Raw genomic sequence first — 115343 nt, 5'->3', positions numbered from 1 at the left:
AAGGGTGTGTTCGACCGCTTCCGCAGCCTGCCGATCGAACGTGCCGCGCCGCTCATCGGTTCTGTGCTCGGCGACACCATCCGGTACGTCATCGCGTCCGCGGCGCTGTTCGTCCTCGGGTACGTGCTGGGTTTCCGGGTCGAGACGGGCACCTGGCAGGCCCTGGCCGCCGTCGGGCTGGCCATCGTGTTCGGCTTCGCGCTGAGCTGGCTGACCGTCCTGGTCGCCGTGCTGCTCCGCGACGAGAACCTCGTCACGACCGTCGCCTTCCTGCTGCCCTTCCCGCTCGTCTTCGGCACCGACATGGTCGCGCCGTTGGAGACCATGCCCAGCTGGCTGCGGTCCTGGGCCGAGGTCAACCCCGTCAGCCAGGCCATCGAGGCCTGCCGCGGACTCCTGCTCGGCGGCCCGGTGGACGACGCGGTGATCCTGACCCTGCTGTGGGCGGCAGGCTTCTTCGCGGTCTTCAGCACGCTGGCCGTCTGGGCCTACCGGCGGAGCATGTGAGCGATCCGCGCGGGACGGGCAGGCGGGACTGGTAGGCGCGACGGTGGACCGGTGCCCCCGGCGGGGCTTGAACCCGCGACCTACCGATTATGAGTCGGGTGCTCTGACCAGCTGAGCTACAGGGGCGCGCCGCGGGCCTGCCACGGCGGCGTCAAGCGTACCCATCGGCCGCGCGTTACCGTGACGACCATGAAGCTCGGCCGCCGCACCTCCCGCCTGCCCAGCGAGATCCGTTCCGAGCTGCCGGGCGGGGAGCCCCCGCTCGCCGCCGCCGAGCTCGTGGACGGCGAGTGGGCCGTCGCGACCGCGGGGGCGCTCGTCGTCGCCGGGCCCGACGGCGTCACCGCCCGCCACCCGTGGCACACGATCGAGCAGGGTCGTTGGGACGGGGACACCCGAACCGTCACCGTGACCTGGGTGGAGGGCAGCGTCGAGCCCCTCCAGCTGCGGACCGCCACCGACGACGTCGCGACCTTCACGTCGGCGCTTCGGGAACGGGTGCAGTCCTCGGTCGTCCACTCGGAGGTCACCGAGACCCCCGGCGGCGCCCACATCCACGTCTACATCCGGCGGGACGAGCACGGTGCGTTGCTGTCCCAGGTCACCGCCACCGGGCCCCTGCGGGGCGACGAGGCTGAGAACCGGCAGATCAACGAGCTCGAGCGGCGCGCACGCTCAACTGTGGGACTGGACACATAGCGTCCGTGAGGGCGGACGGACGATGGTCCCGGGTCCGCTCTTTGCTAGAGTTTTCATCGCGATCCCGCGTAGCTCAATTGGCAGAGCTCCCGACTGTTAATCGGGCGGTTACTGGTTCGAGTCCAGTCGCGGGAGCGAGAAGGGCCCGGAATCTCACGAGATTCCGGGCCTTTGTGATATCGACTTTGATATCCGTCGCGAGCAGGCGCTCGAACGGTCAGCGAGCGGCGAAATGCACGACCTGGCCGTAGTCGTCGGCCGGCCGCAGCACCCAGACGCCACCGTCGACGGCCGCGGCGGGCATGCCCTGGCAGACGGTGCCGGTCACGCTCGCACCCGGTGCGAGGTTGCCGACGTGGTAGAGGCTGTCTTCGGCCATGCAGAACTGGCCGCGCAGCATGTCGTACTCCCGGCCGTCCGCACCCAGGTAGCCGGCGAGCAGGTCGACGGCGGGGTCCAGGGGCCGGTCTCCGACGTTCCGGACGGTGACGGTGGCGACCACCAGCACATCGTCGCCGCTGAGCTCGTCGTGATAGGTCCCGTCACCGTCCTCCACCTCGTCGACGGCGTCCGGGTCTGTCCGTCCGAACGCCACCTCGAAGTCCCCGACCGTCGCGGAGTCCTTGACCGGCACGACCAGGGAGGCCGGCGCCACGTCCGCACCGTCGGCCGGCGCCCCCGCCGCGGGCGCGGCCGGGACGACGGAGGACGACGCCTCGACGACCGCTTCCCCGGGAGTCCCAGGTGCCCCGGGCGCCGCGTTGTCGTCGCCGCTCGTCAGCGCTCCGACGATGATCGCGGTGACCACCGCGAGCACGATCACCGTACCCAGGGCGACGGTGCGACCACGTCCGTCGTGGGCGCCTCTGTCGTCCTCGTCCTCGTCCTCGTGGAGCGCGTCCGGCAGCTCCTCGAGGCTCGAGCCCTCGTGCTCCGGCGTGGTCTCGGGATCCTCGGGCCGGTGCTCGACCTGGTCGTCGGAGTGGTGGACCTCCTCGACATCGTCCCCACGCCGGGGGGGCACGTTCGACGGCGTCGGCCGCTGTTCCAAAACCACTCCCCCTCGCTCGTTCGCCAGGATCACGAACAGCTCTCGCTACGACGGTACAGAACATCTCGAGTCATGGGTCGCTATCGAGGGTCACGATCCCGCATACGTGGCGCAACCCGGGGCGGCGCGCCGTCACTCCACGGTGAGCGAGCGGCGCCTGCCCTCTAGCTCCATGAGCTCCGCGAAGACCTGCGCGTACCCGGGATCCTCTGGATCGGTGCGCTGCAACGTGCCCTTGAGGTCGGCGATCTCGCGGGTGAGGCCCATGCGCAGGAGGGCGACGAGGACGCCGTGGGCGTAGGCGGACAGCGACTCCGGCCGGTCCTCCGGCAGCGGTGCGACGGCGAGCTCGGTGATGACACCGGCCACCGGTCCGACCGCGTTCTCCCGCACCTGGTCCGCCCACCATCCGGCGGCCCGGCCCGCGGCGTCGCCCCCGGCCGAGGAGAGGCGCTCGACCTGCTGGCCGTACGCCCTCGTCCCGCCGGCGGCACGGATGGCGTCGTGCACGCCGCGGTAGGCCGGCACCGTGAACGTGTCGGGGGCAAGGTCGTCGAACCCGGCGGCGAGGGCGTACTGCGGCAGCTGCAGCACCACCTCGAGCACGCGCCGCTCCAGCTGCGCGACGGGGTCCTCACGAAAGCTCCGTGACTGCCCGCCGGCCGGGGCCCGGCGCTCGTCCGGCGGGCCCGACGGGTAGCCGTTACGGCCGGCGGCGGCGCCGTTCCCCCCAACGTCCGAGGGGCCAGGCCGCGGCGCGCGCTCGGCGCTCTGCACGGCGCGCCGCACGGCGACCTCTTCCATCCCGAGCCAGCCGGCGAGCGAACGCGCGTACTCCCAGCGCAGAGCACGGTCACGGATGCCGGCGACCACCGGCGCAGCCGAACGCAGCGCCGCGACCCGGCCCTCCGCCGTCGTCAGGTCGAGCTGGGCGAGCACGGAACGGATGGCGAACGCGAACAGCGGCTGCCGTGCGCCGACGAGCTCGCGTACGGCCGCGTCCCCGCGCTGCAGGCGCAGGTCGCAGGGATCCAGCCCGTCCGGCTGCACGGCCACGAACGTCTGCGAGGCGAAGCGCTGGTCCTCCTCGAAGGCCCGCAGCGCCGCCTTCTGCCCGGCGGCGTCGCCGTCGAAGGTGAAGATCACCTCGCCGCCGTGGGTGGCGCCCGAGGAGAAGATGACGCCGGCCGCAGCATCCGCCCGGTCTCCGAGCAGGCGCCGGACGATGCGGATGTGGTCGGGTCCGAAGGAGGTCCCGGAGGTGGCGACAGCGGTCCCCACCCCGGCCAGGTGCGCGGCCATGACATCGGTGTAGCCCTCGACGACGACGACGCGCCGCTCCTTGGCGATCGCCCGCTTGGCGAGATCCAGCCCGTAGAGGACCTGGGACTTCTTGTAGATCGGTGTCTCGGGGGTGTTGAGGTACTTCGGGCCGGGGTCATCCTCGAGCAGGCGGCGCGCCCCGAACCCGACAGTCTCACCGGTGACGTCCCGGATCGGCCACACCAGCCGGCCGCGGAACCGGTCGTAGATCCCGCGGTTGCCCTGCGAGACCAGTCCCGACGCCATCAGCTCGGCCTCGGTGAAGCCCTGGCCGCGCAGGTGCCGCAGCAGGTGGTCCCAGCCCTCCGGAGCGAAACCGACGCCGAACGTCGTCGCCGCCTGCCGGTCGAAGCCCCGTTCGGCCAGGAACTGGCGGGCCAGCGCGGCGCCCGGGCTGTCGAGCAGTCCCCGGTAGAACTCCTCGGCCACGCGGTGGGCCTCGACGAGCCGCTGCCGGCGGCCCGGCTCCTCCCGCCGCGATCGGACACCCTCCGCTGTGCCTTCATAGCGCAGCTGCATGCCGGCCTTGCCGGCCAGGTGCTCCACGGCCTCCGCGAACGGCAGGTGGTCGATCTTCTGGACGAACGAGATGACGTCGCCGCCCTCGTCGCAGCCGAAGCAGTGCCACAGGCCAAGCTGGGGCCGGACGTGGAAGGAGGGCGTGCGCTCGTCGTGGAAGGGGCACAGGCCCTTCATCGAGCCCACCCCGGCGGGCTTGAGCGTCACGTACGCGCCGACGACCTCTTCGATCCGGGCTCGCTCCCGGACCGCCGCGATGTCGTCGCGGCGGATCAGACCTGCCATCACCACACCTCCGACAGCATCCCGCACAGGCGGGCGTGCCACTGCTGCGCCGAGGTGTCCGTCAACGACGCCACCTGGTCGACGACGACGCGCAGCCGCCCGTTCTCGTCACTCGCCTCGCGCCAGTCTGCCGCGAACGGGCCCTCGAGGTGCCGCTCGCCGGTGGCGACGAGCGCGTCGACGAGGTCGAACAGGATCGTGCGCTGGGCGAGGTAGACCGGCTCGAACTCCCGCGGAGCCATGACGTAGAGCGCGGCCAGGCCCTTGAGGACCACGATCTCGGCGAGCGTCCCGTCCGGGACCACCAGGTCGGCGTCGTAGCGGGCCAGCGCACCGTCGCCGGCGGCGCTCCGCGTCGCCCGCTCGGCCGCGTCGCAGAACCGGCCGATCAGCTGGCTCGTCATGTCCTTGAGCCGGGCGAGGTCGCGGCGCGAACCGTCGTGGCCGGGCACCCACACCGGGTCCGCGATGATCCGCTCGAGGGCCTGGCCCAGGGCGTCGTCGGAGACCGGCGGGTCGTACCAGGCACGCGCCTGGGCGACCACGCGGTGCTGCTCCGACGGCGCACGCAGCCCCGGCAGGTCGACCTTGCCGCCCACGATGGCGTCCTCGACGTCGTGCACCGAGTAGGAGATGTCGTCCGCGAGATCCATCACCTGGGCCTCGAGGCACCGCCGGCCCCGGGGAGCCTCCTCACGGAGCCAGCTGAAGACCGCCAGGTCCTCGGGGAAGACTCCGTACTTGCTCACCGGTCGGCCGTCGGCGCGCGGCGGTCCCTCGCCCGGCAGCCAGGGGTACTTGGTCGCCGCGTCGAGGCTCGCCCGGGTGAGGTTGAGGCCCACGCAGGCGCCGTCGTCGTCGAAGGCCTTCGGCTCCAGGCGGGAGAGCAGCCGCAGCGTCTGGGCGTTGCCCTCGAAACCACCGATCCCGGCGGCCACCTCGTTCAGGGCGCGCTCTCCGTTGTGCCCGAACGGCGGGTGGCCGAGATCGTGCGAGAGACACGCGGTGTCCACGACGTCCGGGTCGCACCCGAGCGCCTTGCCGAGCTCGCGCCCCACCTGGGCGACCTCGAGCGAATGGGTCAGACGAGTGCGGACGAAGTCGTCGCTCGACGGGCCGAGCACCTGGGTCTTGGCTCCCAGGCGGCGCAGCGCCGAGGAGTGCACGACGCGGGCCCGGTCACGCTGGAACGCGGTACGGCGGGGGTTCTTCGCCGGTTCCGGCCACCACCGCTCGGTGTCCCGCTCGGTGTAGGCCTCGGACGCACGCGGGTCGGACCGGCGCCCGGCGAGGTCGAAGGAGGCGGTCACAACCCGGAGACTACGCCGGGGACGTGCGCCCGCGCGGCCGTCAGCCACAATGGGCTGTGATGACGACGACGCCGTCCGCCGAGGCCGAACCGACGAGGCCACCGGGTCAGGTCACGACGACGCTGATCCACCGCGCCGGCCGCAGGCCGGTGCCCTGGTGGCACCACGCCGTGGTGTACCAGGTCAGGGGCGCGGCGGACATCGAGTCGCTCGCGGCGATGTCCGCGGAGATCTCCCACGTCGCCCGGCTGGGGGCCACGGCGGTGGAGATCCGCGTGCCCGAGGCCGACCCCGACGAGCCGGGCGTCAGCGAGACTGTGGACAAGCTCATCCACCGCGTCCACCAGCGCAGCCTGCGTTTCATCGTCTCCCTCGCCGGCCTGCCCGGCGACGTCGCGCTGGAACGGGGCCGCAGCTGGCTCGACCGGGGCGTCGACGGCCTCGACCTGGGCGTCCTCGACGGCGACGCGCCCATCGACGACGTCCGGGCGCTGCATGCGCTCGCCGCCGAGCGGGAGGTGGTCCTGACGGCCGCGGCCTCGGCCGCCCGTCCCGAGGCGCTGGCGGAGCACCTGCACGAGCACTGGCTGCACGTCACGCGCGACGACCGCCTCGGCATCGCCGCCTGGGACGCCGCGGAGCTGCGCGCCTCCATCTCCGACGCCTACCTGCAGCGCGCCGCGGTGGGTGCACCCGCCGGGTGGATGCTGACCGAGCTCGGTGCCGACCCGTGGGGCCTGGGTGCGGACGCCGCCTCTCGGCGCCGCCGGCGGGCGGCGACCCTCATCATGCTGGCGCTGCCCGGCACGGTGTACCTCCATCAGGGAGAGGCCGTCGGCGTGACTCCGCGCCCGGACGATCCGGCCGGCAGCATCGGTGAGGTGGCCGAGGTCGCCGCCGAGCAGCGCGGTACGCCCGGCAGCCCGTTCGAGCAGTACCGGGATGCGCTCCGCCTGCGCAGCGAGCTCCGCCTGGGCACCGGACCGCTCGCCTGGATCGACGACGCGCCGAGCCCGGACACCCTGGCCCTGCTGACCCGGGACCTCATGGTGCTGGCCAACCTGGGCCAGGAGAGCGTCGTCGTCCCGTCCGACCGTGAGGTCCTGCACGCCAGCGACGAGCTGCCGCCGCCCCACGACGACCGGCTCCTCCTCCCGCCGGACACCACGGTGTGGCTCGCCATGGGTTGACCAGCGACTCCGCCGAACCAGAAACCGGCTCTCGGACGCGCCGTCCGGGTGCCTCACGCCGTCGGGCCGTGCCACGCTTGGCGGTTGACCGAGGAAAGACTCACCGACCCGAGGAACCCAGTGAACTCAGTCAGCACAGCGACGTCCCCCCGGCAGCAGACCCTCCACGTCCACAGGCCGGGTCAGGACCAGTGGTGGCGCCACGCGGTCATCTACCAGATCTACCCGCGCTCCTTCGCCGACGCCCGGGGTGACGGAGTCGGCGACCTCCGTGGCATCGCGTCCCGGCTGGACCATCTCGCTGCTCTGGGGGTCGACGCCGTCTGGCTCTCGCCGTTCTACCGCTCCCCCCAGCGCGACGCCGGCTACGACGTCTCCGACTACCGGGACGTCGACCCCAGGTTCGGCACGCTCGAGGACGCGGACGCCATGATCGCCCGGGCTCACGAGCTGGACCTGAAGGTGATCGTCGATCTTGTCCCCAACCACACCTCCGACCAGCACGTCTGGTTCCAGCAGGCGCTCGCCGCCGGGCCCGGAAGCCCGGAGCGCTCGCGCTACATCTTCCGCGAGGGCAGCGGCGAGCTCGGCGAGGACCCGCCCAACAACTGGCAGTCCTCCTTCGGCGGGTCCGCGTGGACCCGGGTCAAGGCGCGCCCGGACGCGCCGGGCAGCGCGTGGGCCGAGGACGGTCAGTGGTACCTCCACCTCTTCGACTCGAGCCAGCCGGACCTGAACTGGGAGAACCCCGAGGTGCGTGCCGAGCTGGAGTCGGTGCTCCAGTTCTGGCTGGACCGGGGCGTGGACGGCTTCCGGATCGACGTCGCCCACGGCCTCGTCAAGGAGCCGGGCCTGCCCGACTGGAGCGGCAGCGTGTCCATGGTCACCGGCGTGGACGAGCCGCCCCCGGAAGAGACCCAGGGCTCGACGCTGCCCGGAACGCTGCCCGGGCACCCTCCGATGTACGACCAGGAGGGCGTGCACGAGATCTACCGATCGTGGCGCCGCGTCCTCGAGAACCATCCGGGTGAGCAGATCCTCGTCGCCGAGGCGTGGGTGGAGCCGCTCGAGCGCCTCGCCCGGTACGTGCGCTCCGACGAGATGAACCAGGCGTTCAACTTCTCCTTCCTCGTCACGCCGTGGTCCGCGCCCAGGCTGCGGACCGTCATCGCCGAGTCCTACGAGGTCAACGACGAGGTCGGCGCTCCGACCACGTGGGTGCTGTCCAACCACGATGTCGTCCGTCACGCCTCGCGGCTGGGCCTGGCGGAGACCGGCAAAGGGCCGAACGGTATCGGCATCGGGGACCCGCAACCGGACGCCGAGCTGGGACTGCGGCGTGCCCGCGCGGCCTCGCTGCTGATGCTGGGGTTGCCGGGGTCGGCGTACATCTACCAGGGCGAGGAGCTGGGGCTTCCCGAGCACACCGCTCTTCCCGACGACGCCCGGGAGGACCCGACGTTCGCCCGGACCGACGGCGCGGAGAAGGGCCGCGACGGCTGCCGCGTCCCGATCCCGTGGGAGGCGGACGCACCGGCCTTCGGGTTCTCCCCCACCGGCGAGTCCTGGCTCCCCCAGCCCGAGGAGTGGTCGGCCTACGCCGTCGACGCGCAGACCGGTGTCCAGGGGTCGACGCTGGAGTTCTACCGGACCGTGCTGCGGCTGCGCCGCGAGCTCGTGCTCGGGCTCGGCTCGTCCCAATGGGAGCCGACCTTCGGCGACCTGGCGTCGGACGGCGACGTCATCGCCGTCGTCAACACCGCCGAGGGACGCGAAGACGTCCTCGTCCTGGCCAACCTCGGGTCCGAGCCGGTCCAGCTGCCCGACGGCTGGCAGGTGAAGCTGTCCTCCGGACCGATGTCCGGTGACGACGGCCGAACGGTACCGACGGACACGGCGGTCTGGGCTACGCGGTAGGCACTCCGCGCGGCCCGCGCCCCCGCCGGCCCGGCCCCCCGCCGGCCCGGCCCCCCGCCGGCCCGGCCCCCCGCCGGCCCGGCCCCCCGCCGAACAAGCCCTGATGTCCCATCCGGCGCGCCGGACGACACATCAGGGCTTGTTCGGCGGGCGCTGGTGTCAGCCGCCGGAGACGGAGAGCTCGGCGTGGGCGAGCATCTCGCGCAGGCGCTCGTCCACGTCCTGGGTCGTGAGCCAGCCGTCCGGGAGGTGCGGGTCCTTCGGGGAGCCGGCGCGGCCCCGGGGGCCTTCCGCGCCCTCGCCCGGGTAGGGCTGGTCGAGGTCGAGCGCGGCCAGCCGCTCGTCCAGCTCGGCGAGGCTGGAGACGAGCGCGAGCTCGCGACGAGGCTCGCCGCCCACCACGTAGCCCTTGAGGTACCAGGACATGTGCTTGCGCATCTCGCGCAGCGCGCGGCCTTCCTCGCCGAAGTGCTCCACCATGAGGTCGGCGTGGCGGCGGATGACGGCGGCCACCTCCCGCAGGCCGGGCGTGACCCGCCGGTCCGAGTCGTGCGCAGCGGCGACCAGGTCGGTGAACAGCCAGGGCCGGCCCTGGCAGCCACGGCCGACGACGACGCCGTCGCAACCGGTCGCGCGCATCATCTCGCGCGCGTCCTCGGCGGACCAGATGTCGCCGTTTCCGAGGACCGGCACGGAGGTGACGGCGTCCTTGAGGCGGGCGATCGTCTCCCACCGCGCCTGGCCGGAGTAGTGCTGGGCGGCGGTGCGGGCGTGGAGCGCGACGGCGGCGACGCCGGCGCGCTCGGCCAGCCGGCCGGCCTCGACATAGGTGAGATGGTCGTCGTCGATGCCCATGCGCATCTTCACGGTCACCGGGACCTCGCGGTCACGGCCCGCCGAGGCCTCCCAGGCGGCGGCGACGGCGTCGGTGACGATCGCGTCGAAGAGGTCGCGCTTCCACGGCAGCGCCGCTCCCCCGCCGCGACGGGTGACCTTGGGAACCGGACAGCCGAAGTTGAGGTCGACGTGGTCGGCCCGGTCCTCGGCCACCAGGACGCGGATCGCGGCCGCGATGGTGGCCGGGTCGACGCCGTAGAGCTGGACGGACCGGACCGGCTCGTCCGGGTCCGGGGTGATCATCCGCATGGTCTCGGGCGTGCGCTCGACGAGCGCCCGCGAGGTGACCATCTCGGTGACGTACAGGCCCGCCGGCGCATACGAGCCCGGGACGGCGGGAGCGGCGTCCGCCGGGAGCCCGTCGATGCCGGCCTCCCGGCACAGCTTGCGGAACGGCGGGTTGGTGACGCCGGCCATGGGTGCGAGCACGACGGGGCTGCCCAGGCCGACGGGCCCGATCTGCAGCTCGGCCCGCGCGGGCGCGCCGGCCTCCGCGGATGCGCCGGCCTGCGCGGAGGCGGAGGTCGTGGTCTGTGCGGTCACCGGGCCATTGTCGCCGGTTCGGGCTCCCCGGTCAGCCCGGGGGCGGTGTGAGATCCGTCCGAGCGGCGGCGCGAGGTGCGCACCAGCGCGACGCCGATACCCGTCGTCGCGGGGATCGCGAGGACCAGCCCGATCGAGGCGACCAGCGTGCGGACGATCTCCTCGGCGATCTCGGCGGCCATCAAGGTGTCGATCATGGTGCGGTCCATCAGGGCGGCCATCATGAGCACCGGCAAGGAGGTGCCGACGTAGGCGAACGCGAGCGTGTAGACGGTCGAGGCGATGTGGTCCCGGCCAATTCGCATCCCCCGCCTCATGAGCGTGCGCTTCGGTGTCGAGGGATCGGCGGCGTGCAGCTCCCACACGGCCGACGCCTGGGTGATCGTGACGTCGTTGAGCACACCCAGGCCCGCGATGACCATCCCGCACAGCAGCAGGTCCATCAGGGACAGGTTCTCGAACTGCGACATCAGCATCAGGGCGGAGTCCGAGCTCGAACCGGTGAGGTTGGCGGACCGGGTCCCCCAGGTGGCGAGCAGCACGGTGATGAATAGACCGACGAAGGTACCGAGCAGCGCCGTCGTCGTCCGGATGGAGATGCCGTGCGCGAGGTAGAGCGACATGAACATCATCGCGGAGCAGCCGACGAGGGTGACCAGGACGGGAGGCGACCCGAGCATGATCGCCGGGATGACGAAGGCGACGATGATCCCCAGGGAGCCGGTGAGACCGGCCATGGCCGCCAGGCCGCGCCACCGGGCGACGGCGAGCACGACCAGGGCGTAGCCGAGGGCCAGCCACCCGATAGGAGCCTTGCGCTCGAAGTCCCAGAAGACGTACGGGCTCCCGGTCCCCATGGCCTGGGCGCTGAACATCAGGCGGATCTCGTCGCCGACGCCGATGCCGTTGGCGAGCACCTCCGGCGGGACCTGCACCGGGACCACCTGGCCCTCGCCGACGCCGGTGCTGAGCTCGACCCGCACCTGGCCACCGGCGTCCTGCGCCGCGTCCCCGGGCGGCTGCGCGCCACCACCGTCGAGGTCGCCACCGTCGAGGTCGCCACCGTCGACGCCGATGACCTCGGTGACGGTGCCGTGCTCGATCGTCATGCCGGTGCCGGCCAGGGGCACCGAGCCGATGGGAGTCTCGCCCCGCGGCCAGAGTGCGGCCAGACCGACGACGGTGGCCACCAGCAGCGGCACCACCAGCGCGGCGAGGATCCACCGCGTGCGGCGAGCCTCGCCGCGCGGGAGCGTCAGGTCGTGCGAATGTCCGCTATGTCCGTCAGGCACGCCTCATGCTCACCCGAGAGTGGCCGCTGATCGATGACGACGCGCCGTCCGGCCCGGCGCCGAGAGCAGCTGCATGAGCCAATAGCCGACGTTCGAACGCCTGCTCTCGGCGCGGGAGCCTGCTCTCGGCAGGAGCGCGGGCGGCCGGCCGAAACCGACGACGCGCCGTCAGCAGCCGGGGAGACGCTCGGCGAGGTAGCCGCGCACCTTGTCCAGACCGATACGCTCCTGCGCCATCGAGTCGCGCTCACGCACGGTGACGGCCTGGTCGTCGAGAGAGTCGAAGTCCACCGTGACGCAGAACGGCGTGCCGATCTCGTCCTGGCGCCGGTAACGGCGGCCGACGGCTCCGGCGTCGTCGAAGTCGACGTTCCAGTAACCGCGCAGCTCGGCCGCCAGGTCGCGTGCGACAGGGGAGAGCTTCTCGTTGCGCGAGAGCGGCAGCACGGCGACCTTGACCGGCGACAGGCGCGGGTCGAGCTTCAGCACCGTGCGCTTGTCCACGCCACCCTTGGTGTTCGGCGCCTCGTCCTCGGTGTAGGCCTCCACCAGGAAGGCCATCAGCGAGCGGGTCAGGCCCGCGGCGGGCTCGATGACGTAGGGCACCCACCGGGCGTCCTTGGCCTGGTCGAAGTAGCTGAGGTCCTGGCCCGAGTGCTCGGCGTGGGTGCTGAGGTCGAAGTCGGTCCGGTTGGCGATGCCCTCGAGCTCGCCCCACTCGGAGCCCGTGAACCCGAAGCGGTACTCGATGTCCACGGTGCGCGTGGAGTAGTGGGAGAGCTTCTCCTGCGGGTGCTCGTAGTGGCGCAGGTTCTCCGCGGCGATGCCGAGGTTCGTGTACCAGACCGTGCGCGCGTCGATCCAGTACTGGTGCCACTCGGCGTCCGTTCCCGGCTCGACGAAGAACTCCATCTCCATCTGCTCGAACTCGCGGGTGCGGAAGATGAAGTTGCCGGGGGTGATCTCGTTGCGGAAGGACTTGCCGATCTGGCCGATGCCGAACGGCGGCTTCTTCCGGGCTGCCGTCATCACGTTCGTGAAGTTGAGGAAGATTCCCTGGGCGGTCTCCGGCCGCAGGTAGTGCAGGCCGGACTCGTCCTCGGTGACGCCGAGGTAGGTCTTGAGCAGGCCGGAGAACTGGCGCGGTTCGGTCCACTGCCCGCGATTGCCGCAGTTCGGGCAGGCCAAGGTCTCGAGGCTGACGCTGCCCGGGTCCTCGATGCCCTTCTTCTCGGCGTACTCCTCCTGCAGCGTGTCCGCGCGGTACCGCTTGTGGCAGGACTGGCACTCGGTCAGTGGGTCCGAGAAGGTCGCCACGTGGCCGGAGGCCACCCAGGTCTCGCGCGGCAGGATGACCGAGGAGTCGAGCCCGACGACGTCGTCACGCGAGGTGACGGTCGCCCGCCACCACTGCCGCTTGATGTTCTCCTTCAGCTCCACACCGAGGGGGCCGTAGTCCCACGCCGAACGGGTACCGCCGTAGATCTCCCCCGCAGGAAAGACGAACCCCCGTCGCTTGGCGAGGTTGATGACGCTGTCGAGGCGTGAGGGCGAGGCCACGGGTGGATCTCCAGGTCGGCGGTACGGCGTTGCCCCAACCTACCGAGCCGGGCGACGCAATGGCGCGCACGACCGACTCACAGACGCGGTGACCGTGGTCACTCGGCACTAGATTGACACTCGTTCTCAAAAGCATTGAGAATCGTCTTCATGAACACACGTCGGTCGCTGGCCCCGGTGGCCGCACTCACCCTCCTCGCTGTCCCGCTCGCCTCCTGCTCGGGCACGGCCGACGCCGGCGGCGGTGACGAGGGGCGCGGTGACGGGCTCGAGGTGCTGGCCTCGATGTATCCGCTGGACTTCGTCGCGTCAGAGGTGGGCGGTGAGCACGTCACCGTCTCGTCGGTCACGCCCGCGGGCGTCGACCCGCATGATCTGGAGCTCTCGCCCGCCACGGTCGCGCAGTTCGACAACGCCACGATCGTCTACCTTTCTGGGTTCCAGGCGGCCCTCGACGACGCGCTCGAGGTCACGTCTCCCGAGCACGCGCTCGACGTCGCGGAGGCTGCCGGCGTCCACGGTGTCGAGGGGCAAGGCGAGCGTGCGGGGCAGGAGGCAGCAGGCCACGCGGAGGGCGGTCACGAGGAGGAGGGGCACGCGGAAGACGGCCACGAGGAGGAGGGGCACGCGGAGGACGGCCACGAGCACGCCGGTCACGAGCACGAGGCCGGCGACCCGCACTTCTGGCTGGACCCGAACCGCGTGGCCGACGTCGCCGACGCGGTCTCCGCCGAGCTCTCCGACGTCGATCCCGAGCACGCGGAGGAGTATCGGGCGAACGCCGAGGAGCTTCGCGGAGAGCTGGAAAAGCTCGACGCCGACTTCGCGGCCGGGCTGGAGCAGTGCGAGATCCGGACGATCGTCACCGCCCACGAGGCATACGGATACCTCGCCGAGGCCTACGATCTCGAGCAGGTGGGCCTGTCCGGCCTGGACCCGGAGGCTGAGCCCTCCCCGGCACGACTGGCCGAGATCACCGAGGTGGTGGAGGGCTCGGGCGTGTCCACGATCTTCACCGAGTCCCTCGTCAACCCCGCCGTGGCGGAATCCCTGGCGAACGACCTCGGTGTCGACGTCGCGTTGCTCGACCCCGTCGAGACCGCACCCGAGGGCGGCGGTGACTATGTTGACGCCATGAGGGCGAATCTCGACGCGCTGACCTCGGCGCTGCGCTGCTCGTGAGCAAGACCACCGCTGCGCCCGTGCGCACAGAAGCCCTGACCGTGGCGCTCGGCGCCTCGACCGTGCTGCGGCGCGTCGACCTCAGCGTCGCCGACGGTGAGGCAGTCGCGCTCCTCGGCCCCAACGGTTCGGGCAAGTCCACGCTGGTGAAGTCCCTCGTCGGGATCGTTCCGATCGCCCGCGGGCGCGCGTTCCTGCACGGCCACGACGTCACCACCGAGCGCCGCCGCATCGACTGGGGCCGCATCGGTTACGTGCCTCAACGGGTGACCGCCGCTGCCGGTGTCCCGGCGACCGCTCTCGAGGTGGTCTGCTCCGGACTGCTGGACGGGCGCCGGCTGCGCGTCGGCCGGGCGGGTCGCGCCCGCGCCCTGGACGCCCTCGAGCAGGTCGGGCTCGCCGAGCGAGCCCGCGAGAGCGTCCAGGTCTTCTCCGGGGGACAGCAGCAACGGGTGCTCATCGCCCGTGCCCTGGTGCGCGAGCCGGACCTGCTCGTCCTCGACGAGCCGCTCGCCGGGATCGATCGCACGTCCAAGGAAGCCCTCGCCCGAACCGTCGCGGACCTGCGGGCCCGCGGCACGACGGTGCTCGTGGTCCTGCACGAGCCCGGGGAGCTCGGCCCGTTGATCGACCGGTGCGTAGTGCTGCGGCACGGCCGGGTCATCCATGACGGGGCCTTGCCGCGACCGGCTGCCGGACACGACCTACCAGGGCACGAGCACGAGCACGCCCACGAGGGCGCGACGCCGGCCGTCCACCACGCGCCCGAGCTTGCCGTGGAGTGGCGGACCCAGATGGAGGGCCGGCCGTGAGCACCCTCCTCGAGCTGCTGGCCACACCACTGATGCAGCGGGCGCTCACCGTGGCCGTTCTCGTGGGCGTGGCCGCCCCCGTCATGGGGACCTATCTCGTCCAGCGGCGGCTCGCACTGCTCGGTGACGGCATCGGGCACGTGGCGCTGACCGGCGTCGCCATGGGATGGCTGGCGAGCAGCGCGGCCGGCCTGAGCGACCGGGGCGCGCTGGCCGTACCGGGCGCCGTCGTCGCCTCGGTCATCGGCGCGATCCTGGTCGAAGTGGTCCGCGCCAGGGGCAAGACGAGCGGCGACATCGCCCTCGCGCTGCTCTTCTACGGCGGCATCGCCGGCGGTGTCCTGCTCATCGGCCTGGCGGGCGGGACGACGGCGAACCTCAACGCCTACCTGTTCGGGTCTATCGCAGCCGTCTCCATGCTGGACGTCGCCATGACAGTGGTGCTGGCCGCCGTCGTGATCGGCGTCGGAATCGGGCTGCGTGGACCGCTGTTCTCCCTGTGCCACGACGAGGAGTTCGCCCGCTCCACCGGCCTGCCCGTGCGCGCGCTGAACGTGCTGGTCGCCGTCATGGCGGCATTGACGGTCTCGGTCTCCATGCGCGTGGTCGGCGTCCTCCTGGTTTCTGCGATCATGATCGTGCCGGTGGCGACCGCTCAGCTCCTCACGAAATCCTTCCGGGGCACGATGGCTTCGGCCATGGTGCTCGGCGTCCTGTTCTGCGTCACCGGGCTGACCATCACCTACCTGTACCCGCTCTCCCCCGGAGCAACCATCGTCGTCCTGGCGATCGGTGTGTACGCCGTAGTATCGATCGTGCGTCCGCTGATCGGACGTCCTGCACCGCACGGTGACCCGCACCTGGACGTCGAGGACGACGTCGACGTACGAGAGGCAACGTGAGATGTTACGGATGACACGACAGCGCTCGGCGGTCCAGGAGATCCTCGAGAAGACTGATGACTTCCGCAGCGCTCAGCAGCTGCACGAGGCGCTGCGCAGCGAGGGCAGCTCCGTCGGTCTCGCCACCGTCTACCGCACGTTGCAGTCCCTGGCCGAGGCGGACGCCGTCGACGTGCTCCGCATCGACGACGGCGAGACGCTCTACCGCCGGTGCGCCCGCGAGAGCCACCACCACCACCTGGTCTGCAAGGTGTGCGGCCGGACGGTGGAGATCGAGGGTGCGCCGGTCGAGCAGTGGGCCGCGAAGGTGGCCCGGGAGAACGGGTTCGTCGACGTCGACCACACGGCGGAGCTGTTCGGCACCTGTGCGCAGTGTGCGGCGTCCGGGCACAGAGCGGAGTCCGTCGAGAACAGGTAGTCCCGATGGCGCCGGCGCCAGGGGTCGGCGCGTGGCGGCAACAGCGGCAACCACGGCATCGGCCGCATCCGTCGTGGTCCCAAATCCGGTGGTTCGTACGGGTACCGCTGCCGGCGCGGCAACGATGCGTGGTGACGCGCACGGCTTCGCCACGCACGACCGTGCACCTGCGCCCGGGCCGACCCCGGGCGGGTCACACGCCATGCCCTCTGCTGCCACGCGGCCGTGCGCCAGTGCGCCAATGCGCCAATGCGCCAATGCGCCAATGCGCCAATCGTCAGTCGCCGGACTCCGGACGCCGGACTCCGGACGCCGGCCGCCGGTCGTGCGAGCGTTGTGACGTGTTGTCCACAGTTGCCGTGGGATGACACCTTGTCCACAAATTCGTTGGAATACCGCCAAAAGACTTGCTTGTCGTACACGTGTTCGATAGCGTTGAAGCAGCATCGAAAGCAGCGTTGAAGACGACGACGAAACCGCCGGAGGGAGGGCACCGTGGCCGCCATCGAAGCCGAGAACACCACTCCCTCTGGGCAGCACGCCATCCGCCAGGTCGACGGCACCGGCGGAGACGTGCCCGACGAATTCTCGGGCGGCGCGTGCGGTGACGCCTCGATAACGGACCGTCTGGCCGCGGTCAGCGCCGAGCTCGCCGAGCTGGCCGGCCTCGACCTCGCCTCGCTGGGCCCGGGCGAGCTGATCGAGACGATCGACGGTGTGGAGACCGCGCACCGCCACCTCGAGGGACTGACGAACCGGGTCCTGGTCGCCGCCGAGACCGACGGCATGTGGGCCACCACCGGTGCCCGCAGCTTCGCGTCCTGGTACGCCGCCCGCACCGGTCGCCACCTCATCACCTCCCGGCGCAAGGTCCGCCACGCCCGCCGCCTACGCGATGACCTACCCATCACCTCGGCCGCACTGGAAACCGGGCAGATCAGCGCCGAGCACGCGGACGTGATGGCCAAGCACGCCACCACCAGCCCGCGGCTGCTCACCCAGCTCCGCGACCCCGACCTCGGTGAAGAGTTCCTCATCGCTCAGGCCGCCACGCAGGACGCGACCCGCTTCCACAAGGTGGTCCACCACTGGGCCATCCGCACCGACCCCGACGCCGCCGACCAGAACTGGCGCGCGGACGCCGCCAAGGAAGAAGTCTCCCTGTCCGCGACCCTGGGTGGTTACCACCTTAAGGGCTGGCTCTCCCCGGAGTCCGGGCACGTGCTCCAAGAAGCACTCGACGCCCGCACCGGCGTGCCATCCAAGAACGACTCCCGCACTCCCACCCAACGCCGCGCGCACGCGCTGACGGCACTGGCCCGGATCGGTCTCGACTCCGGGACCCTGCGTCCCGGGTCCCGCACCCGGCCCCACCTGAGCGTCCAGGTCCCCTACGACACCCTCACCCGGCTCATCGACGCCACCCGCCCCGCACGCGCCGACGGTGCTGCCGCTGATCCGGCTGATCCGGCTGATCCGCTTGGTCCCGGCAGCGCGTTCGGCCCCCGCACCACCAACGAGGGCCCTGCCGCGTCCGAGTCTCCCGACGGTGCCATCATCCCTGCCGGGGTCGACGAGACGTTCATGCTCGGCGCCGAACCCGCGACCCTGGCGGACGGGACCCCCATCCCCCACGCCCAGCTCGCCAAGATCGCGTGCCAGAGCCAGCTGCACCGCGTCATCTTCGGTCCCGACTCCGAGATCCTGGACTCCGGCCGCGAGGAACGACTCTTCACCCCCGGCCAGACCCGCGCCATCATCGCCCGCGACGGCCTGTGCCAGTTCCCAGACTGCCAAGCACCACCCGGCGAGGGCGAGATCCACCACTCGCTCTACTGGTACGAACACGGCGGCACCACCACCGCGAGACTCGGCGTCCTGCTGTGCTGGCACCACCACGACTACGTACACCTGCACAACATCACCATCGAACGCCACAACAGCACCTGGGTCTTCACCCGCACCGACGGCACCCCCATCAACCCCGTGCGCCCGCAACGCACCCTCGCACGCCCCACCCTCTTCGGACCCGCCAAGACCCCCAAACCGACGACGCCGACGGCAGCGACGACCGCGACGACCGCGACGACCGCGACGAACGACCCGACCAGAACGACCGCGAGCGATCCGCCCCACGCGTTCATGAACAACCCGACCAAGCCGCCCACGACGCAGGCCCGCAAGCACCGCACCGTAAGTGCGGGTCCCAGGCCGGAATCCGTGCCGCGGGAGTAACATCCGACCGGCACAGCGCACGTCATTCTCGCCGTTCTGAACCGCTAACCGTTGGCGGGCCCGGGACGACGTAGCAGCATGGCCAGCGCATCCGCCGTCGCTACGAGGTCGATCTGGTCGTCGACCAGCCGGTGCAGGTAGAGCCCGTCGAGCAAAGCCGTGAGCGCCACCGCCGTACCGGTGCGCTGAGACCGGGTCCAGGACGGCTCCACGGCGGCGAGCCACGTCTCCAGATCGGTACGCACCTGACGCAGAGCGTCACCAACGACGGCGCGCACCGCCTCGTCACGCATCGCACCGGCAACCAGCTCGCTGGTGAGGCGGCCCTCGTCCTCAGGAGCATCCGACTCGGCACCCAACAGGCCGAGGACCGCGGCTGCGACGTCGTCGGTGGCGACGAGCCGTTCCACGAGCGGACGCAGTGCCACGTCCGTCGCCCGGACCGCCACCGCCCGGTGCAGCTCCGGCAGCCCGCCGTAGTGGTAGTGGATGAGGCCGGCATTGGTTCCAGCTCGCTCCGCCACCCCGCGAGCCGTCACCGCCGGCCATCCGCCCTTCGCCAGCAGGGCGACGCCGGCACGTTCCAGATCCTCGCGCCGCTGCGCCCCCCGGCCGCCCATGCCGGCGCCGCCACTCATGCGACCGCTTCCGTGGCGCTATCACCGCGCCGGTAGGCCCGCTCCGGAACGGCATGCGCCAGCACGAGCTTGACGGCGAGCACCGGAGCAAACCACGCGAGGCCAGTGGGATGCCCGACCGCCGTGAACCCGATGAGCAGCGCTGTGGCGACAGCGAACGCGGCCGGACGCTTGAGGTACAGAGGCGCCAGGTGCACCACGATGACCGCGGCCAGCACCGTCATGTACAGCGCGAGGGCCCAGCCCCACACACTCACCGACGCACCCCCCGATGCGTCGGCCCATGCGACGGTCCGTTCGTCGGCCCGGGCGTGGGTCCTCGCGTCGACCTGCAGCGCCAGCACGAGGACGAACGGCTGGACGTGCGCCGCGGTGAACCCCACGGGATGGTGCAGGAACCGCTCCACCACACCGGCGGGCTCGCTCAGCGGCCGGTGGTAGAACCGCTTCGACGCCCCCAACGCGTTCGCCGCCGCACCGCCGAGCAGGTCGACCGCCAGCACAGCGACGACCAACCATTGCCACCACTGCCAAGTCGTGCCCGCGTGCCACGCCAGCGCCAGCACCCCGAGGGTCCCGAGGACGGTGGTGGCCGCCACGAGTGCCCGCTCCGCCGTCGTCGCGCCTTCGCCCAGAAGCCAGGGCCGCGAGCTGCGGATACTTGGTCGTGCGACTAACTTGGTCATGCGGCCAATATTAGCCCGGATTCTCCCCCGCGGGAAGGTCCACGGCCCCGCCGTAGCGGCGGTCCCGCCGTGCATAGGTCTCCACCGCCTGCCACAGGGTGCGCCGGTCGACGTCGGGCCATTGCGTGTCCACGAACACCATCTCGGCGTAGGCGGACTGCCACAGCAGGAAGTTCGACGTGCGCTGCTCTCCCCCGGTGCGCAGAAACATGTCGACGTCGGGCAGATCCGGCTCGTCCAGGTGACGGGCGAGCGTGCGCTCGTTGACCCGGGACGGGTCCAGCCGCCCGGCCGCCACCTCGCGGGCGATGGCCGCGGCAGCGTCGGCCACCTCGGCCCGACCTCCGTAGTTCACGCACATCGTCAGCGTGCACACGTTGTTGTTCCGGGTCTGCTCCTCGGCCCGCTCGAGCTCCGAGATGACCGACCGCCACAGGCGACGCCGCCGACCGGCCCAACGCACACGCACGCCCCACGAGTCCATCTGGTCCCGGCGCCGGTGCAGCACGTCCCGGTTGAAGCCCATCAGGAACCGCACTTCTTCCGGCGACCGCTTCCAGTTCTCGGTGGAGAAGGCGTAGGCGGAGACGTGCGTGACGCCGACTTCGATCGCTCCGGCGACCACCTCGAGCAGAGCGGCCTCGCCGGCCCGGTGGCCCTCGACGCGCGGCAGGCCGCGCGCGTTGGCCCACCTGCCGTTGCCGTCCATCACGACGGCGACGTGCCGCGGGACGAACCGGGAGTCGATGCGGGGCGCCACCTCGCCGGACGGGTGTGGCGGTGGCGGAAGAGGGACGGGCCGGGACCGGGCGGGTTCCTGTCTCATGTGCGGACGACTCTCATGCCCGCTCGACCATCCGCAGGGAGCGCAGCTGCCGTTCCAGGTGCCACTGCAGGTAGGCGGCCACCAGGCCCGAGGCCTCCGTGCGGTGCCGTGCCTCCGTCGCGTCCGCGATCGACCATTCCCCCGACAGGAGCGCACCGAGCAGCTCCAGCGTCTCGGGAGCCGGTGAGGCGGAGCCGGGCGGCCGGCACGCGCTGCACATCGCGCCGCCGGCCGCGGCGTTGAAGGCCCGGTGCGGCCCCTCGGCGCCGCAGTGCGCGCAGTCGTAGCAGCTGGGCGCCCACCCGGCGACCGCGAGGGAACGCAGCAGGTAGGAGTCGAGCACCAGCGACGACGCGTGCCGCCGGGTGGACAACGCGTGCAAGGCACCGACGAGGAGGAGGTACTGCTGCGGGGCGGGCTCACGCTCCATCTCCGTCAGCCTGACTGCGGTCTCGGCCATCGCGGTGGCGGTCGTGTACAGCGCATAGTCGGCACCGATGGGACGACCGTACGGCGCGATGGTCTCCACCTGCGTGATCGTGTCAAGGCTGCGGCCGTGGTGGAGCTGGATGTCGACGACGCCGAAGGGCTCCAGCCGTGCCCCGAACTTGCTGGAGGTGCGGCGCACGCCCTTGGCGACCGCGCGCACCTGACCGTGCTGACGGGTGAGCAGGCTGATGATCCGGTCGGCCTCCCCGAGCTTGTGGGTGCGCAGCACCACAGCCTCGTCCCGGTAGAGCTTCACGTTCCCATCATCCCAGCCCGTGCTGCTCCGGGCGTCCTACGACGCGGCGAGGCGCGCGCGGAACCTGCGTGCGTGGGCGCGGGCGTGCTCGAGCAGCACGAGCAGGACGTGCGCCAGCACCCACAGGACAAGGGTGCCCTCGTTCCTCAGGTGGTTCCCCGAGCGCACAGAAGCGAACAGGATGACGCCGAGCACGGCTGCCGTGGCGACGTAGAGCCAGACGGAGGTTCTCGCGTTCGCCTGCGGCGTCGCCGTGTAGTCCCGTGGGTCGGTCACGAGACCGTGCAGCAGGGTCCACGAGCGCCAGGTCAGCAGCAGCGGCAGCACCCACGTGGCCACGAGCACGACGCCGAGCACCACCTGCCCGGCGACCGTGCCGGCGAGGGCCCAGACGGCAGCGATCATCACAGCGAGCAGGATCCACACGACGAACGACGGGCGGCCGAACCGGGCGGTGCCGAACAACCGCCGGACGAGTGCGGTGAGCCACGCGGCCACGGTCCCGGGCTTTCCCCGGTTCCAGGTGCCGACCCACTCGGACGGCGGGAAGGCGGCGCCATGCTCCGCCACGCTCTCGGTCACCTGCGCGGCGCCCGAAGGCGCCGCGTCCTCTTCCTCGATGACCAGCTCGAGCTGCTGGACCGTCCGCATCACCAGAGCCTCGAGGGAGGCCATGCCGCCCTCGTCGTCCCACGTGAAAGTCAGGACGACGGCGTCCTTGGCACCATCGGGCACGATCACCGCGACGACCCGCACGTCCGGACCGGTCCGCGCACCCCACGGGCGGCTCAGGAGCAGGGTCACCGGGCCGTACCTCGAGCGGACGACCCGGCGCGTCGGTCGTGCGTCGACGCCAGCGGTCCCGGGGCGGGCGCGCGCGAGGACGTCGCGCGCGTACGCGCCATCGACGTTCAGTGCCCGACGTTCCACGAGCAGCGTCGGGGGCCGGCGCACGGTGCGGTCCACGGACATCTGGTGCCCGGCCGAACGGGTCCCCGGGACCTTCGTGCCCGACGCCTGGCTTCCGTGCAGCTCCTCGGTGTGCACGGCGACCGTGACGGGGCCGCCGGGCGCAGCCAAGGTCCCCGAGTCGTCCTGGAAGAGGGGCGGCCCGGCGGCGCCGAACACCGCCAGGTCCTCCTGGGCCGCCCAGTCCGCCGGCAGGTGCCAGTCACGCACCACGTGGGCGTCTCGCGTCAGGCCGGCCACGCTCCTCCGTGTCCCTGCACGTTCAACGCGCTGCACGACTCACCGCTGCACGATTCACGCAGGTCGTAGCGCGCTCAACGGGCGGCACGGTTCCGCAGGTCGTAGCGCGCTCAACGGGCGGCACGGTTCACCGCTGAGATGATCGCCTTGAAGGAGGCGGTCATCGACGACGGGTCGATCCCGACGCCCCACAGCACCTGGCCCCCGATCTCGCACTCGACGTACGAGGCTGCGGTGGCGTCACCACCGGTGGACAGTGCGTGCTCGGCGTAGTCGAGCACATCGACTCCCACACCGGCCTCATCGAGGGCTTTGACGAACGCGTCGATCGGACCGTTGCCGGTGGCGGCGAGCACCCTGCGCTCCCCGTTGTCGATGACGGTGACGGTGAGGACGGCGTCCTCGCCCTCGCCCGCCGTCGTCAGCGTGGTGCCCTCGAGGTCGAACCTGCCCCAGGGCTCGAGGCCCATCGCCTCGGTGTGCGGGAGGTACTCGTCGGCGAAGATCGACCACAGCTTCTCGGCGTCGATCTCCCCGCCGTAGGCGTCGGTGTGCTTCTGGACGATGCCGGAAAGCTCGATCTGCAGACGGCGCGGCAGATCCAGGTCCCGGGTGGAGGACAGCAGGTACGCGACCCCGCCCTTCCCGGACTGCGAGTTGACGCGCACGACCGCCTCGTAGGTCCGGCCGACGTCCCTGGGGTCGATCGGAAGGTACGGCAGGTTCCAGACGACGGCGGAATCGTCGCCGCCGGCGGCCGCCACCTTCTCGTCGCGGTCCGTGAAGCCCTTCTTGATCGCGTCCTGGTGCGACCCGGAGAACGAGGTGTACACCAGGTCGCCGCCGTACGGGTGCCGCGGGTGGACGTCCATCCGGTTGCATGCCTCGGCGGTGCGCCGCACGTCGTCGATGTCGGAGAAGTCGATCATCGGGTCGATGCCCTGGCTGAACAGGTTAAGACCGAGGGTGACCAGGTCGACGTTGCCGGTGCGCTCGCCCTGGCCGAACAGGCACCCCTCGATCCGGTCGGCCCCGGCCATCAGGCCGAGCTCGGCGGACGCCACGCCAGTGCCGCGGTCGTTGTGTGGATGCAGGGAGATCGCGATGTGCTCGCGCCGCGAGAGATTGCGGCTCATCCACTCGATCTGGTCGGCGTAGACGTTCGGCGTCGCGCGCTCGACGGTCGCCGGGAGGTTGAGGATGATCTCGCGTCCGTCCTCCGGCTGCCAGACGTCCATGACGGCCTCGCAGACCTCCAGGGCGTACTCGAGCTCGGTGTCGACGAAAATCTCGGGGCTGTACTGGTAGCCGAACACCGTGTCCGCGCCGAGGACCTTCTCGGCGTACGCCACCACCTCGCGGGTGCCGGCGACCGCCAGCTCGCGGGTGGCCTCCCGGTCGTTGTGGAAGACGATGTCGCGGAAGACCGGCGCGGTGGCGTTGTACAGGTGCACGTTCGCCCGCGGCATGCCGACGAGGGAGTCGATCGTGCGGTGGATCAGCTCCGGCCGCGCCTGGGTGAGGGCCGAGACAGTCACGTCCTCGGGGACGGCGCCCTCCTCGGCGAGGGAGCGGACGAAGTCGAAGTCCCACTGCGACGCAGCCGGGAAACCGATCTCGATCTCCTTGTAGCCCATCCGTACGAGGAGGTTGAACATACGCCGCTTCCGCTCGGCATCCATCGGTTCGATGAGCGCCTGGTTGCCGTCACGCAGGTCCGTCGAGAGCCACCGAGGGGCTCGGGTGATGCGCTGGTCCGGCCAGGTGCGGTCGGGAAGACGGACAGGGTTGACGTCTTCGAACGCCCGGTACTTGGAGATCGGCATGCCGGAGGGCTGCTGGGTGCTGATGTGGTACTGCGTCTTCATCGCTCTTCCTCGTCGCTGGTGAGCCGGGCACGACGAACGCCGCGACGAGGGGCCGGCCTTATAGGGCCTCGTCGCGGCACGGAAGGAGCAGCTGGTGCCTCACGGTCACGAGACTAGCGCGGGCGACCGGTGAACGTCACATCTCCCGGCGGTCGGACTTCATGACCGTCTGCTCGACATCCCCTTCGGACTCCCGCTCGCCCTTGTTCGGCTCGCCGCTCGCGACGGCGAGCTCGGTGGCCCCGGCCCGGATCCTGGTACCGAGCGGCACCCGGGTCTCCTGCCACGGCATCAGCCTCTGCTCGCCCTGGTTCGTGACGATCGTGGTGCCGTTGGTCGACGCGCGATCGGTCAGGAACACACCCTCGGTCGACACGCGGACGGACAGGTGGGTCTTGGACAGCGTGCGGTCCTCGAGGGCGACGGTGTGATCGATCTGCTCGCCCGCACGGGGGGCGGGTGAACGGCCGACGACGGTCATGCCGGGCTCGAGCAGCCGACCCGAGACGCGTACCTGCGGGACCAGCGACCGGTGTGCCTGAGGCGCTTGTTCCGAGAGTGGTTGGGGCACCTCGCCGAACTGCGCCATGGGTGGCGTCGGCGGTACGGAATGCGCAGGAGGGGCGGGACCGTCCACCGACGGGTACTCCGCGGGCCTTGGGCGCCGCTCCGTCCCGCCCAGTTCGTCCTGCGGCCCGTACTGCTGTTGCCCGTACTGCTGTTGCCCGTACTGCTGTTGCCCGTACTGCTCGCCCTGATACTGCTGCTCGCCCTGATACTGCTGCTGCGTTCCATGCTGCTGCGGGCGGTAGGCCGCGTCGTCGGCGGCGCTCTTGCCCGCCGGCCGGGGGCCGTGGAGCTCGCGGACCAGTGCCGACAGCTGTGCCCGGCCGGTGCGTCCGGTCAGAGCGCCGCGCACGCGGCTCCATCCCCGCGCGAGCCCGATCGCTGCCGTCCACGAGCACGCGGCGCCGAGCGCGGACGCGAGCGCGACGCCGAGGCCGGCTCCCGGCGCGTACGCGTCCAGCGCGGCGACCACGTCCCGCACCAGGCCGACCGTCCACCAAATCCCGGCCACGGCGGCGACCATCGCCGCCAGCAGTCGCACACCCAGGGAACCGACGACCTCGCCGTTCCCCCGGTCGTCCGGAGGCACCGGCACGCCGGTCGCCATGCGATTGCCGTCAATGTCGACCAGGCGCGGCATCAGCGCCCACAGCGCCACGCCGCGCGAGAGCCGCCTACCGGCCAGGAGCACGACGACGCCGACGCCCGCACCGAGCGCGATCATCACGACCGCGAGCACCAGCACGGTGGTGACGGTGAGCCCGGTTGTTGACGGGTCACCGAGGCCGGCCCGGAGCACCGCGGCACCGGTCAGGCCGAGCAACCAGGCGAGAATCCCGACGGCCAGCCGGGCGAGGTCCGTGTAGGCGGGCAGCAGCGTACGCAGCGCGGACTGACGCCGGATCGTCATCGAGCCGTACGTCGTCCAGTCGCGACGGTAATCGGCCGGGTCGAGGAAGTCCTCGGCCGAGGAGGGCACCAGCAGCATGAGTGCAGTCTGCCCCGTCCCTGCCGGTTCGTCTCCCCTGCGCGCACGCCTCCCGGCCCTCTCGGCGAGCACCGGGTCCGGCTGCCACGCCGCCGTACGCACCCGGTTCACGCCGGAGAGCAGGCACACCGCCGCGGCGCCCGAGGCGACGCCGACGGAGCCGAGCAGCAGCACACGGGCGTGGGCGGGCGGGCTCGAGCCGGCAAGCACATCCACGCCTGCGAGGACGGCTGCGCCGGCCATCCCGACGAGGGCACAGGTGCCGAGCACCGACCGCGGCGTCGAGCCGGTCCGGGCCTCCGGGGCTCCGGCGCGGGTCGGTGTGGCCAGCCAGGCGGCGACAGCTCGCGAGAGCACGCTGCCGGCATGTACCACGGCGACTCCGAGCAGCGTGCCGGCGAGTCCGAGCACGATGGCTGCCGCCGCGAGCCAGGTGGCGACTGCGTCGTCGAACGACGCCTGCGCCCGGTCGTAGGCGAGCGCCCCCAGCACGGCCGCCACGACCGCCAGCAGCCAGGCGACCGCGCCCGCCGCGAGACGTCCCTCGGACGCGTACGCCCGGCCCAGCACGTCCAGGGCCTCCCGCCGCAACGGAGCAAGCGTGTCCCCTGGCGAGCGAGGGTCGGCCACCGCAGCCGACGTCAGGTAGGGCCGCGCGACCCGAGGAACGAACGGCACCCTTCCCTCCTCGGCTGTCGGCGGGACCCGCTCACACGTTCCTACCCTCCCGGGTCGGTGACTGTCGCTGCCCCGGGATGGGGAGAAGTCCCCATCGGCGCTCCGACCTGCGGAGTCAGCGCCGCTCTGCGCGTCCTGGACGACGGCGGGCCTTGCCGAGCGATCGGGCGGAGATACGTGCACGCCACCAGCGGCGACGTCCCACGGCGGTCCGCAGCCCCGACAAGGAGGCGTCGACCTGCTTCCAGTACACGGCCGCACCGCCCTCGTCGGGCGGGACGGGCCCGAAGGTCCCGGCGTCGGCCGAAGTCGCCAGCGCGTCGGCGCGAACGGTAGCAGCGTCGACAGGCTCCGCCCCGCGCTTCTTCCCTTTCGACGGCGGAGCGGCGAGCGTCCCGACGATCTCGCCGGCCGCCTGCGAGCGGGTCGCGGTGCGCGAGACGTCGACACCCAGGTCCGTGACGGCGTCGAGCATCTCCGCCCAGCCGCCGGCGACCCGGGCCGAGGGCGTGCCGGTGTTACGCCTGCGCCGTCGGCGGCGCAGCTTGACGGCGACGATGACCAGCAGGGGTGCCAGCAGGAGCAGCAGGGCGCCGACAGCACCGAGGGTCACGTACAGGGCCATCGGCAGCGGCGCATCCTCCTCGAGCTCGTCGTCCTCGATGTCGACGTCCTGACGGTCCGACGGCGGCGCTTCCGGGGGTTCCTGCGCCGGGGGCGGCGGCTGGAGCACCTGGGGCTGGGGCACACTCTGCGGGACGGTCTCCTCGTCCTGCCAGATCCGGTCCTCGTCCGGCGTCGGGTAGAACGGCACCCACCCGTGTCCCTCGAACGCGACCTCTACCCACGCGCTGACGTCGTCACCGGTCAGCTCGACCGGTCCGCCGTCGCCGCCGCCGGACTGCGCCTCGAACCCCATGACCACGCGGGCCGGGATGGACAGCGACCGCAGGATCAGGCCCATGGCGGCCGCATACTGCTCCTCGTCCCCGACCATCGGGTCCTCGCCGCCGAGCAACGAGTCGAGCCGGGCGGCGCCGTGACCGGCCAGCGAGGGCGCCTCGCCCTCGAGACCGTGCGAGAAGTACCCCTCCTGCAGCGCCTGCTCGATCGCCCGGATCCGTGCGATCGGGGTCGATGCCTCCCCGGCCATGAGCTGGCCCGCGGTGGTGATGACGTCGGGGTAGACGACCTCGGGCAGGGCGATGTCGGACAGCGGCGCACCCTCCAGCTGTGAGTCGGTCGGGTGCGGCGGGACGTCCAGAAGAACCTCGTAGCTGTCGCCCTCACGCAGCCCCACGGTGGTCAAGCCCGTACCGGTGGCCCGGTTGAAGTAGAAGCCGCGGGTGAGCTCCTCGGACCGGGGGCCGCGGAAGTCGAGGTCGTACGGCTTGCCGACCGTCGGCACCCACACGCCCTCGTAGGCGCCGATGGTCATGGTCGCGGTGGTGAGGTCCTTGTTGAGGTCCGGCTCGATGCGGTCACCGATGCGCAGGTAGTCGCCGGTGCCGGACTCCGGGTCGGCGGCCGACCAGGCAGTGCCGTCGTACTCGTCGAGCGTCGCCAGGCGCACCTCGGCGCCGTCGGGAAGGTTCTCGACGGTCAGGATGGTCTGGTCCCGATGGTCCTTGACGTGCTGGCGGAACCCGGCGAGCGGGCTCGGGTAGTCGTGCAGGTCCGGCGGCGGCTGGACGTGCTCGCGCAGCACCAGCCGTCCCGCGGGCGGGGCGAGCAGGCCTGCCCCGGTGCCGGCGACGAGCCCGACCAGCACCAGGGCCGCCACACCCGGCCAGCGGTTCGCGTGCAGCCGCCCGGTGCGCCAGCTGGCCCACACCAGGGCCACCGCAACCATGCCCAGGCCGAGAGGGATCGCCGTCGTCACGTCGATGGTGCCGAGCAGGATCGAGCCCGCCAGCACGACAGCGGGCACGACGAGGGCCGACGCCGGGCGCCTGGTCCGCAGCGCCACGGTGACGGCCACGCAGGACGCCACCAGGGCGACGACGTACGGGGCGGTGAGCATGTTCCGGCCGGCGCCGAGCGGCGGCAGGATCGTCACGACGTCCTTCCAGGACGTGACGACGCCGCGTCCGACGGCGCCGATGGTCTCCGGCGTCGGGACGACGCCGCCCAGTGCCGTCTCGGGCGCACCCAGTGCCGAGAACACGACGAAGAGGACGAGCACGCCGGCCAGTACGGGCAGCACGCCCCAGCGCCGTCCCGCCGCGACCACGGCGACGGCCGTGCCGAGCAGGACACCGCCGACGACGGCGACGGCGAGGCGGGCGGTGCCGAAGACGGCCTGGAGCGGCACGCAGGCCACGACGACCAGCGTGGCGATGACGGCGACGTCGACCCAGCGCTGGGCAAGCAACTGCCCGACTGCGCCGATGGTGCCCTGCCGCGCCTCGCTCTCCCTCACCGCATCGCCTTGCGCAGCGTGCGGGCGAGCTCGTCCACCGTCGGCACGGTGACGACGGTGACCACGCCGACGGTCGAGACGGCAGCCGTGGCGTCGCCGTCGACCCGGACGGCGAGGGCCCGTAGCCCGACCGGGAGCACGGCGCCGGCCGCGCGCAGGTCGTGCGCGGTCACGGTCGAGCCGCAGATCAGGATCGCGAGGGACGCGTGCTCCACCTCGCGGGCGATGGTGCGCCCGATCGAGATCACGCCGCCGCGCCCGGAGGCCGTCTCGAGCCTGGTCAGACCGTCCAGGAGCTGCCGGCGGGAGAGTGCAGGCAGCGACTCGTGGTTCGTCAGCAGGGTGAGGTCCTTCTCCTCCTCGATCGCCTGCAGCCCGAGCGAGCCCGCCGAGGAGATCGCCGTCTCGAGCTCGTCGCCGTCGTAGTAGTCGACCTCGTTGCGGCTCAGCCCGACGACGATGTGTGACCTGCGCGTCTCCTCGAACTGGCGGACCATCAACGTGCCCGTTCGGGCCGTGGAACGCCAGTGGATGTGCCGCCGGTCGTCACCCGGGCGGTACTCGCGCAGGTCGTGGAACGCGAGATCGGACGGCGTGATCTGCTGCGTCGTCTGACCCTCGAGGTCGTGCAGGAAGCCGGCGGCGGTGGAGGCGAGGCGCACGGTGCGGGGATGGACGTACAGCTCGTGCACGTCGGTCCAGGTCATGGCCCGCCGGACGAGCCCGAGCGGATCACCACGCACCGAACGGACCGGACCGACGTCGATCACCGCGCGGTGCGCGGTGGGGATGGCGAACAGCTCCTCGTGCTCGCCGTCGCGGGGCAGGCCCGGCAGGGCGAAGGACACCTGCGCGGACCCGACCGGCATCTCGATCCGTGCCGGCAGGACGTGCCGGTGGGCGGTGTTGCGCACCACGACACCCGCCATGGCGCGCTCCCCCACCACCACGCGGCGGTCGGACAGGCGCAGCTCGACCTCGTACGGCTGACGGCCGAGGGTGAAGCCGAGGGCGACGACGAAGATGGCGACGAGCGCGACGCCGGCGACGAAGAGCTCCAGCCACCCGAGGCGACGACCCGCGTGCCAGGTGACCGCTCCGGTCGCCAGCACCACCCAGCCGACGAGGCCGATCCAACCCAGCGCGCCGGCCACGAGCTTGCGGGGCATGCGGGTGCGGGCGAGCGCGACCTGCACACCGGGGATGGTGGACAGGCGCTGGGTGAGGCTGGTGCTGCTCACCGTCCGCCGGACCGCATGGTCGGGGGCGCGACGTCGGACAGGACGCTGGCGAGGGCGTCGGCCGCCGACGCGCCCTCGAACTCTGCCTCCGCCTCCAGCACGAACCGGTGGGCGAGCACGGGCTCGGCGAGGCCCTTGATGTCGTCCGGGACGACGTAGTTGCGGCCGTGGGCGGCGGCCCACGTCTTCGCGGCCCGGATCAGCCCGAGGGCACCGCGGACGGACACGCCGACCAGTACGCCCGGGGCGCGGCGGGTCTCACCCACGATCGTGGAGACGTACTCGAGCACCGCCGGGTCGACGTGCACGGAGTCCGCCAGCGTCACCATGTCCGAGACGGCCTGCCCGGTGATGACCGGCTCCAGGGCACCGGCGCGGTCGCGCTGGGCGGACCCGTGCAGGATTTGCACGGTCGCGGCTTGGTCCGGATAGCCGATGGACGTCTTCATGAGGAACCGGTCCAGCTGCGCCTCGGGGAGGCGGTAGGTCCCGGCCTGCTCGATGGGGTTCTGGGTGGCGAGCACGATGAACGGTTTGCCGACGCCGTGCGGCGCGCCGTCGACCGTGACCCGGCCCTCCTCCATGACCTCCAGCAGCGCGGACTGGGTCTTCGGCGAGGCGCGGTTGATCTCGTCGGCGAGGACGACGTTGGCAAAGATCGGTCCCTCGTGGAACTCGAACGTCTGGGCCTTCGGGTCGAAGATCGAGACGCCCGTGACGTCGGAGGGCAGCAGGTCGGGCGTGAACTGGATGCGGCTCGACGTCGCCTGGAGGGTCTGGCCCAGCGCCCGCGCGAGCTGGGTCTTGCCGGTACCGGGGTAGTCCTCGAGCAGCAGGTGGCCGCCGGAGAGCAGGGTGGTGACCACGAGCCGGACCACGTTCTCCTTGCCCAGCACGGCGTGCGCGACGTTGCCGACGATCCGGTTGAAGGTTTCGGCGAACCAGGCGGCCTGCTCCTGGGTCATGACCTCGGTGGTCGCGGCGGTCGTCATGGCTTTCCTTCGGTCGTTTGCTTGGGGATCTCGAGGCGGTGCTAGCCGGCTGGTGCGTCTGGCCACACGAGAGTGTGCTGGTAGTCGTTCGAGCCGGGCCCGTCGAACACGACACGAATCCGCTCACCCGGATGGCCGCGGAAATGACTGCCGTGGACGATCCCGTGTCCGGAGATGTTGCTGGCGAACTCTCGATTCTTCTCGGCGCCGTCGGCATACCAGATCACCGTGTAATCGCCGCGCGGCAGGTCCCAGTACTCGCCGTCGAGGTAGGCGCATGACCGATGCGTACAGTTGCCGTACGGCGCACCGACGGCGTTGCGCGTCCGGCTCACCTCCACGCGCGGGTTCTTGGGCGGTTCCGGCTTGGCGTCCGTCGTCTTCTGCGCCGATGCCTTGCGTTCCTCACCGTCCGAGCGGACGACGCGCATCTCAGCACGGAAGGTCGTGCTCCACGCAGGACCGCGTCTGGCGTGGTCCACGTCATTGACGTCCCGCCAGCCGGTCCAAGAGCCACCGCCGTCCCGGAAGCGGATCTGACGAGTGTCGATACTCCGCCCGTTCGGGTCCGGGGCGTCCCAGTCGAAGCGCACGTTCTCGTTGTCCGCACCGGTGGTCTGGGCCGAGAGTCGAATCTCTCCGAAGGGACCGTACGGGATGGCCTGGTTCGACGCCACGGAGGCCGGTGAGACGTAGCTGTTCATCGCCCGGACCCGGAAGGTGTAGCCGTCGCCGTCCCGCAGCCCGGTCACGCGACCGTCCGCGCGGAGCGACTGCCATGCACCCCCGTTGACGGAGACCTGGTACCCCCGGATGGGGTCGCCGTTGGGCTGGGAGCTGCGGAACTCCAGCCGCACCACGCCGTCCTGGCCGGTGGCGGTCGCCGTCGGCGTGCCGGGCTGGGACGGCCGCGCGAACGAGCGCACCGACTGCGATCCCGGCGAGGTCTCCGACCAGCCGGCCTTGTTCCGGGCCGCGACGCTCACGGTGTAGTCCGACCCCGCGGGTGCGTCCTCCTGGAAGGACGTCTCCGTGGTGGTGAACCGGCGGAACTCGGCGCCGTCGCGGTAGATGACCGCCCGGTACTCCGAGATCGGATCACCGTTGTTGTTCGGGGCCTGCCAAGAGGCGGTGATCTGCTCGGCCACCGGGTCGTCGACCCGCTGCACCTGGGGCGCAGCCGGCCTCCCCGGCGGCCCGGCCGGGATCTCGCCGGCGGACCAGCCGGACCACTCCGACGGATCGGGAGCCTGGTTCCTCGCGCGCACCTGGACCCGATACTCCTGGCCGTTCTGCAGACCCGTCCACGTGTAGCTGGTGCCGGTGACGTTGACCTGGCCGCCGCCGGTGGACGGGGAGATCATCAGGTCGTAGGACTCCACCGGTGAGCCGTCCGTATGCGGCTCGTTCCACTCGACGTCGAGCTGCTGGTCGCCGAAGGTCAGGGTGGGCGGCTGGGGCCGCTCGGGTCGGACGTCGGGTCGGGCGACGGCGGACGAGCCGGATGGCTCGGAGTCACCGACGGAGTTGGTCGCCGTGACGGTGAAGGTGTACTCGACGTTGTTGGTCAGACCCTCGATGGTGCAAGTCGTGGTCTGGCATCGGTTCGTCGAGCCGTCCGAGGCCTCCACGGTGTAGCCGGTGATGTCGGCGCCGTTGCTCGCCGGCGCGGTCCAGGAGAGCACCACCTGCTCGTCGCCGACCTCCTCCACGCGCGGCGGGGCCGGCCGCCCGGGCACACCGATGACGTTCATCCTCAGCCGGGCATCGACCTGACGGCGAGCGTCACCCGTGGCATCAAGGACGGTGAACGCAACGACGCCGCGGCCGACGAAGTCCGGCTCGGGGGTGACCGTGACCGACCCGTCGGAGTGCTCGGTCACGATGTTCCCGCTCTCAGCGCCAGCAGAAAGGACCGTGAGCGGGTCCCCCGGGAACGGGTTGTAGGCGCCGTCGAGGACATCGACGGTCACCGATTCGCCCTGCTCGATGGTGCCGAGGTCGCGGTCCGGAACGGCGGCCAGCGAGCGGGTCGAGGGCACCACGTTGGCCGTAACCGTGCCCGGGACGGGATCGTTGACCGGGTCGGCGACCGTGATGCCGACGTCGTACGCGTTGTTCGCCGGGGTGTCGACCCCCGCGGAGACCGACAGGTACGGCCCGTCGATGCTGGCCTCGATGCCGTCGGGCACCTCGGCGACCTCGTAGTCGAGCTGGTTGAAGTCGGCCGTGTCCCGGTCCTGGACGAGGTTGCGCAGGTTCAGCACCACCGGGTCCTCGCCGGGGGCGACCTCGACGCTGCCGCCGGCGAACGTCGGCGGCGTGTTGTCGCCGTCGGGCAGGACGTTGATCGGCAACGTCAGCACCGAGCTGAGGCCCGACTCGGCTGACTCACCGTCCGTGACCTCGAAGGTGACAGACGCGGGACCGACGTAGCCGTCGGCGGAGGTGAAGGTCAGTGTGGTCGCGTCCACCACCGGCGCGCTGCCGTCGGAGTTGGTCGCCGACACGGCCGCGCTGTCCGTCAGCCGCACGTCTCCCCCGCTCGGGCTGACCACGTAGTCCTCGATCGGGATCTCGACCGTCTCGCCCGTCAGGACCTCGATCGGCTCGACGCCGGAGCGCAGCACCGGGCCGGTCTCCTCCACACCGGGGACGTCGATGAACGCGAACCCCGTGTTCCCGTCCACGTCGGTGATCTGGTACGTGATGACCTGCCGATGGGGCTTGACCGGTGCCTGGACCTGGTTGTCGGCGACGGTCACGCCCTGTGGGGCATCCGGTACCGAGACGCTCAGCCCCTCCGTCGTCCCGTCCGGGTCCTCGTCGTTGTCGAGCACCGGGACGGTGACGGTGTCGTGCTCGATGATGTCGGACGCGTCCACGCGATCATCGCGTGCCAGGGGCGGCTGCAGCGGCGCGTCCGGTGACACGGTCACCTCGACGACGCCCGTGTCCCGCCCGCCGCGGTTGTCGGTGACGTGGTAGGCGAGCGAGAAGCTCGTCTCCTCCTCAGGGGTGACGACCTTGAGCACGCCGTCCTCCTCGGCCACCTCGACGCCCTCGACGGGTTCGAACGGGTCGCCCAGCTCGCCGGTCGGCAGGTAGAGGGGATCCCCGTCGGGGTCGGTGTCGTTCGCCAGGACGTCGACCGTCACCTCACGGCCGGGTCGGGCGGTGATCGCGTCGTCCTGCGCCTCCGGCGAGCGGTTCTGCTGTGGTGGCGGCACGACGCCGACGCGCACCGACGCACTGGCGACAAGGCCGAGGCGGTCACGGACCATGTAGGTGAACTCGTCGGTGCCGTCGAGATGCCCGTAGGCCTCGTAGTCGAAGTACCCGGGACCGACCTCGACGATGCGGCCGAGCTCCGGCGCCTCACCCGTGCCGAGCAGCTTGACGGAGTCACCGTCGGGGTCGATGCCGAACATCGGCACCTGGATCCGGATACGCTCGCCGCTGAAGGCACGCGTGTCGATCGGCTCGGGTTGCGGGGCGGAGTTGTTCTCGGTGTCGGCCTGGACGTGCACCGTCACCCGGGCGGAGGCTTCGTTATCGGCCGAGTCGGTGATCTGGTAGACGACGTTGACGGTCTGTGGTTGCTCCGGCGCCCGGAACCGCAGCGTCTCGCCCGAGACGAAGAAGTGCCCGTGGTTGCCCTCCGGCATCTCGGCCAGCTCGTGGTCGAGCTCGAACTCCAGGCCGGCGGGGTGAGAGTCGTTCTGCAGCACGGGGATGGTCACGAAGTCCCCGGCCCGCACCGTGGCGGTGTCCGCTTCGGCCACCGGTGGCTGGGCGGCCGAGTCGGTCGCCACGGGCATCACCACGACCTCGCCCTCCGCAGTGCTGTCGCCGTTGGAGACGGTATAGCTGAACCGCACCGGTCCGTCGAGGACCTGCTGGGCGCTGATCTTCAGGATCCGGTGCTCGAGCACCGAGACGACGAGTCCCGAGTCCGGCGGCACGGTGACCTGCTGGACCGCGAGCAGCCGTCCCGACGGATCCTCGTCGTTCGCCAGCACGTCGACGAGCACGGCGCCCCCGGCGGGCAGCAGTGCGGTGTCCTGGACAGCCACCGGCGCACCGTCCTGCGGCTCGGTGACCTCCACCCGGACGAGCCCGGTCGCGTCCTTGCCAGAGTCGTCGACGACGACGTAGGTCAGGTAGTACGCGCCGGCGGACTCGGCGGCGAACCGGAAGGTGCCGGCCTCGTAGTCGGGGACGATGGTGGCGTCGCCGTTGACCTCCACGTTCGCGAGCCGCAGCGGCTCCCCGTCCGGGTCGGTGTCGTTGGCCAGGGGTTCGACGACGATCTCCCGGCCGGCGGTGGCCTCGTGGTAGTCGTAGACCGGGACGGGCGGGAGGTTGCCCTCGGAGCGCACGTCCACCTGGACGACGACGTCGGTGTTCTCGCGTCCGTCGGAGACGACGACCTCGACGTCCTTGGCGCCGGTGGTCACGCCGGAGTCGACGAACTCGACGGACCCGTCCGGGGTGAAGCGGACGATGTCGTCCTCGGGGCCGTTGGCGCCGACGAGCACCATCTCGTCGCCGTCGGGGTCCTTCATGTGCTGCAGCACGTTGACGGCCCCGGTCGCGCCGGAGGCGATGGTCAGCCGGATCGGCCGTAGCTGCTCGGGCGGGCGGTTCTGCGACTCGGGGACCACCGAGAGGGAGACGGTGGCGCTGTCCTCGCCCTTCCGGCCGTCGTTGACCGTGTAGCCGAACGTTCCTCCGTCGGAGCCGTTCTCGGGCACGGTCACCTGCAGGGCGCGGCCGCCGAGCACGGGTCTGACCTCGCCGACGCCGTCGGGGAAGCCGTCGATCGACTCCAGGGCCAGCAGGTCGCCGTCGGGGTCGGAGTCGTTGGACAGCACCTCGAGCACGGTCGTCGAGCCCGGCCGCACGCCGAAGGTGTCATCCTCGGCGACCGGGTCTCGGTTCTCGGCGTCCCGGTTGAGGGGGATCTCGTCGGTGATGTCCTGTTGTGACTCCTCCTCCTCGATCTCCTGGGCGTCCGGCGGCGTGACGTCGTCCCAGTTCTCGACGATCGTCATGGCCTCGTTGACGAGGTACACCGTGCCGGCGAGCGTGTCGTTGAGTACGACGAGGCCGTGGTTGGTGCGAAACTCCAACTCAGCCTCGGAGGTGGTGGTCGGGATCGGCGCCTCGGTCGGTGCCGCATCGCCGCACTGCTGCAGGTAGGTGCTCTCCGTGCCCGCCCACGCACTGTGCACGCAGCTGCCGGCGACGAGCGGGGCCGCCGGCCGACCCGACACCGGCGAGCGCAGAACCACCGGGTCTCCCTCGTCGAGCGGTATACGCACGAGCGCGTCGGCCGTGGCGAGCACGACGTCGTCCCGCTCGGGACCGGCGTGCTGCAGCCGCGCCTGGGAGATGTCGATGTCGAGGCCGGTCAGGTCGACCGGCTTCGCGTCGGGACGCGCCAGCCACAGCTCTTCCTCGGCGGTGCGTACGAGCACCACGGGTGTCTCACCGACCACGCTGACCTGGGTGTCGGCCTCCTCGAAGAGGATGGGATCGAGGCCCAGGTCCGCGGTCTCCAGCTTGACCGGCTCGACCTCTTCACCGGGCTCGCCCTCCTCCTGCGCACGGGCGACCTCGGCTTGGAGCTGCTCCGTGCCCTTGGGCACCGTCACCACGGTGGCGTCCTCGGTCGAGACCCCGTACGTCGTGCCGTCGAGGCCGACGGCCGCCTCGGCGCTCGCACCGAGCGACGCCTGAGGTGCCGCCTCCTCGTCGGCGAGCAGGCCGAGGCCGGTGAAGGGTGCGGTACGCAGGTTGCCCGAGCCGACGTCGAGCACGGAGACGACGCCACCGCCCATGCCGACCTGGTGGTCGGTGGGCAGGGTCACGGTTCCCTGCCCGGTGCTGACGGTGGCGGGGTCGAGGACGGAGAGCAGGTCGGCGCCGGAGTCGACGACGAGCACGTCCTTGCCGTCCTGGAGGACGTCGATCTCGTTGCTGGCGGAGGTGACCGAGCCGTCGAGCTGCTGGACCGGGTAGTTGACGCGGCCGACCATCAGCTCGGAGCCGTTCGTGACCCAGACGCCGCCGTCGTGCAGCTCGACGTCCGCCGTCGCCACGCCGTCGTAGAGGATGCTGGCGGCAACGATGCCGCCGGCGACCACGCCGACAGCCGCCCCGCCGATCAGGCGGCGACGGTTACGACGTCTGCGTTCGGCGGCCCGACCCTTCGGGCGACTCGCAGTACCCGACGCCGTGCCGCGCGCTCTTCCCCCACGCACGAAACTCTCCCCTAGGAGCGGCAGCCACATGTCCTGGCCCGGCGGACCGCCAGCGATGCTACCTCAGGCCGGTCACAGCTCCTGGCTCCGGGAACCTGGCGCCGATGGGCACAACTCCCCATGGCTGAGCGCTGCGCCTCAGTCCTGCGCGCGCTCCTTCGCCTTCTCGAGCAGAGGCAGCTGCTCGGCGGTGACCAGGCGGGAGGCGACGGCGTGCTCCACCAGACGAGCCCGCCGGTTGACCGCGAGCCTGCGGGGACCGCCGCGCAGACCCCGCACACCATGCCGGTGGAGCTTGTAGCAGACGTTGTCGAGCTTCCGGTTGAACCGGGTGATGGCCCAACCCAGGCGTGCCGCGGCCTCCTGCGAGGTGGGGATCGACGTCGTGGAGCCCCGGCCCGTGAGGACCGGCTCGGCGAGCGACAGGACGAGCTGGAGCTGGCTCTCCGTGAACGTCACCGGCCCGATGGTGGTCTCACCGATCTCGACCTCCTCGGCGGGACGCGTCGGCAGGAACGTGGGGTCGTCGTTCACCAGGGTCAGCTCGTACGTCGTCGGCCCCGCGGTGAACAGCACGGTGGTGCGGGCGTAGACGATCGGCAGCCGTGCGCCCGGGGCGAGCCAGGCCTGCGTGTTTCCCTCGGGGTCGGCGATGGTGGCCGAGAGCCGTGAGCCGACGTTCTCCATCCACCACAGGCCCTCGTGCGCGCTGACCTCGAGGAAGCGGCGATGCAGGTACGGGTTGTCGTCGATCTCCAGGACGCCCTCCCGCCCGATGACGAACGGCTCCTCTGGGTCGAGCGGGAACCACTCGCCGCAGAACTCCAGCTGCATGGCCATACTCAGGTCTCCACACTCCCTCGGTTCTCCATGCTCACGGGACGCACGTCACGGCCGGCTCGTTGGAGGTCCGACCGTTGTCCAGACGGATCTTCACCGAGAGGCACACCTCACCCGATGCGTCCTCGATCACGACACGCGGCTCGTCGGCGGGGATGACGTCGGTCGGCGCCCCCGGTTCGGTGCGCCGCCACGTGAAGGTCACCTCACCGGAGTCACCCAGGTTCTCCGGCGCCGCCCACGTGAACGTCACGGTGCTGCCCTGCCGCGTGCCGGCGAGGTCGACCGGCGCGGGCACGACGTCGGGCAGGGCGATGGTCGGGCCGCCGGTCGCCGTCGGGCGGTCGTCCGGCTCTCCCCGCAGCTCGCCCGCGACGAAGATCACGCCGACGGCGGTGAGGACGGCTGCCGCGACGACCACCGCAGCCACCACCACCCCGCGACGCGACGAGCTGCGCTCCTCCTTCGGCCGGCCGTCGGGGTTGCTGTACTGGTCCGGCAGCTGGGGCTGCGGGGCGGCGGCACCCCGCAGGCGGGTTGCCTCGACCTGAGCGGACACGTTCGTCGGCCCACGCAGCGCCGTCCGATCCTCGTCGTCGGGGCCAGCGTGTGCAGGGCCACCGTGTGGAGGGCCACCGTGTGGAGGGGCGCCGCGCGCAGCACTGGTCGTCGCCGGGACCCTCGGCGCCGGGGCGCCGTACGGGCGGCTGCCCTTCGACGTTCCGCCGTGGGGGTCGACCTCGACGACCTGGCGGACCATGGTGCGCTGGTCCCCGCCTGCTTCGACGCCGCCCCCGGCCGCTCCGGGTGCGCCAGGCCCTTCGGGTCCGGCGTCACCGCTGAGCCAGGAGGTGTCCGGCAGCTCGATGTCGCTCATCGGCAGCCGCATCTCCTGCTCGACCACCTGGAGGGCGCGCGCCAGGTCGAGCGCCGAGCCGTACCGCTGTGCCGGCACTTTCGCCATGGCCCGAGACAGCACCCGTTCCAGCGAAGCGGGGACGTCACCCCGCCCGATCGGCGGGACGGGGTCGCGCCGGATGCGCGTGGTGAAGTCCAACCGGGTGTTCGGGCCGCCCGGCCGACTGAACGGCGACCGGCCGGCCAGCAGCGTGTAGATCGTCGCGGCCAGGCTGTAGACATCACCTGCGACGCCGGAGGCCGCGGCGCCCTCGACCGCCTCGGGCGGGGCCCACGGGATGGAGACGCCGGTGGTCTCCTCCAGCATCGTCGAGGTCAGGCCGGCGATGCCGAAGTCGGCGAGCGCCGGCCGGCCGTACTCGGTCGTCAGGACGTTGGCCGGCTTGATGTCGCGGTGCACGATGCCACCGCGGTGCGCCGTCTCCAGGGCGCCGGCGATCCGCACTCCGATGCTGACCGCCTCCGCCACGCCGAGCGGTCGCACCTTGATGCGTTCGGCGAGATTCGGCAGCGGGCAGAACTGCATGACGAGGAACGGCCGGCCGTCCCCCGCCTCGCCGGCGTGATAGAGGTCCACGATCGAGGAGTGGCCGGACAGTGCGGCCATGAGGTTCGCCTCGTCGATGAACTGCTCACGGGGCTGGCCCTCGGTCGCTTCCTTGGTCAGCACCTTGACGGCGACCTTCCGTCGCGGCATGTGTTGGGTGTAGAGGTAGACGTCGGAGAAGCCGCCCGATCCGAGCAGCCGCTCGAACGTGTATCCCGGCAGCTCCGGATGCTGAGCGGGCGCGCGGCGGGGGCTCACGTGCCGCGCTCGCCGGTGGCCATGACTGTGGCGGTCACCCCGGTGCCGATCTCGATGACGCCACCCGGCGGTACGGGTACGCCGGAGCCGGGAGGCAGCCGGAAGGACTGCTGCCCAGGCAGGAAGACGACCGTGCCGTTCGTCGAGTTCATGTCCGTGACGACGACGTGCTCGCCGGCGGGGCGCACCTCGACGTGCGTGCCGGAGATGTCGCGCTCCGGGTTGGTGATGGTCACCAGTCGCGGCACCTCGGCGCCGCGGAACCGCGCGGACTCCGGCGCACGGCCCAGCAGCAGCGGCTGCGAGATGTCCATCCGGGTGCCGTCGGACATGAGCAGCTCGAGCCGAGGGCCGGCCGGGACGGGTTCTTCCGTCGCCTGCGGCGGCCCGGAGGTCGCCTGGAGCCCGGGCAGCTCCGAGGGCATGACGGTCTCGCCGTCGTGGTCGCCCTCGTCCCACGAGGGTGCTGGCGCCGACGGGCCCTGGCCGGGCGACGCGGCCTCAGGGGACGGGCCGTGAGCAGGTGCGGACTCAGCAGGAATGGCCGGAGCACTCGTGGCGGGGGCGGGCGTGCCGGGGGCCGGCGTAGCGGGAGCCGAGCGCTCAGCAGCGAACGGATCAGCCGCCGTCGGCTCACCAGGAGCGGTCGGCCGGCCCGGAGGCGGACCGGCCGCGGGCGCCCCGCCAGCAGGACGGCCGGCGTCGGGTTGGGCGGGTGCTGCGGCCCCTGAGGCGGGTGGCCCGTGTCGTGCCCCCGGCACCTCGGAGATGAGCCCGCTCGCGGGCGCCGTCGTGGTGCCCGTGGTCGAGTCGTCCTCGGGCGGGCGGGTGAGCTCTTCCTCGCGCTCCGGGGCCCGGGTGACGTCCAGCGGGCTGTGCTGCGGCTCCGCGCGCTGGGGCGCGACCGGCTCCGGCTCCGGCGGGCGCGGGTCGCCCGACCGCCCCATGGCGGCCGCCAGGGCCGGGGCCTGCATGAGGGTCAGCTCGAGGTCTTCCTCTGCGTCTTCCTCCTCCGCGGCCGGTTGCGCGATCCGCAGACCGGCACGGGACGCGTGCTCGGCGTCGGCGGCGACGCTGCGCACCCCGGACGCCAGGGCGATACCTGTGCCCACGGGGAGCCAGATCTCGTCCAGCGCACCATCTTCCACCGAGACTGCCGACTCGGCCGAGACTGCCGACTCGGCCGATCCTGTCGAACCGCCAGGACCCAGGGCGATCGTGAAGTCATCGCCCGGCAGGACGGCCTCCCGCCACGTGGCGTAGCCGGCGCCGCTGACACTGTCCGCGCCGACCTGGACGGCAAGGTCACCCCGGACGAGGATCCCGAGCCCGTCCGCACGAGCCTCCACCATGGCGAACGCCGGCATCGTCCTGATCCCACGCTCGGCGAGGTGCTCGATCCAGGTGCCGAGCCGCGAGCCGGTCCGAGTGACGTGCCACAGCTCCCTTGCCGCCGCGACGCCGAGGTCCGGATGGAGCAGGGCGACGGCGCCGTCGGTCACGATCGCGATCCATGCGCCGGTGCGGTACTCGTGGATGATCATCGACGGCCTTCCTCGCCCGGCAGCGTCGTGCTCAGGTCTTCCTCGTCCTCCTCGGCGGCACCGGGCGTACGCGCGGTCGCCTCGTCGAGCGAGGCGTCGTCCGGACCGTCGACGACGACGGCGGTCACGTTGTCACCCGCGCCACCGGTCACCGCCTGGTCGACCAGCATCGAGGCGGCCTGCGCGGGGTCCGCCACCGTGGCGAGGACAGCGGCGATCGCATCGTCACCGAGCTCACCGTTGAGGCCGTCGGTGCACAGCAGCAGCCGTTCGCCACGGTGCACTCGCAGCATCCAGAAGTCGACCTCGCAGTCCGGGCCGGTACCGATCGCCCTGGTGATCACGTTTCGACGCGGGTGGTTGCGGGCGTCCGCGGCGGCGATGGTGCCGTCGTCGACCATCTCCTGGACGAGCGAGTGGTCGACCGTCACCTGATGGAGCCGGCCGTCGGAGAAGCGGTAGACCCGCGAGTCGCCGACATTGAGCACGAGCCAGTACAGCTCACCGTCCTGCTCGGTGAGCACCGCTCCCGCCACCGTGGTGCCCGCGACCGGATCACGCCCGTCGGTCTCGACCCGACCGGCGACCGTCTCCCGCGCCATGGTCCGTCGGATCGTCTCTGCGGCCTCGCGGACGACTGCCAGCACGGCCTCGGCCGTGATCGTCGTCGACCGCTGGCCGGCCAGCGCGCGGAAGGCCTCCACGACCGTCTGGCTCGCCATCTCACCCCGTGCGTGACCGCCCATGCCGTCCGCCACGACGAACACCGGTTCCAGCGCCAGGGCCGCGTCCTCGTTGACGCTTCGCCGGCCACCGGCGTCGCTGGCCACACCCCACTGCGTCAACGTGTGCTCCCTCTCCTGGCGTCGTGCCCACACTAGAGTGCCATGCCGCCAGTACGACCCCGCGCCGTGCTCATCGTGCGGTCCCGCCCCGACCGCCTGACGCCCCCAGCGGACCCGAACGGCTGCGCGATCAGATCCTGGTGGCGCTCAGACCACAGCAGGGTAGACGCCCCAGTACGCCGCCGAGAGCAGCAGAACGAGGCCACCGGCCACCACGCTCACCGTGGCGACGAGGCCGGCCGTACGACGAAACCGCCCGCTGCTGCGCCAGGTCCCGCCCGCACGCCGGGCCCGCCGCGCGGCCGAGACGGTCAGGACGACCATCACGGCGGCCAGCACACCGGTGGCCTGCACGACGAGCCAGCCGCCCTGCACGAGAAAGGCGTCCTGCTGGTAGTTCAGCGCCAACGATGCCACCCCTGCCAGGTACGAGACGTAGAACACCCAGGTGGCCAGCGAGGAGAGCGCGAGCCCGGTGGCGAGCCGCGCCACGCCGTCGCCCGTCCGAAGGCACCGGCCGGCGGAACGCAGCCTCGTGAGAACCAGCGCAAGGCCGATCAGCCCACCCAGAGCCAGCAGGCCGAGGCCCCCGACGAGGACCACGATGATCATGTTGCCGGTGGCGTACCAACGGGGCCGGTCGACCGGGTCCGCGCGGAAGCCCTGCACCGGCTGCTCGCCGGCGATGACGGGGGCCGCGCCGGCGGTCTGGGGCAGTCCGAGGATCCAGCGCGAGAGGTCACGGGGGAACTCCGGGACCAGCTTCTGCCCCACCCTGATGCCGTGGTTCGCGTCCTCGTAGTAGCGGATCGTGTAGTCCTCGTTGCCCGCCACCGCCATGTCCTCGATGAGGATCTGAGCGCCCTGGACGATCGGCATGGAGGCGTCCGCGGCGCCGTAGATCATCAGTACCGGCTGGTCGAGCTGCTCCTGGTAAGGACTGACGTCGAAGTCGAAGTAGTCGAACCCGCCGCCGGGGAAGGTGCCACCGACCAGTCGTGGGATCGCTCGGAGGATGCGTTCGGGCACCCCCACCTCTCGCAGGTAGCTGTCGGCGGCGAACGCGCCCTGCTCACGGATCGGCAGCACGGGGGCCGAGACCAGCACCACGAAAGCGACATCCTCCTGCATCGCGCCGGCGACCGGTGCGGACATCGCGCCCTCGCTCTCGCCGTAGACGCCGACCCGGCCGGCGTCGACCCCCGGCCAGGACCGCAGCGTCTGCCAGGAGTCGAGGTAGTCCTCAGCCATCGCGACGTAGTCGCGGCTTCGGGCGGTGTAGGTGTCGGACCGCTTGTCCGGGACCATCGTCACGATGCCCGCGCTGGCCAGCTTCCGGGTCAGTTCCCGGAAGTTCTCGTGCGTCGCGGTCCCGGCTCCGTGCATGAAGAGCACGGCGGGCCGCTCACCGGGAGCGTCGACGGGTGAGGCGATGGTGGCCTGGATCGTGACCTCGTCGGCGACCTGGACGTCGACGACCTCGCTCACGACGTCGTAGGTGCCGACCGGCTCGGTGGCGGCGTCGGAGCCGATGGCGGTGTCCTCGGACTGCGGCACCACCGTGTGCTCGAGCGGCTGCGGGTTCCAGCCGGGTCCGGCGACGGACCCGATGAGCCCGAGGAGGAGCACCAGCACGATGCTGGCTCCCAGCCGCCGATATCTCACCGGACCAGCGTAGTCTCGCGCCCGGTTCGCCCCGGGAGGTCCGCTCGCTTCGGGCGGCCGTTCACGCTCCGCCGAGCGAAGGCCACTCCCGGCGCTGAGGGCCACAGCTGCACCAACAGCCCCCGCTGTTGCGAGTAGCCCTCGCTGCTCGCGCGGGCCGGTGCCTTCGTCAGAAGCCGAGGCGCCCGAGCAGCTTGGGGTCGCGCTGCCAATCCTTGGCGACGCGCACGTGCAGGTCCAGGTACACCCGGGTGCCGAGCAGCGCCTCGATGGCCTTTCGGGAGCGTGTCCCCACGTCCCGGAGCCGCTGCCCGCCCTTGCCGATGACGATCGCCTTCTGCGAGGGCCGCTCGACGTAGACGTTGACGTGCACGTCGAGCATCGGCGGACGCGGGTCGTCGGGCTCGCGCGGGCGTTCCACGATCTCCTCGACGAGGACCGCCAAGGAGTGCGGAAGTTCCTCGCGCACGCCCTCGAGTGCCGCCTCGCGGATGAGCTCGGCGATCATCACCTGCTCCGGCTCGTCCGTCAGCTCGCCGTCGGGGTACAGCGGTGGCCCGGGCGGCAGGTGGCCGAGCAGCACGTCGGTGAGGACGTCGACCTGCTCGCCGGTGACGGCCGAGACGGGAACGATGTCGGCGAGATCGAGCTTGGGCTCCATCTGGTCGACCGCGAGGAGGTGCTGGGCCAGCCGTTCGCGGGAGACGGTGTCCGCCTTGGTGGCGACGGCGACCACCGGGGTCCGCTGTTGGGCCAGCTCTCGGGCGATGTGCCGGTCGCCCGGGCCGACCTTCTGGTCGGCGGGCAGGCAGAACACCACGACGTCCACCTCGGAGAGGGTCTCCTTGACGAGGTCGTTGAGTCGCTGGCCGAGCAGCGTTCGCGGCCGGTGCAGGCCGGGGGTGTCGACGAGGATCAGCTGTCCGTCGTCGCGGTGGACGATCCCGCGCACCACGTGCCGGGTGGTCTGCGGCCGCCCGGACGTGATGGCGACCTTCTGCCCCACGAGCGCGTTCGTCAAGGTCGACTTGCCGGCGTTCGGCCGCCCCACGACGGAGGCGAAGCCGGACCGGAAGCCCTCGGGCCAGCCGGACGCCGGCACCAGACCGGTCACGGCGGACGCGTCGTCGGGTGGGAGCTCGTCTTCGCCCGGGAACTTCATCGCTGCTCGCACCTCATGGTTGCTCATCCTCCTCCACCTCCGGCGCCATCGAGGCGAGGAGCGTGGAGACGCGCCGTCGTCGTCCTTCGACCCGTTCGGCGACCAGGTGGAGCCCGTGGACGTCGACGTGGGCGCCCTGCAGCGGCACCTTGCCCATGGCCTTGGCGAGGAGGCCGCCCGCGGAGTCGACGTCGTCGTCGTCGAGCTCCAGGCCGAACAGCGCTCCGAGCTCGTCCACCGGCAGCCGGGCGGGCACGCGGATCGTGCCGTCGCCGAGGTCCTCGATCTCGGGCTCGGCCAGGTCGTGCTCGTCGACCATGTCGCCGACGAGCTCCTCGAGCAGGTCCTCGATGGTCACCAGGCCGGCGATGCCGCCGTACTCGTCGATGACGAAGGCGATGTGGACGCTGCCCGACTGCATCTCGCGCATGAGCTCGTCGACCGGCTTGGTCTCGGGCACGAAGGTCGCCTCGCGCATGACGTCGGAGACGGTCAGCTGCTCGGCGGACGTCCCGCGGTGCACGCGGGCGATGACGTCCTTGAGGTACAGGACGCCACGCAGGTCGTCGGTCGACTCGCCCACCACCGGCACGCGGGAGTACCCCGACCGCGTGAACAGGCTCAGCGCGCGACGCAGTGTCTCGTCGGCATCGATGGTGACCATGTCGGTGCGCGGGACCATCACCTCGCGGGTGACGGTGTGCCCGAGCCGGAAGACGGATTGCAGGAGCTCACGCTCGTCGTCCTCGATCTCCTCGGACTCGCTGACCCGGTCGACCATGTCCCGCAGGTCCTCCTCGCGCTCTTCGCGCGCCTCCACCTCGGTCTGCCGCGGCCGCGGCGAGACCGCCCGCCACACGTTCCCCAGGACGGTACCGACGTTGGCGAGGCCACTCATCAGCGGAGCGAGGACGGCCAGCACCCCGGTCGGGTTGCGGTGGCCCAGACGCCGCGGCGAGATCCCGACGACGACGACGAGCAGCATGGCCGTCGCGGCGACCGAGACCAGGAGGACCTGCCACCACCGCTCCAGGAGGTCGGCGACGGCCAGGGTCAAGCACACGGCCGCCGTCATCTCGGCGAGGACACGGACGAAGCCGGCCGCGGCGAGGGATTCCTCGCGCCGGTCCGCCAGCCGCTCGACGGCGGCCGCACCGGCTCGACCCTCAACAGCCATCTCGGCGGCAGCGGCACGGGTGAGCCGTTGCAGCGCGGACTCGCCGGCGCTGAGGACGGCGCTGAGCAGGAGCCCGGTCACGGTCAGCGCCAGCAGGCCCCACTCGGGGATCTGTCCCGTCATCGCTGCCCGGTCACCGGCCCGCGAGGAAGGTCAGGAGCAGCTTGCGCTGGAGCGCGAACATCTCCTTCTCATCCTCCGGCTCGGCGTGGTCGTAGCCGAGCAGGTGCAGAATGCCGTGCGTGGTCAGCAGCAGGAGCTCCTCGACCGTGGAGTGACCCGCGTCGCGGGCCTGGCGTGCGGCAACGTCCGGACACAGCACGATGTCGCCCAGCGTCCCTTCGACCGGGGCCTGGCCCGACCGGCCGGGACGGAGCTCGTCCATCGGAAAGGACAGCACGTCGGTGGGCCCCGGCTCGTCCATCCAGCGCTCGTGGAGCTCGGACATGATGTCGCTGGTGACGAAGAGGATCGACAGCTCGGCCTGCGGGTGGACCCGCATCTCCTCGAGCACGTACCGGGCCAGCGCGGCGAACTCCTCGCCGTCGACCTCGTGGCCGGACTCGTTGGTGACCTCGGTACTCATGACTGCTCCTCCTCAGCTGCGCGCCGGCCGGGTCTCGTCCCTCGCCCCAGCCCCCGCTGCGCAGTCGTCGGCGCAGAGCTCATGACCGGCGCTCGCCCGGGTGGTGGCGTCGCCCACGCGGAGGCTCCGGGCCGGTCGAGGCCGTGGTCGCGTCCCACCGTTCGTAGGCGTCGATGATGTCACCGACGAGTCGGTGCCGGACGACGTCGGCGCTCGTCAGACGACGGAACGTGACGTCGTCGACGTCGTCGAGGATCTCCTGGACCACCCGCAGGCCGGAGCGGGTGCCGGACGGCAGGTCCACCTGGGTGACGTCACCGGTGACCACGACCTTGGAGTCGAACCCCAGCCGCGTGAGGAACATCTTCATCTGCTCGGGCGAGGTGTTCTGGGCTTCGTCGAGAATGATGAAGGAGTCGTTGATGGTCCGGCCGCGCATGTAGGCGAGCGGCGCGACCTCGATGGTGCCGGCGGCCATGAGCTTCGGGATCGACTCGGGCTCCAGCATGTCGTGCAGCGCGTCGTACAGCGGGCGCAGGTACGGGTCGATCTTGTCGGTCAGCGTGCCTGGCAGGTAGCCCAGGCGCTCCCCAGCCTCCACTGCCGGGCGCGTCAGGATGAGCCGCCGCACGCGTCCCGCCTGCAGGGCGCCGACGGCCTTGGCCATGGCGAGGTACGTCTTGCCGGTGCCCGCGGGTCCGATGCCGAAGGTGATCGTCGAGGAGTCGATGGCGTCGACGTACTGCTTCTGACCGACGGTCTTCGGCCGGATCGTCCGGCCACGGGCGGAGAGGATGTCCGTGGTGAAGACGTCCGTCGGCCGCCCCGAGGTGTCGCGGAGCATGCCGACCGCTCGGTCGACCGCGTCCGCGCTCAGCGGCTGGCCGGTGCGGGCCACCGAGACGAGCTCCTCGACGAGACGCTCTGCGAGCCCGACGTCACCGCGCGGACCGGTGAGGGCGATGACGTTGCCGCGCACGTGGAGGTCCACGGCGGGAAAGCCGCGTTCGACGGCTCGCAGCGCCTCGTCGCGCTGACCGAGCAGGACGACCATCGGGACGGATTCGGGGACGGTGATCTGGTGCTGGACGTGGCCGAGAGGAAGCTCGGCACCGTTCTCACCCTGGTTCGGCACGGGATGCTGCGACATGGTGGCGGGCGCGGATGCCCTGGTCCTCCTCGGGTCCGGGTCGGCGGCGCGGGTGTGCGACACCGCGGTCAGGATATCGGGCCGGACTGGACGAGACATCGTCTTGGTCGGGCGGTCTCGGTCTTGAGGCCGGCGGCCTCAGTCCCAGCGTCCGAGTCGGCCCGCCAGCACGGCCAGCGCCGCCGGGCCGGCGGTGGAGGTCCGAAGGACGTGCGGACCGGCGAGGACGATCTGCGCCCCCGCCCCGGCCAGGGCGTCGGCCTCGTGGTCGGTGATGCCGCCCTCCGGGCCGACGACGACGGCCACCTCGGCCGGGCGGGCCGCGCCCCCGGCGACGGAGCCCGCCGTTCCCGCCTCGGGCAGCACCGCCGCGGTCATCGGTGTCGTGGCCGACTCGTGCAGCACCAGCACCGAACCGCCGGCGCCGACGGCGGAGGCGGCGGCCGCGGTCAGGTCCGACGTCGTCACGAGCTCGCGGACCGCCGGGACCCAGGCGCGCCTGGACTGCTTGGCGGCGGAGGCCACCACGGCCTCCCAGCGACGATGCCCCTTGGCCGCCTTCTCGGCGCCGGCCCACACGGAGACCGAGCGGCCCGCCTGCCACGGGACGACGGCGTCGACGCCGAGCTCGGTGGCGGCCTCGACGGCCTGTTCGTCACGCCCGCCCTTGGCGAGCGCCTGGACCAGGACCAGCCGGACGGCCGGCGGCGGCTCGTGGGTGACACCGGTGACGGTGACCGTCAGCGCGTCCCGGGCTGCGCCGTCGACCGTGCCCGTGACCCGCAGGCCGGCGCCGTCGACCAGATCGACCTCCTCGCCGGTGCGGATACGACGCACGGTGGCGGCGTGACGGGCCTCGTCGCCGCGCAGCGTGACGCGCCCTCCCACGCTCGACCCGGCGAGCACGTCGGGGTCGGCGTGGAAGACGGGGGTGGTCACCGGACGGCCGTTCAGCGCCCGCCGAGCTTCTCCCGCAGCCGGGAGAACATCCCGGTGCCGGAGGTGGCGAGGCGGGGCTCGGGCCGGTCCTCGCCCCGCAGGGCGGCAAGCTCGGCGAGGAGCTCTTTCTGCCGCTCGTCGAGCCGGCTGGGCACCTGGACCTCGACGTGGACGTGCAGGTCGCCGCGGCCGTTGCGCTGCAGGTGACCGACGCCGAGGCCGTCGAGCGTGTAGATCTGCTCCGGCTGGGTGCCGGGCGCGATGTCGATCTCGCGGGGTCCGTCGAGGGTGTCGAGGGCGGTCACGGTGCCGAGCGCGGCCGCGGTCACCGGCAGCGGCAGCGTGCAGTGCAGGTCGTCGCCGCGGCGTACGAAGGTCGGGTGCGGCAGCTCCCGGATCTCGACGTAGAGGTCACCCGTCGGGCCTCCGCCCGGCCCGACCTCGCCCTGGCCGGTCATGCGGATACGGGTGCCGGACTCGACACCGGAAGGGACCTCGACACGCAGCGTCTGTCGGGTCCGCACGCGGCCCTCGCCGGAGCAGTCGGGGCACGGCTCGGGAATGACGGTGCCGTGTCCCTGGCAGGCCGAGCAGGTGGTGGTGGCCATGACCTGACCCAGGAACGAACGGGTGACCCGCTGGACGGCGCCGCGGCCGTGGCACACCTCGCACGTACGCGGCGAGGTGCCGGGCCGGCAGCAGGTGCCCTGGCAGGTCGGGCAGACGACGGCCGTGTCGACCTGGATGTCCTTCGTGGCGCCGAAGACGACCTCGGAGAGGTCGAGGTCCAGCCGCACGAGCGCGTCCTGACCGCGCCGGGCGCGTGGCACCGGGCCGCGGGACGCGCCCCCGGCTCCCGCGCCGAAGAAGGTCTCGAAGATGTCGTTGAAGCCGCCGAAGCCGCCGAAGCCGGCGCCCCCTCCGCTGCCGCCCTGGCCGCCGAGGGCGGCCTCGCCGCCCATGTCGTAGAGCTGGCGCTTCTCCGGGTTCGACAGCACCTCGTAGGCCTGGCCGATCTCCTTGAACCGGTCCGCCGCCTCGGGGCCCGCGACGTCGGGGTGGTGGCTGCGGGCGAGCTTGCGGTAGGCCTTCTTGATCTCCTCCGCGCTGGCCTGGCGGGAGACGCCGAGGATCTCGTAGTAGTCGTTCACCGGGTCACTCTCTGCTGGGGGCTGTCGGGCGGTCGGTCTGCGCGGTGCGTGGCTCCCGCGTGCGTGCGCGGCGGTCGCCGTCGGAGCGGACCTGCTGTCAGGAGGCGAGGATCCGCGACAGGTATCGGGCCACGGCGCGCACCGCCGCCATGGTTCCGGGATAGTCCATCCGGGTGGGGCCCAGGACGCCGAGCCGGCCGACGCCCTCGGAGGGCTCCTCACTACCGTAGAGGCTCGTGACGATGGACGCCTCGGACAAGGCTTCGTCCTTGTTCTCGGAGCCGATCCGCACGGCGATCGAGTCCTGAGCCATCTCGGAGAACAGCTTCAACAGCACCACCTGTTCCTCGAGCGCCTCGAGCACCGGCGAGATGGTCCGGGTGAAGTCGAAGTCCGAGCGAGCCAGGTTCGCCGTGCCGGCCATGACGATGCGTTCCTCGGAGTCCAGCCGAAGCGTGTCGGTCAGCTGCTGAGCGACCGCCCTGACGAGCTCCTGGTGTGCCGGAGCGAACTGCTCCGGGAGCGCCTCGAGCTCCGGCGTGACCGCTTCGAGGCGGCGGCCCGCGGCGATGACGTTGAGCCGGGCGCGCAGCTCGGCGAGGATGTTGCCGTCGAGCTCCGTGGTGGTCTCCACGTTGCGCTGCTCCACCCGGCCGGTGTCCGTGATGATCACGACGAGCAGCCGCTCCGCGCTCAACGGAACGAGCTCGAGATGCCGCAGGCTCAGCCGCTTCAGGGACGGGTACTGCACGACGGCGACCTGGTGGGTCAGCTGCGCGAGCAACCGCACGGTGCGCTCGACGACGTCGTCCAGGTCGAGCGCGTCCCCGAGGAGCATCTGGATCGCGCGCTTCTCGGCCGCGGAGAGCGGCTTGACGGCCCCGATCTGGTCGACGAAGAGCCGATAACCCTTGTCGGTCGGTACCCGCCCCGCCGAGGTGTGGGGCTGGGCGATGAACCCGAACTCCTCGAGAGCCGCCATGTCGTTGCGGATGGTTGCCGGGGAGACGCCGAGGCTGTGCCGTTCGACGAGCACCCGTGAGCCCACCGGCTCGCGGGTCTCGACGTAGTCCTGCACGATCGCCCGGAGGACGTCCAGCCTGCGTTCGTCGCTCATGCGTCCTCCTCTCGCATGCCAGCACTCTCACGTTCCGAGTGCTAATCCTACCCGCCACGCCCCCGACCTCGCCGGTGGCGCCACGCACACTGCTTACCCTGCCAGCGTGACCCAGCAACGCGATCGATACGGCATGGACGTCCTCTCCTCCGACCCGCACCGGACGGGGCCCTACGCCCGCCGTGCCACGACCCGCGACGTCCCCGCCGACGCCGGCGTCGTCGTCGAGGAGATCGAGAGCGGCTGGGTCGGTGCCGTGCTGCGTGTGGAGAAGTCGGGCGGCATGCACGTCGTCGTCCTCGAGGACCGCCGCGGGGCCCGTCGATCCTTCCCGATGGGGCCGGGCTTCTGGATCGACGGTGCTCCGGTTCGCCTGGTGCCGCCGACGGCCCCGCGACGGCCCACGGGACCGGCCACCGCCGGCGGGCGGAAGCTGACGGCGTCGGGCTCCATCGCGGCGCCGCAGCAGCGCGCGCGGGTGGCCCGGGCCTCCCGGATCTGGGTGGAGGGCCGCCACGACGCCGAGCTCGTCGAGCGCGTCTGGGGTGACGACCTGCGGGTCGAGGGCGTCGTCGTCGAGATGCTCGACGGCGTGGACAACCTCGAGGCGGTGCTGCGCGACTTCTCGCCCGGCCCCACCCGCCGCGCCGGGGTGCTCGTCGACCACCTCGTGCGCGGCTCCAAGGAGCAGCGCATCGCCGACAAGGTCGCGCGCGGACCGGGCGGGAACCACGTCCTCGTGCTCGGGCACCCGTACGTCGACGTCTGGCAGGCGGTGCGCCCGGAGCGCGTGGGGCTGCGCGCCTGGCCCGACATCCCGCGCGGGACCGACATCAAGTACGGCACCCTGGCGGCGCTCGGCTGGCCGCACGCCGACCAGGGCGACGTCGCCCGGGGCTGGAAGCGCATCCTCGGGCAGGTCCGTGACTACAAGGACCTCTCCCCCGCCCTGCTCGGGCGGATGGAGGAGCTCATCGACTTCGTGACGGCCGAGGGCTAGGCCGTCAGCCCGGCGCTGCCCGGCTGTTGGACCGGCCCGCCCACCAGGCGGCGGTAGACGAACGCCGAGGCGATCACGACGAGCGGTGCCGCGACCAACGTTCCGACCACGAGCAGCAGCACGCCCACGATGGTGACTCCGATCGCGGCGAGGATGAACAGCAGGGTCGTCCCGATCGAGTCCTTGACGACGCGGAAGCTGCCCACGACGGCCTGCCAGCCGTTGACCCGCTGGTCCAGCGCGACGTGCAGGTAGAAGACGCCCAGCACGGCGATGATGATGCCCGGGACGACGAGCAGGATGAAGCCGACCGTCAGCAGGATCGAGAAGATGACGGCGGCCAGGAGCGCGTGGAGGACGTTCGGGATCTTGGTGAAGTCGCTGAACTGGATCTTGTAACCGTCGGTGGTCTTCAGGGCCGCCGACACCATCGCGGCACCGATCATGAAGTTGACGATGAAGAACAGCAGGCCGATGAGCTCGGCCGCCGGAACGAACGCGGTCGCGGCCTCGAGCGGGGCCATCCCGGCGGTGGCGGCCTCGCGGATGCTGTTCTCGATGCTCGTCCCGATGGCGCCGACCACCAGCAGGACCAGCGTGACAAGGACCCATGGACCAGGGCTGGCCTTGAAGCCCTCCCAGGCGAACCGGAAAGCCTCGCCGATCGAGACCGAACGAGACGGCTGGCCATACCCCGGAGGCTGCTGCCCGTGCCCCGGAGGCTGCTGCCCGTACCCCGGGTCCGGACCGTACTGAGGCGGCGGCTGCTGCTGACCGTATCCCGGCGGCGGGGGCTGCTGCCCGTACCCCGGGTCCGGACCGTACTGAGGCGGCGGCTGCTGCTGACCGTATCCCGGGGGCGGGGGCTGCTGCCCGTACGGCGAGTCCTGTCCGTACTGAGGCGGGGGCTGCTGACCGTACGGAGGCTGCTGGCCCGGCGCCTGCTCCTCACCCGGCCCGGGACGGTTCGGGTCGGGCATCGGCGGTGGCTGGGTCATGGGTCATGTCTCCTCGGTCGATGGCATGCCGGCGCACGCCGGGATCCAGTCTGGCCCCACTGGAGGCTCCGGCAGGGGTCAATGGTCACAAGTACCCGATAATCCCGGAAGCGTCGAATCAGGTCAGGGCCCGCACGACGGCGTCTGCGAGGAGCCGGCCCCGCCTCGTCAGCACCAGCCGGCCCGCCGCCGCGGGCCCCGCCTCGAGCAATCCCTCGTCACACAGCTCCTGCACCACGGTCGGGCGTCCGCCGGTGAGGCTTTCCGCGCCGCCGACCGCAGGACTGCCCGACGCCAGGTCCAGACCCTCGGCGAGCCGGACACCGAGCATGATCCGCTCGAGCTCCCGGGTCTCGGCGTCGAGGACCTCCCGTCCCGCCGCCGGGCTGAGGCCCTGCTCGAGCCGGTGGGCGTAGGCGCGCGGGTGCTTGGCGTTCCACCACCGCACGCCGCCGACGTGGCTGTGAGCGCCGGGTCCGATCCCCCACCAGTCCTGGCCGCGCCAGTAGGACAGGTTGTGCCGGGACGCGTGCCGCGGCGTCGCCCCGGGACGGTCGGCCGGGTGCACGCGGGCGAAGTTGCTGACCTCGTACCAGCGGTAGCCGGCGGCGCTCAGCATGTCGTCGGCGAGCTCGTACTTGCCGGCCGCGTCGTCGTCGTCGGGCAGCGGCAGCTCGCCCCGGCGGACCTGGGCGCCCATCTTCGTGCCCGGCTCGACGACGAGGGCGTAGGCGGAGACGTGGTCCGGCTCGAGAGCGGCGGCGGCATCGACGCTGCGGCGCCAGTCCTCCAACGACTCCCCCGGCGTGCCGTAGATGAGGTCCAGCGAGACCTCGAGGCCGGCCGCGCGGGCCCAGCGGACGACGTCGGGTACGCGCGCCGGGTCGTGCGTGCGGTCCAGGGTCGCCAGCACGGACGGCACCGCCGACTGCATGCCGAAGGAGACCCGGGTGAATCCGGCGTCGGCCAGCTCCTGGAGGTCGGCGGCACCGACCGAGTCCGGGTTCGCCTCGGTCGTGACCTCGACGCCGTCGGCCAGCCCCCAGGTGTCGCGGACGGCGCCGAGCATCCGGGCGAGGTCGCGGGGCGGCAGCATCGTGGGGGTGCCGCCACCGACGAACACCGTGGAGACGGTGCGCGCCGGCATGCCGGCAGCCGTCAGGGCGGGGGCGGAGAGCACGCCCGCGGCGAGCTCGATCTCGCGGATCGCCGTGTCGGCGTAGTTCTCGGCGTTCGCGCCGCCACCGAGCTCGGCGGAGGTGTAGGTGTTGAAGTCGCAGTAACCGCAACGCACCCGGCAGAAGGGCACGTGCAGATATACGCCGAAGTCCGGCACGCCGCCGTCCGGCCCGGGTGCGGCCGAGACGGGGAGGGCGCCGTCGTCGGGAGGTGTCTCGCCGTCGGGCAGTGCGGGCATCGCTCAGCGCCCGGCCGCGGCCGCGACGTAGTCCCGGAGGTAGTCGGCCATGACCCAGCCGTCCTCGCGCTCCGCCGCGAGGAGCGTGCGGGCGTCGGCCGGGTCCCCGCGGGAGAACCAGGCGGACACGGTCACGCCGTGCCCGGGGGTCTGGGTCACGGTGACGGGGTCGCCCGCGCGCACCTCACCTGGTGTGACGACGCGCAGGTAGGCGCCGGTGCGGGCCCGTTCGGTGAAGCGACGCACCCAGCCGCCCTGCTCGAGCCAGCGCCCGAACGTGGCGCACGGGGTGCGCGGGCCGGTGACCTCCAGCTCGAGCTCGGCGCCGATCCGCCACCGCTGGCCGATCACGGCGTCGTCGACCGCGACGCCGGTGAGACGCAGGTTCTCGCCGAACCGTCCGGGTGGGACGTCCTGGCCGAGCTCGGCGGCCCAGCGGTCCGCCTCGGCCTGGTCGTAGACGTAGACGGCCTTCTCCGCGCCGCCGTGGTGGGCGCGATCGGCCTGGACGTCGCCGCGCAGACCGAGAGGGCCGACCCGGACAGGACCGTCGACGGGACGTTTGTCGATCGCCGTCACGCCGACCGCGCCGTCGTCGCCGTGCAGCGCGGCGACGCGGCACACGTGGGTGACGCAGCCGCGGGGCGCGCGGCTCACTACTTCTTGCCGGTGGGCGCGTCGGAGGTCAGCGCGGCGATGAAGGCCTCCTGCGGGACCTCGACCCGGCCGACGTTCTTCATCTTCTTCTTGCCTTCCTTCTGCTTCTCCAGGAGCTTGCGCTTGCGGCTGATGTCGCCGCCGTAGCACTTGGCGAGCATGTCCTTGCGCAGGGCGCGGATGGTCTCGCGAGCGATGATGCGCGACCCGATGGCGGCCTGGATGGGCACCTCGAACTGCTGGCGCGGGATGAGCTCCCTCAGCTTGCCGGCCATGGACACGCCGTAGGCGTAGGCCTTCTCCTTGTGCACGATCGCGGAGAACGCGTCGACCTGCTCGTGGTTGAGCAGGACGTCGACCTTGACGAGGTCGGCCTCCTGGTCGCCGTCCGGCTCGTAGTCCAACGACGCGTACCCGCGGGTCTTCGACTTCAGCTGGTCGAAGAAGTCGCCGACGATCTCCTGCAGCGGCAGCACGTACCGCAGCTCCACGCGGGACTCGGACAGATAGTCCATGCCCTTCATGGTCCCGCGCCGCGACTGGCACAGCTCCATCATGGCGCCGATGAACTCGCTCGGGGCGAGGAGCGTCGCCCGGACCACGGGCTCGCGGATCGAGGCGATCTTGCCGGTGGGGAACTCGCTGGGGTTGGTGACCTTCGTCGTCGTCCCGTCCTCGACGGTCACCTCGTAGGACACGTTCGGCGCAGTCGAGATGAGCGCCAGGTCGAACTCCCGCTCGAGTCGCTCGCGGACGATCTCGAGGTGGAGCAGCCCGAGAAAGCCGCAGCGGAAGCCGAAGCCCAGCGCCACGGAGGTCTCGGGCTCGTAGGCGAACGCGGCGTCGTTGAGCCTGAGCTTGTCCAGGGCGTCGCGCAGCACCGGGTAGTCCGAGCCGTCCACCGGGTAGAGACCGGAGAAGACCATCGGCTTGGGCTCGCGGTAGCCGGGAAGCGCCTCGGTGGCCGGCGTTGCGGTGACCGTGACCGTGTCACCGACCTTGGACTGGCGCACATCCTTCACGCCGGTGATGAGGTACCCCACCTCGCCGACGCCGAGGCCCTTCGTCGGCTTCGGCTCCGGCGAGATGACGCCGATCTCCAGCAGCTCGTGGGTGGCGCCGGTGGACATCATCTTGATGCGTTCGCGCGGGCTGAGATCGCCGTCGACGACGCGCACGTAGGTGACCACGCCCCGGTAGCTGTCGTAGACGGAGTCGAAGATCATGGCGCGCGCCGGGGCCTCCGCGTCGCCGACCGGTCCGGGGACCTCCTGGACGATGCGGTCCAGGAGCTCCCGGACACCCTCGCCGGTCTTGCCGGAGACCCGCAGGCAGTCCTCGGGGTCGCCTCCGATGAGGTTGGCGAGCTCCTCGGCGTAGCGATCCGGCTGGGCTGCGGGCAGGTCGATCTTGTTCAGGACCGGGATGATCGCGAGGTCGTTCTCCATGGCCATGTACAGGTTGGCCAGGGTCTGCGCCTCGATGCCCTGCGCCGCGTCGACCAGCAGCACGGCACCCTCGCACGCCGCCAGCGACCGGTTGACCTCGTAGGAGAAGTCCACGTGCCCGGGGGTGTCGATCATGTTCAGCGCGTGCGCCTGACCGTCGACCTCCCACGGCATGCGGACGGCCTGGGACTTGATCGTGATACCGCGCTCGCGCTCGATGTCCATCCGGTCGAGATACTGCGCCCGCATGGCACGGTTCTCGACCACACCGGTCAGCTGCAGCATCCGGTCCGCGAGCGTGGACTTGCCGTGGTCGATGTGCGCGATGATGCAGAAGTTGCGCAGCAACGCCGGCGGGGTCGCCGCCGGGTCGATCTGCGAGGCGGCCGCCGGTGGGCGGTGCGGGGCGGTGGGCACTCAGTTCCTTCGCGACGTGGGCAGTCTCGGGCCAGCCACTATCGTCCCACGCCAGGGCCGAGACCTCTCGACGCGACCATCGTGCGACGTCGCCGGCGCCCCACGTCACCCACGAACCTGCAGGTCGGCGGCTCCGACTAGGTTGGCCCGATGCGCTCAACGGCACGTGTCGACCCGCTGTCCGGTCGTGGTTCCGGCATCGACCACCTCTCCGTGCTCGCCCGCCTGCAGGGCAGCTTCCTGAGCGGCGTCGAGCGCGCGGACCCGCGGGCACCGGTCCCACGGTGCGCACCGTGGCGGGTGGCGGACCTCGTCCAGCACCTCGCCTACATCCACCACTGGGCCGCGGCCCAGGCACGCGGTACCCGAGCGTCTCCGCTCGGCGACGCGCCGTCCGACCTCGCGTCGCACTATGCCGCGTGCGCGGCAGAGCTTCGCGACACGCTCACCGACCTCGGGCCGGACGCGGTGTCCCGGACCTTGCTGGGTCCCGGTCCCGCCTCGTTCTGGCACCGCCGCCAGGTGCACGAGACCCTCGTGCACCTCCACGACCTCCGTGCCGCCGGCGGGGACAACGTCGACACCGCTACCGTCGACGACGTCGGCGAGGACGACGTCGGAGCTGAGGTCTGGGCCGACGCGGTCGACGAGGTGGTCACCGTGCTGCAACCGCGGCAGGTGCGTCTCGAGCGGATGGGCTCGCTCGCACGCACGGTCGCGCTGACCGCCCCGGACACCGGCGGCACGTGGGTGCTCGGTGGCCACGAGGACACCCGCTCGCTCGGGGAACCGGCCGCGACGCTCACCGCACCGGCACACGAGCTCGCGCTCGTGCTGTGGCGGCGCCTCACCGTGGAGGACACGTCTGCCACCGTCACGGGTGAGCGCGCCGCCCTGGACGGGGCACTGGCACAGCCGATTGTCCCGTGAGCCGTGCTCAGTTGGGCAGCGGTCGGCGCCGCTGACGCGTGTTCGCCCTGGGATGACGGCCGAGCACGCGCGGTAGCGGCGTGGGAACCTGGTGACGTGACCGGCCCCACCGCCACCGCCGAGATGCTCAACCGCGTCGTGCCCACCCTCGTGCGGGTGGCGCGACGGCCCGGCGCGGTGCTGCTCACCATCGCCGGGACCGCCGTCGGCCTCTTCGCACTGCTGGGCCTCCTGCTGGCGACCGGTGCGACGGCCTGGACCGGCTGGATCCCGTTCGGCGTCGCCGTCGTGCTGGCCCTGCCGGTGCTCGTGCTCGCCGTGCGGCGGGCGCGTCTGCAGGCCCGCACCCGTGATCTCGACGTGGAGGTCGTCCGGGGGTCCTCCGGCGCCGAGGTCGTGGTCCTCTCGCCGGGCGAGGGCGGACCGGGCGGGACGGATCCGAGCCGCCGGGACACCGAGGAGGAGCAGGCCGTCCTCGACGCCGCCGCGGCGGAGAACGCCATCCGCACGGCCCGTTTCTTCCCCCGCCTCGAGGCGGCCCAGCGCGCGGCACGCGTCGCGGCCGGCGGCACGGTCAACGCGCCTTACCTCGCCGACGACGTCCGGGTCACTGTCGTGGCCCTGGTCGGCACGCTCGCCGCCATCCCCCTGGGCTTCCTCGGCGCCTTCGTCACGATGCTCATGCTCGCGGGCTGACCGCCGGCCGGGGTGGTTGCGTGCGCGACGGTTCCGTCGGCACCGAGCTCGGAGCATCACGGCCCTCTCCCGACCGAGCGCGGAGACCTCCGTCACGGGCCGCGGAGACCTCCGTCACGTGTCTCCGGGCTCCCGAACGGGTCCGCCCGGCTGCTACCATCGAGGTTCGGATCAGCGCCCCGGTCGGGCGCAAGATCCGGGCCACCGACCAACCACGAGGTATCCCCACGCCCCAGTCCCGGTCGCGGCGAACTCCCTCACCGACCGTTGACAGATCGCTCCGGCGAACGCATAGGAAGACCACACGTGGCGAACATCAAGTCCCAGAAGAAGCGCATCCTCACCAACGAGAAGGCGCGCCTGCGCAACAGGGCAGTGAAGTCCGAGCTCAAGACGCACGTGCGTCGCGTCCGCGAGGCCATCTCGGCCGGCGACAAGGACGCCGCAGCGACAGCGCTGCGCACCACGGGCCGCAAGCTCGACAAGGCAGCCAGCAAGGGCGTCATCCACGCGAACCAGGCCGCCAACCGCAAGGCGAAGCTGGCCAAGCAGGTCGCCAAGATCTGATTCGCAGCACAGCAGCACGGCGCCGTACCTTCAAGGTATGGCGCCGTTGTGCGTGCGGGCCGGGTTCGCGCGTCAGCCCACGAGCGGCCGCTCGAAGCCGGCGACCAGGCGGGCATCGCGCGCCTCGGCCCGGTCGATGACGTCGGTGTAGTGACCGAGCAGGGCGTCCCCGAGCGCCGTCCACGACCTCGGTAGCACGCGGCGCCTTCCCGCCTCCCCCATCCGTGCCCGGCGGGCCGGCTCCGCGGCCAGCGCGGCGACGGCGCGCCCCAGGGCGCCGTCGTCCTCCGGCGGGTAAAGGTGGCCCGTCTCGCCGTCGGCGACGACGTCGAGCGGTCCGCCGGCCGCCGGAGCCACGACCGGGACGCCGCTGGCCATGGCCTCCTGGAGCGTCTGCCCGAAGGTCTCGTGCGTCCCGGTGTGGACGAAGACGTCCAGGGCGGCGTAGGCGCGGGCGAGCTCGTCGCCGTCCAGACGCCCGAGGAACACCGCGCCGGGCAGCTCACGCTCGAGCGCGGCACGGGACGGGCCGTCGCCGACGACGACGAGGCGGACGCCGGGCTGCGACGCCACCGCGGTCAGCCGTTCCACGCGCTTCTCCGGTGCGAGGCGGCCCACGTACCCGACCAGGACCGTGCCGGGCGGAGACCCGGTGAGCAGCCGATCGCGCAGCGCCCGACCTGCCGGACTGGCGCGGTGCCGCGGGTGGTACGTCTCCGCGTCGACGCCGCGGCCCCACCACGCGGTGCGCTCGATGTCGACGGCGGCGAGATCGGCCAGGGTGGCGCGCGACGGCGCGAGCGTGAGGTCGGCGTGGCTGTGCACGGTTTGCAGCCAACGCCAGATCCCGGGAGTGGTCGCGCTGAGACCGTACTTACGGGCGAAGCCGGCCACGTCGGTCTGGAAGACCGCCACGCTGGGGATGCGGCGCCGTCGGGCGGCGAAGAGTGCCTGGGCGCCCAGGCCGAACGGGGCCGCCGCGTGCAGCACATCGGCGCCGAAGGCACCCAGCTGGCGCACCAGCGCGGGGCTCGGGACACCGGCCCGAAAGCCGCGGTAGCTGAAGGACGGGACCTCGGCCACGGGGAACCCGGCGTACTGGTGCGGTGCCGGTCCGGGGCAGACGACCATCGCCTCATGGCCTCGCAGGGCGAGGTGGTCGAGCACCCGCAGCACGGAGGTGGTCACACCGTTCGCCGCGGGGAGGAATGACTCGGTCACGACGGCGACTCGCACGTTGCTACGGTCGCGCCCCAAGGTGGCGCGACGACAACGCCTCGGCGAGTGTCCGGTGACGCTTCGGTGAACGGTCGGCGAGGGCTCAGCCGCGGCCCCGGGCCGCGGTGATCCGCAGGACGGCTCGCTCGACGGCGAAGACCGGGTCGCGGCCCAGGCCCTTGACCTCCGCGTCGGCGGCCGCGACGGCGGTGATCGCGTCGGCGAGGCCCTCCGGGGTCCACTGCCCGAGCTCGCGGCGGGCGCGGTCGACCTGCCAGGGCGCGAGTCCCAGGTCGCCGACGCTCACGCCGGACCGGCCGCGCGTGGCCGCGACCTTGGCGAGGGTGCGCAGCTTGATGGCCAGCGCGGCGACGATCGGCACGGGCCCGGTGCCGGTGGCGACGGCGTGCCGCAGCATGGTGACCGCCTCGCCGGTCCGACCGGCCAGGGCGGCGTCCGCGACCGCGAACCCGGTGGCCTCCACCCGTCCCCCGTAGTAGCGCAGGACCGTGTCGGCGGTGACGGTGCCCGTGGTGTCGGCGACGAGCTGGTCGGTGGCGGAGGCGAGCTCGCGCAGGTCGTTGCCGGTGGCCTCGACGAGTGCCTGGACGGCGTCCGGCTCGATGCGTCGCCGGGCGCGGGCGAAGTCCGCGCGGACCAGATCTGCCTTGTCGCTGTCGCGCTTGATCGGGTCGCACGTCACGACCGGATGGCCCGCCGAAGCGATGGCGTCGAGGAGCTTCTTCCCCCTGGTGCCGCCGTTGTGGCGGATGATGAGCCACACGTCGTCCGGCACGGCCTGCAGATACGCCAGGGCATCGGTCAGGAACGCGTCGGACATGGCTTCGGCGCCCTCGATGATGAGGCAGCGCCGCTCGCCGAACAGGGATGGGCTCGCGACCATCTCGAGCTGGCCGGACTCGTAGGCGGCGGCCTCGATCCGGGTGATCTCCACCCCGCTGTCGACCTCCCGCGCCTGCGCGACCAGGCGGCTGACCGAACGGTCGGCGAGCAGCCCTTCGGGACCGCGGACGAGGACCACGGGACCGAGCTCGACGCGGTCCCACTGCAGGCCGGGCGGGCTGGTACGGCGACGGGAGGGAGGCACCACCCAAGGGTGCCACGCACTGCCCACTCCCCCGCCACCGGACGTGCTCGCGTCCCGCCGCACGAACGAGGTCAGGGCCCCGCCCGGCCGCTCTCGTAGGCCCAGCGGGCCACCTCGACCCGGTTGCGCGTGGCCGTCTTCGCCATGATGGCGGCGAGGTGCGTCTTGACGGTGCTGAGCCCGACGTGGAGCTCCTCCCCGATCTCGGTGTTCGTGCGCCCGTGCGCCACGAGCCTCAGGACGGCGGCCTCCCGCTCGGTGAGGGACTCGGCGGGCGCGGGCGGTCGGGGTGCCCGGCGGGCGAAGTGCTGCAGGAGGCGGACCGTCACGGACGGGTCGATCAGCGCGTCCCCGGTCGCCGCCGCCCGGACGGCCTGCAGGAGAAGCTCCGGGCCGGAGTCCTTGAGCAGGAAGCCCCGGGCGCCGGCGGCCAGGGCGGCGTCGACGTACTCGTCCAGGTCGAAGGTGGTGATGACCACCACGGGGATCGGGTCCGCCACGTCGGGGCCCGCCAGTCGGCGGGTCGCCTCCACCCCGTCGAGCACGGGCATCCGCACGTCCATCAGGCAGACGTCCGGCCGGTGTCGACGCGCCAGCTCCACCGCCTCGCGTCCGTCCGCAGCCTCGGCGACCACATCCAGGCCCTGCAGCTCGAGAATGGTCCGCAGTCCCGTCCGCACGATCTCCTGGTCGTCGGCGAGGACGACTCGCACGCTCACGCGCCGGTCCTCGGCAGGGTCGCCGCGACCAGCCATCCGCCGTCGGGGTCCGGTCCCGCCGTGCAGACACCGCCCAGCAGGTCGGCGCGTTCGGCCATCCCGAGCAGACCGAAACCCGGCTCTCGGGTCTGGGCGCCGGCGCCGTCGTCGCGCACCCGCAGGTGCACCACAGCGTCCTCGGCCGTGAGCGTCACGGCGATGCCGGTCGCGTCCCGGGCGTGACGTCGGGCATTGGTCACGGCCTCCTGCGCGATGCGGTAGAGCGCGGCGGTGGTGGCCGGCGCCGGCGGGCCGAGCACCGGGTCCACCGTGACGGTGACGGGCGGTGGTCCGGGGCCGACAAGCCCACGGAGGTCGTCCAGGACGGTTCCTGGACGGCGCGTCGCCGGTCCGTCGTCGTCGCGGAGCGCCCGGACGACGGCGCGCATCTCGCCGAGGGCGTCGCGCGCCTCCGACTCGATGACGGCGAGGGCCGCCTGCGCGGCAGGGTCGTCGGAGGAGAGGCGGCCGGCCTGGGCGCGCACCGCGATGGCGGAGACGTGGTGCGCGACGGTGTCGTGCAGATCGCGGGCGATCTGCTCCCGCTCTCCCGTGCGTGCACGCTCGAGCTCGCGGGTCCTGGCCGCGGCGCGGGCGCGCAGTGCCTCACCGGTCGCGGCGGCGAGGGCGAACACGGCGAGACCTGCTACGACGTCGGCGATCCCGGACCGGTGCGTCACGAGAGTGATCGCCGTCCCGACGAGGAGCACGGCCGAACCGACGATCGCGTCCCGCCCGGAACCCCACCGGAAGAGCGTGTAGGGCAGGGCCAGCAGTGCCACGGTCGTGCCCATGCCTTGGGTCGGCAGGCCGGCGACGAGGTGAGCGAGCTCCAGTCCGTTCAGCACCACGGCCGCCGCGATCGTGGCCGCGAGCGGGTGCGTGCGGCGCCACAGCAGCGCGGCGAGGGCGCAGGCCGCGGCCGCGGTCGACGCGACGGGCCAGGTCAGATCCTGGCGGAGCGCGCCCTCGAGCAACGCACCGGCGACGACGGCGCCGACGATCAGTCGGTCGCGCCGAGGATTGGGGGCCGGCTCTGTGACGCGCGGGCGGTGCCACAGTATCGCCAGACCGTTGCTCACGTGCGGAGCCTAGTCATCGGCGCCGTCTCCGGATGACGAGCTCGGCCACCGCGATGTTGATCGCCCAGCCGAGGTCCATCGTGACGACTCGCATCAGCTCGGTGGGATCCGAGTCGGCGAGAACGATCGGCAGCGAGGTGAGGACCTGGGTGCCGGCTCCCATGGCGAGGGCGTAGGCACGGGTCATCCAGGCTCCGTGCGTGCGGTAGTCGTGCCGACGCAGCGCACGGACGGCGAGGACGATCGCCGCGCCCATGGCCACGCTCACCACGAGGCGCGACACCGTCAGCGGCAGGCCGGCGTCGATGGCCGGCATGTCGTGGGCCAGCGTCATCCACCCGCCGGTGAGTGCGACGACGAGTCCGGTAGGAACCAGGACCGTACCGATGCGGCGGTGCCGGGTGACGTGCCGCCGTCGTGTCCGGGAGGAGAACTGCAGCGCGCCGAGCAGCGCGTACACGGTGGCCGCCACGATGTGCGCGACCACGGGCACCGGAGCCGTCATGAACCGGGCGTTCTCCGGCGTCACGGGCGCGTCGCCGGCGATGTCCGAGACGCGCACTGCGCCGGCAGCGACCGGCACGAGCGCGAGGACGATCAGCGCGACCGGTACCCACCGGCCTGGCCGACGGCCGGAACGGGCAGGGTGTGCGGGGCGGGCGGGGCGCCGTTCGGGTGCCTTCGAGGAGGCGTCGATGCTCATGCTCAGAGCCTGGTCGCCGGCCGCTGCGCGCCACATCGGCCGATCGGTCGGAGCGCGCCGACCGATCGGCGGAGACGGGCCGGCGCCCGCTGGGGTCAGCGGTCGCAGTCGGCGACGGTGGCGAGACCGGCGTCCGAACGGACCACGGTGATCGGGCCGCACTCGTCGGTGCGCAGTACGGGGCCGCTGGGAGCATAGAGGTCGACGGCGGACGGCGCCGGGTGCCCGTAGTCGTTGTCGGCGCCGACGCTGACGAGGGTCAGGCGGGGCGCGAGCGCGGCCGCCAGGGCGGGGTCCTGTCGGGGTGAGCCGTGGTGCGCCATGACGACGACCTCGGGCGTCGGGGCCCGCTCGTCCCGCAGGGCGCGCACCAGGGCGGCCTGCCCGTCGAGCTCGACGTCCCCGAGTGCCACGGCGCTGAGCCCGGGTGCGTCGAGACGGACGACGACGGAGCGGTCGTTGACCGCGTCCGGCGGCAACGTACCGGCCGCCTCGTCGGTGGGCCAGAGCACCTCCCACGCCACGGCACCGGCCACGCCGTCGGAGCGGGCGCCGTCGGACGTGGCCACCAGCACCTCGGCACCGGCTGCGGCGAGCTGGCCGGAGACGGCCGCGACGGTGTCGGCCGGTCGGGCGGCCGGGCTGACCAGGACCTGCTCGACCTCGACGGCGGCGAGGACCTCGGGCAGCCCGCCGACGTGGTCCGCGTGCGGGTGCGTCAGCACCAGCAGGTCGAGGCGCTCGACCCCGGCATCCCGCAGGCACTCCGTTGCGCCGGAGCCGGCCCCGCCCACGTCGACCAGCACGGCCGAGGCCGCGCCGGAGCGCAGCAGGAACGCTCCGCCCTGGCCCACGTCGCACTGCACGGCGACCCAGCCCTCCGCCGGGCCGGTGCCGGGCAGGATCCCGCTGAGGGCCTGCCGCGGGCCCGGGACCACGAGGAGCACGAGCACCAGGGCGGAGACCGGCAGCCACGGGCCGGCTCGTGGCGGGCCGGCGCGGGCCAGCACGGCGATGGCGCCGGCCGTGAGCACGGCCAGCAGCAGGGATCCGGCCACCGTGCCGGGCCACGTCACCTGCGCACCGGGAAGGTCGGCGAAGGTGCGGGCGGCCAACGCGATCCAGGCGGTACAGACCGAGGCGGCCGACACCATCGCCTCGGCGCCGGCGGCCCACCACGGCGCCACCAGCGTCGCGCCGACCCCGAGGACCGTGGCCGGCGGCACCACGGGCGCCGCCATGACGTTGGCCGGGATCGCGTAGACGGAGATCGCCGGCGTCAGGAGCAGCACGACGGGGGCGCAGGCGGCCTGCGCCGCGGCAGGGACCGCCACGACGGTGGCGAGCCAGCGCGGGAGCGCGTGGGAGAGCCAGCGGGCCCAGGGACGGGCGAGGACCACCAGCCCGGCCGTGGCGAGCACGGACAGCGCGAAGCCGAAGGAGCGAGCCAACCACGGGTCGAGCACCAGCAGCGCGACGACGGCGGCGCACAGCCCCGGGAGTGCCCTGGCCGGCCGGCCGAGGAGCAGCGCGGCGAGCACGACGCCGCCCATGACGGCGGACCGGATGACGCTGGGCTCCGGACGCACCAGGGCGACGAAGGCGACGAGCGCGAGGGCACCGACGGTGACGCGCGCCCGCCGCGGCAGCCACACCCCGGCCCCGAGGACTGCCCCGAGGACGATGGCGACGTGGGCGCCCGAGACCGCCGTCAGGTGGGTCAACGAGGTGGCGCGCATGTCGTCCTCGAGGTCCGCGGGCAGCCGGCGGTCGTCCCCGACCGCGATCCCCGGGACGAGGCCCCGACCCTGGGGAGAGAGGTCCTCGGTCACCGCGAGCAGATCGGCCCGCAGGCCACCCACGACGCGCAGGTGCCACGGTGGCCGGGCGGTGCGTTCGGGATGCCGGTCGGTCGTGAGCAGCGCGACGGCCTTGTCCCCCGGTGGTGTCGCGAGCGGCGTCCCGCGAACCCGGACCTGCTCACCGAGCGACAGCGCCGCCCAGGGCGCGGGTCCGAGGACGACGACCGGAGCGTCGGCGGTGGAGACGCGGCCGCGGCCGGACACCTCGGAGACCGTCAGGGTGACGCGGAAGCGGCCTGCGGTCTCCCACTCGCGTGCGGCCACGGCCCGGGGCTCCTCGGCGACGCGGCCGGTCAGCAGGGCGCTCGCGCCCAGCGTGGTCAGCTCGGCGAGCAGGCCGCTGCTGCGCGCATGGACCTGGCCGCCGGCTGAGCCCAGCACGGCCGCGACCACGAGCGCGACGAGCAGCAACGCACCCGCCGGTGGTGTGCGGGACACCGCGCGGTGCCGCGCCGCCGGTCGACGGCGGTGCTCGCGCCGCAGGTGGTGGACGGCGAGGGCAGCCATCGCCAGGCAACCGGCTGCCCCGCCGAGCGCGACGGCGGGCCGTGCGGTGACGGCATGGAAGGCGCCGGCCCAGCCGAGCATCGCGGCAGGGACCAGGCGGACGTCGAGGGGCGCGGGCGGAGGTCCGGTGTCCGTGGACGGGATGCGGCGGCCGCGACCCGAGCGCGAGGCGGTACCGCTGCCGGCGCTCGGGGTGCTGCGGGTGCTCGGGGTGCTGCCGGTGCTCGAGGCGGTCCCGGCCGACGGCATGGCGGACGTGCTCGCGGGTGCGGCACTCACACGGTCACCAGGGGACGAAGGCGCTCCAAGGTTGCCGGCCCGATGCCGGAGACCTGGTCCAGGTCCTCCACCGTCGTGAACGACCCGTTGAGGGCGCGCCACTCGAGGATGCTCGTGGCGAGCGCCGGGCCGATGCCGGGCAGCTCCTCGAGCTGTTCGGCCGTGGCCGAGTTGATGTTCACCGGCGTGCCGGCGCCGCCAGGGCCGCCGCCGTCAGCGTCGCCGGCGCCGTTCGAGCCGGCCACGGCCGGCGGCGCCTCGCCGGCCGCGGGCACGTACACCTGCTCACCGTCGGTCAGGGCCCGGGCTAGGTTGACCGCGCCGAGCTCGGCCTCGGCCGTCGCCCCGCCGGCCGCGTCGACCGCCTCGCCGACCCGTGCGCCGTCGGGCAGCTCGATGACGCCCGGCTCGGCGACTGCGCCGGCCACGTGCACCACCACGGTGCCGGGTTCACCGGTAGCCGCCTCGGACGGTCCGGTGGTGGCCGGCTGCGACGGCCCGGTCGTCGTCACGGCCGGCGGCGGCGGGAGCGGAACCGGCTCGGAGGGGCGGTTCAGCCAGGCGGCGGCCATCACGGCCGCCCCGAGCAGCAGCACGGTCAGCCCGGCGACGACCGCGCTGCGCCGCGAGGGCAGCCAACGCCGGGACGGTGCGACGTCGTCCTCGGGCGTGACCTCCAGGTGACCGGCCGTCGCCGTGTACGCCGCCGAAGCGAGCGCGCGCAACCGTGCGCTCCCGTCCTGCCGGCGTGCGTCCACGCGCCGGACGGTAGGCGGCCCCGAGGGCCCGGTGCCCCGCGACCGGCGTCGGCTGTGGACGAACCGTCATGTCGGCGGCCGATCCACACGGCACCCACCCGATTACCGATCTGGTCGGGTCACCGACACGTGCGCCGAGCACGCCGTCCCTGACCGCGCGCTGATCGTCCGGGCGGCGGTCGGGGGCGGTCGGAGCGGACGCTCAGCCGCGCCGGTAGACGACCTCGGCACGCAGCCGGCGGGTGCTGCCCGGCGCGAGTGTCATCGCCTCGGGGTCCCGGTTCAGCGTGTCCGCCCCGAAGCTGCACGGCTCCACCGCCATCGAGGCCCGTCGGTCGCGCGCCAGGATGTCACCGGTGAAGACGTGCACGATCCGCGACTCGTCCGGGTCCTGACGCAGGGTGAGCGAGTCACCGGTTCGGGGCGAGCGGATCACCGAGGTGACGCTGCCGTCGCTGCCGGGGATCAGGTCGGTGAAGGCCTGGTCCACGACGGCGTCGCCGACGGGGCCGAGGCCAATGTCGCCGGCAGGTTCCACGGTCTCGAACGCGGCGTCCCCCGGCAGCGGGATGAGCCCCTCGTCGATGATCACCCGGGTGCGTGCGGGTACGGACAGCTCGAGGTCGTCGATGGTCTCGTGGCCGGGAAGCCGGAAGTAGGGGTGCCAGCCGAGCCCTGCCGGGGCGTCCTCGTCCCCCGTGTTGGTGGCCGTGAGCTCCACCGTCAGCGTGGGCTGCCCGTCCGCACCGGTCTCCAGGCCGTAGGTGACCGTCACGTCGACGGAGAACGGGTAGCCGGCGTGCTCGTCCGGGGCGATCGACGTGACCAGGGTGAGGCGGGGCTCGGCCGCTCCGGCGTCGCCGCGGAGCTCGAAGTCGGCCTGGCTGACCAGCCCGTGCAGGCCGTCCCGGACCCCGGTCTCGCCGGGCTGGACGTCGTACTCCGTGCCTCTCCAGGTGTAGCGGCCGTCCCTGATCCGGTTGGACCAGGGGGCCAGCACGGCGTTGCGGAACCCGTCCCGGGCGTTCAGCTCCTGCCCGGACCGGTAGCCGTCGCTGAGATCGACCAGCTCGCCGTCCTCCCCCGGGACCTGCCAGGACAGGATGGTCGCGCCCGTGCGGGCCACCACCAGCCGAGCCCCGTCGGCCTGTGTCAGCACCCAGGTGGGTGCGCCGTCGATCTGTCCGCTCTCGATGTGCTTCGTCGACTCGTTCACGGCCCCCAACCTACTGCCGAGCGTCGTGGGCCGTCCCGCCGACCTCCGCCGCGAGTCGTGCCACGCCCGGCTCGCCAAGGACGTCGCCGGCCAGCAGCGGTAGCTCGACCACCGGCACGCCGGGCAACTCCCGACGTACGTGCGCCAGATGAGTGGCCTCCAGGCGGTGCCGCTCGGCGAGCAGCTCCCCGGCACCGGTCGGCGAGCGCCGATTCACCACGAGCGCGCCGACGTCCACGCCGGTGCGGGCCAGCTGCCCGTGCAGCTCGACGGTCTCCAGCACCGGCACCCGCTCGGCGACGAGAACGATGACGAAGCTCGTGCGGTCGCCGTCGAGCATGACCTCACGCATCCGGACGAACCGGGCACGACGCCGCTCGAGGATCCGGCGGAGCTCGGCGTCGCGGTCGGCCTTGCCGGGCGGCGCGCCGGCCTTGTCGTCGGGTCCGCCGGGGTCGTCCGTCCCGCCGGTGCCGTCGTGCCGGGTGCGGCGGCGGCCACCCAGCAGCTCCGCCGCGCCGTCGTCCGGGTCGAGACGCCGCATCGCGGCGCCGAAGCGCGACGAGCGTTGCTGACGTCGGAGCAGTCCATCAGTCCAGGCGGACATCGTCTCCGGCAGCGCCATGAGGCGGGCGGTGTGCCCTGACGGCGCGGTGTCGAAGACGACGAGGTCGTACTCCTCGAGGCCCGTCTCGAGCGTCTCGGCGATCCGCTCCAGGATCGCGGCCTCGTGGGTGCCGGGGGCGTCGCGGGCCAGCTGGAGGTGCCTGTCGACCTCGCCCGCCAGGTGCTCGGGCATGAACCGCCGCATGGTGGTCCGCACGGCCGCGAGGTGCTCCTCGGTGGTCCGGCCGGGATCGATCTCGAGCCCGTCCAGCCGTCCGCCGGGAGCCTGCGCGAGCTGGGTGCGGCGGTCGCCCACGGCCCGGCCCCACAGGTGCCCGAGGTTGTGCGCCGGGTCGGTGGAGACGACGAGGACGTGCCGGCCCGCACGGGCCTGGCCGAGGGCCAGGGCGGAGGCGACCACGGTCTTGCCGACGCCGCCCTTGCCGCCGACGAAGAGGACGCGCCGCTCCGCGGCGAGGTTCAGCAGCACCCGATGTGCTCCAGCGGCGAGCGGTCCATGCCCATGCGGCGGTGCCAGTCGTGGAAGCGCTCGTACATGACGGGCAGCAGCTCGGCCGTGTAGTAGCCGGCGGGGTTCGGCACGCCGAGCGCCTCACCGAGCACGATCATCATGAACAGGTCGTCCTCGTCGCGGCGTGCCCGCGCGAACGTCCGCCGGTACGGGGCTGCGTAGAACTCCCGAAGCCCCGCGGCCAGGCGGGTGCCCGCCTGGCGGGCACCCGCGGACCGGGCGAGCTTCACGCGCTCACCCGCCCGAGGCCGCCACGACGTCGTCCTCGGCGTCGTCGTCCACCGGTGGCGCCTTCTTGGCGCTGACCATCGCGGAGATCGCCTCGACGATGACCCAGATGGCGGCGACGAGGATGATGACGTCAAGCACCACGAGCAGCCAGTTGCCTTCGCTGTACCAGCCGCCGAGCTGCACGATGAGCGCGTAGACCGTCATCGTCAGCAGGAACACGAGCGGGATGAGGACCGGGACGATCGTGCGGCCCTTGCGCAGCAGCATGATCGCGACGATCGACAGCGTCAGGCCGGCGAGCAGCTGGTTCGTGGTGCCGAAGAGCGGCCAGATCGTCAGGCCACCCGAGCCGTCGGCACCAGCCCCGAACGACAGGCCGAGAGCGACGCCCACGGCGATCACCGTCGAGACGACGGTCCCGACCTTGACGCCGACCAGGCCGCCGGCCTCCTGGATGACGAACCGTTGCAGCCGCACGCCGGTGTCCATGGTGGTCGCCGCGAACAGCACGGCCATCGTCGCCAGGATGGTGGCGCTGAGCGAGGCGGGAAGCCCGAGGCCGGCGTTGACGATCGCGCCACCGCCCTCGACGAAGGCGCCGGCACCGCCCTGGCCGAACGCCGAGTACACAGCCTCCCAGTCGGCCAGCGTCCGGTATCCGGCCGTGGCCGCGATGATCGAGCCGAGCGCCAGCAGGCCCTCGCCCACCGCGCCGAAGTAGCCGACGAACTTCGCGTCGGTCTCCTTGTTCAGCTGCTTCGAGGACGTTCCGGAGGAGACCATGCCGTGGAAGCCGGAGACCGCTCCGCACGCGATGGTCACGAACAGCAGCGGCACCATGCTCGGCGTGCCCGCCGGCACGGCGTCGTTCATCGCGGGCGCGACGACGGTCGGCGAGGCGATGAGGACGCTGACGAAGAGGATGCCGAGGCCGATGAACAGCTGCAGGCCGTTGATGTAGTCACGCGGCTGCAGCAGCACCCACACGGGCAGCATCGAGGCGATGCCCGCGTAGAGGAACAGCACCACGATCCAGAAGGAGGTGGCGGACATGCCCAGCACGGTCTCGGGCAGCTCGACCGGGAACCGGTCACCGAGCAGGATCAGTCCGTAGAGGGCGACGACGCCGACCACCGAAACCACCGGGAGGCTCATCTTGGCCCGGTAGATCGCCTGACCGATGAGGAGGGCGACCACGACCGCGCCCCAGGCGGGGATGACCGCGGTGGGGGTGTCGACCAGCAGCCCGGCGATGACGACCGCGAAGGTCGCGTTCACCATGAGCAGCAGCAGGAAGATCACGACGAGGAACAGGTTCCGGCCGTGCGTGCCGATGTACCGGCCGGACAGCGCGCCGATGGACTGACCACGGTTGCGCACCGAGGCCCACAGGGCACCGAGGTCGTGCATGCCGGCGAAGAAGACGGTGCCCAGCGTGACCCACAGGAAGGCCGGCAGCCAGCCCCAGATCACGGCGACGGCCGGCCCGACGATCGGTGCCGCGCCGGCCACCGAGGTGAAGTGGTGACCCCACAGGATGTACTTGTTCGTGGGGACGTAGTCCACGCCGTCCTGCTGGGTGTGCGCGGGCGTGGTGCGTGCCGGGTCGAGCCGGTACAGGCGCGAGCCGAGGTACTTGCCGTAGAGCAGGTACCCGGCGATCACCATCGCGATCCCGATGACCGCGAGGATCAGAGAGTTCATGGCGGGCTCCGATCGTCGTCGACTGGTAGCGGCGGCCGGCGCCTCGCCCGTCGTCGACGACGGGAACACCGGACGACATGGGTCAACGTGCTGGGCAGCACACTAGCGGAACCGGCCTTCCGGTACGCGAGAGGCACGCCGCCCCGTGGCTGGTGCCGGCCGGCGGGCGGCGGACCGCGGACAGCCGAGGGCACCGGCGCGGCCGTTCACTCCTCCCGACGTGCCGCGGGTTCCCTGGTTGGTGGAGGCCCTGAGTCCGTGCGTCTCCCGAGGTCGACGCCCTCGAACTTCAGCGCCAGCGCCTTCTTGCGCTCCTGGCCCAGGCCCTTGATCAGCGCGAAGACCATGAGGAACACGAGGATGAAGATCGGCAGGCCGATGACGGTGATCACCTGCTGCAACGCGGCCAGGCCCTCGTCCCCGCCGAGCCAGATCAGGGACGCGGCGAGGAAGCCCTCGGAGACGCCCCAGAACACGCGCTGCCGCGTCGGACCGGCGTCCGTGGTGCCGACGCAGAGCATGTCGACCACCAGCGACGCGGAGTCCGACGAGGTCGCGAAGAACAGCGCGACGACGACGACGGCGATGCCCTGGATCAGCGTCGCGGCCGGAAAGTTGGAGAAGAACTCGAACATGGCCAGCGGGACGCTCTCGTCGACGGCGGCGGAGATCGGTCCGCCGTCGCTGCCGATGCCGTCCAGCTCCATGGCGGACCAGCCGAAGATCGCGAACCAGACGAGCGTGAACACCGACGGCGCCACGAGCACCCCGAGGACGAACTGCCGGATCGTCCGGCCTCGGGAGATGCGTGCCAGGAACACGCCCATGAACGGCGCCCAGGTGACGGTCCACGCCCAGTAGAAGACCGTCCAGTCACCGGACCAGCCCCAGCCGCCCTCCTTGGTGAACTGGGCCATGGCGTCGTTCCAGAAGGCCAGGCGGGGCAGGTCCTGGGCGTACTGGCCGGCGCTCTCGATGATCTGACGCAGCAGGAAGACGGTCTCACCGGAGAACAGCACGAAGAGCATCAGGCCCACGGCCATGAGGATGTTGATGTTCGACAGGCGCTTCACGCCCTTGTCCAGACCGGCAACGATCGAGGCGACGGCGACGGCGGTCAGCACGGTGATGACCGCGAGGCGGGTTCCTGTGCCGTTCGGGATGGCCGGCACCAGGGCGTGCAGTCCGGCGCCGACCTGCGACGTGCCGAGCCCGAGGGAGACCGCGAGTCCGAACAGGGTGCCGATGACGGCGAACACATCGATGGCCTTGCCGATCGGCCCGTGGATGCGCTCCTTGAGGAACGGGTAGAACACCGAGCTGACCCGCAGCGGCAGCTTGAAGCGGTACACGAAGTACCCGAACGCGAGTCCGGGCAGGGTGAAGATCGCCCAGGTGTGCAGGCTCAGGTGGTAGAGCGAGATCGACATCGCGTCCTGGGCGGCCTGCGCCGAGTGCGGGTCGACGCCCGCGAACGGCGGGTTCGAGAAGTGCGAGATCGGCTCGGCCACGCCCCAGAACATGAGGATCGTGCCGATGCCGCCGGCGAAGAGCATCGCGAACCAGGAGAGGTTGCTGTACTCCGGACGTGAGTCGTCAGCTCCGAGCCTCAGGTGCCCGTACCGGCTCAGGGCGACGTACGCGAGGAAGAGCAGCCACGCCGTCACGCCCACGATGAAGAACCACCCGAGGTTGGTGACGATCCACTCGCGGCCGGTCCCGAACACCGTGCCGATCTGCGCGGGGAAGGCCAGCAGGAGCAGCAGGAAGAGGATCATCAGCCCGGCCGACACGAAGAAGATGGTCGGGTTCGTGCGTAGGCCCAGTCGCTTCGCCAGGGACTCCAGCATGGTGTGTGAACCTCTCGTCATCGAAAGAGTCTCGGGTGATGGCCCGGGGGTCCGCACCACCTTTGAGGTTTTCGAGCGAAATGTCCAGCACCCGTGCCGCGTGAGGGCTACAGCCCACAATCGAGGGCGCCAGGTGGAACAGTAGCCCTCGGCGCGAGGAGTAGCCCTCGCGCGGCGGGTGCTTGTGGCGAGCGGCGGGGCGTCACTCGGGGACGATGTTGACCAGCTTGGGCGCCCTGATGATCACCTTGCGCACGCCGCGCTCACCCAGCGACCGCTGCACCGCCGCAGAGGCCAACGCCCGCTCGCGCAGGTCGTCCTCCCCGACCGACGGCGGGACCTCCAGCCGGTCACGTACCTTGCCTCCCACCTGGACGACGCACGTGACGGTCTCCTCGATCAGGAGGGCGGGATCCGCCGTCGGGAAGGGCTCGTGCGCCAGCGACTCGGCGTGCCCCAGGCGCGACCACAGCTCCTCGGCGATGTGCGGAGCCACCGGCGCGACCATCAGCACCAGCGGCTCCACGGCCTCGCGCGGCACCCGCTCCAGGGACGTCAGGTGGTTGTTCAGCACGATCATCCTGGCGATCGCGGTGTTGACCCGCATCGCGGACATCTCGGACTCCACCTGGTCCACCGTCCTGGCCACCAGGCGGCGGGTCGCCTCGTCGCCAGAGGCGTCGACCACGGTGGTCTCCCCCGTCGCCTCGTCGACCACGTTGCGCCACAGCCGCTGCAGGAACCGCTGCGACCCGACGACTGCGCGGGTGTCCCAGGGCCGGGAGTCGTCCAACGGACCCATGGACATCTCGTACACGCGGAAGGTGTCGGCGCCGTAGGAGGCATACATCTCGTCCGGCGTGACGATGTTCTTCAGGGACTTGCCCATCTTCCCGTACTCCCGGGTCACCGGCTCCCCGCGCCAGACGTACGCGGACCCACCGGGGGTGTCGTCCGGGTCGGCGCCGGGGACCTCCTGCACCTCGTCCGCGGGGACGTACTGCCCCCGCGCGTCGGCGTAGGCGTAGGCCTGGATGTAGCCCTGGTTGAACAGCTTGTGGAACGGCTCCGACGAACTGATGTGCCCCAGGTCGTACAGGACCTTGTGCCAGAAGCGCGCGTACAGCAGGTGCAGGACCGCGTGCTCGACGCCGCCGACGTACAGGTCCGTCCCGCCCGAGGGCTTGCCCTCGCGCGGCCCCAGCCAGTACTGCTCGATCTCCGGGTCGACGAGCGCCTTGTCGTTGGTGGGGTCCAGGTACCGCAACTCGTACCAGGACGAGCCGGCCCAGTTCGGCATCGTGTTGACCTCGCGCCAGTAGGTGCGCGGCCCGTCCCCCAGATCGAGCTCCACCTCGACCCACTCCGGGACGCGGCCCAGCGGCGGCTCCGGCTCCGAGGTCACGTCGTCCGGGTCGAAGGTGCGCGGCGCGTAGTCGGGCACCTCGGGCAGCTCGACGGGCAGCATCTCGGTCGGCAGCGCGTGCGGACGGCGGTCCTCGTCGTAGACGATCGGGAAGGGCTCGCCCCAGTACCGCTGCCGCGAGAACAGCCAGTCCCGCAGCCGGAAGGTCGTCGTGCCGCGGCCCGTACCCGCGGACTCCAGCCAGCGGGTGATTGCCGCCTTGGCCTCGCTCACCTCCATGCCGTTCAGCGAGATCTCGTCGTTGGCGGAGCTGATGGCCGGACCCTCACCGCTGTAGGCCTGGCCCTCGAAGTCCTCGGGCGGCTGGACGGTGCGCACGATCGGCAGGTCGAAACGCTCGGCGAACTCCCAGTCCCGCTGGTCCTGCCCGGGCACTGCCATGATCGCGCCGGTCCCGTAGCCCATGAGCACGTAGTCGGCGGTGAAGACCGGCAGCGCCGCGCCGTTGACCGGGTTGGTGGCGTAGACACCGGTGAAGACACCGGTCTTGGTCCGGCCCTCGTCCTGCCGCTCGGCATCGGTCTTCGCCGCGGCCTCGCGCTGATAGGCCCGGACCGCCTCGGCGGGGCCGGCGGCGCCACCGGTCCAGGACTCCGGCACGCCGTCGGGCCACCGCGCCGGGACGCCGCCGTCCGCCAGGAGGGGGTGCTCCGGGGACACGACCATGAACGTCGCCCCGAACAGGGTGTCGGGCCGCGTGGTGAACACGGTCAGCGGCTCGCGGCCGTCGACGGCGAAGTCGACGTCGGCGCCGTACGAGCGCCCGATCCAGTTGCGCTGCATGGTGCGGATCTGGTCCGGCCAGTCGATCGTGTCCAGGTCGTCCACCAGCCGGTCGGCGTAGGCGGTGATGCGCAGCATCCATTGGCGCAGGCTGCGCTTGTACACCGGGAAGTTGCCACGCTCCGAGCGACCCTCCGAGGTGACCTCCTCGTTGGCCAGCACGGTTCCCAGGCCCGGGCACCAGTTGACCGGGGACTCGGAGACGTAGGCCAGACGCTGGGAGTCAAGGACGTCGCGCCGCTCGTCCTCGGTCAGCTCGCTCCAGGCCCGGCCGTCCGGCGTCGGGCGCGTGCCGGCCGTCAGCTCCGCCTCCAGCTCGGCGATGGGACGGGCCCGGCCGGTTCCGCCGTCGCCGCGCGGAGCCTCCGGGTCGTAGAAGGAGTCGAAGATCTGCAGGAAGACCCACTGGGTCCACTTCATGAAGTCCGGGTCCGTGGTCGCGAAGGTACGCCGCTCGTCGTGCGCCAGGCCGAGGCGGCGCAGCTGGACCCGCATGTTCGCGATGTTCTGCTCGGTGGTGGTCCGTGGGTGCTGCCCCGTCTGGACGGCGTACTGCTCGGCGGGCAGCCCGAAGGCGTCGTAGCCCAGCGCGTGCAGGACGTTCTTGCCCTTCATCCGCTGGTAGCGCCCGATCACGTCGGTGGCGATGTAGCCCAGCGGGTGGCCGACGTGCAGGCCCTTGCCCGAGGGGTAGGGGAACATGTCCATCAGGTAGAACCGCTCAGCCGGCACCTCGGCGTCCGCGAGGTCACCGACCGGGTTGACGGCGTGGAACGTGCCGCGCTCCGACCACCGCTGCTGCCAGGCCAGCTCGATGTCGTTGGCGAGCCCGGCGGTGTAGCGGTACGGCGGCACGTCGGTGCTGCCACCGGTCCCGGCTGCTCCGGTGGCGGCGTCGACCATCGTGTCGGCAGCGTCCTGGTCCTTGCTCATGGCATTTCCTCGGCGTCGTGGGTGGTGGTGGTCCCTGACATGGAAAAACCTCCCGTGCAGGGAGGCGAGCCGCGCTGGTGCGGCACCCGTCGGGCGCCCGCTGAGGTCAGCGCGGCCGGGTAAGGAGGAACACCACGGCCGTCATGGCTACACAGACTAGCGCAGGCGCCGAGAAGCCCGCGTTTCCGGCTCGTCGGCGGAGATGACCGAGGGACGCCGAGGCGACGGCACAGCCGACGTCACGGGCGACGGCGCAGCTTCGTCGTCAGGTGCATGAGCGTGCGCAGCTCCTCCTGCGTCAGGGCTCCGCCGACGTGCTGCCGGATGCTGCGCACGTGTCGGCGGCCGATGGCGCGCTGCAGCTCTGCGCCGTCCTCGGTGAGGGACACGACGACGCCTCGCGCATCGTCGTCGGCCCGCTCGCGGCGCACGAGTCCGCGCTGCTCCAGTCGCTCGACCATGCGACTCATGCTGGGCTGGCTGATGAGGATCTTCTCGTTGAGCTCACGCAGCCGTAGCCGGCCACCCTTCGCGCGGCTGAGGGTGAACAGGACGTCGTACTCCCGCGCACGCAGCGGTGCGAAGTCGTCGTTCTCCTCGAACCGGCGCATGAGCGTCACCTGCGCGCGGAAGAGCGACTCCCACGCCTCGGCGGCGAGTCGCGCGCTGACGCCACGGTCGTTCACGGCCTACCACCCCCGTAGTGTCCACGCCCGACAAACATGTCTTCACATGAACACTACGGGGTCACCCTCGCTCAGCCGGAGACCATCGCCTGCGCCTCGGCGGTGAACTGCTCGGCGGCCTCCTCGGGCGTGATCTGGCCGAAGAGCACCTCGAAGGTGATCCGCTGGACGAGCGGCTCGATGTCGCTCGCGCCGGCGGGCGTCAGCGGCGGCGGCTCACCGACCTCGTCGGATACCTCCTCGAGGAACGACACGACCTCCTGGTCCTCGGGGCTCAGGTTGTCGGTGATCCCCTCGCGGATCTCGAGGTTGCTCGGGACACCACGCTCGACGAGCAGGATGTCGCCGGCCTTCTCGGAGTTGACGAGGAAGTCGACGAATCGCGCTGCCTCCTCGGGGTGGTCGGTGTTCTGGGAGATCGACCAGAACATCGACGGCTTGTTGTAGGTGCCGCGGTCGTCCGAACCCGCGGAGAGGGGCGGCCGCAGCAGGAGGAGCTCCTGACCGCTGGACTCGGACAGCGCCCGGTACTGGTTCGACCACCACGTCCCGAAGGCCGCCTGGTTCGTGGCGGTGCCGCTGGCCTCCTGACCCGCCGTGACCTGCTCCTGGGCGGTCGACGCCGGGTTCGCGGCGCCCGACTCGGTCAGGTCGAGGACGTACTGCCAGAACGACGCGAGCGTCTCCGGGCTGGCGCCGAGCTCACCCTCGTCGGTCCAGAGCGTCTCGCCGTGCTGCTTCGCCCAGACCTGGAGCGGGCTGTCACCGGTGCCGAGGTACTGCATCCCCACGGCGTCATCGACGTTCTCGGTGACCTGCTGCGACAGTTGGCTGAGGTCGTCCCACGTCCACGTCTGGTCGTCCGGCGGCTCCACGCCCGCCTGCGACAGCAGGTCGGCGTTGGCGACGACGGAGTAGGTGTTCACCGAAGTCACGAGGGCGAACAGCTGGCCGTCCACCTCGCCCGCGGGCAGCACCGTGGGGTCGATGTTCTCGGTGCTCAGCGCGTCCTGGGAGTACAGGTCCATCAGGAGGCCCTGGTCGGCATAGGTACGCAGGTACTTCTCGTCCATCTGGATCACGTCGGGCAGGTCGCCCGCCGCCGCCGTGGTGGACAGGCGGTCCCAGTAACCGCTCCAGTCCGCGTTCTCCCGGCTGACCGTGATCCCGGGGTTCTCTTCCTCGAAAGCGGCGATGGCCTCGTTGGTGAGCTCGTTGCGCAGGTCGTTCCCCCACCACGCGAAGCGGAGCTCGACGTCCCCACCGCCACCGCCGTCGTCGCCGTCAGAGCCTCCGCCGTCCGGTTCTTGCGCGCAGGCCGCCACCAGGCTGGTAGCCACCGCGAGTGCCGCCACGGCGACGAGCCGTCCACGTCCGTTCCGCATGTCTTCTCCCCTTCGAGTGAAACCGCTTACACAGCCTAGCGGCGTACCGCCACATCACGCGAGCACGTGCCACGATGAGGGCCATGAGCGTGTTCATGAAGATCATCGACGGCGAGATCCCCGGCCGGTTCGTCTGGGCCGACGACGTGTGCGTCGGCTTCGGCACGATCGCCCCGATCACCGACGGTCACGTGCTGGTGGTGCCGCGCGAGGAGATCGAGGAGTACACCACCGCGGACGACACGACGGTCGCGCACCTGTCCGTCGTGGCGAAGCGGATCGGGGCGGCGCAGCAGGCCACGTTCAGCTCCCCGCGCGCAGCGGTGCTGGTGGCCGGCTTCGAGGTCGCGCACCTGCATCTGCACGTGCTGCCGGCCTGGGACGAGCGTTCCCTCCGGTTCGACAACGCCCGACCGGACCTGCCCGCCGAGCAGCTCGATGCCGCGATCGAGCAGGTACGGGCGGCGCTGCGGGACGCCGGCCACGGCGGCAACGTCCCGCTGGAGATGTCCTCCCCCGCGCTAGGCTGACCTCTGCGCGCCCGGCAGCCCCGCCGAGAGCAGCCGATAGGACCATAAGCGGTCGTTCGAACATCCGCTCTCGGCATGGCTGCCTGCTCTCGGCGAGCGCCAGTCAGCGGGACGCGGTGCTGGAGAACGGTGGGTCAGGCCAGCACGATCATCCACTGGCTCCAGAAGACCACCACGGCGAGCACGACGACGATCAGGTACCAGAGCGCGACGATGAGCCACCGCTCGAGCACCAGGAAGCGGCGCAGCCGTTCGCCGACGCGCACGTGACCGGCCTGGACAGCGCGGGCGAGGACGTTGACGAAGATCGGGATGGTCACGAGCCAGACCACGAGGCAGTACGGGCACAGCATCCGGATGTCGACGAACGCCTGGTACTGGAACCAGAAGACGCAGCCGATGGCGCCGGCGGCACCGACGGTGAGCGCCACCCAGAACCACCGCGCCGGGCGGACACCGGCGAGGAACAGCACGCCGATCGTCAGGACCGCGGAGAAGGCGACGGTGCCGATCACCGCGTTGGGGACCCCGAGCGCGTGTGCCTGCCAGGTGGTGATGAAGCTGCCGCACCCGATGATCGGGTTGACGTCGCACGCGAGCACGGCGTTCGGGTCGCCCGCCACCTTGATCTCGGACAGCACCAGCTCGACCGCCGCCCACAGCCCGAGCAACCCGCCGATCACCAGGAGCCAGGCGAGCTCACGGGGCGCGCCACCGGCACGCTGGTGCTCGCTCGGACGGGCCTTGTCGAGCCTGGCCAGCTCCGCGTCGATCGCCTCGAGCTCGTCATCGGTGGGGTCGTCGGCGTGGTCGTCGACCTCGTCGCCGGCGCCCTCGGCGCCGCCGATCCGCGTGTGGCGGGATCCGTTCACGAAGCGTCCCTCTCGTCAGGTCGGGTCAGCACTGTGTCCTCCTGGCACCGTGTGTGTCGGCATGTGCCGCTCGGCGTGTGGGTCGGCGTGTGGGTCGGCGTGTGGGTTGGCGCCGCGTCGTCGTCCCGGTCAGCAGTATGCGGCCCTCACCCGTCCGGCGGGGGCACGGGGAACGGCTTCCACTCCCCCAGGTGCACGGCGGCTTCGGTGTCGATGACCACGCGGCGGTAGTCCAGCGGTGTCCCCGTGGTCCGGTCGATCCGCATGATGGTGATCTCGGCGTCGGAGGACAGCGGACCGACGGTGGCTCCGCCGCCGGCGCCGCCGCCGCTGGAGGTGCTGACGTACCGGACGCCGGAACCGAACACCTCAGGGCCCACGGTGCGGTGCCAGTGCCCGGACAGCTGCAGGTTCGCGCAGCTGCTCTCCAACGTCGCGATGCCCGCCCTGGGGTTGTGGACGAGCAGGACGTCGACGCCCCGCGCGCCGCCCTCGCCGTCCGCCTCGCCCGCGTCTTCGGCCTCGCAGGCGATCTCGGCGAGACGCTCGCCCATCTCGTCCACGGTCTCCTCCCGCTCCTGCACGGTGCCGGAGCCTACGGCGGTCAGCGTGGGATCGGTGTCGCCGAGGAACCGCACGCCCGCGATCTCGACGATCTCGCCCTGCAGGACCGTCCAGCCCACCTCGCGCTCCTGCTCAGCGGTGGTGATCGAGTCGTGGTTCCCGGTCCCGACGACGACGGGGACGTCGTCGGGGACTGCGCGGTCGAAGGCGTCGATGCAGTAGGACTCCACCGAGGTACCGCTGACGACGGTGTCGCCGGCGTCGATGAGAGCCGCCGCGCCGGTCTGCTCGAGCGCCGTCCCGATGACGGTGGCCATGCCCACGTTGCAGTGCAGGTCGGCCACCATGACGAAGGTGACGGGATCGAGCTCGCTCTGCTGCGGCGTCGGGGATGTCTCGTCGGCCTCCGGTGAACCGGTAGCCGTGGGTTCGCCGGGCGAGGTCTCGGCCCCGGTCGGGGTCTGCGGCGCTTCGACCGTCGCACCGACCACTGGCGGCTGTTCGGGCTCGGACTCCAGAGCCGAGGCGAGGTTGTTCGCCGCGAGGTCGTAGAAGGCGTCGTTCTCCTCGACGATCTCGCGGACCTGCTCGCCGTACACGGCGACGATGTCCGCCAGCCTGCCCGTGATCCGCGCGCCCTCCAGCGGCGTACCGTCGAGCACGTCGGGGCTGTAGCCGTCGGGCTCGTCGCGCCGTACCTCCGGGACGACGACGGCGGCCGTCCCGCCCACCAGGACCGCTCCCGCGAGCACCGCCACACCGGGTTTCGCCAGGGCTCGGCGCATCTCGTCGCGCAGGTGGCCACCCGCCGCCAGCCGGCCGGCGGCGACGGCGACCAGCAGCAGCGACCAGGTGACCGCTGTCCGGCCGAGCGCGTCGGTGACGAGCCCGCGGACCGCGTCGGCGACCGCCGCCTCGGGGTGGGAGACGAGCTGGCCGTAGGCGGACAGGTCGGCGAGCAGCCCGGGAACCGGCGAGTCCTCCGCCGTCGCGCGTTCGACGTCGGTCGGGATCTGGTGCACCACGACCTCGACGCCGAGCGGCCCGGGCAGCGGGGACTCGAGCAGCACCGCGCCGAGCGGTCCCATGTGGAAGGAGATCCGGCTGTCCAGGCTCATGCTGTAGTCGGCCTCGTGCGGACCCAGGGACGAGCGCGTGGACGCCGTCGTCACGCCGACGGTGAGGGCGACCACGCCGGAGACCAGGAGCACCACCGTCGTGCGGATGATCTTCCGCGTGAGCGGTGTCTGGCGGTGCCACCACTCGAAGCGGTGACCGCCCCCGGCTGTGTCCTCCATCGATGGCATTGTCCACTGTCTCCCCGCCGCGTGCGCGCAGCCGTCGGCGCTGTCATGCTCTGGCGAGCCGTCCATGAGCTCGGAGCGGGAGGTCTGATGGGCGATGACGTCAGCCGCGCGGCCTACACGCGTGCCGACCACACGCGTTACCGACGGGCCGTCCGCCGGTGCCTCGACGCGCTCGAGGAGATGCTCGACTCCGGCACGTTCCTCGAGGACGAGTGGCGCACGGGCCTGGAGATCGAGCTGAACCTCGTCGACGCGGACTTCCAGCCCGCGATGAAGAACGCCGAGGTGCTCGAGCACATCGACGACTGGCGGTACCAGACCGAGCTCGGACGCTTCAACATCGAGCTCAACGTCGAGCCTCGCCGCATCGACGGCCAGTCCCTCGTCCAGCTCGAGTCGGCGCTGCGCAAGAACCTCAACCGCGCACGCGACGGCGCCGGCGACGTGGGAGCCGGGCTGCTCATGACCGGAGTCCTGCCGACGTTGCGCGCCCCCGAGCCGGGCCGGTCATGGTTCTCGGCGAACGAGCGCTACCGGCTGCTGGACGAGGCGATCCTCGCGTCCCGGAAGGAGGACGTCGAGATCGACATCCGCGGCGCGGAACGGCTCGAGCTCACCTCCGACACAATCGCCGTCGAGGCCGCGTGCACCTCGACCCAGTTCCACCTGCAGGTGCGGCCGAACACCTTCGCGCGGTACTGGAACGCCGCCCAGGCGCTCGCCGGTCCCCAGCTGGCGTTGGGCGCCAACTCCCCGTACGTCTTCGGCCGGCGACTGCTCGCCGAGTCACGCATCGAGCTGTTCCTGCAGGCGACGGACACCCGGCCGCCGGAGCTGCGGAACCAGGGTGTCCGTCCGCAGGTGCCGTTCGGAGACCGGTGGATCAGCTCGATCTTCGACCTGTTCGAGGAGAACGTCCGGTTCTACCCGGCGCTGCTGCCCGAGACCTCCGACGAGGACCCGTTCGAGGTGCTCGCCGCCGGCCGCACGCCGGAGCTGTCCGAGCTGCGGCTGCACAACGGCACCATCTACCGCTGGAACAGACCTGTGTACGACGTCGTCGACGGCCGGCCGCACCTGCGGGTCGAGAATCGCGTGCTCCCGTCCGGGCCGACGGTGGTGGACGTGCTCGCCAACGCCGCGTTCTTCTACGGGGTCAGCGTGGCCATGGTCCTCGACGAGCGACCGGTGTGGTCCCGGATGAGCTTCGACGCGGCGCGGGAGAACTTCCGCACCGCCGCACGCTTCGGCGCCGAGTCGCGCCTGTACTGGCCCGGCGTGGGGCACGTCGAGTGGGACGAGCTGGTGCTCCGCACGCTGCTGCCGATGGCTCAGGCGGGCCTGGAGCGGCTGGGAGTTGCGGCGGACGCCGTCGACCGCTATCTGGGCGTCATCGAGGGGCGGGCGAAGCTGCGGACCAACGGCGCCGCGTGGCAGGTCGCCGCGACCGAGTCGTTCGAGGCCCGCGGCATGGACCGGTGGGCGGCGCTGACCGCGATGCTGGAGCAGTACGTGCTGCACATGCACGCGAACGAGCCGGTCCACACGTGGCCCATCGCGTAGGCGCCGTCGGAGACACGATCGAGCTCGGCTGCCTCACCGCGCGCACGTCCGCCGGTGCTGCGGGCAGGGCTACGCTCAGACGCCGCCCGTGTTCATGAGGCCGCCGATCCAGGAGAAGACGGCGATGATGAACGCGTACAGCCCCACCGACAGCCCCGCCAGCCCCGGCCACCGCGGCGAACGACGCTGGGCGATGCTCACGATGCCCAGCACCGTGGCGGCAAGCCCGAGGACGAGCGTGATGAACAACGAGACGGAGGTGAAGGTCTCCTGGTCGCTGTCGGTGCCCACCACGGTCAGCGAGTAGATCGCCTGCCAGACGGTCAGGACGACGGCGACCAGCAGCGCTGTCCAGGCCACCGGGTTGCCCTTCTGCCGCCCGGTGGATGCAGGTTCGGTCTTGTCCTTCTTCGACGGCCGGCCCGGGGTGCTGCCCGCGCTGGACCCGCCGCGCGGGCTGCTGCCTCCCGACGGCGTGCCCTGCCCCGGCGCCGATGTCGGCTCGCTCACGTCTGCCCTCCTCGTCGGCCGCTCTGGCTGGAATGCTCGTCTGCGGCATCGGCCCTGCTGCCAGGGCCTTGGGAGCAGCCTGCCAGGAAGCGCACGCGCCCACACCCGGGACGCGCGGCGCGTCCCGTCCGGATCCGGACCTCGCCGGCGGCAGGATGACGCTCGTGAGCTCCACCGATACAACAGCCCGCGACTCCTCCGCCTCCTCCGCCGACCGCTGCGTCGCCGTCGTCGGCGGCTACGTCGTGCCCGTCGACGGCGTTCCGATCGCCAACGGCACGGTCCTGATCGAGAACGGCGTCATCTCGGCCGTCGGCGCGGACGTCACCGTCCCCGACGGCGCCGCGACCGTCGACGCGACCGGGCGATGGGTGCTGCCCGGGTTCGTCGAGTCGCACGCCCATCTCGGCGTCAGCGAGGAGGGCCTGGGCTGGGCGGGCCAGGACGTCAACGAGACGACCGGCCCCAACATGGCTGCGGTGCGGGCCATCGACGCGATCAACATCGAAGAGGTGGGTTTCGCCGACGCACTGGCCGGCGGGGTGACGTCCGCCGTCGTCAAGCCGGGGTCCGGCAACCCCATCGGCGGCCAGACCGTCGCGATCAAGACCTGGGGCGGACGCACGGTCGACGAGCAGGTCATCAAGGCCTCGGTCTCGGTCAAGGCGGCGCTCGGAGAGAACCCGAAGCGCGTCTACGGCGAGAAGAGCCAGACGCCGTCGACCCGGCTCGGGGTCGCGAAGATCATCCGGGAGGCCTTCGCCGCCGCGCAGAGCTATCGGGCGGCCCGCGACCACGCCTTGACCGAAGGCAAGCCGTTCGAGCGGGACCTCACCAAGGAGACGCTCGCCAAGGTGCTCGACGGCGAGCTGGTCTGGGACCAGCACACCCACCGCCACGACGACATCGCCACCGCGATCCGCCTCGCCGAGGAGTTCGGCTACCGGCTGGTGGTCAACCACGGCACCGAGGGGGCGAAGATCGCCGACGTCCTCGCCGAGAAGGATGTGCCGGTGATCTACGGCCCGATCATCACGTCCCGCTCGAAGGTCGAGCTCAAGGACCGCGCCACCGCCGACCTCGCCCGGATGGCGGAGGCCGGCGTGCGGATCGCGATCACCACCGATGCGCCCGTCGTGCCGATCAACTACCTGGTGCACCAGGCCTCGTTCGCGGTCAAGGAGGGCCTCGACCGGGATGTCGCCCTGCGCGCGCTGACGGTGAACCCGGCGCAGATGCTCGGCCTGGACGACCGCGTCGGCGCCCTGCGGGAAGGACTCGACGGGGACGTCGTGCTCTGGTCCGGCGACCCGCTGGACGTCTACTCCCACGTCGAGCGGGTGCTCATCTCCGGCAACGAGGTGTACTCGAGCGCGACCGGCGCGCGGGACCGTTCCGAGCGGTTCGTCTGAGGCCCGTCCTGCACGGTGGGCGAGGACGTTCCGCCGAAGCGGCCCGGGCGCGTTCGGCGAACGTGGGTCGTAGGCTCGCTGCCGTGGACGAGTCGACGAGTGCGCAGCCCGACGAACATCCCGAGCACAAGGAGGGTGGTCGCTACACCGCCAAGGGCAAGGAGTTCGTCCGGGACACCCACTACATCAGCACGCGGATCACGACCGACGGCGAGGACGGCTACCCAGTCGAGGCCGGTCGCTACCGCCTGGTCGCCGCCCGAGCATGCCCGTGGGCGAACCGGAGCATCATCGTTCGCCGTCTCCTCGGCCTGGAGGATGCGATCTCGCTCGGGCTGCCGGGTCCGACGCACGACGCCCGGTCCTGGACGTTCGATCTCGATCCCGACGGCAAAGACCCGGTGCTCGGCATCCACCGGCTCCAGGAGGCGTACTTCAAGCGGGACCCCGACTACCCGCGGGGCATCACGGTCCCCGCCGTGGTCGACGTCCCGACCGGCGCCGTGGTGACCAACGACTTCCCGCAGATCACCCTGGACCTCGCGACCGAGTGGACCGCGCACCACCGGGAGGGCGCGCCACAGCTGTACCCGGAGCACCTGCGCGACGAGATCGACGAGGTGGCGCACCGGGTCTTCACGGAGATCAACAACGGCGTCTACCGGTGCGGCTTCGCCGGGTCCCAGGAGGCCTACGACAAAGCGTACGACCGGCTCTTCACCGCGCTCGACTGGCTGGAGGAGCGCCTCGCCGGCCAGCGGTACCTCGTCGGCGACACCATCACCGAGGCCGACGTACGGGTCTTCACCACCCTGGTGCGGTTCGACCCCGTCTACCACGGGCACTTCAAGTGCAACCGCAACAAGCTGAGCGAGATGCCGGTGCTGTGGGCGTACGCGCGAGATCTGTTCCAGACGCCCGGGTTCGGCGACACGATCGACTTCGTGCAGATCAAGCAGCACTACTACGTGGTCCACACGGACATCAATCCGACGCAGATCGTGCCGCAGGGCCCGGACCTCTCCGGCTGGCTGACCGAGCACGGCCGCGAGGGGCTCGGCGGGCGGCCGTTCGGCGACGGCAACCCGCCGGGCCCAGTGCGCCCGCGAGAGAAGCTGACGCCGGGGCACAACCCGCTCGTGCCCGGCTGAGCGGAGTCACTGGTAGCTGATGAAGTTCGGCGTCGGCTCGACCGCCATCGTCTGCTCGGGGGTCAGCATCGGCTGGTCCTCGTCGTAGAAGTTCTTCCAGCCCCACCACTGCACGTCCGGCGCGTTGTTCCGCAGGCGTGACCACGTCCCCTGCTTGGCGCCCTGGCCGCCCTGGCCGTCCGCGTGGATCAGCACTGCCAGCTCGCTCCGGGACTGATCGACGTCGTTCACGCCCGGGATCATCCGCGGCTGGAACTGGTGCAGCACCAGCAGCTTCTGCGGGAGCGAGTGCTTGCGCGTGAGGTCCGCGAGCCAGTTCACGACCGAGTTGACCTCGGCGACGTCGACGTGGCCGATCCGTTGGAGCGGCTCCTCGTCGGGTCGTAACCGCCACTCGGGATCGAGAGCGAGACCGACGTGCGGCATCCGGAGCAGCTCCTCGTAGTGCTTGGCCTGAGTGAGGAAGTCGGCTCGACCCGGCTGAAGGTCGAGCACGACGTACTGACCGTGCTCGGCGGCGGCCTCGACGAGGGGCCGGAGCACCTCCACCGACTGCTCGTTCGAGTAGTTCCCGTCCGGGCCGGCGCCGGCGGTCGCGACGCTGGCGATGATCTCCAGCGCCGGCACCACCTCGGTGTCGGTGAGGCTGCGGTACGGCCGCGCGAGGTCCGCGGCCCGCCGGACGGTATCGCCGACGCCCTGCTCGCCCAGAACGCCGAGGGCGTCCGTTCCCGGAGTGCCGTACATGGCCACATACGTCTTGCCGGGCAGCACCAGCTGGCCACCGCCCGGCAGCTCGGTGCCGGTCGCCGCGGTCGCCGTGCGCCAGGCGAGCGTCTCGGCGTCGCCGAAGGACTTCCCCAGCCCGACGGTCACCTCGGGGGCGTTCGCGGCGGTCTCCTGGACGGTCTCGGAGCTGACGCGCGGGTCGCCGCTCGGCACCACCTGGACGACGGCGCCGGCCGCACGGGCGTTCGCGACGGCGCCCGCCTGGGCGGGCTCGCCCGTGGACATCACGACGGCGGACGCTGCGGCCGGATCCGGGCGCTGCGTGTACGGCAGGGTCGCCGTCGAGTCCTCGCCCGAATCCTCGTTCGAGTCCTGGCTCGACCCCGGGTCCTCCCCCTTCTCGTCCGTCGGCGTCTCACCGGATTCGCTGTCCGCAGGGCCGAGCAGCTTCGGCTCGTCCGGGTCGAGGCCGGCGACTGTCGTCACCTCCTCGCCCGCGGGCACCGGTTCTGGTGAGAAGTCGGTCCGGATCAGCTCGCCGAGCGCGGCGTCGTCCTCCGGTGCTGCGACGACGTCCAGATCGGCGGGGACGTCGGGGTCTCCCACGGTCAGGACGGTCTCGGTGCCCAGCTCTGTCAGGGCCGAGGCGGTCCGCTCCGCCGCGTCCCCGCGCAGGAGCGGCACGCCGAGCGCGACGGCGATCGATGCGGCACGCAGGTCCGTTCCCGGGGCCGCGACCACGGCCAGCGGGGCCGACTCGAAGAATGCCAGCGCGGCGTCTGCGGCGAGCTGTTGCGCCGACCCTCCCGGGAGCACCGCCGTCTCGGCGGGCGCCACCGGCTCACTCACCACGGGTTCCGGACGCGTCGGCGTGGCGGTCACCTTGGTGCTCTGCGGCGCGCAGGCCACCACCAGCGCGATCACCGCCAGGACGGCGAGACCTGTGCGAGCAGCACGGCGTGACACGGCTCCTCCGGGTTTGCTAGGGGAAGGGGCTAGGCCAGGCTACGGGCCGCGACGTCATCGAGACAGGCCGGCAGCGGCGTGGCGCCGGTACGAGCGCTCCGACCGAACCTCATCCGGGGAACGTGAACCGGGTGCAGTCCTTGGGGAAGTCGGACCAGGCCAGCACGCGTCGGGGGGTGATCACGCGCAGGCCGCCGCCCTGATCGCCGGACCAGGAGTCCTCGTCGGGCTGGTAGCCCGAGTCGGCGTACTTGGTGAAGGCCGCTGCCAGTCGGGTACCCAGGCCGTCCGCGTCGGCCCGGGTCGCCACGGAGCTACCCTCGACGATGACGGCCTCGGCGCCGCTCTCCAGCGTCAGCGTCACCGCCGGGTTCTGCTCGACGTTCCTGGTGTGTCGGGTGGTCGGTGCGCCGTCGTAGTAGAACCGGTCGTCCAGCCAGACGCCCCACCGTGGCACGGCGTGCGGGGTGCCGTCCGGGCGGACGCTGGAGATCCAGTAGTGCAGCGACGCGGTCAGTCGCTCCGCGACCTGGGACCAGCTCAGGAGCCCTTCGGTGGTGTCGGGGAGGCCGTAGCCCTCCGGCAGACGTGGTCTGTCGACATGTGGCTTCGTCGTCGTGTCCATGTTCGGGACGCTAGACGCAGGCGGTGACATGGCGACCGAGCCCGAGGCGGCCCGCCCTTGTCCACGCCGGGTCGGGTCGTATCCGGGATGGTCAGGCCTGGACGGCAACCTGCCGCGCCTCGACGAGCGCCTCGACGAACGCCGCCGTCTCCCGCCAGTCCGCCACGGACCGGGTCTCCATGCCGAGAGCCACGACCGGGTAGTCGTTGCCGCCCGGGTCGAGCCGGTCGCCGACGAAGAGCATGTCCGTGACGGCGATGCCCGTCTGCTCGGCGAGACGGGTCATGCCGAAGGCCTTGTCCACCCCGGCGCAGGTGACGTCCACCGACGTCGAGCCGCCGGAACGGACCTCGAGGGTCGGCAGCAGTGCGGCGACGGCGGCACGCAGCGCCTCCTTCTTCTCGCCGGTGGGGTCCCAGGCCTTCTTCCGCTCCAGCGGTGCCCGCTGCCCGAGCGCGGAGAAGGTGATCTGCGAGCCGCGGTCCTCGAGGATCTCGCCCCAGATCTCCTCCTCCCACAGCCCGAGGCGTCGCGCCTCGCCCTCCAGGGCGGCGTAGGCGCCCGCGCGCTCCTCCGGCGACAGGTCGTGGGCGTAGACCTGGGTCCACTCGCCGGCCGAGTGCCGCAGGTACCGGGTGCCGCAGGTCGGCATGAGGTGCAGGCGGGAGAGCTGCTCGTCGGTGGCGTCGAGGTGGCCGAGGACCTGGTCACGGAACTGGCCGAAGTGTCCACCGGAGATGATGCATACGGGGACGGTGTCCAGCAGTGCGGTCAGGGCGGCGCCCATCCGCGGCGGCATCGGCGACTTCGAGGGCGCGAGCGTGTCGTCGAGGTCGAAGGCGACGAGGGAGTGGGCCGTCATGAAGTTCCTCCTGCGGCGCCGGCGCGGCGGCCTGGGCGGCGCGCGTGGTCGTTCGCCGGTCGTGCGGGTGACGCGGGGGTCGTCGCCCGATTATGCACCGTGGCCGCCGGCGCGGGGCACCGAACGCAACATTTCGGCGGCGGTGCCCCGGTCGGGACCGTCCGCTCAGCGTGCGGCATCCGTCGCCACCGCAGTGCCGGCACGTTGGGCGTAGAAGTCGGCGAGCCGCGCCACGCCGTCGTCGAACGAGACTTCCGGCGCCCAGCTGAGCGCCTCGCGGGTGCGGCGCAGGTCGAACCAGTGCGCCGTCGAGAGCTGCTCGGCAAGGAAGCGGGTCATGGGCGGCTCGTCACCGGCCGTCACCTGTTCCGGCAGCAAAGTCCACGCCGCCTCGACGACGGCACCGGCGAGACGCGCCGCACGGGGCGGGACCGACCAGGCCGGTGGCCGAACGCCCGCAGCGCGGCACCAGGCGCACATGATGTCCCGGACCGGGCGCGGCTCACCGTTGGTGACGACGAACGCCTCACCGTGCGCGTCCTCGGCCCGGTCCAGCGCGGCGACCAGCGCCGCGGCGGCGTTGTCGACGTAGGTGGTGTCCACCAGCGGCGCACCGCTGCCGATCAACGGCAGCCGGCCGGCAGCCGCCCGGTCCACGACGCGCTGGACCAGCTGGGTGTCCCCGGGGCCCCACACGATGTGAGGGCGCACGGCGACGACGGCGAAGCCGGGTCCGTCCGCGCCGAGCGCCTCGAGCTCGGCCACGGCCTTGGTGCGGGCGTAGCTGCCGCGCGCGAGCAGCGGGTCCGCGGGTCCGGCGCCCTGGCAGACGAGGGAGCCGCCGGTGTGCGCGACGGAGGGCGAGGAGACCTGCACGAAACGGGTCGCGCCGGCGCGCCGGGCGCCGTCGAGGAGCAGCCAGGTGCCGCGGATGTTGATGCGCTGGAAGTCCTCGGCCGGCCCCGTGAAGGAGACCTTGGCGGCCAGGTGGATCACCGCCTCCTGCCCGGTGCAGGCGATCTCGACCGCGTCCGGGTCGTCGACGGAACCGAGCACCTCCCGTGCGCCGGGGAGCCCGGCCGAGCTGCGCTGCAGCACGGTCACCTCGTCTCCCCGGGCGAGCAGCGACGTCGCGACCGCCCGGCCGAGCATCCCGCTCGCGCCGGTGACGAGAACCTTCACAGCCGGCCCGGCCGCTCGCCGGCGAGGAACCGGTCGGCCCACTGCGCCACCCGGGCGCGCTCCACCTTGGAGTTGTGGCGCACGTCCGTGGGGATCTCCGGGACGCGGAGCACAGCAGCGACCCCGGCCGGTGCGCACGCCTGACGGACGGCGCGGGTGAGGCCTTCGGGGGCGAGACCGGGGCGGGCGCGGGCGCCGCGGTGGACGTCCCGGTCGGTCTCCACGACGACCGCCACCCGCTGGGTGCCGGCCGGACCGACCCCTACGACGGCGGCACGGGTCACCAGCGGCACCGCCACGACGGCGTTCTCGAGGCCGACGGGCGTGACCACGCCGGAGGGTGTGACGATCACGTGCGCGAGGCGCCCCTCGATCCACAGGCGGCCGGCAGCGTCGAGGTGCCCGACGTCACCGGTGCGGTGCCAGCCTGGCCACGTCGCCGAGTGTTCCTGGGTCGCCCAGAGCCGGTCGTAGCGGTCCTTCAGGTGGGGGGCGGACACGAGAACCTCTCCCGTGACGCCCGCCTCGGTGGTCGGTTCACCGGTGGCGGCGCCGTCGTCGTCCAGCGGCACCACCTCCACGTGCGCGCCGGGCACCGGCCGGCCGACGCAGCTGCCGTTCCCGGCGCCCTGGACGGACCGGCCGGCGGCGTCGTCCTCCGCGTCTCGGATGTCCTCGAGCGCGATGTCGGTGACGGGCAGGACCTCGGTCATCCCGTACGGGGTGTGGGCCGACGCGTTCGGCATGGTCTCCAGGGCGCGGGTCAACCTGTCGGAGGTGATCGGCGCGCCTGCGGAGAGCAGCAGTTGCACCTGGGCGAGGGCGCCCCGCTGGGTGTCGGTCAGGTCCGCGGCGGTACGCACGACGTTGGCCAGTGCCGACGGGGAGGCGAAGACGGCGTGCGCGTCGATGGCGCCCGCAGCGTCCGCGAGGGCGGGCGCGGTGAGGCTCGACGGCGCCATGACGTCCATGTCCGGCGTGGCGCTCGTCGCGCCCAGCGCGGTGCCGAGCAGCGCGAACGGCGCGAAACCCGCCACGAACGGCCGATCCGGGGAAAGGCCGTAGGTGGAGCCGACGACGTCCCTCATGCCGGCCAGGCCGCGGTGGGTGTGCACGACGCCCTTGGCCGGACCGGTGGAGCCGGACGTGAACAGGATGGCGGCGTCGTCGTCCGGGCCGGGCTCCGGCGGGAGCTCGGCTCCTTCGTCGGCCAGGGTCGCGCCACGGGCGAGCAGCTCGCGCATCGACCCGGCGATCCCGAAGGTGCGGCGGCGGCTGTGGGCGGTGCGCGGCGGCGTGTAGCCCGCCTCGTGACCGGCGGGGACGACGACGAACTTCTGGCCCGGCCAGCGCAGCGCCGAGGCGGCGACGAGCGCCTTCTCGATGGCGAGGACGTGGTCGGGGTAGGCGCCGCGCACGGCGCGGGTCAGCCCCCGCAGGCCGAGTCCGGCGTCGGCGAGGACGACGACGGCGCCGAGCCGCAGGCAGGCGAAGAGCGCCGTCGTCAGGTCGACGCCCGGCGGGATGACCAGAGCGACGCGGTCCCCGGCAGCCACGCCCGAGTCGGCGAGGCCGTGCGCGAGGTGGTGGACCCGTCGGGACAGGTCGCCCCAGCTGAGCTCGGTGAGGCCGTCGCCTCCCAGGGCGACGACGGCCGTCGTCCCGGCGGTGTCCGTCCCCTCGGCGCCGAGGTCCTCGAGGGCGGCGTGCACGGGCCGGAACGGTGCCGTGCCCCCTGCCTGGCCGTCCCCGGCCGACACCGCGCCAGCCCGGGCATGTGCCGTCGTCGTCGGGGTCTCGAAGGTGCTCTCGAGCCAGCGCACGATCGTGCTGGAGATGTCGGCGTCCTCGGGCAGCAGGTGGCCCGCGCCCTCGAACCGGTGCACGTCGGCGTGCGGGAACCGGGCCATCAGGTCGTGCAGGTACCGCTCGTAGAACACGGGGTCCCGCGGCCCCCACATCAGCAGGGTCGGGACGCTCAGCTCCGTGACGCCGGTGGCGATCCGCTCCAGCTCCGCGTGACTGGGATGCGCGCGGGTGGCCGGGATGTCCTCGACGAAGCCGCCGACGCCGTGGCGGTCCGCCGCCGTCCGGTAGGGCACCCGGTACGCCGTCCGCTCGTCGGGGTCGAGGCCCTTGGCGAGCGCCAACGCGGTCTCGAGGAAGGCCGGCGTTCGGGTGGTGGCGCCCTCGTGGACCTTCCGGTGGCGCACGAGACGCAGGAGCAGCGGGATGGCGTGGCCGGGCGGCTGGTGCAGGGCCGTGTTCGTGAGCGTCACGCCCGCGAGCTCGCGGGGGTGGTCGATGGCCCAGCCGGCCGAGACGATGCCGCCCCAGTCGTGCCCCAGGGTGACCACCTCCCTGCCGTCCCAGTCGGGTCCCGACAGACCCAGCTGGTCGGTGAGCTCGCCGAGCTGGGCGACGCGGTCGGCGAGGCGGTGGTGCGCCCCGGTCCGTTCCGAGAGGCCCATCTCGAGCTGGTCGACGGCGACCACCCGCCACCCGGCCCCGGCGCCCGCGGCGAGCACCGAGCGCCACAGGAAGGACCAGGTGGGGTTGCCGTGGACGGCGAGGACCGTGCCGCGAGGAGCACCGTCGACGGAGGAGGCGTTGTCGAGGTAGTGCCACACGTGACCGGCGACCGTGGCCCGGTGCGACCAGCCGGACGGGACCCCGGGCCAGCGTTCGTCCGTACCGTCGGGTGACGTCACCAGGCCAGCTCCAGCATCGCGGTGTTGAGCCCCGAGCCGACGCCCAGGCACATGACCCGGTCGCCCGGGCTGAGGGTGTCGGCCTGCTCCGACAGGGTCATGGCGATCGCGGCCGGCCCGACGTTGCCCCACCTGTCGAAGGTGATCGGCACCAGGTCCGGGTCGAGGTCGACGGCCTCGATGATCGCCTTGGTGTACGGGGTGGAGATCTGGTGGGTGACGTACCGGTCCAGGCTGGACCAGTCCCAGCTGTCCTCCTCGGCCTCGCGCCAGGCGTCGACGACGAGCTTGAGGCCCTTGGTGAGGAGGTTCTTGGTGTCGGTGGTCATCTTCCCGAACGACCCGACGCACAGCCGATGGTGCTCGGTCCCGGCCCGGGCCACGCCGCCGAGGACGCGGTGGCCGTCAGGGCGGTCGGAGGCGCGGCCGACGACGGCGGCCGCGGCGCCGTCGCCGAGGGTCAGGGAGGCGAACTGGTCGGTGAAGTCCTGCCGCGTCGCGCCGTCGTGGGACAGGCGCGCGATGGTGTCCTCCTGGGTGCGCCGGACGTCCTCGGCGTTGACGATGACGGCGTTGTCGATCTGTCCGGCGTCGATCATCGCCGAGGCCATCTGGACACCGTTGATGAAGCCGAGGCAGGCGTTGGTGATGTCGAAGTTCAGCGCCCGCGTGGACAGGCCCATACGGTCGTGGATGCGGACGGCCACTGACGGCTCGAGCTGGTTGCGGCAGACGGAGGTGTTGATGAGCAGCCCCACGTCGTCGGGGTCCACGCCCGCCTCGGCGAGCGCCTTCGACCCAGCCTCGGCGGCCATGTCCTCGAAGTCGGTGCCCTCGTCCCACCAGCGCCGTTCCCGCACGCCGCTGACCCGCTCGAGGAGATTCCGAGGCAGGCGCAGCCGGGACCGCGACTCCGCGAGGCGGTCCTCGAACTCAGCCGACGTCACCACCCGCGGCGCCTCGATGTGGGACAGACCCACGATGGCGCTGTCGCGGTAGCGGAACGTCGAGTTTCCCGGTTGGCTCACCGTGCCAAGGGTACGTAAGGGGTCCGGTACAGGGCACGCCGTCGCCGACGCCTGGGACAACACTCACAGGCGCGCCGGACGGGGGAACTTCTCCGACGGTGTCGCCGGGGCGCTCTAGGCTCGCCTCATGGCGGCCGACGCGAAGGTGATGGAGGTGCCCGGCCCCGACGGTTCCCGCGAGGTCCGGGTCTCGAGCCCGGACCGAGTCATGTGGCCCGACGGCGGGGACGCGGCGGGCGGCCCGGCGGCCGGTGCTGCGGCGGCCGGCCCCGTCACGAAGTGGGACCTCGCCTGCTACGTGGCCGCCGTGGGCGAGGGTTTCCTGGCCGCGCTCGGGGATCGGCCCGTCACCCTGCAGCGGTTCCCTGGCGGGATCGGCGGTGAGGAGTTCTTCTCCAAGAACCCTCCGCGCGGCGTGCCTTCCTGGGCGCGGACCGTCGTGTGCACCTACCCCTCGGGGCGCCAGCATCCGCAGCTCGTCGTCGACGAGATCGCCACCGCGGTGTGGGCGGTCCAGATGAACACGGTGACGTTCCACCCGTGGCCGGTGCGCACGGCCGACACGGACAACCCGGACGAGCTGCGCATCGACCTGGATCCCCAGCCCGGCCGGACCTTCACCGACGCCGTCGAGGCCGCGTTCGCCCTCCGCGACCTCATGCTCGAGCTCGGCCTGACCCCGTGGGTCAAGACGTCGGGCAATCGCGGCGTGCACGTCTACGCCCGCATCGAGCCCGCCCACGAGTTCCTCGACGTTCGGCACGGCGTCATCGCGATCGCCCGCGAGCTCGAGCGGCGCCTGCCCGAGCTCGTCACCACCGCGTGGTGGAAGGAGGAGCGCGGGGAGAAGATCTTCGTCGACTTCAACCAGGCGAACCGGGACCGCACGATCGCCTCCGCGTACAGCCCGCGCCCGCTGCCCGGCGCGCCGGTCTCGATGCCGGTGCGGTGGGAGGATCTGCGGGACGTCACGCCCGCCGAGTTCACCGTCCGCACCGTGCCCGGCATCGTCTCGTCCGACGGCGACGCCTGGGCCGCGATGACCGAGCCGTCGTCTCTGGGTCGCATGGAGGCGGCGCTGGAGCTGTGGGAACGGGACCTCGAGGCCGGTCTCGGTGAGCTGCCGTTCCCGCCGGAGTATCCGAAGATGCCGGGCGAGCCGCCCCGGGTGCAGCCGTCTCGGAAGCGCGCGGACCCGGACGAGGGGTAGCTCAGCGCGGTGCCGGCCCGCCGGGTACGGCCGCCCGCAGGGTGACCGTCACGACCAGCCCGCCACCGGCGCGCGGAGCGATGTCCAGCTCGCCGCCGTGGCTGCTGGCGATCCGGTCGACGATCGACAGGCCGAGGCCGTGGCCGGCTCGCGCGCCGCCGGCGAGGCGTCCGACCCCGCGCAGGAAGGGTTCACGGAGCCGTTGTGCCTGTTCGGCGCCGATGACAGCTCCCGTGTTCTCGATCGTGAGCGTCGCGCGATCCTCCCGGATCGTCGTGCTGACCCGGACGCGGCCGTCCGCGTCGTTGTGGCGGATGGCGTTGTCGACCAGGTTCGTGGCCAGCTGACCCAGCAGTGCGACGTCGGCGACGGTGACCACGGGCGCGAGACGGGTCTCGACGGTGATGCCCGCATGCGCCGCGTGCTCTGCCTGCTCGGCGACCGCGGCGCGGGCGACGGCCGCCAGGTCGACGCGGGTGAAGTGGGTCAGCCGGTCCGAATCAGTTAGGCGCAGCAACGCGGCGACGAGGGCGACGGCCCGGTCGTTCGTGCGGGTGAGCTTCTCGAGCAGCTCGGGATCGGTGCGCGTCTCGGGATCCCGCGCAGCGACGTCGAGCAGCGTCGCGGTCACGGTGAGCGGTGTGCGCAGCTCGTGCGAGGCGTTCGCGGCGAACCGCTCGCGCACCTCGAAGCTTTCCTGCAGCCGTTCGAGCATGGCGTCGAACGAGTCCGCCACCTGTCGGAACTCGTCGTTGCGTCCCGTGAGGTCGATCCGATGGCTCAGGTCTCCCGCGGCCGCGATCCGGGCGGCCTCGTTGATCTGGCGCAGCGGTCGCAGCACCCAGCCCGCCAGCACCCAGCCGCCGAACACCCCGACGACGGCCAGACCGGCGAGCACGAAGGCCGAGACCGCGAGGAGTGTCTCCAAGATCTCCTGGCGCGAGGGGGCCGGCAACCGGTCCCTCGGGTTGCTGGGCGTCAGGGGATAGTTAGGCATCTGGTGCAGCACCACGTAGGTCGCGGCGAGCACGACGCCGCCCGCGGCGACCAGGAACAGGGCGTAGCTCAGCGCGAGGCGCAGCCGGGCGCTCGAGTATCGGGTGGGCGGGGCACCGGTGACTGCGCGGCGGGCGGGTGCGCCGGACGGTGTCACGAGGCGTCCCGCATGCGGTAGCCGGCGCCCGGGACCGTCTCGATCGGGTCGGGCTGCCCCAGCACCTTGCGCAGCGTGGACATGGTCACTCGCGGCGCCGTGGTGAAGGGGTCCGCGTTCTCGTCCCAGACCTTCTCGAGCAGCTGCTCGGCGCTGACCACTCCGCCGCCGGCGCGCATCAGCACCTCGAGCACGGCGAACTGCTTCCGGGTCAGCCGGAGGTAGCGATCGTTGCGGTAGACCTCCCGCCGGTACGGATCGAGGCGAAGGTCCCCGGCCTGCAGGACCGGTGGGGCGGTGGCCTCCGGTCGGCGTGCCAGGGCACGCAGTCGAACGACGAGCTCGGCGAACGCGAACGGTTTGGTGAGGTAGTCGTCGGCGCCGAGCTCGAACCCGCCGACCTTGTCGGTCAGCCGCGTGGCGGCCGTCAGCATGATCACGCGGATGGACGGGTGGTCCCGGGTGATGACGCGGCACACCTCGTCGCCGTGGGTTCCGGGGATGTCCCTGTCGAGCACCACCACGTCGTAGTCGTTCACGCGGAGACCCGCCAAGGCCTCGTCACCGGTGAGGGCGAGGTCTGCCGCGATGGCCTCGTAGCCCAGGCCCGTCTTGATCGCCTCGGCGAGGTCGACCTCATCCTCGACCACCAGTACCCGCATCAGCTCGCCCTCGTCTCCCCTGCCCGTGTCTCTCCGCTGCCCGTGCTCTCCGCCCGACAGCCTACGAATGGCGATGTTGCGCGGATGTGTGCCGACCGCTTCACGCCCCCGCAACACCTCGACCGATGGACTGCTCACTACCGCGCCGGACCACGCCGGCCTGTCGCGGCGAACCACACCGGCACGGGAGGAGACACCGCATGACACGACGCCAAGACTCTCGCACGGTCCGTGCGCCAGCTCGCGCCGCCACCAGGGCCGGCGCGGGCGTGGCGCTGCTCGTCGCCGTCGTCGGGCTCGCGGGCTGCGGCACGGAAGCAGCGACGAGGGATGCAGACCGGGCCACGGCCCGGGAGGCCGCCGACTCGGACGGGGTCATCACCCCGGCGGACGGCTACCTGTCCGAGCGCGTCGCCCCCTCCTCGGACGTCGCGGCCGTCACCGGCCTCGACCCGGCGCTTCGTCAGGCGCTGCTCGACGCCAGCCGGGACGCCGCGGACGAGGGCATCGACATCATGGTCACGTCCGGGTGGCGCAGCGCCGAGTACCAGCAGTCCCTGCTCGACGACGCCGTCGCGGAGTACGGCAGCCTCGCCGAGGCCCGGCGTTGGGTCGAGACGCCCGGGGGCTCGGCCCACGTGAGCGGAGACGCCGTCGATGTCGGACCCACTGACGCCGCCTACTGGATGAGCCGGCACGGTTCCCGCTACGGGCTGTGCCAGACGTACTCGAACGAGGTGTGGCACTACGAGCTGACGACCGAGCCGGGCGGCGAGTGCCCCGCACCGCTCGGCGACGCCGCCTGAGGAGGACACCGGTGCCGCGCCGCACCCGAGTCGGTACCGCCGGCGATCCCGGGCCGATAGATTCGCTCGGTATGGAACTGCCTGTGCTGCCCCCGGTCTCGCCCATGCTCGCCAAGTCGGTCAAGGAGATCCCCGACCTCGGGCACACCGAGCCGAAGTGGGACGGCTTCCGCACCATCGTCTTCCGGGACGGCGACGAGGTCGTGCTGGGCAGCCGCAACGAGCGGCCGATGACGCGGTACTTCCCCGAGCTCGTCGAGGCGATCCTGGTGAGCACGCCCGAGAAGTGCGTGCTCGACGGCGAGATCGTCGTCATCACCGGCGAGCGGCTGGACTTCGACGCCCTGCAGCAGCGCATCCACCCGGCGGACAGCCGGGTGCGGATGCTCGCCGAGCAGACCCCGGTCTCCTTCATCGGGTTCGACCTGCTCGCGCTGGGCCCCGACGACCTGACCGGCCGGCCGCTACGCGAGCGGCGCGCACGCCTCGAGGACGCCCTCGCACCGGCGGAGGCACCCATCCATCTCACCCGCGCGACGGCGGACCTCGCCGAGGCGACCCAGTGGTTCGAGACGTTCGAAGGAGCCGGCCTCGACGGTGTCGTCGCCAAGCCGCTCGACGGCACCTACCAGCCGAACAAGCGGACCATGTTCAAGGTCAAGCACGAGCGGACGGCCGACTGCGTCGTCGCGGGGTTCCGCTGGCACAAGACCGGGGATGTGGTGGGCTCACTCCTGCTCGGCCTGTACGGCGACGACGGCGTCCTCCACCACGTGGGTGTCTCCGCCTCGTTCCCGATGGCGCGCCGGAAGTCCCTGCTGGACGAGCTGGAGCCCTACCGGGACGTCGACCTGTCCGAGCACCCTTGGGGCGCGTGGGCGGACCAGGAGGCTCATGCCGGCAAGCGGATGCCCGGGGCCGTGAGCCGGTGGAACGCGAAGAAGGACCTCTCCTTCGTGCCGCTGCGGCCCGAGCTGGTGGTCGAGGTGGCCTACGACCACATGGAGGGTGACCGCTTCCGGCACACGGCCCAGTTCCGGCGCTGGCGCCCGGACCGCGAGCCGGCGTCCTGCACCTACGCCCAGCTGGAGGAGCCGGTCACCTACCGCCTCTCGGACGTCCTAGGCTGACCGACGAAAGCTACGGAGAGCCTGGAGAGGCGCAGAGGGATGGACGTCGTCGGAGCGGGCCTGGGACGTACCGGCACACTGTCGGTGAAGACCGCGCTGGAGCGGCTGGGGTACACCCCGTGCCACCACATGACGGAGGCCGTGCGACGCGGTGAGCTGGCGGAGCGCTGGGCCCGCGTGCTCGCCGGGGAGCCCGTGCCGTGGCACGAGATCTTCGCCGGCTACCGCTCGACGGTCGACTGGCCGGCGGCAGCCCGGTGGCGCGAGATCGTCGATGCCTACCCCGACGCCAGGGTCCTGCTGACCGTTCGGGATCCGGACCGCTGGTACGACAGCATGTCGGCGACAATCCTCGCGCAGGCCTACGGCGACTCGGCGATGGACCGGGCGGTCATGTCGCTGCTCCGCGTCCTCCGGCCCTCCCAGTCACGGCTCGTCGAGGAGCTGCGCCCGATGCTCGACGACTTCTTCCACGGGGCGGACGCCGCTGCGAGGGGTCGGATGCCGACCCGGGCGGAGGCGGTCGCCGCGTACGAGCGCCACGTCCGCGAGGTCCAGGCGCACGTCCCCGCCGACCGGCTCCTGACGTTCGACGTCCGGGACGGTTGGGAGCCGCTGTGCGCGTTCCTGGGCGTGGACGTACCGGACGAGCCGTTCCCCAAGGTCAACGACTCCGCGTCGTTCGCGGCTCAAGCGAGGCGGATGATGGCCGGGCCGCGGGCCCGGTCGGTCCTCGCCGCGGCCGCCTCTCTGGCTGCGCTCGTAGTGGCGGCGGCCTCGGTGGCTATCGTTCGCCGTCGCGAGGGCTGGCCGGGCCGGGCACGTCCGTCTCGTCGACGTGCTCGTCCGAGATGGGGTTCCGGGCCAGGTACACGACGGCGACGACCAGGCCGCCCCAGACCACGAGCATCGCGATGATCATCATGATGATGGCGGTGGTGGTCATGACGTCGCCTTCCTGTCGAGGGCCTCAGGATCGAAGTCGTCCACGGGCCTGCGCCACCTGATCAACGAGTAGCCGACGGCGGCGACCACCATGGCGCCGACCACGCCCCACCCGACCGTGTTGACGAAGCTCCACGGGTAGCCGGCGTACGGCTCGGTGAACAGGGTGACGAGGCTGCTGATCAGCATGTACAGCAGGGCGATCGGCACGATGAAGCCGACGAGGACGCGCCACCAGGTGCCGACCCGGGCCGTGGAGACGGAGTTGAGGTGGGCCTGCAGCTCGGGCAGCTTGCGGGCGAACAAACCGGCGACCAGGCAGCTGAGGATCGCGGAGAGCACCACGCCGACCTCGTTGGTGTACTTGTCGACGGTGTCGAGCAGCGCCAGCGAGGTGGTGGTGGAGAACAGGGCCAGCGAGATGACCGCGCACAGCCCGCCGATGGCGGCGGTGGCCTGGACGCGGCTGAGAGCGAACTTCTCCTGGAACGCGGCCGAGACCACCTGCAGGATCGAGACCAAGGAGGTGAATCCGGCCAGCGTCAGGGAGGCGAAGAACAGCACGCCGAAGACCGGCCCGCCCGGCATCATCGAGATGATCTGCGGGAACGTCATGAAGCTGAGTGCCACACCGGTGATGCCCTCGAGCTCACCCACCGCGACGCCCTGCTGCCCCGCCATGTAGCCGAGGGTCGCGAAGACCCCGATGCCGGCCAGCAGCTCGAACGAGGAGTTCGCGAACGCGGCCACGTAGGACACGGGCACCAGGTTCGACCTGCGACGCAGGTAGCTGGAGTAGGTGAGCATGATGCCGAAGGCGATCGACAGCGAGAAGAAGATCTGGCTGTAGGCGGCTATCCACACGCCCGGGTCGGCGAGCGCCGCCCAGTTCGGGGTGAAGAACTCGTTGAGGCCGTCGAGCGCGCCCTCGAGGAATACGGCCCGCACGACGAGGATCAGGAAGACCACGGCCAGCAGCGGGATGAAGATCTTGACCGTCCGCTCGATCCCCTTGGCGACGCCCAGCCCGAGCACGGTGAGCGTGACGAGCCACAGGGCCAGCATCGGCCAGAAGATGCCACCGACGAAGTCGAACGACAGCCCCGTCCCGGCATCCTGCAGGAAGTCACCGACGAAGAAGCCCGTCGGGTCGTCACCCCACGCCAGGGTCGCGGAGAAGAACATGTACCGGATGGCCCACACGATGATGACCGCGTAGTACGTCGCGATGACGAACGAGATGGCCACCTGGAACCAGCCGAGCGACTCGAACCGCCTGCCGACCCGGCGGAAGACGGTGGGCGCGGCCCCACGGAAGCGGTGCCCGAAGGAATAGTCCAGCAGCAGGATCGGCACACCGGCCGTCAGCAGCGCCACCAGGTACGGGATCAGGAACGCGCCGCCGCCGTTCTCGTACGCCACACCTGGGAACCGCCAGATGTTGCCGAGGCCGACGGCAGAGCCGATCGCCGCAAGGAGGAAGCCGAGCTGGCCGGTCCACTGCTCGCGTCCGACGTGCGGAGCCGTTTTCTGAGTGCTCATCGCCGCACATGCTAGACCCGCATGTCGAGTCCAGCGGCTGGGACGGGCCCGACGCGCCGAAACGGGTGGTGAATCCGGGTGGGAACATGACGGCATGCTGCGATCCACCGAGCACACCCGAACCACCCACGCGGGCTCGTTGCCCCGGACTCCCGAGCTGATCGAGGCGAACGCGGCACGGGACGAGGGAGGGGACCCGGAGGGGTTCGGCGAGCTGCTCCGCGACGCCGTCCGCGACCTGGTCCGCCGCCAGCTCGAGCTGGGCATCACGGTGGTCGGCGACGGTGAGTACGGCAAGTCCATGTCCTCGCCGATCGACTTCGGCGCCTGGTGGTCCTACTCCTTCCAGCGCACGGGCGGCCTGGAGCTCGACCCGGACCAGGCGTGGGCTACCGAGAAGGTGCTCTCCTCCCCCGGCGACGTCCGCCTCACCGGCTTCCTGCACCGCCGGGACCGGCAGCGGTTCGCCGAGGCCTACGCCGATCCGGACTCCGGGGTGATGATGGGCCGGCCCAAGGCTTTCCCCGCGGTGACCGGCCCCATCAGCTACACCGGCCAGGACGCCATCGCCCAGGACACCGCGAACCTCAGGGCGGCGGTCGAGGCGACCGGTGCACAGGAGGGATTCATCACCGCCGTCTCCCCCGGCAGCGCCTCGCGCACCACCAACAAGTACTACGGCAGCGAAGAGGATCTGCTCTACGCGTGGGCCGACGTGCTGCGCGAGGAGTACCGGGCGGTCATCGACGCCGGCCTGCTGCTCCAGATCGACGACCCCTCGATCGCGGAGAACTTCGACCAGATCGAGCCCGAGCCGTCCGTCGAGGACTACGTGGCCTTCACCCGGCTGCGGGTCGAGGCGCTGAACCACGCGCTGCGCGGTCTGCCCGCGGACCGGATCCGCTTCCACCTGTGCTGGGGCTCCTGGCACGGCCCGCACACCACCGACATCGCCATGAAGGACATCGTCGACCTGATGCTGTCCATCAACGCGGGGGCCTACTCCTTCGAGGCCGGCAACGTCCGCCACGAGCACGAGTGGCGGGTGTGGGAGGACGTGACGCTCCCCGACGGGAAGATCATCCTGCCGGGGGTCGTCTCGCACGCGACCAACGTTGTCGAGCACCCCGAGCTGGTGGCCGACCGGATCGAGCGGTTCGCCACACGGGTGGGACGCGAGAACGTCATCGCCTCGACCGACTGCGGGCTCGGCGGGCGCATCCACCCGCAGATCGCCGTCGCGAAGCTCGAGTCGCTGGCTCAGGGCGCCGAGATCGCCACCCGCCGCCTCTGGTCCTGACTCTCGAGCGATCCACCCCGTCCGCGCTGCCCACCTGCCGCCGCCCCTCCCCCGTGCCGACTGGTCAACTCCGTGCCGACTAGTCATCCCTCGACGTCGAGAGGTGACCAGTCGGCACGTCAGTGACGACTCGGCGCATCAGTGACGACTCGGCGCGGATGGCGTTTCGACGTCAACCGTGAGTCATGCGGCGGACGAGCTCGACCGTGGCCAGCATCTCCCGGCCGAGGGCGGCCCACCGAGGACGGAACGCGTACACGCCGGCGAGGCGCAACCGCGTCGCCGCGGCGTAGGCCGGCACCCGCGACCAGAGACGCTCGTCCGCCGGCAACGTCCGGCGCAGCGCGGCCCGCGCCACCTCGGCCCGCTCGGGGGTGAGCAGGCCCTGCAGCTGCCGGAGTTCGCGATGGACCTCGAGATTGGCGACGTCGAGGGCACGCTCCCCGACGGCGAGCGTGTCCACGTCGATCAGTCCGAGGCGTCCGTCGGCATCGCCGCGCAGCAGCAGCTGCTTGTCGTGCAGATCGCGGTGGAGTACCCCGAGCAGCGGCACGTCGGGCAGCGCGCGCAGCTCGCGCTCCACGGTGCGGGTGGCCGCCTCGACCTCATCGCCGTCGAGCAGCCCGTGCTGGACGGCCGCACGGGTCCACGCGCCGACGGCGGCGATCTCGTCCTCGGCGTCGTGCGCGGGCAGACCGTCCTGGACGAGCTCCTGGAGCTCGGTGACGACGCGGCCGACCTGCTCCCAGGCACGGCCGAGCTCTGCCGCAGTCCGGGCCGGGTCCGCCCCGGCCTCGAGGAGTGTCGTCTCGCCGACGGCGGAGAGCCGCAGCACGCCGGCGGCCTCGTCCAGGCCGAGCACCGTGGGCACGACGGCGGAGCGCAGCGACGCGACGTGCCGGAGGTGGCGTGCGACACCGGCGACTCGTCTGGGCCGTACCACCTTGACGTACTCGGCCGCGGGGCCGTCTGCAGCTTGGGTTCCGTCCGGCCACTCCGCCCGGACGACGGCGCGACGTCCCGGCCGGTGCGCGACGAGCCGGGTGCCGGGCCGGGCGAGGACACCGGCGAGAGCGCGGAGCCGGCCGTCTGCGCCGTCGGGCTGGAGCAGGATGCCGCCGGCCACGCGGGCCGGTTCCGGTGCGCGTCGGGCGGCGTGCGCGAGGTCGGCCGGATCGGCGAACCACTGCCCGGCGACCGTGCGGCCCGTGTCATCGGTGAGCTCGAGGAGAGCGTGGCCCGTGCCGCGCGGCCAGGCTCGCGAGAGCGTCCAGCGAGCCTCTCCCTCGCGCACCTCGGCGGGCAGCCATCCGTGGGCACCAGCTGGTCCGGCGGTTGCCCAGCCGGCCGGTGCCGAGCGCGCAGTCCCGCCGCCCGGCCGCGCCGCCTCGGTGGCGAGCTCGTGGGCCGCGGTGAGGAGCGAGCCGATCCGGGCGCCCCAACCGGGCTCGTGGGTCCGGAAGGGCTCGGTGGCGCGTTGCAGCAGCGCGCCGGCGCTCAGCGCGGTCAGTGCCCGCGGGTCCGCGCTGCCGCCCGCCTCCCGGTAGCCCACGAGCAGGGGACCGAGGATCTCGGCCGGGTCCAGCGCGGCCGTGCGTCCGGCGGCGATCTCGGCAGCCACCCAGTCGGCGAGGTCCGCCAACGGGTCGTCGATGCCGGCACGGTCGAGGTCGACGAGGGCGAGGCCACCGTCGGGTCGGACGATGACCTGGTCCGCGGACAGGTCGCCGTGGACGAGGGCACGCTCGCGGCGCCCGTCGACGGCGAGCAGCACCAACCGGGCGATCTCCCGGGCCGCGCCGTCGAGGTCCGGCCTCACGGCCGCGACCGCCTCGACCGCGACGGCGAGCTCGTGCCGGCGCTCGAGCGGGACGCCGGTGCCGCGGGGCAGGGGTGCCTGGTGCAGGTGCGCGGCGAGGGTGCCGGCCGCGTGCCAGTGGTCGGCCGCAGGTCGGTGCTCCTCCGGACGGAGGTCGGGGCGACCGAGACGGTCAAGAGGTGTGCCGGGCACGAAGCCGGTCCGGACCACACCGTGGCGTGCACCGACCTCGAGCAGCTCGGCGGTGGGCACCAGTCCGGCGAGGAGCCGGTGGCGAGCGACGTGGTCGGCGACCCGGGACGGTGCGTGGACCTTGACGACGGAGGGGCGGCCGAGCGTGCCGTCCCGGTCGACGAACGCGACCCACCGGCGGCCCGGCTTGTACACCAGCGGCTCGACGACGCCCGGGCGCCGGAGGACCCGGCGGATGCCGGGAAGCCGCCGGTCGGCGCTCGCCCCACCCAGCGCGAGACCGAGGGCACGGTCGGCGAGAGCCGGCCGTCCGCCGTCGTCCGGGTCCGCGGCGCGGAGCGCCTTGGTGATCTTCTGGGGCGTGTCACGGCGGTGCGCCGCGGCGAAGGCCCGGGTCCGGGCGCCGTTGCGCCCCGTCACGACCAGCCCGGCGACGAGCGACGTGCCCGGCTTGTACCGCAGGTAGGTGACCCGGACTTCCTCGACCGCGGCGTCGCCCCAGCCGTCCCGGAAGCAGTCACGCAGGGCCTCGAGGTCGAGGATCTGCCGGACGCCCGGCAGATCCGGTTCCGCGGCGGCGAGCCGCTCGTCGTCCGTCCGCGTCTCGTGCGGCAGCACAGTGTCGGACAGCACGGCGTCATCGGTTCGCACGGCGCACCTCCTTCCCCTCGGCGACGGCCGCACCGAGCACGGCCAGTCGTGATCCTGGCGTGGCGGCGAGCTCGCCCGGGCTGCCCTGCTCCAGGACCTTGCCGCGCTCGAGCACCACGACGTGGTCGCAGTCCAGGACGTCGGCCAGCACATGCGTGATGACGAACGTGGTGCGGCCGGCCGAGAGCCGCTCCAGGGCTTCGCGGACGACGGCGGAGTTCCCGGCGTCGAGCCCGGTCGTGGCCTCGTCGAGGACGACGACGGACACGTCGCGGAGCATGGCGCGGGCGATGGCGATGCGTTGGCGCTGCCCACCGGAGAGGGTCTCGCCCCGCTCCCCCACGACGGTCTCGAAGCCCTCGGGCAGCCGCTCGACGAACTCGTGCACGTTCGCCGCCCGTGCGGCCCGGTCGATGTCGTCGTCGGATGCCTCGGGGTTGCCGAGCCGGATGTTCTCGCGGACGGTGCCGGTGAACAGCACGGACTCCTGCAGGACCACCGCGACCCGGGAGCGCAGCGACGCGAGGGTGACTTGGCGCAGGTCGTGCCCGTCGATCCGGACGGCGCCGGAGACGGGGTCCTGCAGACGTAGCAGCAGGGACGCCAGGGTCGACTTCCCGGAGCCGGAGTGCCCGACCAGGCCTACGCGGGCGCCCGGGCGGACGTTGACGGTCACGTCGTCGAGGGCGAGGGTCCCGTCGCCGTAGGAGACGGTGACGTGGTCGAGCCTGACTTGCCCGGCGGGCCGGTGGAACCGGTGGGCTCCGGGGGCGTCGCTGATCTCCTGGTGGGTCTCGACCAGGTCGAGGATCCGTTCGCCGGAGGCCGCCGCCTTGGCGATGCGGCCGGTGTACTTGGCGAGGTCCCGCATCGGCTTGAAGGCACCCTTGAGGTACTGGACGAAGACGACGAGCTCGCCGGGGGTCAGATGGCCGTGCAGCACGGACCAGCCCCCGACGAGCAGCACGGCGCCGGTGGCGATGCCGACGAGGACGTCGGTCCACCGTTCCAGCCCGGCGGACAGCCGGGTGGCCTTGACGCCCTCGGTCAGCTCCTTGGCGTTGGAGGAGGCGAAGCCCTCCTCGAGCTTCTTCTGCAGCGAGTAGGCCTGGACCACCTTGATGGCACCGAACGACTCCCCGGCGGCGCCCGCCAGCTCGCCCTCGCGCCGGCGCTGCTGCCGGGACGCGGAGGTGATCTTCTTCGACGAGCGGCTCGAGTGCAGGGCGAAGACCGGGAACGCGGCGAGGACGACGAGGCCGAGCCGCCAGTCCAGCACGAGCATCACGGCGAGCATCGCGACGAGGGTGACCACGTTCCCGATGAGCGGCATCGCGGCCGTCACCGCGACGTCGCGCAGTTTCCCGACGTCGGAGATCAGCCGGTTGATCAGGTCGCCGGAGCGCGTGGTGCTGTGGAAGCGGAGGGACAGCCGCAGGGCGTGGGCGTAGACCTCGGCCCGTACCGCGGTCATGGTGCGCGTCCCGGCCAGGGCGAAGCACACGGTCATCAGGTAGGACGCCAGCGCGCGCAGGCCGGCGACGCCCACGACCGCGATCGCGCAGAGCACCAGCAGCCGCCCGATGCCCGCTTCCTCCGCGGCGCCCGGTGCGATGACGGCGTCGATGACGAACTTCAGCGGCCAGGGCTCCAGGAGCCGGAAGACGACCTCCGCGAAGAGCGCGACGAAGCCACCCCCGACGAGCTTGCGGTGCGGGCGCAGGTGCGGCCGCAGGTAGGCGAGCGTGCGGCGCAGCGCCGGGGCGGCGGTGCGCAGGTCGGCGGACGGGCTGGCGCTCATACCGCCACCTCCGTGGGGCGGAGGTGGAGACCGGCCGCCGCCAGCGACCGGTCCACCACGTGCGTCCAGGTCCGTGACCGCGCCACCTCTCGGCGTGCCGCCGTGCCGAGGCGACGACGGCGCGCCGGGTCGCCCGCCAGGTCCGCCAGCGTGGCGGCGAGGGCTGCGGGGTCCGAGCCGGGGACGAGGATCCCGGTCCGGCCGTCGTCGACCAGGTCCGGCAGCTGACCGACGGCGGAGGCGACGACGGGCAGGCCGGCCGCCATGTACTCGAGCACCTTCAGCGGTGAGAAGTACGCCTCTCCCGCACCTTCGCCGGAGGTCTCGGGCGCCGGGTACGGGGCGGTGGCGGCGTCCATCGCGGCGAGCCAGGCGGGCACCTCGGCCGGTCGGACCGCTCCGGCGAAGGTGGTCGCCGCCGCGATGCCGAGGTCGTCGGCGCGACGGCGCAGCGGTTCCGCCTGCGGACCGTCGCCCACGAGGAGCAGCTGGGCGTCCGGGACGTCGCGGACCAGGAGCGCGACGGCGTCGAGCAGCGTCTCGGTCCCGTGCCAGGGCTTGAGGGTGCCGACGAACCCGACGGTGAACGGCTTGGCCTGCTGCGGCGGCACGGTGCCTTCGATGTACGCCGTGCGGATGCGGTCGGTGTTCACGCCGTTGGGCTCGACGCGGACGCGGGCCCACGGAGCCTGGCGGCGGGCCCAGGCCGCGACGGGCTCGGACACGCACACGACCGCCGTCGCCGCGGAGAGGACGTCCCGGGCGACGGCGTCCGCCTCCGCGGTGTGCACGAGGCCGCGGTGTCGGGCCTGCTCCAGCGGGAGCGGCGCGTTGACCTCGACCACGCTCGGCAGTCCGTGCTCGCCGGCGTAGCGGGTGCCGGCGCGGCTCCACAGCGAGTACCGCTCGTAGACGGCGTCGAACGGCCGCGCACGGGCGGCCGCGGCGAGCGCCACCCGCATCTCGCCGTCGCCGCGCACGAGGCCACGTTCGCGGGCGGCGACGTCGGAGTCGGTGATGCGGTCGAGCCGGTGAACGGTGAGCCGGCCCGCGGTCGCGGCGTCGGCGAGCGTCCCGGTCGGGTCGCCGCCGGTGCGGCGGCAGAACAGGTCGACGGTATGACCGGCCGCCAGCAGGACACCGAGGACCTCCTGGACGTGGACGGAGGCACCCTTGGTGCCGAACACGGGGATGCCGGGGTCGGCGCAGACATAGGCGATATGCACGTCGGGGTCACCTCCCGGCCGCGACGAGGGCGTCGTCGCGGACGACGGGTACCGGGGCGGGGCGCACGCCACGCTGGACGGCCTCCAGCCGGGCGGCCTGGCCCGCGGAGTCGAACTCGGCCTCGACGAGCGCACGGGCGGCGCCGGCGAGGCGACTGCGCAGGGCTGCGTCGTCGAGCAGCCTGGCGATGCCGGTGGCGAGCGCCCGGTGGTCGTGCTGCGGGACCTGCAACCCGGTACTTCCGTGCCGGACGGCCTCGCCGATGCCGGTGACGTCGGTGGTGATGCACGGCGTGCCCAGCGCCATGGCCTCGAGCAGCACGGTGGGCAGCCCGTCGGCGTTGCCGTCGGAGCCCACGACGCACGGGGCGGCGAGGACGTCGGCGGCGGCGAGCTCCGCCCGGACGCGGTCCTGCGGCAGCGGACCGGTGATGTCGACGAGCGCGTCGAGGCGCAGCGCGCGGACCTGGGCGCGCAGCTCGGCCTCGAGCATCCCACCGCCGACGATGCGGCAGCGGAGACCACGGCCGGCGTCGCGCAACGCGGCGATGGCGTCGATCAGCACGTCGAAGCCCTTCTTCTCCACCAGTCGTCCGACGGCGACCACCGTGGGCTCGTGCGGCATGCGCCCGGCGGGTGGGACGTAGTCGAAGGCGGGCAGGTCCAGCCCGTTGTAGATCCGGTGCACGGGGGTGGCGGCGACCGCCTCCGGGTAGCGCTCGCGCAGGTGCTGAAGGTTGTACTCGGAGACGGTGACGACGTGATCGGCGTCGGTGATCTTGCGGGCGATGTCGGCCGGGACGACGTCGGCGTGGAAGAGGTCCTTCGCGTGGGCGGTGAAGGAGTACGGCACGCCGGACAGCAGCGACGCGAGGCGCGCGACGGTGGTGGCCAGGGACGCGAAGTGGGCGTGCAGGTGCGTCAGCCTCAGCTCGACGGCGGCGACGGCGACCTCGAGCGCCTGGGCGGCGTCGGACGCCTCGGCCCGGAGCAGCTCGGGCAGCACCTCGGGCAGGCGGGGAAGCACCGCCTGGCCCCGGGCCGCGGACGCCCACAGGTCCTCGGCCTTGCGGGCACGGGGCACGTACGTCACGGGCGCCTGGACGCGGGCGAGAGTGTCGTGGAACCGCGGGTCCACCGGCGGGCGCAGCGAGAGGATCTCGATCTGGGTGCCGCGTGCCTCGCGGGCGAGGATCTCGGAGACGACGAAGGTCTCGGAGAACCGCGGGTACATCTTCAGCACGTAGCCGATGCGCTCGGTCGTGCCGGCGTGGACCTCGGGCCCTGGCGAGACGGGTTCAGGCGTGGGCTCAGGCGTGGGCTCAGGCGACATGGGCGTTCTCCGTCCGGCTGACGAGTGCAGTGAGCAGCTGGGGCAGGCGGGAGAGTCCGTCAAGGTCGACGCAGGTGGCCCGACTGTGTGGGCGGGTGACGGCGCCCTCGGCCCAGGACGTGATGGCGCCGGTGCTCAGCCTGTCCGGGGTGAGATGGTCGACGGCGCCTGCCCGGGTCAGGGCGCGGGCTCGGACCAGCTGCTCGGTGCGCGGGCTGACCCGGGGGACGACGAGCATCGGCGTGCCGGCCGCCATGGCCTCGCAGACCGTGTTGTAACCGCCCATGCCGACGACGGCGGAGGCGCGCGCGAGCAGTGCGGGGGCATCCTCGACGTAGTCGTGCACGGCCATGCCGGTCCGCTGCGCGGCGATCCGCCGCACTCGGAGCCGCTCCGCGGCCGGCATCTGCGGGCCGGTCACGAGGACGCCGGTGTGGCCGTCGGGCAGGGGTGCGGCCGCGAAGGTCTCGGCGAGGGCTGCGCCGTCGGACCCGCCGCCGACCATGGCGAGGACGTACGGCGTGTCGACGTCGGTGCGCCGCCCCGAGGTGGCGGTCTCGCGACCGTGGGCCAGGTAGCCGGTATGGATCGTGCGCTCGCGCAGCCGCACCGGTAGGTCGAGGTCCGCGAGGGGGTCGGTGACGGAGGCGTCGCCGTAGACCCAGATCTCGTCGTACCAGCGGGCCAGGGCCGCGGGACTGCGGTCCTTTTGCCACTCGCGGCGGGCCACCTCGGGAGCGTCGAGCACGTCCCGCAGGCCGAGGACCACCTTCGTCGGTGTGTCCTCCAGCGCCCGCAGCGCCGGCTCCAACTCGCCACGCAGGCCCCGCGGGTGCTTGTCGACGACCAGGACGTCCGGCTGGAACGAGCTGAGCGCCGCGGTGAGGACCGCGCGTCGCATGTCGACGACATGCTCCAGGCCCGAGAGGTGACGGGCGCCGTAGTCGCCGTCGGCGTCCTTGGCCAGCGCCGGCAGGGAGACGAGGTCGCAGCCGGTGGGCCGGTGGGCGGTGACGGCCTCGGGGGCGCCGGTCAGCAGCAGCACGTCCGGGGCCGGGTCCAGGGTGCTCAGGGAGTGCGCGATCGCGAGGTTGCGGCGCACGTGGCCCAGACCCTGGGCGTCGTGGGAGTACAGGGCCACTCGCGGCCGGTGCCGGACTCTCCGTGGGCGCACGGTTGTCGGGTGCTGTGCTGCGGGCGGCGCCGCCGAGGTGGTCATCAGTTCCCCCATCCGTGACGAGGACTTCTCGCTACCGGCAACGATGACGCGCGGCCGTGAGCAACAGATGACGACCAGATGAGAAAGCCTTCATGACGACCCGGTGACCGGGTGCCCGCCAGCGCCAGTCTTGCGCCCGCCGCCTCACCCCCACCCCTTGCCGAGTCGTCACCTCTGTGCCGACTCGTCACTTCTGCGTCGAGTCGTCACCTCTCGACATCGAGATATGACGAGTCAGCACGCCGATGACGAGTCAGCACGTCGATGACGAGTCGCCGGGGGTTGGGGGTGGTGCCGGGCGTGGGAGGATGACCGGCGCCGCGACGCACACCCGAGGAGAGCCCATGCCCACCCCGCACATCGCCGCCGAGCAGGGCGACATCGCACCGGCCGTCCTCCTGCCGGGCGACCCGAGGCGTGCCGAGCGCATCGCCGCCCAGCTCATGCCGGACGCCCGCCTCGTCTCCGAGGTCCGGGGCAACGGCGTCTACACCGGCGAGGTGGACGGCAGGCCGCTGACGGTGATGGCTTCCGGGATGGGCATGCCTTCCCTGGGCATCTACGCGAACGAACTGTTCAGCCACTACGACGTCCAGCGGATCGTCCGGGTCGGCACCGCCGGCGGCCTCTCACCGGCGGTGGGAGTCGGTGACGTCGTCGTCGCGCTCGGTGCGCACACGGACTCCGCGATGAACGAGCGCCGCATCCCCGGTATCCGGTTCTCCGCGGTCGCCTCGTACCCGCTGGTGGCCGCCGCTGTGGCGGCCGACGGCGACGCCCCCGGCCTGCATGTGGCGCCGGTGGTCTCCCGCGACCACTTCTACGGCAACCCGCCCGAGCAGATCCGGGCGCTGGCCGACTACGGCACCCTCGCCGTCGAGATGGAGGCGGCGGGGCTCTACGCGATCGCCGCCGAGTACGGCCGCGAGGCGCTGGCGGTGCTGACCATCTCGGACCATCTGCTCGACCCGTCGGGTGACTTCAGCCCCGAGGAGCGGGAGCAGAACTTCCAGCGTTCCCTGAGGATGGGGCTAGCCGCGGCGCACGCCTGAGTCCGGCGTCGTCGCTGCGTCTCTTGCACCGGCCTGGCTGCACCGGCGAGCCGGCCGGCCGAGGCCAAGTCACCGCCCTGTCAAGGCACCACGCCGATCGGGTACGCCCCGACCCTCTGTTCCCGTTGCGCACTCCGCCTGGGTAGGAGCATCCTGGAGTGACAACGATCACTCTGGAGCGGAGCAGAGGTCATGGACAACGACTACGACATCCTGCCGATGCTCGGGCGGGGCAAGCACCGGAACCCACGCAAGGGCGCGTGCTTCATGGAGCTCGCCTCGCACCTCGCCGGCGAGCGGTGGAGCGACCGCCCTGCCTGCACGCACCGGCTTCTCGGGCACCTCGCGCGACTGGTCAACGACTGCACCTCGGACGCCGCACGGCCGCGGCTCGCGACGCTGGTGCCGTCGGTCATCGGCTTGACGAGCACCGACCCGCGGTGGGACCACGAGATCGCGCTGCTGACGGCGACCACGGCACTGCCCGTCGTAGCCGAGGAGACGCAACGCTCGCTCGCCGTCGGCGTCCTCAGCGTCGACCGCATGCTGGCCGCCGGCGACGGTCGTGACCCCGAGTCCCTGCGGCCGACCACTGCCATGGCGCTGGCCGAGGCACCCATGGCTGCGGAGTGGGCGCGACGGTTCATCAACCAGGGCGTGGTGGGACCGGTGCGGTTCCACCCGGGCCCGGTGATCCTGGACTTCGCGGTCCCGGGCATCGCCACGGCCTGCGTCCCGGACAGCGACGAACGGCTGCGCACGCTGCTCGCCGACGCGATCGCCATCTGCCGTGCGCTCTCCCGCGGGTCCCGCGCCGCTGCCGAGCCCGGCCCTGCGCTGACGCCCGAGCAGTGGCAGGGCGTGGTGACGGCGGCGCGGTAGCTGCCGCCTCCGCCGCAGGAGGAAGTCAGCGTCCGAGCTCGGCGCGGAGTGCCCGCATGTCGAGCTTCCCGGTCGGGCTGCGTTCCAGACGCTCATGCAGCACGACGCGTTTGGGCTTCTTGTACCCGGCGAGCTGCGTGCCGACGTGCCGGATCAGCTCCTCCCCCGTCACGGTCGATCCCACGACGGCGACCACGGCGGTGACCGCCTCGCCCCACTTCTCGTCCGGGACGCCGACGACGACGGCGTCCGTGACGTCGGGGTGGCTCATGAGCGCCTCCTCGACCTCCGCCGGGTAGATCTTCTCCCCACCGGTGTTGACCACGGAGCTGCCTCGGCCGAGCAGCTCGACGTAGCCGTCCGCGAGCACCTCGACGTAGTCGCCCGGCGCGACGTGGCGGCGGCCGCGGATGACCGGGAAGGTCTCGGCCGTCTTCTCCGGGTCGCCGAGGTAGCCCTTGGGCAGCGCGCCGCGGAACGCGAGCGTCCCGACCGCGCCGACCCGGTGCTGGATCTCCTCGCGCCGCTCGTCGAGGACGACGGCGTCCGGGAACAGCCGCAGCCGCGCGGGCAGATCCTCCGCGCTCCTCGAGACCGCGACGGCGTAGGGCCCACCCTCGGTGGACGCGAGAAAGTCGGACACGGTGACGTCTCCGAGGGCGTGCAGACGCGCCTTGGTGTCGTCGCTCAGCCGCATGCCGGAGGACAGGACGGAGCTGAGCGACGGGAGCCCGGCCTCGCTGCTCGCCTCCACCGCGTCGAGGAAGGGTCGCGCCACCGAGTCGCCCGCGACGACGAGCCGGGTGACGCCGTGCTCGCGGACGAGCCGGACCGCCTCGGCCGCGTCGAGCCGCGCGGATGCCAGGACCGAGACCGTGCCGCCGAGGGTGAGGACGTTCATGCTGTTGAACAGGGCTGTGCCGTGCATGAACGGCGCGAGCGGCATCACGACGGTACGCGGTGTGGCGGGGTCACGAGCGA

90 protein-coding genes, 2 tRNA genes and 1 pseudogene (2 of these 93 cut by a window edge) are annotated in these 115343 nt (G+C 72.1%); 25 read left to right on the top strand and 68 right to left on the bottom strand.

The features are described 5' to 3' along the window. Positions 1–507, top strand: partial view of an ABC transporter permease gene (locus ABD907_RS19470; protein ID WP_345218639.1) — the 3' portion only. It extends 309 nt beyond the left edge of the window; the window shows 507 of its 816 coding nt (coding positions 310–816); the start codon falls outside the window, past its left edge; its stop codon occupies positions 505–507. A 52-nt stretch (positions 508–559) separates the two neighbouring features. Here ABD907_RS19470 and ABD907_RS19465 read toward each other — a convergent pair. Continuing rightward, positions 560–633 (bottom strand) — tRNA-Ile (locus ABD907_RS19465). A gap of 63 nt (positions 634–696) precedes the next feature. Between ABD907_RS19465 and ABD907_RS19460 the strand changes: the two genes are divergently transcribed. Then, positions 697–1206: a hypothetical protein gene (locus ABD907_RS19460; protein ID WP_345218637.1), complete on the top strand. Its 510-nt coding sequence runs from the start codon at positions 697–699 to the stop codon at positions 1204–1206. A gap of 62 nt (positions 1207–1268) precedes the next feature. After that, positions 1269–1341: transfer RNA gene (locus ABD907_RS19455), tRNA-Asn, on the top strand. A gap of 82 nt (positions 1342–1423) precedes the next feature. On the opposite strand, the gene ABD907_RS19450 is transcribed toward ABD907_RS19455, so the two are convergent. The 3 genes from ABD907_RS19450 to ABD907_RS19440 all read right to left on the bottom strand — a co-directional run bounded on the left by ABD907_RS19450 (position 1424) and on the right by ABD907_RS19440 (position 5694). Beyond that, entirely contained in the window at positions 1424–2230 is an 807-nt protein-coding gene (locus tag ABD907_RS19450; protein WP_345218635.1) for a DUF4352 domain-containing protein, read from the bottom strand. Between the two features lie 159 nt (positions 2231–2389). Then, a complete protein-coding gene (dnaG, locus tag ABD907_RS19445; protein ID WP_345218634.1) occupies positions 2390–4384 on the bottom strand; it encodes a DNA primase in 1995 nt (664 codons plus the stop codon). After that, complete coding sequence (locus ABD907_RS19440) at positions 4384–5694, bottom strand: deoxyguanosinetriphosphate triphosphohydrolase (protein WP_345218632.1); 1311 nt, start codon at positions 5692–5694, stop codon at positions 4384–4386. Before ABD907_RS19440 ends, dnaG begins: the two co-directional genes overlap by 1 nt. Before the next feature lie 59 nt (positions 5695–5753). Between ABD907_RS19440 and ABD907_RS19435 the strand changes: the two genes are divergently transcribed. Beyond that, positions 5754–6884 (top strand): alpha-amylase family protein, encoded by a 1131-nt coding sequence (locus tag ABD907_RS19435; RefSeq protein WP_345218630.1) that lies wholly within the window; start codon positions 5754–5756, stop codon positions 6882–6884. 120 nt (positions 6885–7004) lie between these two features. Then, the gene (locus tag ABD907_RS19430; protein WP_345218628.1) at positions 7005–8801 is read left to right on the top strand and encodes a glycoside hydrolase family 13 protein; all 1797 of its coding nucleotides are present in this window, start codon (positions 7005–7007) and stop codon (positions 8799–8801) included. A gap of 159 nt (positions 8802–8960) precedes the next feature. Here the strand turns inward: ABD907_RS19430 and dusB are convergent, their stop codons facing one another. From dusB to ABD907_RS19415, 3 genes are all read right to left on the bottom strand, one after another. Beyond that, positions 8961–10241 (bottom strand): tRNA dihydrouridine synthase DusB, encoded by a 1281-nt coding sequence (dusB, locus tag ABD907_RS19425; protein WP_425555793.1) that lies wholly within the window; start codon positions 10239–10241, stop codon positions 8961–8963. Further along, a complete protein-coding gene (locus tag ABD907_RS19420) occupies positions 10238–11533 on the bottom strand; it encodes a YibE/F family protein (protein WP_345218627.1) in 1296 nt (431 codons plus the stop codon). The genes dusB and ABD907_RS19420 overlap by 4 nt, the downstream gene beginning before the upstream one ends. Before the next feature lie 168 nt (positions 11534–11701). Next, entirely contained in the window at positions 11702–13093 is a 1392-nt protein-coding gene (locus ABD907_RS19415) for a glycine--tRNA ligase (RefSeq protein ID WP_345218624.1), read from the bottom strand. A 150-nt stretch (positions 13094–13243) separates the two neighbouring features. Here ABD907_RS19415 and ABD907_RS19410 point away from each other — a divergent pair, with 150 nt between their 5' ends. The 5 genes from ABD907_RS19410 (at position 13244) to ABD907_RS19390 (ending at position 18642) form a co-directional block, all read left to right on the top strand. Further along, entirely contained in the window at positions 13244–14275 is a 1032-nt protein-coding gene (locus tag ABD907_RS19410; RefSeq protein ID WP_345218622.1) for a metal ABC transporter substrate-binding protein, read from the top strand. Further along, positions 14266–15087 carry a metal ABC transporter ATP-binding protein gene (locus tag ABD907_RS19405; protein WP_486334140.1) on the top strand — a complete coding sequence of 274 codons (822 nt, stop codon included), beginning with the start codon at positions 14266–14268 and terminating at the stop codon, positions 15085–15087. The genes ABD907_RS19410 and ABD907_RS19405 overlap by 10 nt, the downstream gene beginning before the upstream one ends. A 32-nt stretch (positions 15088–15119) precedes the next feature. Further along, positions 15120–15989 (top strand): metal ABC transporter permease, encoded by an 870-nt coding sequence (locus ABD907_RS19400; protein ID WP_345218928.1) that lies wholly within the window; start codon positions 15120–15122, stop codon positions 15987–15989. A 1-nt stretch (position 15990) separates the two neighbouring features. Continuing rightward, positions 15991–16407, top strand: coding sequence for a Fur family transcriptional regulator (locus tag ABD907_RS19395; protein WP_345218618.1), 417 nt, complete (start codon positions 15991–15993; stop codon positions 16405–16407). A gap of 495 nt (positions 16408–16902) precedes the next feature. Then, complete coding sequence (locus tag ABD907_RS19390; RefSeq protein WP_345218617.1) at positions 16903–18642, top strand: HNH endonuclease signature motif containing protein; 1740 nt, start codon at positions 16903–16905, stop codon at positions 18640–18642. Positions 18643–18686: 44 nt separating this feature from the next. On the opposite strand, the gene ABD907_RS19385 is transcribed toward ABD907_RS19390, so the two are convergent. From ABD907_RS19385 to hrcA, 23 genes are all read right to left on the bottom strand, one after another. Beyond that, the gene (locus ABD907_RS19385; protein WP_345218615.1) at positions 18687–19280 is read right to left on the bottom strand and encodes a TetR/AcrR family transcriptional regulator; all 594 of its coding nucleotides are present in this window, start codon (positions 19278–19280) and stop codon (positions 18687–18689) included. Further along, the gene (locus ABD907_RS19380; RefSeq protein WP_345218614.1) at positions 19277–19966 is read right to left on the bottom strand and encodes a hypothetical protein; all 690 of its coding nucleotides are present in this window, start codon (positions 19964–19966) and stop codon (positions 19277–19279) included. Before ABD907_RS19380 ends, ABD907_RS19385 begins: the two co-directional genes overlap by 4 nt. A gap of 10 nt (positions 19967–19976) precedes the next feature. Further along, a complete protein-coding gene (locus ABD907_RS19375; RefSeq protein ID WP_345218612.1) occupies positions 19977–20792 on the bottom strand; it encodes an isoprenyl transferase in 816 nt (271 codons plus the stop codon). Between the two features lie 13 nt (positions 20793–20805). Then, the gene (gene recO / locus ABD907_RS19370) at positions 20806–21537 is read right to left on the bottom strand and encodes a DNA repair protein RecO (protein WP_345218611.1); all 732 of its coding nucleotides are present in this window, start codon (positions 21535–21537) and stop codon (positions 20806–20808) included. Between the two features lie 36 nt (positions 21538–21573). Beyond that, on the bottom strand, positions 21574–22746 hold the full coding sequence (locus ABD907_RS19365) for a hypothetical protein (RefSeq protein ID WP_345218607.1): 1173 nt from the start codon (positions 22744–22746) through the stop codon (positions 21574–21576). Positions 22747–22856: 110 nt separating this feature from the next. Next, positions 22857–24614 (bottom strand): 2-isopropylmalate synthase, encoded by a 1758-nt coding sequence (gene leuA, locus ABD907_RS19360; protein ID WP_345218605.1) that lies wholly within the window; start codon positions 24612–24614, stop codon positions 22857–22859. 136 nt (positions 24615–24750) lie between these two features. Continuing rightward, positions 24751–26847: an FHA domain-containing protein gene (locus tag ABD907_RS19355; protein ID WP_345218603.1), complete on the bottom strand. Its 2097-nt coding sequence runs from the start codon at positions 26845–26847 to the stop codon at positions 24751–24753. Positions 26848–26962: 115 nt separating this feature from the next. After that, a complete protein-coding gene (locus ABD907_RS19350; protein WP_345218601.1) occupies positions 26963–29269 on the bottom strand; it encodes a transglutaminase TgpA family protein in 2307 nt (768 codons plus the stop codon). Continuing rightward, positions 29266–30510 (bottom strand): DUF58 domain-containing protein, encoded by a 1245-nt coding sequence (locus ABD907_RS19345; RefSeq protein ID WP_345218599.1) that lies wholly within the window; start codon positions 30508–30510, stop codon positions 29266–29268. Before ABD907_RS19345 ends, ABD907_RS19350 begins: the two co-directional genes overlap by 4 nt. Then, entirely contained in the window at positions 30507–31502 is a 996-nt protein-coding gene (locus ABD907_RS19340; RefSeq protein WP_345218597.1) for an AAA family ATPase, read from the bottom strand. Before ABD907_RS19340 ends, ABD907_RS19345 begins: the two co-directional genes overlap by 4 nt. Positions 31503–31543: 41 nt before the next feature. Beyond that, positions 31544–37771 (bottom strand): Ig-like domain-containing protein, encoded by a 6228-nt coding sequence (locus ABD907_RS19335; RefSeq protein WP_345218595.1) that lies wholly within the window; start codon positions 37769–37771, stop codon positions 31544–31546. 138 nt (positions 37772–37909) lie between these two features. After that, a complete protein-coding gene (locus ABD907_RS19330; RefSeq protein ID WP_486334121.1) occupies positions 37910–38611 on the bottom strand; it encodes a hypothetical protein in 702 nt (233 codons plus the stop codon). Between the two features lie 34 nt (positions 38612–38645). Beyond that, complete coding sequence (locus tag ABD907_RS19325; protein ID WP_345218593.1) at positions 38646–40334, bottom strand: protein kinase domain-containing protein; 1689 nt, start codon at positions 40332–40334, stop codon at positions 38646–38648. Further along, complete coding sequence (locus ABD907_RS19320; protein ID WP_345218592.1) at positions 40331–41878, bottom strand: FHA domain-containing protein; 1548 nt, start codon at positions 41876–41878, stop codon at positions 40331–40333. Before ABD907_RS19320 ends, ABD907_RS19325 begins: the two co-directional genes overlap by 4 nt. Further along, a complete protein-coding gene (locus ABD907_RS19315; protein ID WP_345218590.1) occupies positions 41875–42723 on the bottom strand; it encodes a PP2C family protein-serine/threonine phosphatase in 849 nt (282 codons plus the stop codon). The genes ABD907_RS19320 and ABD907_RS19315 overlap by 4 nt, the downstream gene beginning before the upstream one ends. 147 nt (positions 42724–42870) lie before the next feature. Continuing rightward, positions 42871–44388 (bottom strand): alpha/beta hydrolase family protein, encoded by a 1518-nt coding sequence (locus ABD907_RS19310; RefSeq protein WP_345218588.1) that lies wholly within the window; start codon positions 44386–44388, stop codon positions 42871–42873. A gap of 169 nt (positions 44389–44557) precedes the next feature. Then, positions 44558–45577, bottom strand: coding sequence for a GTPase Era (gene era, locus ABD907_RS19305; RefSeq protein ID WP_345218587.1), 1020 nt, complete (start codon positions 45575–45577; stop codon positions 44558–44560). Continuing rightward, positions 45564–46850: a hemolysin family protein gene (locus ABD907_RS19300; RefSeq protein WP_345218586.1), complete on the bottom strand. Its 1287-nt coding sequence runs from the start codon at positions 46848–46850 to the stop codon at positions 45564–45566. Before ABD907_RS19300 ends, era begins: the two co-directional genes overlap by 14 nt. Positions 46851–46860: 10 nt before the next feature. After that, positions 46861–47313 (bottom strand): rRNA maturation RNase YbeY, encoded by a 453-nt coding sequence (gene ybeY, locus ABD907_RS19295; protein ID WP_345218584.1) that lies wholly within the window; start codon positions 47311–47313, stop codon positions 46861–46863. A 79-nt stretch (positions 47314–47392) separates the two neighbouring features. Next, positions 47393–48463: a PhoH family protein gene (locus ABD907_RS19290; protein ID WP_345218924.1), complete on the bottom strand. Its 1071-nt coding sequence runs from the start codon at positions 48461–48463 to the stop codon at positions 47393–47395. Between the two features lie 138 nt (positions 48464–48601). Beyond that, the gene (locus ABD907_RS19285; RefSeq protein ID WP_345218583.1) at positions 48602–49402 is read right to left on the bottom strand and encodes a 16S rRNA (uracil(1498)-N(3))-methyltransferase; all 801 of its coding nucleotides are present in this window, start codon (positions 49400–49402) and stop codon (positions 48602–48604) included. Positions 49403–49413: 11 nt separating this feature from the next. Continuing rightward, a complete protein-coding gene (gene dnaJ / locus ABD907_RS19280) occupies positions 49414–50553 on the bottom strand; it encodes a molecular chaperone DnaJ (RefSeq protein WP_345218581.1) in 1140 nt (379 codons plus the stop codon). Between the two features lie 97 nt (positions 50554–50650). Beyond that, a complete protein-coding gene (gene hrcA, locus ABD907_RS19275) occupies positions 50651–51670 on the bottom strand; it encodes a heat-inducible transcriptional repressor HrcA (RefSeq protein ID WP_345218580.1) in 1020 nt (339 codons plus the stop codon). A gap of 133 nt (positions 51671–51803) precedes the next feature. Here hrcA and ABD907_RS19270 point away from each other — a divergent pair, with 133 nt between their 5' ends. Further along, positions 51804–52670, top strand: coding sequence for a DUF3097 domain-containing protein (locus ABD907_RS19270; protein WP_345218922.1), 867 nt, complete (start codon positions 51804–51806; stop codon positions 52668–52670). On the opposite strand, the gene ABD907_RS19265 is transcribed toward ABD907_RS19270, so the two are convergent. The 4 genes from ABD907_RS19265 to lepA form a co-directional block, all read right to left on the bottom strand. Then, entirely contained in the window at positions 52667–53668 is a 1002-nt protein-coding gene (locus ABD907_RS19265; RefSeq protein WP_345218577.1) for a hypothetical protein, read from the bottom strand. The genes ABD907_RS19270 and ABD907_RS19265 overlap by 4 nt on opposite strands. Positions 53669–53786: 118 nt before the next feature. Then, the gene (hemW, locus tag ABD907_RS19260) at positions 53787–55085 is read right to left on the bottom strand and encodes a radical SAM family heme chaperone HemW (protein ID WP_345218575.1); all 1299 of its coding nucleotides are present in this window, start codon (positions 55083–55085) and stop codon (positions 53787–53789) included. A 3-nt stretch (positions 55086–55088) separates the two neighbouring features. Beyond that, entirely contained in the window at positions 55089–55742 is a 654-nt protein-coding gene (locus tag ABD907_RS19255) for an MOSC domain-containing protein (protein ID WP_345218574.1), read from the bottom strand. Continuing rightward, entirely contained in the window at positions 55742–57607 is a 1866-nt protein-coding gene (gene lepA, locus ABD907_RS19250; protein WP_345218572.1) for a translation elongation factor 4, read from the bottom strand. Before lepA ends, ABD907_RS19255 begins: the two co-directional genes overlap by 1 nt. A 150-nt stretch (positions 57608–57757) precedes the next feature. Here lepA and ABD907_RS19245 point away from each other — a divergent pair, with 150 nt between their 5' ends. From ABD907_RS19245 to rpsT, 3 genes are all read left to right on the top strand, one after another. Continuing rightward, positions 57758–58537, top strand: a complete 780-nt coding sequence (locus ABD907_RS19245; protein WP_345218569.1) for a maleylpyruvate isomerase family mycothiol-dependent enzyme — start codon at positions 57758–57760, stop codon at positions 58535–58537. Positions 58538–58633: 96 nt separating this feature from the next. Further along, complete coding sequence (locus tag ABD907_RS19240) at positions 58634–59233, top strand: hypothetical protein (RefSeq protein ID WP_345218567.1); 600 nt, start codon at positions 58634–58636, stop codon at positions 59231–59233. Between the two features lie 306 nt (positions 59234–59539). Further along, the gene (rpsT, locus tag ABD907_RS19235; protein WP_345218564.1) at positions 59540–59800 is read left to right on the top strand and encodes a 30S ribosomal protein S20; all 261 of its coding nucleotides are present in this window, start codon (positions 59540–59542) and stop codon (positions 59798–59800) included. 72 nt (positions 59801–59872) lie between these two features. On the opposite strand, the gene ABD907_RS19230 is transcribed toward rpsT, so the two are convergent. From ABD907_RS19230 to ABD907_RS19160, 15 genes are all read right to left on the bottom strand, one after another. Further along, complete coding sequence (locus ABD907_RS19230) at positions 59873–61036, bottom strand: glycosyltransferase family 4 protein (RefSeq protein WP_345218563.1); 1164 nt, start codon at positions 61034–61036, stop codon at positions 59873–59875. An 85-nt stretch (positions 61037–61121) separates the two neighbouring features. Beyond that, complete coding sequence (holA, locus tag ABD907_RS19225; RefSeq protein ID WP_345218561.1) at positions 61122–62126, bottom strand: DNA polymerase III subunit delta; 1005 nt, start codon at positions 62124–62126, stop codon at positions 61122–61124. A 71-nt stretch (positions 62127–62197) separates the two neighbouring features. Continuing rightward, positions 62198–62845, bottom strand: a complete 648-nt coding sequence (locus tag ABD907_RS19220) for a response regulator transcription factor (protein WP_345218559.1) — start codon at positions 62843–62845, stop codon at positions 62198–62200. Then, entirely contained in the window at positions 62842–63966 is a 1125-nt protein-coding gene (locus tag ABD907_RS19215; protein ID WP_345218557.1) for a sensor histidine kinase, read from the bottom strand. The genes ABD907_RS19220 and ABD907_RS19215 overlap by 4 nt, the downstream gene beginning before the upstream one ends. A gap of 13 nt (positions 63967–63979) precedes the next feature. Beyond that, on the bottom strand, positions 63980–64669 hold the full coding sequence (locus ABD907_RS19210; protein WP_345218555.1) for a DUF2306 domain-containing protein: 690 nt from the start codon (positions 64667–64669) through the stop codon (positions 63980–63982). A 95-nt stretch (positions 64670–64764) separates the two neighbouring features. After that, positions 64765–67317, bottom strand: a complete 2553-nt coding sequence (locus ABD907_RS19205) for a ComEC/Rec2 family competence protein (RefSeq protein ID WP_345218553.1) — start codon at positions 67315–67317, stop codon at positions 64765–64767. Next, the gene (locus ABD907_RS19200) at positions 67314–68075 is read right to left on the bottom strand and encodes a ComEA family DNA-binding protein (RefSeq protein ID WP_345218552.1); all 762 of its coding nucleotides are present in this window, start codon (positions 68073–68075) and stop codon (positions 67314–67316) included. Before ABD907_RS19200 ends, ABD907_RS19205 begins: the two co-directional genes overlap by 4 nt. 202 nt (positions 68076–68277) lie before the next feature. Then, positions 68278–69291 (bottom strand): aldose 1-epimerase, encoded by a 1014-nt coding sequence (locus tag ABD907_RS19195; RefSeq protein WP_345218549.1) that lies wholly within the window; start codon positions 69289–69291, stop codon positions 68278–68280. Positions 69292–69301: 10 nt separating this feature from the next. Further along, complete coding sequence (locus tag ABD907_RS19190; RefSeq protein WP_345218547.1) at positions 69302–70387, bottom strand: ArsA family ATPase; 1086 nt, start codon at positions 70385–70387, stop codon at positions 69302–69304. After that, positions 70378–70659, bottom strand: a complete 282-nt coding sequence (locus tag ABD907_RS19185; RefSeq protein WP_345218546.1) for a cory-CC-star protein — start codon at positions 70657–70659, stop codon at positions 70378–70380. The genes ABD907_RS19190 and ABD907_RS19185 overlap by 10 nt, the downstream gene beginning before the upstream one ends. Positions 70660–70663: 4 nt before the next feature. After that, entirely contained in the window at positions 70664–72364 is a 1701-nt protein-coding gene (locus ABD907_RS19180; protein WP_345218544.1) for a carbon starvation CstA family protein, read from the bottom strand. A 206-nt stretch (positions 72365–72570) separates the two neighbouring features. Next, entirely contained in the window at positions 72571–74235 is a 1665-nt protein-coding gene (locus ABD907_RS19175) for a BCCT family transporter (RefSeq protein ID WP_345218542.1), read from the bottom strand. 181 nt (positions 74236–74416) lie between these two features. Then, complete coding sequence (gene leuS / locus ABD907_RS19170; protein ID WP_345218920.1) at positions 74417–77326, bottom strand: leucine--tRNA ligase; 2910 nt, start codon at positions 77324–77326, stop codon at positions 74417–74419. A 269-nt stretch (positions 77327–77595) separates the two neighbouring features. After that, positions 77596–78042: a MarR family winged helix-turn-helix transcriptional regulator gene (locus ABD907_RS19165; RefSeq protein ID WP_345218540.1), complete on the bottom strand. Its 447-nt coding sequence runs from the start codon at positions 78040–78042 to the stop codon at positions 77596–77598. A 71-nt stretch (positions 78043–78113) separates the two neighbouring features. Next, on the bottom strand, positions 78114–79427 hold the full coding sequence (locus tag ABD907_RS19160; RefSeq protein WP_345218539.1) for an ABC transporter substrate-binding protein: 1314 nt from the start codon (positions 79425–79427) through the stop codon (positions 78114–78116). Between the two features lie 83 nt (positions 79428–79510). Here ABD907_RS19160 and ABD907_RS19155 point away from each other — a divergent pair, with 83 nt between their 5' ends. Further along, on the top strand, positions 79511–79957 hold the full coding sequence (locus ABD907_RS19155) for an HIT family protein (protein WP_345218537.1): 447 nt from the start codon (positions 79511–79513) through the stop codon (positions 79955–79957). Positions 79958–80091: 134 nt separating this feature from the next. On the opposite strand, the gene ABD907_RS19150 is transcribed toward ABD907_RS19155, so the two are convergent. Both ABD907_RS19150 and ABD907_RS19145 read right to left on the bottom strand, forming a co-directional pair. Next, entirely contained in the window at positions 80092–80829 is a 738-nt protein-coding gene (locus ABD907_RS19150; RefSeq protein WP_345218535.1) for a vitamin K epoxide reductase family protein, read from the bottom strand. 146 nt (positions 80830–80975) lie between these two features. Further along, the gene (locus ABD907_RS19145) at positions 80976–82691 is read right to left on the bottom strand and encodes a metallophosphoesterase family protein (RefSeq protein WP_345218533.1); all 1716 of its coding nucleotides are present in this window, start codon (positions 82689–82691) and stop codon (positions 80976–80978) included. A gap of 96 nt (positions 82692–82787) precedes the next feature. On the opposite strand from ABD907_RS19145, the gene ABD907_RS19140 reads away from it, so the two are divergent. After that, positions 82788–84263, top strand: a complete 1476-nt coding sequence (locus tag ABD907_RS19140; RefSeq protein WP_345218531.1) for a glutamate-cysteine ligase family protein — start codon at positions 82788–82790, stop codon at positions 84261–84263. A 75-nt stretch (positions 84264–84338) separates the two neighbouring features. Here ABD907_RS19140 and ABD907_RS19135 read toward each other — a convergent pair whose 3' ends face one another. Beyond that, positions 84339–84773 carry a hypothetical protein gene (locus tag ABD907_RS19135; protein ID WP_345218529.1) on the bottom strand — a complete coding sequence of 145 codons (435 nt, stop codon included), beginning with the start codon at positions 84771–84773 and terminating at the stop codon, positions 84339–84341. Positions 84774–84937: 164 nt separating this feature from the next. On the opposite strand from ABD907_RS19135, the gene ABD907_RS19130 reads away from it, so the two are divergent. Together ABD907_RS19130 and ABD907_RS19125 are read left to right on the top strand one after the other, a co-directional pair. Next, the gene (locus ABD907_RS19130) at positions 84938–86185 is read left to right on the top strand and encodes an amidohydrolase (protein WP_345218527.1); all 1248 of its coding nucleotides are present in this window, start codon (positions 84938–84940) and stop codon (positions 86183–86185) included. An 83-nt stretch (positions 86186–86268) separates the two neighbouring features. Then, positions 86269–87336, top strand: coding sequence for a glutathione S-transferase family protein (locus ABD907_RS19125; protein WP_345218525.1), 1068 nt, complete (start codon positions 86269–86271; stop codon positions 87334–87336). Positions 87337–87342: 6 nt separating this feature from the next. Here the strand turns inward: ABD907_RS19125 and ABD907_RS19120 are convergent, their stop codons facing one another. The 6 genes from ABD907_RS19120 to ABD907_RS19095 all read right to left on the bottom strand — a co-directional run bounded on the left by ABD907_RS19120 (position 87343) and on the right by ABD907_RS19095 (position 95439). Then, complete coding sequence (locus tag ABD907_RS19120) at positions 87343–89031, bottom strand: apurinic/apyrimidinic endonuclease family protein (RefSeq protein WP_345218524.1); 1689 nt, start codon at positions 89029–89031, stop codon at positions 87343–87345. 109 nt (positions 89032–89140) lie between these two features. Then, a complete protein-coding gene (locus ABD907_RS19115; RefSeq protein ID WP_345218522.1) occupies positions 89141–89656 on the bottom strand; it encodes a pyridoxamine 5'-phosphate oxidase family protein in 516 nt (171 codons plus the stop codon). Between the two features lie 91 nt (positions 89657–89747). Further along, positions 89748–90518 (bottom strand): HAD-IIB family hydrolase, encoded by a 771-nt coding sequence (locus ABD907_RS19110; RefSeq protein ID WP_345218520.1) that lies wholly within the window; start codon positions 90516–90518, stop codon positions 89748–89750. 165 nt (positions 90519–90683) lie between these two features. Then, a complete protein-coding gene (locus ABD907_RS19105) occupies positions 90684–91700 on the bottom strand; it encodes an NAD-dependent epimerase/dehydratase family protein (protein WP_345218517.1) in 1017 nt (338 codons plus the stop codon). Beyond that, on the bottom strand, positions 91697–94411 hold the full coding sequence (locus tag ABD907_RS19100; RefSeq protein WP_345218515.1) for an alpha/beta fold hydrolase: 2715 nt from the start codon (positions 94409–94411) through the stop codon (positions 91697–91699). Before ABD907_RS19100 ends, ABD907_RS19105 begins: the two co-directional genes overlap by 4 nt. Further along, entirely contained in the window at positions 94408–95439 is a 1032-nt protein-coding gene (locus tag ABD907_RS19095) for a 3-oxoacyl-ACP synthase III (RefSeq protein ID WP_345218512.1), read from the bottom strand. The genes ABD907_RS19100 and ABD907_RS19095 overlap by 4 nt, the downstream gene beginning before the upstream one ends. Positions 95440–95566: 127 nt before the next feature. Between ABD907_RS19095 and ABD907_RS19090 the strand changes: the two genes are divergently transcribed. Further along, positions 95567–96649 carry a DNA polymerase domain-containing protein gene (locus ABD907_RS19090; RefSeq protein ID WP_345218506.1) on the top strand — a complete coding sequence of 361 codons (1083 nt, stop codon included), beginning with the start codon at positions 95567–95569 and terminating at the stop codon, positions 96647–96649. A 1-nt stretch (position 96650) separates the two neighbouring features. Here the strand turns inward: ABD907_RS19090 and ABD907_RS19085 are convergent, their stop codons facing one another. Both ABD907_RS19085 and ABD907_RS19080 read right to left on the bottom strand, forming a co-directional pair. After that, positions 96651–97802 (bottom strand): sensor histidine kinase, encoded by a 1152-nt coding sequence (locus ABD907_RS19085; protein WP_345218504.1) that lies wholly within the window; start codon positions 97800–97802, stop codon positions 96651–96653. Further along, positions 97799–98464: a response regulator transcription factor gene (locus ABD907_RS19080; protein ID WP_345218502.1), complete on the bottom strand. Its 666-nt coding sequence runs from the start codon at positions 98462–98464 to the stop codon at positions 97799–97801. The genes ABD907_RS19085 and ABD907_RS19080 overlap by 4 nt, the downstream gene beginning before the upstream one ends. A 200-nt stretch (positions 98465–98664) precedes the next feature. On the opposite strand from ABD907_RS19080, the gene ABD907_RS19075 reads away from it, so the two are divergent. The 3 genes from ABD907_RS19075 (at position 98665) to ABD907_RS19065 (ending at position 101318) form a co-directional block, all read left to right on the top strand. Continuing rightward, complete coding sequence (locus ABD907_RS19075) at positions 98665–99270, top strand: M15 family metallopeptidase (protein ID WP_345218499.1); 606 nt, start codon at positions 98665–98667, stop codon at positions 99268–99270. Positions 99271–99341: 71 nt separating this feature from the next. After that, positions 99342–100400, top strand: coding sequence for an ATP-dependent DNA ligase (locus ABD907_RS19070; protein ID WP_345218497.1), 1059 nt, complete (start codon positions 99342–99344; stop codon positions 100398–100400). Between the two features lie 39 nt (positions 100401–100439). Then, positions 100440–101318 (top strand): sulfotransferase family protein, encoded by an 879-nt coding sequence (locus tag ABD907_RS19065; RefSeq protein ID WP_486334120.1) that lies wholly within the window; start codon positions 100440–100442, stop codon positions 101316–101318. Here the strand turns inward: ABD907_RS19065 and ABD907_RS21315 are convergent. Continuing rightward, positions 101296–101346: pseudogene (locus ABD907_RS21315) on the bottom strand (hypothetical protein); the annotation flags it as partial. The gene ABD907_RS19065 and the pseudogene ABD907_RS21315 sit on opposite strands and share 23 nt — an antisense overlap. Continuing rightward, the gene (locus tag ABD907_RS19055) at positions 101343–102887 is read right to left on the bottom strand and encodes a sodium-dependent transporter (protein WP_345218495.1); all 1545 of its coding nucleotides are present in this window, start codon (positions 102885–102887) and stop codon (positions 101343–101345) included. The gene ABD907_RS19055 and the pseudogene ABD907_RS21315, both read right to left, overlap by 4 nt. A gap of 94 nt (positions 102888–102981) precedes the next feature. Here ABD907_RS19055 and ABD907_RS19050 point away from each other — a divergent pair, with 94 nt between their 5' ends. Next, positions 102982–104187, top strand: a complete 1206-nt coding sequence (locus ABD907_RS19050; protein WP_345218493.1) for a cobalamin-independent methionine synthase II family protein — start codon at positions 102982–102984, stop codon at positions 104185–104187. A 172-nt stretch (positions 104188–104359) separates the two neighbouring features. On the opposite strand, the gene ABD907_RS19045 is transcribed toward ABD907_RS19050, so the two are convergent. From ABD907_RS19045 to ABD907_RS19025, 5 genes are read right to left on the bottom strand one after another with little or no spacing between them, the layout of a single operon-like run. Further along, positions 104360–106849: a hypothetical protein gene (locus ABD907_RS19045; RefSeq protein ID WP_345218492.1), complete on the bottom strand. Its 2490-nt coding sequence runs from the start codon at positions 106847–106849 to the stop codon at positions 104360–104362. Further along, positions 106836–108650: an ABC transporter ATP-binding protein gene (locus ABD907_RS19040; protein WP_345218491.1), complete on the bottom strand. Its 1815-nt coding sequence runs from the start codon at positions 108648–108650 to the stop codon at positions 106836–106838. The genes ABD907_RS19045 and ABD907_RS19040 overlap by 14 nt, the downstream gene beginning before the upstream one ends. Next, positions 108647–109876 (bottom strand): glycosyltransferase family 4 protein, encoded by a 1230-nt coding sequence (locus tag ABD907_RS19035; protein WP_345218490.1) that lies wholly within the window; start codon positions 109874–109876, stop codon positions 108647–108649. Before ABD907_RS19035 ends, ABD907_RS19040 begins: the two co-directional genes overlap by 4 nt. Before the next feature lie 7 nt (positions 109877–109883). Continuing rightward, complete coding sequence (locus ABD907_RS19030) at positions 109884–111209, bottom strand: glycosyltransferase family 4 protein (protein WP_345218488.1); 1326 nt, start codon at positions 111207–111209, stop codon at positions 109884–109886. Further along, positions 111199–112350: a glycosyltransferase family protein gene (locus ABD907_RS19025; protein WP_345218485.1), complete on the bottom strand. Its 1152-nt coding sequence runs from the start codon at positions 112348–112350 to the stop codon at positions 111199–111201. The genes ABD907_RS19030 and ABD907_RS19025 overlap by 11 nt, the downstream gene beginning before the upstream one ends. A gap of 422 nt (positions 112351–112772) precedes the next feature. On the opposite strand from ABD907_RS19025, the gene ABD907_RS19020 reads away from it, so the two are divergent. Both ABD907_RS19020 and ABD907_RS19015 read left to right on the top strand, forming a co-directional pair. After that, positions 112773–113480: a purine-nucleoside phosphorylase gene (locus tag ABD907_RS19020; RefSeq protein ID WP_345218482.1), complete on the top strand. Its 708-nt coding sequence runs from the start codon at positions 112773–112775 to the stop codon at positions 113478–113480. Positions 113481–113672: 192 nt separating this feature from the next. Then, positions 113673–114362, top strand: coding sequence for a hypothetical protein (locus tag ABD907_RS19015; RefSeq protein WP_345218481.1), 690 nt, complete (start codon positions 113673–113675; stop codon positions 114360–114362). A 25-nt stretch (positions 114363–114387) separates the two neighbouring features. On the opposite strand, the gene ABD907_RS19010 is transcribed toward ABD907_RS19015, so the two are convergent. Next, positions 114388–115343, bottom strand: the 3' portion of a protein-coding gene (locus ABD907_RS19010; RefSeq protein ID WP_345218479.1) for an AMP-binding protein. It continues 670 nt past the right edge of the window; only the last 956 of its 1626 coding nucleotides appear in the window; the start codon falls outside the window, past its right edge; its stop codon occupies positions 114388–114390.

This window comes from Georgenia halophila (genome assembly GCF_039541595.1).
The sequence above is the reverse complement of the archived record's forward strand: the minus strand, read 5'-3'. Positions and strand labels throughout refer to the sequence as shown.

Bases quoted from the DNA above. Each gene is read 5' to 3' on its own strand.
- ABD907_RS19460 (WP_345218637.1), top strand. From the start codon at position 697: ATGAAGCTCGGCCGCCGCACCTCCCGCCTGCCCAGCGAGATCCGTTCC.
- dnaG (WP_345218634.1), bottom strand. From the start codon at position 4,384: ATGGCAGGTCTGATCCGCCGCGACGACATCGCGGCGGTCCGGGAGCGA.
- ABD907_RS19435 (WP_345218630.1), top strand. From the start codon at position 5,754: ATGACGACGACGCCGTCCGCCGAGGCCGAACCGACGAGGCCACCGGGT.
- ABD907_RS19410 (WP_345218622.1), top strand. From the start codon at position 13,244: ATGAACACACGTCGGTCGCTGGCCCCGGTGGCCGCACTCACCCTCCTC.
- ABD907_RS19400 (WP_345218928.1), top strand. From the start codon at position 15,120: ATGCAGCGGGCGCTCACCGTGGCCGTTCTCGTGGGCGTGGCCGCCCCC.
- ABD907_RS19395 (WP_345218618.1), top strand. From the start codon at position 15,991: ATGTTACGGATGACACGACAGCGCTCGGCGGTCCAGGAGATCCTCGAG.
- ABD907_RS19385 (WP_345218615.1), bottom strand. From the start codon at position 19,280: ATGAGTGGCGGCGCCGGCATGGGCGGCCGGGGGGCGCAGCGGCGCGAG.
- ABD907_RS19380 (WP_345218614.1), bottom strand. From the start codon at position 19,966: ATGACCAAGTTAGTCGCACGACCAAGTATCCGCAGCTCGCGGCCCTGG.
- ABD907_RS19375 (WP_345218612.1), bottom strand. From the start codon at position 20,792: ATGAGACAGGAACCCGCCCGGTCCCGGCCCGTCCCTCTTCCGCCACCG.
- leuA (WP_345218605.1), bottom strand. From the start codon at position 24,614: ATGAAGACGCAGTACCACATCAGCACCCAGCAGCCCTCCGGCATGCCG.
- ABD907_RS19340 (WP_345218597.1), bottom strand. From the start codon at position 31,502: ATGACGACCGCCGCGACCACCGAGGTCATGACCCAGGAGCAGGCCGCC.
- ABD907_RS19330 (WP_486334121.1), bottom strand. From the start codon at position 38,611: ATGGCCATGCAGCTGGAGTTCTGCGGCGAGTGGTTCCCGCTCGACCCA.
- ABD907_RS19320 (WP_345218592.1), bottom strand. From the start codon at position 41,878: ATGATCATCCACGAGTACCGCACCGGCGCATGGATCGCGATCGTGACC.
- era (WP_345218587.1), bottom strand. From the start codon at position 45,577: ATGAGCAACCATGAGGTGCGAGCAGCGATGAAGTTCCCGGGCGAAGAC.
- ABD907_RS19300 (WP_345218586.1), bottom strand. From the start codon at position 46,850: ATGACGGGACAGATCCCCGAGTGGGGCCTGCTGGCGCTGACCGTGACC.
- ybeY (WP_345218584.1), bottom strand. From the start codon at position 47,313: ATGAGTACCGAGGTCACCAACGAGTCCGGCCACGAGGTCGACGGCGAG.
- ABD907_RS19290 (WP_345218924.1), bottom strand. From the start codon at position 48,463: ATGTCGCAGCATCCCGTGCCGAACCAGGGTGAGAACGGTGCCGAGCTT.
- hrcA (WP_345218580.1), bottom strand. From the start codon at position 51,670: ATGAGCGACGAACGCAGGCTGGACGTCCTCCGGGCGATCGTGCAGGAC.
- ABD907_RS19270 (WP_345218922.1), top strand. From the start codon at position 51,804: ATGGACGTCCTCTCCTCCGACCCGCACCGGACGGGGCCCTACGCCCGC.
- ABD907_RS19265 (WP_345218577.1), bottom strand. From the start codon at position 53,668: ATGACCCAGCCACCGCCGATGCCCGACCCGAACCGTCCCGGGCCGGGT.
- hemW (WP_345218575.1), bottom strand. From the start codon at position 55,085: ATGCCCGCACTGCCCGACGGCGAGACACCTCCCGACGACGGCGCCCTC.
- ABD907_RS19245 (WP_345218569.1), top strand. From the start codon at position 57,758: ATGCGCTCAACGGCACGTGTCGACCCGCTGTCCGGTCGTGGTTCCGGC.
- ABD907_RS19210 (WP_345218555.1), bottom strand. From the start codon at position 64,669: ATGAGCATCGACGCCTCCTCGAAGGCACCCGAACGGCGCCCCGCCCGC.
- ABD907_RS19180 (WP_345218544.1), bottom strand. From the start codon at position 72,364: ATGAACTCTCTGATCCTCGCGGTCATCGGGATCGCGATGGTGATCGCC.
- ABD907_RS19175 (WP_345218542.1), bottom strand. From the start codon at position 74,235: ATGACGAGAGGTTCACACACCATGCTGGAGTCCCTGGCGAAGCGACTG.
- leuS (WP_345218920.1), bottom strand. From the start codon at position 77,326: ATGGTCGACGCCGCCACCGGAGCAGCCGGGACCGGTGGCAGCACCGAC.
- ABD907_RS19160 (WP_345218539.1), bottom strand. From the start codon at position 79,427: ATGCGGAACGGACGTGGACGGCTCGTCGCCGTGGCGGCACTCGCGGTG.
- ABD907_RS19155 (WP_345218537.1), top strand. From the start codon at position 79,511: ATGAGCGTGTTCATGAAGATCATCGACGGCGAGATCCCCGGCCGGTTC.
- ABD907_RS19145 (WP_345218533.1), bottom strand. From the start codon at position 82,691: ATGGAGGACACAGCCGGGGGCGGTCACCGCTTCGAGTGGTGGCACCGC.
- ABD907_RS19140 (WP_345218531.1), top strand. From the start codon at position 82,788: ATGGGCGATGACGTCAGCCGCGCGGCCTACACGCGTGCCGACCACACG.
- ABD907_RS19115 (WP_345218522.1), bottom strand. From the start codon at position 89,656: ATGGACACGACGACGAAGCCACATGTCGACAGACCACGTCTGCCGGAG.
- ABD907_RS19110 (WP_345218520.1), bottom strand. From the start codon at position 90,518: ATGACGGCCCACTCCCTCGTCGCCTTCGACCTCGACGACACGCTCGCG.
- ABD907_RS19090 (WP_345218506.1), top strand. From the start codon at position 95,567: ATGGCGGCCGACGCGAAGGTGATGGAGGTGCCCGGCCCCGACGGTTCC.
- ABD907_RS19080 (WP_345218502.1), bottom strand. From the start codon at position 98,464: ATGCGGGTACTGGTGGTCGAGGATGAGGTCGACCTCGCCGAGGCGATC.
- ABD907_RS19075 (WP_345218499.1), top strand. From the start codon at position 98,665: ATGACACGACGCCAAGACTCTCGCACGGTCCGTGCGCCAGCTCGCGCC.
- ABD907_RS19070 (WP_345218497.1), top strand. From the start codon at position 99,342: ATGGAACTGCCTGTGCTGCCCCCGGTCTCGCCCATGCTCGCCAAGTCG.
- ABD907_RS19065 (WP_486334120.1), top strand. From the start codon at position 100,440: ATGGACGTCGTCGGAGCGGGCCTGGGACGTACCGGCACACTGTCGGTG.
- ABD907_RS19055 (WP_345218495.1), bottom strand. From the start codon at position 102,887: ATGAGCACTCAGAAAACGGCTCCGCACGTCGGACGCGAGCAGTGGACC.
- ABD907_RS19050 (WP_345218493.1), top strand. From the start codon at position 102,982: ATGCTGCGATCCACCGAGCACACCCGAACCACCCACGCGGGCTCGTTG.
- ABD907_RS19040 (WP_345218491.1), bottom strand. From the start codon at position 108,650: ATGAGCGCCAGCCCGTCCGCCGACCTGCGCACCGCCGCCCCGGCGCTG.
- ABD907_RS19030 (WP_345218488.1), bottom strand. From the start codon at position 111,209: ATGTCGCCTGAGCCCACGCCTGAGCCCACGCCTGAACCCGTCTCGCCA.
- ABD907_RS19020 (WP_345218482.1), top strand. From the start codon at position 112,773: ATGCCCACCCCGCACATCGCCGCCGAGCAGGGCGACATCGCACCGGCC.
- ABD907_RS19015 (WP_345218481.1), top strand. From the start codon at position 113,673: ATGGACAACGACTACGACATCCTGCCGATGCTCGGGCGGGGCAAGCAC.